Origin of the sequence: Actinoallomurus sp. NBC_01490 (genome assembly GCF_036227085.1) — a bacterium.
Lineage (GTDB): Bacteria > Actinomycetota > Actinomycetes > Streptosporangiales > Streptosporangiaceae > Actinoallomurus > Actinoallomurus oryzae.
Map to the genome: position 1 here is coordinate 1,810,061 of NZ_CP109433.1, position 115,343 is coordinate 1,925,403.

The 115,343-nt window shown below is 69.2% G+C and carries 86 protein-coding genes, 2 tRNA genes and 1 pseudogene (2 of these 89 running past the window's edge); 53 read left to right on the plus strand and 36 right to left on the minus strand.

Features of this window, described 5'->3' with window-relative positions; genetic code table 11:
• From OG417_RS09080 to OG417_RS09095, 4 genes are all read left to right on the plus strand, one after another.
• On the plus strand, window positions 1-60 hold the end of the coding sequence (locus OG417_RS09080; protein ID WP_329252536.1) for an NAD-dependent protein deacetylase. It extends 957 nt beyond the left edge of the window; only the last 60 of its 1,017 coding nucleotides appear in the window; its start codon lies off the left edge, out of view; its stop codon occupies window positions 58-60.
• Window positions 61-162: 102 nt separating this feature from the next.
• Entirely contained in the window at window positions 163-390 is a 228-nt protein-coding gene (locus OG417_RS09085) for a hypothetical protein (RefSeq protein ID WP_329252539.1), read from the plus strand.
• 138 nt (window positions 391-528) lie between these two features.
• Window positions 529-966, plus strand: a complete 438-nt coding sequence (locus tag OG417_RS09090; protein WP_329252542.1) for a hypothetical protein — start codon at window positions 529-531, stop codon at window positions 964-966.
• A gap of 83 nt (window positions 967-1,049) precedes the next feature.
• Window positions 1,050-1,634: a hemerythrin domain-containing protein gene (locus OG417_RS09095; RefSeq protein ID WP_329252545.1), complete on the plus strand. Its 585-nt coding sequence runs from the start codon at window positions 1,050-1,052 to the stop codon at window positions 1,632-1,634.
• Between the two features lie 25 nt (window positions 1,635-1,659).
• Here OG417_RS09095 and OG417_RS09100 read toward each other — a convergent pair whose 3' ends face one another.
• Complete coding sequence (locus tag OG417_RS09100; RefSeq protein ID WP_329252549.1) at window positions 1,660-7,764, minus strand: hypothetical protein; 6,105 nt, start codon at window positions 7,762-7,764, stop codon at window positions 1,660-1,662.
• Between the two features lie 784 nt (window positions 7,765-8,548).
• Here OG417_RS09100 and OG417_RS09105 point away from each other — a divergent pair.
• The gene (locus OG417_RS09105) at window positions 8,549-9,025 is read left to right on the plus strand and encodes a MarR family winged helix-turn-helix transcriptional regulator (RefSeq protein ID WP_329252551.1); all 477 of its coding nucleotides are present in this window, start codon (window positions 8,549-8,551) and stop codon (window positions 9,023-9,025) included.
• Between the two features lie 15 nt (window positions 9,026-9,040).
• Here the strand turns inward: OG417_RS09105 and OG417_RS09110 are convergent, their stop codons facing one another.
• Window positions 9,041-10,132, minus strand: coding sequence for an NAD(P)/FAD-dependent oxidoreductase (locus OG417_RS09110; RefSeq protein ID WP_329252553.1), 1,092 nt, complete (start codon window positions 10,130-10,132; stop codon window positions 9,041-9,043).
• A gap of 131 nt (window positions 10,133-10,263) precedes the next feature.
• Complete coding sequence (locus OG417_RS09115; RefSeq protein WP_329252556.1) at window positions 10,264-10,866, minus strand: DUF4291 domain-containing protein; 603 nt, start codon at window positions 10,864-10,866, stop codon at window positions 10,264-10,266.
• Between the two features lie 117 nt (window positions 10,867-10,983).
• Here OG417_RS09115 and OG417_RS09120 point away from each other — a divergent pair, with 117 nt between their 5' ends.
• Entirely contained in the window at window positions 10,984-11,361 is a 378-nt protein-coding gene (locus OG417_RS09120) for a hypothetical protein (RefSeq protein ID WP_329252559.1), read from the plus strand.
• A 109-nt stretch (window positions 11,362-11,470) separates the two neighbouring features.
• Window positions 11,471-11,626 carry a hypothetical protein gene (locus OG417_RS09125; RefSeq protein WP_329252562.1) on the plus strand — a complete coding sequence of 52 codons (156 nt, stop codon included), beginning with the start codon at window positions 11,471-11,473 and terminating at the stop codon, window positions 11,624-11,626.
• A 60-nt stretch (window positions 11,627-11,686) separates the two neighbouring features.
• On the opposite strand, the gene OG417_RS09130 is transcribed toward OG417_RS09125, so the two are convergent.
• Window positions 11,687-12,265 (minus strand): TetR/AcrR family transcriptional regulator, encoded by a 579-nt coding sequence (locus OG417_RS09130; protein WP_329252565.1) that lies wholly within the window; start codon window positions 12,263-12,265, stop codon window positions 11,687-11,689.
• An 80-nt stretch (window positions 12,266-12,345) separates the two neighbouring features.
• Here OG417_RS09130 and OG417_RS09135 point away from each other — a divergent pair, with 80 nt between their 5' ends.
• Together OG417_RS09135 and OG417_RS09140 are read left to right on the plus strand one after the other, a co-directional pair.
• Window positions 12,346-12,528 carry a hypothetical protein gene (locus tag OG417_RS09135; RefSeq protein ID WP_329252568.1) on the plus strand — a complete coding sequence of 61 codons (183 nt, stop codon included), beginning with the start codon at window positions 12,346-12,348 and terminating at the stop codon, window positions 12,526-12,528.
• Window positions 12,495-13,277 carry an SDR family oxidoreductase gene (locus tag OG417_RS09140; protein ID WP_329252571.1) on the plus strand — a complete coding sequence of 261 codons (783 nt, stop codon included), beginning with the start codon at window positions 12,495-12,497 and terminating at the stop codon, window positions 13,275-13,277. Before OG417_RS09135 ends, OG417_RS09140 begins: the two co-directional genes overlap by 34 nt.
• Here the strand turns inward: OG417_RS09140 and OG417_RS09145 are convergent.
• Together OG417_RS09145 and OG417_RS09150 are read right to left on the minus strand one after the other, a co-directional pair.
• A complete protein-coding gene (locus OG417_RS09145; RefSeq protein ID WP_329252574.1) occupies window positions 13,274-14,473 on the minus strand; it encodes an MFS transporter in 1,200 nt (399 codons plus the stop codon). The two genes, OG417_RS09140 and OG417_RS09145, sit on opposite strands and share 4 nt — an antisense overlap.
• Window positions 14,474-14,659: 186 nt before the next feature.
• Window positions 14,660-14,977 carry an ArsR/SmtB family transcription factor gene (locus tag OG417_RS09150; protein ID WP_329252577.1) on the minus strand — a complete coding sequence of 106 codons (318 nt, stop codon included), beginning with the start codon at window positions 14,975-14,977 and terminating at the stop codon, window positions 14,660-14,662.
• A gap of 58 nt (window positions 14,978-15,035) precedes the next feature.
• Here OG417_RS09150 and OG417_RS09155 point away from each other — a divergent pair, with 58 nt between their 5' ends.
• Window positions 15,036-16,256 (plus strand): MFS transporter, encoded by a 1,221-nt coding sequence (locus tag OG417_RS09155; RefSeq protein ID WP_329252580.1) that lies wholly within the window; start codon window positions 15,036-15,038, stop codon window positions 16,254-16,256.
• A gap of 120 nt (window positions 16,257-16,376) precedes the next feature.
• Here OG417_RS09155 and OG417_RS09160 read toward each other — a convergent pair whose 3' ends face one another.
• From OG417_RS09160 to OG417_RS09200, 9 genes are all read right to left on the minus strand, one after another.
• The gene (locus tag OG417_RS09160) at window positions 16,377-16,883 is read right to left on the minus strand and encodes a MerR family transcriptional regulator (RefSeq protein ID WP_329252583.1); all 507 of its coding nucleotides are present in this window, start codon (window positions 16,881-16,883) and stop codon (window positions 16,377-16,379) included.
• Between the two features lie 216 nt (window positions 16,884-17,099).
• On the minus strand, window positions 17,100-17,327 hold the full coding sequence (locus OG417_RS09165) for a hypothetical protein (RefSeq protein WP_329252586.1): 228 nt from the start codon (window positions 17,325-17,327) through the stop codon (window positions 17,100-17,102).
• A 17-nt stretch (window positions 17,328-17,344) separates the two neighbouring features.
• Window positions 17,345-18,778, minus strand: a complete 1,434-nt coding sequence (locus OG417_RS09170) for an amidase (protein ID WP_329252589.1) — start codon at window positions 18,776-18,778, stop codon at window positions 17,345-17,347.
• Between the two features lie 175 nt (window positions 18,779-18,953).
• The gene (locus tag OG417_RS09175) at window positions 18,954-19,706 is read right to left on the minus strand and encodes a GntR family transcriptional regulator (RefSeq protein ID WP_329252591.1); all 753 of its coding nucleotides are present in this window, start codon (window positions 19,704-19,706) and stop codon (window positions 18,954-18,956) included.
• Between the two features lie 93 nt (window positions 19,707-19,799).
• A complete protein-coding gene (locus tag OG417_RS09180; RefSeq protein WP_329252594.1) occupies window positions 19,800-21,467 on the minus strand; it encodes a purine-cytosine permease family protein in 1,668 nt (555 codons plus the stop codon).
• A gap of 343 nt (window positions 21,468-21,810) precedes the next feature.
• The gene (locus OG417_RS09185) at window positions 21,811-22,530 is read right to left on the minus strand and encodes an SDR family oxidoreductase (protein WP_329252597.1); all 720 of its coding nucleotides are present in this window, start codon (window positions 22,528-22,530) and stop codon (window positions 21,811-21,813) included.
• Window positions 22,531-22,541: 11 nt separating this feature from the next.
• Window positions 22,542-23,339, minus strand: coding sequence for a helix-turn-helix domain-containing protein (locus tag OG417_RS09190; RefSeq protein WP_329262202.1), 798 nt, complete (start codon window positions 23,337-23,339; stop codon window positions 22,542-22,544).
• A 108-nt stretch (window positions 23,340-23,447) separates the two neighbouring features.
• Complete coding sequence (locus OG417_RS09195; RefSeq protein ID WP_329252600.1) at window positions 23,448-24,047, minus strand: dihydrofolate reductase family protein; 600 nt, start codon at window positions 24,045-24,047, stop codon at window positions 23,448-23,450.
• Window positions 24,048-24,186: 139 nt separating this feature from the next.
• Entirely contained in the window at window positions 24,187-25,278 is a 1,092-nt protein-coding gene (locus OG417_RS09200; RefSeq protein WP_329252602.1) for a nitroreductase family protein, read from the minus strand.
• A 214-nt stretch (window positions 25,279-25,492) separates the two neighbouring features.
• On the opposite strand from OG417_RS09200, the gene OG417_RS09205 reads away from it, so the two are divergent.
• The 8 genes from OG417_RS09205 (at window position 25,493) to OG417_RS09240 (ending at window position 35,447) form a co-directional block, all read left to right on the plus strand.
• Entirely contained in the window at window positions 25,493-26,092 is a 600-nt protein-coding gene (locus OG417_RS09205; protein ID WP_329252605.1) for a TetR/AcrR family transcriptional regulator, read from the plus strand.
• 144 nt (window positions 26,093-26,236) lie between these two features.
• Window positions 26,237-26,785 (plus strand): hypothetical protein, encoded by a 549-nt coding sequence (locus OG417_RS09210; protein ID WP_329252607.1) that lies wholly within the window; start codon window positions 26,237-26,239, stop codon window positions 26,783-26,785.
• A complete protein-coding gene (locus OG417_RS09215) occupies window positions 26,782-29,259 on the plus strand; it encodes an Hsp70 family protein (RefSeq protein WP_329252610.1) in 2,478 nt (825 codons plus the stop codon). Before OG417_RS09210 ends, OG417_RS09215 begins: the two co-directional genes overlap by 4 nt.
• Entirely contained in the window at window positions 29,259-30,140 is an 882-nt protein-coding gene (locus tag OG417_RS09220) for an OmpA family protein (RefSeq protein WP_329252613.1), read from the plus strand. Before OG417_RS09215 ends, OG417_RS09220 begins: the two co-directional genes overlap by 1 nt.
• A 3-nt stretch (window positions 30,141-30,143) precedes the next feature.
• Window positions 30,144-31,619 (plus strand): hypothetical protein, encoded by a 1,476-nt coding sequence (locus OG417_RS09225; RefSeq protein ID WP_329252616.1) that lies wholly within the window; start codon window positions 30,144-30,146, stop codon window positions 31,617-31,619.
• Between the two features lie 15 nt (window positions 31,620-31,634).
• The gene (locus tag OG417_RS09230; protein WP_329252620.1) at window positions 31,635-32,519 is read left to right on the plus strand and encodes a right-handed parallel beta-helix repeat-containing protein; all 885 of its coding nucleotides are present in this window, start codon (window positions 31,635-31,637) and stop codon (window positions 32,517-32,519) included.
• 179 nt (window positions 32,520-32,698) lie between these two features.
• The gene (locus OG417_RS09235) at window positions 32,699-34,570 is read left to right on the plus strand and encodes a serine/threonine-protein kinase (RefSeq protein WP_329252623.1); all 1,872 of its coding nucleotides are present in this window, start codon (window positions 32,699-32,701) and stop codon (window positions 34,568-34,570) included.
• A gap of 67 nt (window positions 34,571-34,637) precedes the next feature.
• Entirely contained in the window at window positions 34,638-35,447 is an 810-nt protein-coding gene (locus OG417_RS09240; RefSeq protein ID WP_329252625.1) for a hypothetical protein, read from the plus strand.
• Window positions 35,448-35,480: 33 nt separating this feature from the next.
• Here OG417_RS09240 and OG417_RS09245 read toward each other — a convergent pair whose 3' ends face one another.
• Together OG417_RS09245 and OG417_RS09250 are read right to left on the minus strand one after the other, a co-directional pair.
• Complete coding sequence (locus tag OG417_RS09245) at window positions 35,481-36,026, minus strand: PadR family transcriptional regulator (protein ID WP_329252628.1); 546 nt, start codon at window positions 36,024-36,026, stop codon at window positions 35,481-35,483.
• 46 nt (window positions 36,027-36,072) lie between these two features.
• Complete coding sequence (locus OG417_RS09250) at window positions 36,073-36,900, minus strand: NAD(P)H-dependent oxidoreductase (RefSeq protein ID WP_329252631.1); 828 nt, start codon at window positions 36,898-36,900, stop codon at window positions 36,073-36,075.
• A gap of 191 nt (window positions 36,901-37,091) precedes the next feature.
• Here OG417_RS09250 and OG417_RS09255 point away from each other — a divergent pair, with 191 nt between their 5' ends.
• The 3 genes from OG417_RS09255 to OG417_RS09265 all read left to right on the plus strand — a co-directional run bounded on the left by OG417_RS09255 (window position 37,092) and on the right by OG417_RS09265 (window position 40,206).
• A complete protein-coding gene (locus tag OG417_RS09255; RefSeq protein ID WP_329252633.1) occupies window positions 37,092-38,327 on the plus strand; it encodes an epoxide hydrolase family protein in 1,236 nt (411 codons plus the stop codon).
• A 156-nt stretch (window positions 38,328-38,483) separates the two neighbouring features.
• Entirely contained in the window at window positions 38,484-39,188 is a 705-nt protein-coding gene (locus OG417_RS09260) for a hypothetical protein (protein ID WP_329252635.1), read from the plus strand.
• A gap of 121 nt (window positions 39,189-39,309) precedes the next feature.
• Window positions 39,310-40,206 (plus strand): sigma-70 family RNA polymerase sigma factor, encoded by an 897-nt coding sequence (locus OG417_RS09265; protein WP_329252637.1) that lies wholly within the window; start codon window positions 39,310-39,312, stop codon window positions 40,204-40,206.
• A 247-nt stretch (window positions 40,207-40,453) separates the two neighbouring features.
• On the opposite strand, the gene OG417_RS09270 is transcribed toward OG417_RS09265, so the two are convergent.
• The 6 genes from OG417_RS09270 to OG417_RS09295 all read right to left on the minus strand — a co-directional run bounded on the left by OG417_RS09270 (window position 40,454) and on the right by OG417_RS09295 (window position 45,934).
• On the minus strand, window positions 40,454-41,755 hold the full coding sequence (locus tag OG417_RS09270) for an outer membrane protein assembly factor BamB family protein (RefSeq protein WP_329252640.1): 1,302 nt from the start codon (window positions 41,753-41,755) through the stop codon (window positions 40,454-40,456).
• 686 nt (window positions 41,756-42,441) lie between these two features.
• Window positions 42,442-42,888 (minus strand): hypothetical protein, encoded by a 447-nt coding sequence (locus tag OG417_RS09275; RefSeq protein WP_329252643.1) that lies wholly within the window; start codon window positions 42,886-42,888, stop codon window positions 42,442-42,444.
• A gap of 47 nt (window positions 42,889-42,935) precedes the next feature.
• The gene (locus OG417_RS09280; RefSeq protein WP_329252646.1) at window positions 42,936-43,217 is read right to left on the minus strand and encodes a hypothetical protein; all 282 of its coding nucleotides are present in this window, start codon (window positions 43,215-43,217) and stop codon (window positions 42,936-42,938) included.
• 207 nt (window positions 43,218-43,424) lie between these two features.
• A complete protein-coding gene (locus OG417_RS09285) occupies window positions 43,425-43,739 on the minus strand; it encodes a cyclic-phosphate processing receiver domain-containing protein (protein ID WP_329252649.1) in 315 nt (104 codons plus the stop codon).
• 177 nt (window positions 43,740-43,916) lie between these two features.
• Entirely contained in the window at window positions 43,917-44,894 is a 978-nt protein-coding gene (locus OG417_RS09290; protein ID WP_329252652.1) for a trimeric intracellular cation channel family protein, read from the minus strand.
• Between the two features lie 212 nt (window positions 44,895-45,106).
• Window positions 45,107-45,934, minus strand: a complete 828-nt coding sequence (locus tag OG417_RS09295; protein ID WP_329252655.1) for an enoyl-CoA hydratase/isomerase family protein — start codon at window positions 45,932-45,934, stop codon at window positions 45,107-45,109.
• Window positions 45,935-46,057: 123 nt separating this feature from the next.
• Between OG417_RS09295 and OG417_RS09300 the strand changes: the two genes are divergently transcribed.
• From OG417_RS09300 to OG417_RS09360, 13 genes are all read left to right on the plus strand, one after another.
• Entirely contained in the window at window positions 46,058-46,465 is a 408-nt protein-coding gene (locus OG417_RS09300; protein WP_329252658.1) for a winged helix-turn-helix transcriptional regulator, read from the plus strand.
• Between the two features lie 147 nt (window positions 46,466-46,612).
• Window positions 46,613-49,450: an ATP-binding protein gene (locus OG417_RS09305; protein WP_329252661.1), complete on the plus strand. Its 2,838-nt coding sequence runs from the start codon at window positions 46,613-46,615 to the stop codon at window positions 49,448-49,450.
• A gap of 258 nt (window positions 49,451-49,708) precedes the next feature.
• Window positions 49,709-50,077, plus strand: a complete 369-nt coding sequence (locus OG417_RS09310) for a WXG100 family type VII secretion target (RefSeq protein WP_329252663.1) — start codon at window positions 49,709-49,711, stop codon at window positions 50,075-50,077.
• A 32-nt stretch (window positions 50,078-50,109) separates the two neighbouring features.
• Window positions 50,110-50,424, plus strand: coding sequence for a WXG100 family type VII secretion target (locus OG417_RS09315; protein ID WP_329252666.1), 315 nt, complete (start codon window positions 50,110-50,112; stop codon window positions 50,422-50,424).
• A 64-nt stretch (window positions 50,425-50,488) separates the two neighbouring features.
• Window positions 50,489-51,847 (plus strand): EsaB/YukD family protein, encoded by a 1,359-nt coding sequence (locus tag OG417_RS09320; protein ID WP_329252669.1) that lies wholly within the window; start codon window positions 50,489-50,491, stop codon window positions 51,845-51,847.
• A 4-nt stretch (window positions 51,848-51,851) separates the two neighbouring features.
• Window positions 51,852-54,584 (plus strand): right-handed parallel beta-helix repeat-containing protein, encoded by a 2,733-nt coding sequence (locus OG417_RS09325; RefSeq protein WP_329252672.1) that lies wholly within the window; start codon window positions 51,852-51,854, stop codon window positions 54,582-54,584.
• A 40-nt stretch (window positions 54,585-54,624) separates the two neighbouring features.
• Window positions 54,625-55,254 carry a hypothetical protein gene (locus tag OG417_RS09330; RefSeq protein ID WP_329252675.1) on the plus strand — a complete coding sequence of 210 codons (630 nt, stop codon included), beginning with the start codon at window positions 54,625-54,627 and terminating at the stop codon, window positions 55,252-55,254.
• 70 nt (window positions 55,255-55,324) lie between these two features.
• Window positions 55,325-55,654, plus strand: coding sequence for a hypothetical protein (locus OG417_RS09335; protein ID WP_329252678.1), 330 nt, complete (start codon window positions 55,325-55,327; stop codon window positions 55,652-55,654).
• Window positions 55,655-55,684: 30 nt separating this feature from the next.
• Window positions 55,685-56,167: a WXG100 family type VII secretion target gene (locus OG417_RS09340; protein WP_329252680.1), complete on the plus strand. Its 483-nt coding sequence runs from the start codon at window positions 55,685-55,687 to the stop codon at window positions 56,165-56,167.
• A 75-nt stretch (window positions 56,168-56,242) separates the two neighbouring features.
• Complete coding sequence (eccCa, locus tag OG417_RS09345) at window positions 56,243-60,361, plus strand: type VII secretion protein EccCa (RefSeq protein ID WP_329252683.1); 4,119 nt, start codon at window positions 56,243-56,245, stop codon at window positions 60,359-60,361.
• On the plus strand, window positions 60,358-82,212 hold the full coding sequence (locus OG417_RS09350) for a scabin-related ADP-ribosyltransferase (protein ID WP_329252686.1): 21,855 nt from the start codon (window positions 60,358-60,360) through the stop codon (window positions 82,210-82,212). The genes eccCa and OG417_RS09350 overlap by 4 nt, the downstream gene beginning before the upstream one ends.
• Before the next feature lie 121 nt (window positions 82,213-82,333).
• Window positions 82,334-83,128, plus strand: coding sequence for a carbohydrate-binding protein (locus OG417_RS09355; RefSeq protein ID WP_329252689.1), 795 nt, complete (start codon window positions 82,334-82,336; stop codon window positions 83,126-83,128).
• Between the two features lie 80 nt (window positions 83,129-83,208).
• Entirely contained in the window at window positions 83,209-84,054 is an 846-nt protein-coding gene (locus OG417_RS09360; protein ID WP_329252692.1) for an RICIN domain-containing protein, read from the plus strand.
• Between the two features lie 102 nt (window positions 84,055-84,156).
• On the opposite strand, the gene OG417_RS09365 is transcribed toward OG417_RS09360, so the two are convergent.
• A complete protein-coding gene (locus OG417_RS09365; RefSeq protein ID WP_329252695.1) occupies window positions 84,157-85,158 on the minus strand; it encodes a DMT family transporter in 1,002 nt (333 codons plus the stop codon).
• 515 nt (window positions 85,159-85,673) lie between these two features.
• Here OG417_RS09365 and OG417_RS09370 point away from each other — a divergent pair.
• Both OG417_RS09370 and OG417_RS09375 read left to right on the plus strand, forming a co-directional pair.
• Window positions 85,674-86,255: a TetR/AcrR family transcriptional regulator gene (locus OG417_RS09370; RefSeq protein ID WP_329252698.1), complete on the plus strand. Its 582-nt coding sequence runs from the start codon at window positions 85,674-85,676 to the stop codon at window positions 86,253-86,255.
• Window positions 86,252-86,608 carry a DoxX family protein gene (locus OG417_RS09375; RefSeq protein WP_329252701.1) on the plus strand — a complete coding sequence of 119 codons (357 nt, stop codon included), beginning with the start codon at window positions 86,252-86,254 and terminating at the stop codon, window positions 86,606-86,608. The genes OG417_RS09370 and OG417_RS09375 overlap by 4 nt, the downstream gene beginning before the upstream one ends.
• Here the strand turns inward: OG417_RS09375 and nadE are convergent.
• The gene (gene nadE / locus OG417_RS09380; protein WP_329252706.1) at window positions 86,596-87,447 is read right to left on the minus strand and encodes an ammonia-dependent NAD(+) synthetase; all 852 of its coding nucleotides are present in this window, start codon (window positions 87,445-87,447) and stop codon (window positions 86,596-86,598) included. The two genes, OG417_RS09375 and nadE, sit on opposite strands and share 13 nt — an antisense overlap.
• 176 nt (window positions 87,448-87,623) lie before the next feature.
• On the opposite strand from nadE, the gene OG417_RS09385 reads away from it, so the two are divergent.
• On the plus strand, window positions 87,624-87,890 hold the full coding sequence (locus tag OG417_RS09385; protein ID WP_329252709.1) for an aminotransferase class I/II-fold pyridoxal phosphate-dependent enzyme: 267 nt from the start codon (window positions 87,624-87,626) through the stop codon (window positions 87,888-87,890).
• A gap of 160 nt (window positions 87,891-88,050) precedes the next feature.
• The gene (locus OG417_RS09390; RefSeq protein ID WP_329252712.1) at window positions 88,051-88,836 is read left to right on the plus strand and encodes a GH25 family lysozyme; all 786 of its coding nucleotides are present in this window, start codon (window positions 88,051-88,053) and stop codon (window positions 88,834-88,836) included.
• Window positions 88,837-88,950: 114 nt separating this feature from the next.
• Here OG417_RS09390 and OG417_RS09395 read toward each other — a convergent pair whose 3' ends face one another.
• Together OG417_RS09395 and OG417_RS09400 are read right to left on the minus strand one after the other, a co-directional pair.
• Entirely contained in the window at window positions 88,951-89,592 is a 642-nt protein-coding gene (locus tag OG417_RS09395) for a hypothetical protein (protein WP_329252715.1), read from the minus strand.
• Between the two features lie 269 nt (window positions 89,593-89,861).
• Window positions 89,862-90,488, minus strand: a complete 627-nt coding sequence (locus OG417_RS09400; protein WP_329252718.1) for a nuclear transport factor 2 family protein — start codon at window positions 90,486-90,488, stop codon at window positions 89,862-89,864.
• A 233-nt stretch (window positions 90,489-90,721) separates the two neighbouring features.
• Here OG417_RS09400 and OG417_RS09405 point away from each other — a divergent pair, with 233 nt between their 5' ends.
• From OG417_RS09405 to folP, 7 genes are all read left to right on the plus strand, one after another.
• Entirely contained in the window at window positions 90,722-91,576 is an 855-nt protein-coding gene (locus tag OG417_RS09405) for a methylenetetrahydrofolate reductase (RefSeq protein ID WP_329252720.1), read from the plus strand.
• A 28-nt stretch (window positions 91,577-91,604) separates the two neighbouring features.
• Window positions 91,605-92,960: a hypothetical protein gene (locus OG417_RS09410; protein WP_329252722.1), complete on the plus strand. Its 1,356-nt coding sequence runs from the start codon at window positions 91,605-91,607 to the stop codon at window positions 92,958-92,960.
• Window positions 92,961-92,982: 22 nt separating this feature from the next.
• On the plus strand, window positions 92,983-93,609 hold the full coding sequence (locus OG417_RS09415; RefSeq protein WP_329252725.1) for a cyclodeaminase/cyclohydrolase family protein: 627 nt from the start codon (window positions 92,983-92,985) through the stop codon (window positions 93,607-93,609).
• Window positions 93,606-94,523 carry a bifunctional 5,10-methylenetetrahydrofolate dehydrogenase/5,10-methenyltetrahydrofolate cyclohydrolase gene (locus tag OG417_RS09420; protein WP_329252729.1) on the plus strand — a complete coding sequence of 306 codons (918 nt, stop codon included), beginning with the start codon at window positions 93,606-93,608 and terminating at the stop codon, window positions 94,521-94,523. The genes OG417_RS09415 and OG417_RS09420 overlap by 4 nt, the downstream gene beginning before the upstream one ends.
• 5 nt (window positions 94,524-94,528) lie before the next feature.
• Complete coding sequence (gene purU / locus OG417_RS09425) at window positions 94,529-95,413, plus strand: formyltetrahydrofolate deformylase (RefSeq protein ID WP_329252733.1); 885 nt, start codon at window positions 94,529-94,531, stop codon at window positions 95,411-95,413.
• 123 nt (window positions 95,414-95,536) lie between these two features.
• On the plus strand, window positions 95,537-96,073 hold the full coding sequence (locus tag OG417_RS09430) for a MarR family winged helix-turn-helix transcriptional regulator (RefSeq protein WP_329252736.1): 537 nt from the start codon (window positions 95,537-95,539) through the stop codon (window positions 96,071-96,073).
• Window positions 96,074-96,210: 137 nt separating this feature from the next.
• The gene (gene folP / locus OG417_RS09435; protein ID WP_329252739.1) at window positions 96,211-97,203 is read left to right on the plus strand and encodes a dihydropteroate synthase; all 993 of its coding nucleotides are present in this window, start codon (window positions 96,211-96,213) and stop codon (window positions 97,201-97,203) included.
• Between the two features lie 9 nt (window positions 97,204-97,212).
• Here the strand turns inward: folP and OG417_RS09440 are convergent, their stop codons facing one another.
• From OG417_RS09440 to OG417_RS09450, 3 genes are all read right to left on the minus strand, one after another.
• Entirely contained in the window at window positions 97,213-100,902 is a 3,690-nt protein-coding gene (locus OG417_RS09440; RefSeq protein ID WP_329252742.1) for a protein kinase domain-containing protein, read from the minus strand.
• A gap of 671 nt (window positions 100,903-101,573) precedes the next feature.
• Window positions 101,574-103,598, minus strand: coding sequence for a hypothetical protein (locus OG417_RS09445; protein WP_329252745.1), 2,025 nt, complete (start codon window positions 103,596-103,598; stop codon window positions 101,574-101,576).
• A gap of 528 nt (window positions 103,599-104,126) precedes the next feature.
• Window positions 104,127-104,399, minus strand: a complete 273-nt coding sequence (locus OG417_RS09450) for a hypothetical protein (protein WP_442875668.1) — start codon at window positions 104,397-104,399, stop codon at window positions 104,127-104,129.
• Between the two features lie 255 nt (window positions 104,400-104,654).
• Here OG417_RS09450 and OG417_RS54250 point away from each other — a divergent pair.
• Window positions 104,655-104,810: pseudogene (locus OG417_RS54250) on the plus strand (IS256 family transposase); the annotation flags it as partial.
• A 6-nt stretch (window positions 104,811-104,816) separates the two neighbouring features.
• On the opposite strand, the gene OG417_RS09455 reads toward OG417_RS54250, so the two are convergent.
• The 3 genes from OG417_RS09455 to OG417_RS09465 form a co-directional block, all read right to left on the minus strand.
• Complete coding sequence (locus tag OG417_RS09455; RefSeq protein WP_329252748.1) at window positions 104,817-105,776, minus strand: acyl-ACP desaturase; 960 nt, start codon at window positions 105,774-105,776, stop codon at window positions 104,817-104,819.
• Window positions 105,777-105,998: 222 nt separating this feature from the next.
• A complete protein-coding gene (locus OG417_RS09460) occupies window positions 105,999-107,414 on the minus strand; it encodes a DEAD/DEAH box helicase (protein WP_442875743.1) in 1,416 nt (471 codons plus the stop codon).
• Between the two features lie 332 nt (window positions 107,415-107,746).
• The gene (locus OG417_RS09465) at window positions 107,747-107,950 is read right to left on the minus strand and encodes a cold-shock protein (protein ID WP_329252751.1); all 204 of its coding nucleotides are present in this window, start codon (window positions 107,948-107,950) and stop codon (window positions 107,747-107,749) included.
• Window positions 107,951-109,184: 1,234 nt separating this feature from the next.
• Between OG417_RS09465 and OG417_RS09470 the strand changes: the two genes are divergently transcribed.
• Window positions 109,185-109,514, plus strand: coding sequence for a MerR family transcriptional regulator (locus tag OG417_RS09470; protein ID WP_442875669.1), 330 nt, complete (start codon window positions 109,185-109,187; stop codon window positions 109,512-109,514).
• A 310-nt stretch (window positions 109,515-109,824) separates the two neighbouring features.
• On the opposite strand, the gene OG417_RS09475 is transcribed toward OG417_RS09470, so the two are convergent.
• On the minus strand, window positions 109,825-110,604 hold the full coding sequence (locus OG417_RS09475) for a hypothetical protein (protein WP_329252753.1): 780 nt from the start codon (window positions 110,602-110,604) through the stop codon (window positions 109,825-109,827).
• Between the two features lie 273 nt (window positions 110,605-110,877).
• Here OG417_RS09475 and OG417_RS09480 point away from each other — a divergent pair, with 273 nt between their 5' ends.
• From OG417_RS09480 to OG417_RS09490, 3 genes are all read left to right on the plus strand, one after another.
• Window positions 110,878-111,594 (plus strand): hypothetical protein, encoded by a 717-nt coding sequence (locus tag OG417_RS09480; RefSeq protein ID WP_329252756.1) that lies wholly within the window; start codon window positions 110,878-110,880, stop codon window positions 111,592-111,594.
• A gap of 542 nt (window positions 111,595-112,136) precedes the next feature.
• Complete coding sequence (locus OG417_RS09485; protein WP_329252759.1) at window positions 112,137-112,418, plus strand: hypothetical protein; 282 nt, start codon at window positions 112,137-112,139, stop codon at window positions 112,416-112,418.
• A tRNA-OTHER gene (locus OG417_RS09490) sits at window positions 112,400-112,482 on the plus strand. The genes OG417_RS09485 and OG417_RS09490 overlap by 19 nt, the downstream gene beginning before the upstream one ends.
• A 202-nt stretch (window positions 112,483-112,684) precedes the next feature.
• On the opposite strand, the gene OG417_RS09495 is transcribed toward OG417_RS09490, so the two are convergent.
• On the minus strand, window positions 112,685-113,098 hold the full coding sequence (locus OG417_RS09495) for a nuclear transport factor 2 family protein (protein WP_329252761.1): 414 nt from the start codon (window positions 113,096-113,098) through the stop codon (window positions 112,685-112,687).
• A gap of 471 nt (window positions 113,099-113,569) precedes the next feature.
• On the opposite strand from OG417_RS09495, the gene OG417_RS09500 reads away from it, so the two are divergent.
• Both OG417_RS09500 and OG417_RS09505 read left to right on the plus strand, forming a co-directional pair.
• Window positions 113,570-114,100 (plus strand): ATP-binding protein, encoded by a 531-nt coding sequence (locus OG417_RS09500; protein ID WP_329252764.1) that lies wholly within the window; start codon window positions 113,570-113,572, stop codon window positions 114,098-114,100.
• A gap of 201 nt (window positions 114,101-114,301) precedes the next feature.
• Window positions 114,302-114,682 (plus strand): helix-turn-helix domain-containing protein, encoded by a 381-nt coding sequence (locus tag OG417_RS09505; protein ID WP_329252767.1) that lies wholly within the window; start codon window positions 114,302-114,304, stop codon window positions 114,680-114,682.
• Between the two features lie 264 nt (window positions 114,683-114,946).
• Here the strand turns inward: OG417_RS09505 and OG417_RS09510 are convergent.
• Window positions 114,947-115,018: transfer RNA gene (locus tag OG417_RS09510), tRNA-Arg, on the minus strand.
• 219 nt (window positions 115,019-115,237) lie between these two features.
• On the opposite strand from OG417_RS09510, the gene OG417_RS09515 reads away from it, so the two are divergent.
• Window positions 115,238-115,343, plus strand: the 5' portion of a protein-coding gene (locus tag OG417_RS09515) for a response regulator transcription factor (protein WP_329262207.1). The gene runs 284 nt beyond the window's last position; only the first 106 of its 390 coding nucleotides appear in the window; it begins with the start codon at window positions 115,238-115,240; its stop codon lies beyond the right edge, outside the window.

Below are 115,343 nucleotides of genomic sequence, written 5' to 3' on the forward strand. Positions count from 1 at the left end.
GGGCCCACGCTCACCGCCCTGCTGCGGGAGCTGGGCGACGGCTCGTACGCGACGCGTTGAGGGCCGCCGCGGCGCTATGGGGGTTTCGTCCCGACGTGAATTCGCGGACCGGACTGGCGGTATTCATATCTTCCGCGGACGCGCAGGACCATACTGAGGAGGGTGAAGCCACCCCGCGCCGCCAGCCGGCGACACCTGCCCACCAGCCCGTTCAAGCCTCCGGCCGACGCTCCGCCGGTCGAGCGGTTCGCCGTCGACGACCAGGTGGTCCACGACCAGTTCGGTCTCGGCGTCGTCATCGGGGTCGAGGAGGACGTCGCCGTCCTCGTCGACTTCCGCCCGCGCCGTGAGCGCATCACGGCGCCGTACCACAAGATGACCAAGCTCTGAGCAGAGTCACGGCGACGGGAGCGGCACGGCCGCCTCCCGCCCCCGACCCGGCGGCCGCCTGACCGTACGCACCCGCCGGGCTCGGCGTTCGTTGCCGCCCATGTCGATTCCGGCATCCGGCGGAGTACGGTGCCGTGCATGCCGGCCGCCATCGTGCATCTGATGATCGCGGCCGTCTGGCTGGGCTCGATGGCCTACAGCCTGTTCGTCGTCCAGCCGCGGGTGGCGCGCTTCTTCCCCGACGAGAGCCGCCGCGAGGAGTTCCTCCTCGTGCTCGCCCACGGCAACCGGCGCGGCGTCATCGCCGTGGTGGCCGGGCTCGCGCTCAGCGCCGCCGCCGTCATGGTGACCTGGCCGGCCGTCGCGGCCGTCTACGCCGTCGCCCTCGTGCCGTACGCCGCCGCCACGACCATCTTCGTGAACGTCTCGTGGCGGCACTGGCCGGCGCGGGTGTTCGCCCTGCCGGAGGAGCTGCCGGGCTTTCACCGGCGGTTGCGGATCCAGGCCTGGGCGATGCTCGTCCTCGTCGGCGTCGCCTTCGCGCTCACCCTGTCCGCCAGCGTCGTGCGGTGGTGACCTGGACGCACCCAGGGTTTCGCGGATCGGCACCGGGTAGACCCAGGGCGAGCCGGCGATGCGCGGAGAAAGGAAATCCGGCCATGGCCGAACGTCCGGAGACGATGCCGGCGACCAACGCCGTCGCGTTGCTGTTGCGTCAGCACGAAGAGATCCGCCGCCTGTGCCGCCGGGTCGAGGCGAACACCGGCCGGCGTCGGGAGGAGGCGTTCGAGAGCCTCCGGCGCCTGCTCGCCGTGCACGAGACCGCGGAGGAGCAGGTCGTCCATCCGATCGTCCGGCGCATCGCCCCGAACGGCGACCGGATCGTCGACCGCCTGCTGGAGGAGGAGAAGCGCGGCAAGACCATGCTGCGTGACCTGGAGCGGATGGGCACCCACGACCCGAGCTTCCCGCCGATGTTCGCGCGCCTCCGCGCGGAGGTACTCCAGCACGCCGAGCGCGAGGAACGGGAGGAGTTCCCCGTGCTGAGCCGGCGCGGTCACGCGGAACTGCGCGGGCTGGCCGCCGCCATCAAGGCGGCCGAGGCCATGGCGCCCACGCATCCGCACCCCGGCGTGGAGTCGGCGAAGAGCAACATGATCTTCGGTGTCTTCGTCTCGGCGGCCGACCGTGCCCGTGACCTGGTCCGTACGCTCACACGCGGCGGGCGCCGGGGGCGCCGCTGACGCCGGGACACGCCCTACGCTCGCTTCACTCCACGATGGTGACCGTGGGGTGCCGCTCTCGGAAGTAGGCGAGATCGGCGTCGGTGAGCGCGAAGTACAGGCCCCTCGGGACGTCCGCGAGCAGATCCGTACCGTCCGGGAGGTGAGCGATCCCGGTGAGGTTCGCGGAGAAGACGTGCATGGGGGACACCCCTTCCTCGTCCCGCTCCCGGATGTCGGTGGTACCCGCGTCGCTGGAGGACGTCGTGCCATGGTCGCCGCCCCGGCTGTGCAGGCCGGTGAGAGACTCCGGGCCGCCTGAGACGCCGGTCTGGTGGCTGACGGTCCGCCCGTGTCCCTGGCTGCCCTTACGCAGCGCGGTGTCCTGCTGGTACATGCGCACCTTGAACGGCGCGTGGGCGACCTTGACGAGGCTCGTGACGTTGATCCCGAGCCGGATCTCCTCGCCGTGGTCGCCGCTCTTGACGGCGAACTCGTGGGCGAGGAGCCGGTCCACGTGCGCCAGCAGATGCGCCTGGCCGAACCTCTCATCGAGGTCCGCGTCGAGGTACCGGCTGAGCTCGGGTCCCCTGAACGGCTCGGCCGCCTGCGGCACCGCGCCACGGAACCTCTTCGGCACCGCCGCCATCGTGGCCATCTCCCGGAGCGCCGGCGCCCCGGGGAACGCGATGCGGTGGAGCAGACCGGGTTCGAGGAGCGTGGCCTGGTGGTTCAGGGGCGGGGTGTACCTTGCCCAGCGGTGCGCCTCGCCGCGGACCGGGGCCCAGCCGGGCACGCTCTCACCCTCCGCGGCGGGCCGGGTGAAGTGGTCCGGGACCGCCACCACGATGCGCCCGGGGGTGTGCTCGGTCCGGGTCTGGACGTTCCGCCGGTGGTCGCCGAACGCCGCGGCCGTACGGCTGCCGGTCCGCGCCGCGACCCGCCCGCCGGCGTTCCGGGCGGCGTCGACCAGGGTTTCGGCGGCCTTGGCCGGCAGATCCATGGACGAGATCGAGACCTCGAAGTCGACGTCGTCGTAGGTGAATTCCTGGGAGCCCTCGAGCGTCTGGCGCCGGTCGTACCTCCGCCGGCCGTCTCTGGCGGTATGACCGGACTCCGTCTGCGTGCTCTTTCCGAACGTGTGCTGGCCGCCCGCACCGACGCCGTGGTAGCCGACGATCCCCCGGACACGCCACCTGAACCCCCGGCTGGACGTGTCCTTGCTCGTCGCCGCGGTCGCGTTCTCGGGCTGGCTCCGGATCATCTGACGGAGTTCGGGGCGATCGCCGGTGTGCCTGCCCTCGTTCAGCAGGGCACGGACGGAGACGCGCGTGACGCGCGTGTGGCCGTCGCCGAGCGACGTGTGGAGAACCTGCGTCACGCCGTGGTCGAGCAGCGTCGGCAGGTCCGAGGCGAGGGCCCCGGGTCCGAACCGCTTCTCGAGGATCCGCATGTTCTGGCTCGCGGTGAGGTGCTCTCCCTTGAAGAGCGTCCCGGCGTCCTCCAGCGCGCCGACGATCCTGTCGAGCAGGTGGGGCGCCTCCACGACCTCGGGGAACGCCGAGGGCATGGCCGCCTCGGGCACGTACGTCCGCGGCCCGGTCGCCGGGGCGACGGCGGTGGACGGGCCGGACAGACCGTGCCTCTGCGCCATCCGATCGGGCACGATGAGGTCGACGCTCTCGTGGGCGAGAAGGTGCACGGGCGTGCCCTCCTCCACCGTGTGCCCTTTCCAGCGCACCGGCGTCACCGTGAAGTGAAGGTCCGCGCGGTCGAGGATGTGCGACACTCCGTCGTCCGCGTACGTCCCGCGCAGGACGGCGGTCGAGCCCTCCTCCACGCTGCTGCCGGTGTTCCGTCCGATTCCCCGGGTGAGGCCGACCTCGTGCAGACCCTCCACCGGGCCCGCGTGGAGGTGGACGCCGAGGAATCTTCCCTGCCCGGCCAGGTGCCAGCCGCCTTCGGTCATGGCCTTGGCCTCATAGCCCGTGGTGCGGTAGTACTCACTCTCGATTCCCCGGACCGGGAACTGACTCCGCGGGGCGCCGACTCTGAGCTCGATCCTGACCGCCTGCTGCCAGCCGTCCACCGTCTCGCCGACGTGCACCTTGTGACCGCCGGGGGCCGTGTACTTGCCGAAGTCGGTCTGCAGCTGCACGGGCCGGGTCGCGTCGCGGATCTCCACGGGGATGTCGAACCGGTCGTGCGGAGCCGGCCGGCCGTTCAGGTCCGCCAGGGCTCTGGCCACCTCCAGATCCAGGCCCCGGATGGCGGCCACGACCGGAGTGATGCCGGTGACCTGGCCGGACAGGTCCAGAGAGGGTCCGGTGAACTCTTCGGTACGTTCGAGACGGCCGATGTCGGCGATGGCGGCCTCGGCGACGGGGCCGCGGGGGACGTGCACCTCGGGTACCAGCACGTTGACGGTCAGGTCCTTCCCGCTGATCGTCCACGAGGCGTCCGAGGACGCCCCGTCCGGCCCGCGCACCCGCAACCGCGCCGTGTAGGCGACGCTCTTCTTGATCTTTATGGTCGGCCCGCTCGTCTCCCTCCGCGAGTACGAGGTCATGTTCTTCGCGAGCTCGTCGCCGCTGGTCCTGTCGAGCCCGACGCTTCCGGTGAGCTTGGCGGGGCTGATCTTCAGCCACTTCAGCGGCGCGAGGAGCCGGCGGAGGCGGGGGCTGCCGGGCCCGTCGGCCAGGCCGTCGAACGGCTGGAGCTCCACCGCGCCGACGGTGTCCGCGCCGACTCCGAAGACCTTGGCATGCCCGACCGTGATGCCCGACATCGTGAGATCGCGCGTGTTCACCGTCATGTCGACGGTGGAGCGATCGACGACGTCCCCCGGGTCCGCGGTGAGGGAGACGTCGATCCGATGGCCCTTGATCACGGCACTGAAGTCCACGCCGTTCACCAGGTCGGCGACCGTGCGTCCTTCGAGTCCCCGCCGGCCGAAAGAGGGCGCGAGGAGCTCCGAGAGGCGATGGGACTCCGCCTCGGTGAGATCCGGGATCGCGTCGCTGATCGCTTTCTCGATCTGCGGGACGATGCGTTCGGCGCCGGGCAGCTCGTGCAGGGTCGCCCGGCCGGAGCCACGGCCGGCCGCCAGAGCCGGTGGCTCCTCCGGGGTCCCCGTGGTCCCGTGAGCCAGGGCCGGTGCCGCGGGATGGGCGGCGCTCGGCGCGGGGTGCATGAGGCCGTCGGTCTTCTCCGCGCCCCAGATGTCGCGTTCCATCCGGGCGGCGTCCTCGGCCCGTACGGTCAGCCAGCTCGGCGCGTCGACCGTGACCGTGCCCAGATCCTCCGACTTGAGCCGGACTTCCAGTCTGGCGCGGTAGACGTCGACCGGCACTTCCTTCTGCAGCGCGGTCAGCTTCACCATGCTCGCGTCGGCGTTCATGGTGACGTGGACGCGTCCCTTTTGGTAATGCCCGCCGATGGACCACTTGAGGGCCCTTCCGGACGGGTCGAAGAACCAACTGATCTTGACCCGGCCGGCGGCCTGCCACCGTGCCCTGCTCCGTTCGCCGTCTCGGTGGATCGTGCTGGTGGCGAGGTCGTCACGGATGGTCCCCTGGGTCGTGGTCAGATGCTCCAGACGCACCACCCGCGCGCTGACCTCGACACCGCCGACGGTGAACCCGTCCAGCAGGGCCGCGCCCTGATTCATCAACGGCTGCTGGCCGAGTGGCCCGTCGGCCAGCCTGTTCACCATCTCGGTCACAGCGTCGGGCCGCATGCCCTCGGCCAGAGCGTGGCTCACCAGTTTCGCCAGGATCGGGCGATTGTCCACGGCGGTGAGGACGGGACGGTACGGGCGTACCGCGTCCGCCCTGTCGGACGGAACCTCGTGCCGGGGGACAGGCGGCAGCGCACCGTCGGCCGCGTTCTCTCCCCGGAAGTTCTCCGGATAGGCGATGGTCATGGAAAGGTCCGGGACCCGGGCGTCGTTCGCGAGTTCGGCCCCGTCGAGGTACACCTCGATCGACGCGCGGGTGTCGAAAGCGTCATGGGCGCCCACCATCACCTTGTGACCGGGCATGACGCGCGTCACTCTCGCGTGAGACTCACTCGAGGTGGTCGACCGGGAGACCCCGGGCAGGGCGTTGTCGTCGGTCATATCGGAGATTTCTTCATTGTGCGCGGCGCCGACCGACGCCTCCCTGCCGTCGCTCCGCCCTTCCCGTACCGCCGCTTCCCAGCTTCCGAATTCCACCGAGTATTTCCGGGCCCCGCCGGTCTCCGTGAGGTGGACCGGATCGCGAGGATGGAGCCACAGCGTGACCGTGTGTTTCCCGCCCTTTCCCCGTACGGTGAACGTCTCGCCGTTCTTCAGCAGGTCGAGCAGCCGGTCCGGGCTCCGATCGGAGAGCACGTCCGCGAGGTGCCGCTCGATCGCCGTGCGGACGCGCGGATCGAGATCGGGCGCGAAGCCCCTGGCCCAGCGACGCGCCGCGGCGAGCGGGTCGGCGGGAAACTCGGCGGCCCGGATGTCCATCCCGTCGCCCGCCACGCCGTCCTTCGCGTAGTCCGGCCAGCTGACCTTCTCGGGCGGACCACCCAGGGTCCCGTGGGCACCGCGTGCCTCGCCGGCAGGGGAGTCGGCCGGGAGGGTGCCGGCGGATCCACCTCCGGCCGGCGGCGCCGGATCGCCGGTACCGTGCGCCATGGTCTGCCCTTGAAGCGGTGCCTGCTCGGCGCGGGGGACCGGGCGGTTCAACACGTCGGCGATCCGGTTTCCGGAGCCTGCGGGAAGCTTGGCGGGTGCGCCGGGAAGCTTGCCGGGAGCATCAGGGAGCCTGCCGACGGCATCAGGGAGCTTGGCAACAGAGTCGGGAAGCCTGCCCCCGGGGACGGCGTCGGGCGGCTTGGGGACGGAACCTGCGCCGGCGACATGGACGTCCCCGGAGTCGGAACCTTTGGCCGGGGTCGCGGGATGGACCGTTCCGATGTTGTGAGCCGGGGGTGTGTGGCCGGTGGAGGCGGGGAGTTCGGGGGCCTTGGCGAGTTCGGTGTACGGCGCGGATCCGATGGGTTCGCCGGTGGGCGGGTGCTCGGCGGTGGTCCCGGTGGGTTCGGTCCGCCATCCGGTGTCGGAGACGACCTCCCCCTCGTAGTCGAAGCCCTGGCCGTTCTCGGAGTGGAACCGGTGGCCGGCCGGCAGCCCCCGGGCCGGTGAGGGCTCATCCGGGACGATCTCCCCATCGACGACCCCGCCGTCGCCAGTGCCCGAAGACCCCTGCCGGAACGCCGAAACACCCGCGTGTTTGATCGTCTCGATCCCGGCCATCCCGAACCCGAACGCGGCCGCCTGCCCCACGTCCACGTGATGCTCCACCAGCGCCTGACCGGCCAGGTTCCCCGCCGTACCCGTCGTCCCGGCGAACAAGAACCGCGCCGCCCCGCCCTTGAGACCTCCCGAATCCATGAAGTTCGCCAACGCCGTGGTCAACCGGTTCCCCCGTGCCGCCACCCACGCACCCGCACCGCCCATCACCGCACCGGCGACCGCGCCTTCTCCCACCGCCTTGAGGAACTCCCCGCCATCGAAACCGTCCTGCAAGCCATAACGAATCCGCGCGTACTGGCCCGCCGCATCCATTCCGCCCGCGTACACCCCGCCGACCACCACCGCCTTGGCCAGCGCCCGCAAGAACGCCTTCAACGACGCCCCCGCCGCCCGCGTCGCCACCGTCGCCGCCTCGACCGACCCGCCCGCGGTCACCGCCGACCACACCATGGCCAACGCCCACATCGCCAGCAAGAACTCGAAGGTCAACGTCCACTGCAAGCGTCCCGCGTTCTTCTGCGCGATCACCCCCTCGACCGACCCGGCCAGCCCCTCACAGGCCTGCGCCAGCCACAACAACCCGCCTTCCTCGCCACCCCCCTGCAACGCCTCCGCGAACGACTTGAACCGATCCCTGGCCTTGCCGGCGTTGTTATCGGTCACCGCCCGCGCATGACCGGCGACCTCGCCCGCCACCAGCCGTACCTGATACGCCGCCCACCGCCACTCCCGCGCCAGCATGCCCAGACCCTCGAGGCTGCCGTCCGGCCACGGACAGCCCCCCACCAGCGTCTCCGCGAACGCCCAGATCTGCCGCAACTCCGACGGCTCGGGATCCGAACGCGCGAACCCCTGCGTCACCTCCGGCAACCGATACGGATGCGTCTGCGCCAACGCCCCCCGATCCGCCCCCTCCGGCAACGCCGACCCCACCGTGCTCGCTTCCTCGGCCAACGCGTACGTATGACCAGAAACGAGCAACATCCCACCGGTGGCCCGCAGCAGATTCACCATGTCCGCCAATGCCGCCAGCACCTGATCCCGCGACGCCCCGTACCCCGGCGACTTGTCATCCCCGTTGAAGAACGCCCGCCCGATCTCGTCCTGACCCCAGCACGCCCCCACACCCGCCAACCCATGACACAACGCGTCAACCGTGTCGCCCAGCGAATCCCCCACACCCAACATCCCGCGGCCCGACTCCACCCATGTGCCAGAACGCGCCAGATATCCGTGCATTGGCTACTTCCCTCCGGCCGACGGCATACCGTCGCAGGTCGGCATGGTGATCGCCGTGTCGATCGGATCGGCTACCCGGAGTTCACCGAGAATTATCCGACAGTTCTCCGTAATTATCCGGAAGGACATAAAAAATTAACATCCATCTAACAGGGCTGTCGGCCACCGAATATCCATCGCCACGATAACGGCTGAATACACTTGGAAAAGTGAAGAGTGGGTGGCTTGACGGTGCCGAACCGGCGACGTGGACGTGGCCGAATACCGGGGCCGGTGCTGCGCGACACCGAGGGACCGCCGGCGGGTCGAACGGCCGGCCGCCGTCCAGCCGGACGACCACCCTCGGCGGTGACCGCGCCGCGCAGGGAAAGTTCGTGCTGCGAACTGGCGGTGTTATCGTGGACGAATGGGCGAGACCGAGGCCGAGCGGATGAGTGTCGCCACTGCCCTGGTCCGCTCATCGTTCCTGGTCAACGCGGTGTACGCCGAGTCGAGCCGCGAATACGGCCTGACCCCCCAGCAGGGACAGCTCCTGTGCGTCCTGATGCCGCAGCCGTACGGCATGAGCGAACTGGGCAGCGTGCTGGGGCTGGCCAAATCGAGCCTGACGGGCCTGGTGGACCGGAGCGCGCAGCGCGGCCTCGTGCGCCGCGAGCCGGATCCGGAGGACGCACGCGCCGTACGCGTCGCGCTCACCTCGGAAGGCGCCCGGCTCGCCGAGCGGTTCTACGCCGAGACCGCCCGCCGGGTCGAGAGACTGGCCGACGGCCTCGACGCACCCGACCGCCGTACGCTGACCACCCTGCTCAGCCGCGTGGTGTTCGACAACGAGGTGCCGGTGGTCTTCATGGAGTGCGGCGGGACAACCTCAACCCCACACTGACCCTTCGCCGGGGGGTCATGCGGTGCCGAACAGCCTGGCGAAACGGCCGGTGTACAGGTCGGCGCCCTTGCGTTCGCTCACCGCAGGGGCGGGTAGCACGGTCGGGCCCTCGGGAGACGGTATCTGGCCCACCCCGCCGCTCGGGCCGAGGGGGAGGACGATCGACCTGATGTCGGAGGGGTGGTAGATCGCGGTCGGGGGTTCTCCTCGTACCTGGGCGAGGATGTTCTGTGCCACGATCTCGGCGTGGCGCATCGCGTGGCCGGCCATTTTCGCCTCATTCAGGTCGGTCAGGTCGCCGATCGCGTAGACGTGGTCGTGGCCCTCGACGTTCAGTGTTCCGGTGACCCGTACGTGGCCGCGCGCGGTGCGTGTCCTGGCCAGGTCGCCGCCGAGGTAGTCGCTGTTCGGGCGTACGCCGTGGCAGCGGAACCAGATGTCCGCCGAGATCGCGCCGCCGTCGGTGGTGGCGGCGGTGAACGGGGCGAGTGTGCCCGGCTCGGTCGGGGGCGGTTCGGTTAGCGAGGTGTTCAGGCGCGGCTCCACGCCCAGCGCGTCGAGTTGGTGGCGTAGGGCCTTCCGCATCTCCGGTGAGAAACCGGGCATCAGTTCCCCGGCCGGGTCGAGCAGCGTGACGTGCTTGTCCGGCCATACCGCCTTGATCTCTCCGGAGAGCTCCAGGCCGACGGGTCCGGCTCCGGTGATCAGTACCCGTGCCGCGCCGGCCAGTTCCTTGTGCGTCGCGCGGAGTCGCTCCAGTGCGTCGCCGGAGCTGTCGGTGTCCATCTTGGCCGGATACGGATAGTTCGAGCCGGAGGCGAGTACGAGGTAGTCGGCGTCGACACGCCGGCCGGAGGCCAGGGTGACGCCGCCGGGGTCCGCCGAGGCCGCCCGCTCGCGGACGACCGTGCCGCGCCGGAGCAGCCGGGCGTACGGGAAGAAGATGTTGCCCGCCCAGTCCGGCCGTACGAGCGCGCGCAGCGATCCCGCGGCGTGCACGAACGAGTCCTTCGGCTCCACGAGTACGACGTCGGCCTCCCCGTCCAGCGCCTTGGCGAGCGCGGCGCCGCCATAGCCTCCGCCGACGACCACGACGGTTCTGCCCACGGTTCCCTCCCGGAATCAACCAGTTCGTTGCACGAACTGTATTAGTTCGTTCTACGAACTTCAATGCCTTGCCGTCGTACGTCGAAGAGTTCCCTAGCCGGCGCCGCACCGGGCGGCCGGCGGGCCGTGCGTCACACGTCGGCGCCGATACGCCGGGCGAGTTCCGGCGGGAGGGGATAGACGCGCTCGCGGGGGAGCAGAGCGGAGGCCCTGCGGGTGTCGCCGTCGTCGAGCAGCCGGCGGATTCGGCGTACCGTGGGGGTCAGGTCGCGGATGTCGAGGGTCCACTCATCGGCGTACCGGTCGATGACGTGCCGGCTGAGCCCCACCTGAATGCTGCGCGCGTCCAGCGACCGCCCGCGCAGCGTCCGCTCCGGATCCCACTGGACGTGCACCCGGGCGCGCCGGAACTCCGCACGCCACTCGTCGCCGTCGCGGTACACGCGCCGGTCGGCGTGCGTGGGTACGGCCTCGGACAGCGCCTCCTCCCAGCCCTCACGGGAGATCCGGACGGCGAGGACCATCTCCTGCCCGGACTTGCGCGCCCAGCCGCTCCGCTCCATCAGCCACAGGAAGGACGGCTTGATCCAGGTCATCCGCGTACGGGAGAACGGCGGCACGAAACTCCCCTGCTCGACCGCCGGCCGCCCGATGTGCGGCCCGTACGCCTGGTAAACGACGATCGACGTACGGTCGTAGTCGGCTCGGATCTCGCGCGGTCTCACAGGACGCATGCTGTCCCCCGGGCGGACGATGGATCAACCCGATTTCGCACGCCGTTCCGGGACCCGTCCCGAGGTCGAGGGTGTACACCGGCGATGTCGTCCAGGGACGAGGCCGAGGAGGGTGGAATGCCAGGTGTGCGCGGTCGATCCGTACGGTGGCCGGTGCTCGGCGTGGCGGCGGCGCTGGTGATGACCGGGTGCGGTGGGCACCACAGATCCCCACGCCCGCACACGCTGGTCTTCGACGTGACCGGAAAGGGCACGCTCTCGTCGCTCACCTACACCATCGACGGGCGGGCCACGGGCCGGAAGTCGGTCGGCCTGCCGTGGCGCCAGACCTTCAGGCTGCCGGCGAGGAAGGGCGGGCACAAGTGGGATCTGACCGCGAAACTGGACTCCGGCTCGGTCTACGTCGAGGTGTATCTGGACGGCGCGCGCATGAGCAGTGGGGGCTGTGCGGGAGACGGCTGCGACAGCGGGGGCAGCGGCTCGACCGCCGACTGAGCGTGCGGGACGGCAGCGACCGTGGCCGAGGGGGGCGAGCACGCCGTTGAGGCGCCCACCTCGACCAGGTACGTCGTCTGGCCGACACGCTGCTCGAGCGCTGCCCGCGTTGACCTTCCAGGCCAACCACCTCGCGCCCTTCCTGTTCACCCGGGAACTCGCGCGCCGGAACGACGGGGTCGGCGGCGCGTACTTCGACGGCTTCACCAAGGGCGCGAAGGTCAATCCGCGGGCCGACGAGCCGGACCTCGCGGCGCGGCTGTGACTCGACGAGACCGAGTGAGCGGAGGTGCGGCGATCGCTCCCCGGGGCGCGCGACCGGTCCTCACCCGTCGAGGTCGCTCGCCGGACGAGGGGATCCGGTCATGAGGGGCAGGATGTCCTCGCGCAGTTGCCGTTCGTCCGGCGGGCTGCCGTGCAGCATCATGTGCAGGAAGACCAGCGCCGGTCCCACATCCGCCCGGGTGTCCAGGTCGGGCACCGGGCCGATGACCCGGCGGAGGCGCTCGCGGCCGGCCGCCCGTACGGGGTTGATCTTGGCCTCGCGTACGGCGGCGGCCAGTTCCGACGTGGGATCGGTCAGCAATACCGCGAGCAGGGGAGCGGCGCGGTGGCCGAGCCCTTCAGCGATCTTGACCAGGCCGGTCAGCAGGTCCGCCCGCGGATCGTCGGTGGGTTCCACCTCGCGCGCCGCCGCGGCGCTGCGCAGCGCGTCGACGACCAGCGCGTACTTGGTCGGCCAGCGTCGGTAGAGGGAGCCGAGGCCGACTCCGGCGTTGCGGGCGACCTCGGCGACGCGTAGCCCGTCGTAGCCGCGGCCGTCGAGCTGGGTCAACGTCTCGCGAAGGACCGCCTGGTCGACGGCCGGGTCGCGAGGCCGGCCCCGGGTGCGCTCGGTGCTCATTCCGTCCAGCTTAACGGAAACGTTGACTTCCGTATCTGGAGGCTGCTATACCGGTAACAGAAGTTATCGTAAATGAGGCCGTGACCCTGCGGCTCGCCGGCGCCGCGGAGCTCGCCGCCGTGCTGGGCCTGCTCCTGCCGGGCGCACTGGACCTCGCGACCGTGCTGACCCCGCCGGCCGCCGCCGGGGTGTACGTCTCCCCGGCACGACCGACCAAAGGAGTACGACCATGGATCTTGCCCTTCGCGGCAAGCAGGTTCTGATCACCGGCGCTTCCAAGGGCATCGGCGCGGCGACCGCCGAGGTGCTGGCCGAGGAGGGCTGCCACCTCCACCTCGCCGCACGCGGCGAGGCCGGGCTCCGTACGCTCGCCGAGCGCCTGCGCGCCGAGCACCAGGTGAAGGTCGACGTCCACCCGGCCGACCTGCGCGATCCCGGCGACCTCGCCCGGCTCGCGGAGGCCACCGACGGCATCGACATCCTCGTCAACAACGCGGGCGACATCCCGGGAGGATCGCTCGACATGGTCGACGAGGACGCCTGGCGGCACGGCTGGGAGCTGAAGGTGTTCGGCTACATCAACCTGACGCGGCTCGTCTACGCGCGGATGAAGGCCCGCGGGCGCGGGGTCATCGTCAACGACATCGGCGCGGCGGGCGAGGGATTCGACGCCGACTACATCGCCGGCAGTTCCGGCAACGCCGCGCTGATGGCCTTCACCCGCGCGCTCGGCGGGCGCAGCCTGCGCGACGACAACATCCGTGTGGTCGGCGTCAACCCCGGCCCGGTCGAGACCGAGCGGATCGTCGAGCTGATGAAGGCCCGTGCCCTCGCGCGCCTCGGCGACGAGGGGCGCTACCGCGAGCTGATGGCCGGCCTGCCGCTCGGACGGGCGGCCGGGCCACGGGAGATCGCCGACGCGATCGCCTTCCTGGCCTCCGAGCGATCCGGCTACACCAGCGGCGTCATCCTGACCCTGGACGGCGGCCTGTGCGCGAGGGGCGGAGCCTAGACGCCGGTCGCGGCGGCGGCCTCGGGCCTCACCGGCCGGGGAGCGCGCCGCCACAGCGGGACGGCCAGCGTGACCGCGAGGAGGCTGCCGGTGCCCGTGACCGCGAACGACCAACCGGTGCCCGCATGGTCGATGAGGAAGCCGGTGATGGGGCTGGCCAGGGCGATCCCCAGGGTCAGAGCGGTGCTGTGCAGGCCCACGGCCTCGCCGCGGGCGCCGGCGGGCACCCATCCGCTGAGGGTGTCCACCGTGGTGGAGAGGGAGGGGGCGCACAGCATCCCGGAGGGAACCAGGGCCAGGCACAGCAGCGGCCACGGGCCGACCAGGCCGACCGGTACGGTGAGCGCGGCCATGCCGCCGATCGTCACCAGCGGGGACAGGCTCCGCGGCAGCGAGCCGTACGCGAAGCCGCCCGCCAGCGACGACAGGCTCCACAGGGCGATGGCCAGGCCGGTCCAGCGGGTGGCGGCGTCGGCCTTGAGCACCGCGACCAGGTTGAGCTCCGTCGCGGTCAGCACGAAGGTCGCCGCGCACGTGATCCCCAGCAGGGCGAACAGCCTGGGCGTCAGCCACTGCCGCCGGGGGACGACGGTCTCGACGGCCTCCGGCTCGTCTCGGTCGCGCGTCCGGGGGTTCAACACCAGCAGGGCCGTACCGGACCCGACCAGCCCCAGGCCCACGAGAGCCATGGTCCGGTCACTGCCGAACGCCGTCGTGGCGGCGACCGCGACGGCCGGGCCGACCATGTAGCTCACCTCGATGAGCATCGAGTCGAGCGCGAACGCCGTACGGCGCCGTTCGACCGGAACGGCCGCGGCCAGGCACTGGCGGATCACGTTGAACACCGGCAGCGCCAGCACCCCGGCGGCGAACGCGCCGACGACGAGCGGCCAGTACGGCAGGAACGCGGCCGAGGACCAGAAGACCAGCTGGGCGACCGTGGTGACCGCCACCACCGGCCGGAGGCCGTACCGGTCGACGAACCGTCCGCTGATCGGCGCGCCGAGTGCCGTGCCGCCCGTCGAGGCCGCGCCGACCAGGCCCGCCTGGAGGAAGCCGAGCTTCATGCCGGTGACCACGTGCAGGGTCAGGGTCACCCCGATGGCGATGACGGGGATGCGCGCGAGGATGCCGACGAGCAGCAGCGGCCGGACCCCCGGAACCGCCAGTACGCGTCGGTAAGGTTCAAAGGCCACTGCGGTTACTTACCTCCCTGCGGATTGTCGCAGTGGCCACAGCGCGAGGGAAGTGAATTTTCGGCCGGACGTGACGCCGAGGCGCGGTGCTCCTACGACGGCCGCCTCGCCGAGTGAGGCAGGACCTGGCTCCGGCTCCTCATCTGTGGTGGCGGCGGGGCTGTGAGCCCGGCACCGGAGTCCGTCTCACCGGCTCCCGAGTACGGCCTGGAGGAGGCCGGGGAACCGCTTCTCCATGTCGTCGCGGCGCACTCGGACGATCCTCTGGCGTCCTTCGGTGACCGTCCTGGTCAGGCCGGCCTCGCGGAGGACCCGGTAGTGGTGGGAGATGGTCGGGTTGCTCAGCCCGAGGTCGGCCTTGTCCGCGAGCACCGCGCAGTCGATGGGGCCCTGGCTGTGATACAGCGCGGTCATGAGCGCCCGCCTGCCGGGGTCGGCGAGCGCGCTGAGGATGACGGTGAGGTCGAAGGAGTCGACCGAGGGCTCGGGCAGCGTGCGCGGCATCCGTCGCCTCCTCTCAATTGTTTGACGTACATCGAATCGTAGCCTAGCGTCCCATCGTGTGATTAATCGACAATCATCGAACGATCTAACTGTCTGGCGCCTGCTCATCCTCGCCGTCGGCACGTTCGTGCTCGGCGTCGACGGCTTCGTACTACCGGGGCTGCTGCCGCACGTCGCCGCGGACCTGTCGGTGAGCCTCGCCACCGCCGGCCAGCTGACCACCGCGTTCGCGATCGCCTACGCCGTCGGATCGCCGATCATCGCCACGGCGACCGGCCGGATGGATCGTCGCGTGGTCATCGGCGCGGGCATGTTCGCCTTCCTGGCCGGAATGGTCCTGCAGGCCGCGGGCCCTTCGTACGCGGCCGTGCTGGCCGGCCGCGTCGTCGCCGGGCTCGGTGCGGCGGCGTTCCAGGCCAACGCGTTCGCCGTCGCCGGGGTGCTGTCCCGTCCGGACCGCAGGGCCCGGTCGTTCGCGATGATCGGCGCGGGTTCCAGCCTGGCCTCGGTGGTGGGCGTGCCCTTCGGGCTGCTCGTCGGTCAGTGGCTGGGCTGGCGAGGGGCGCTGTGGACGATCGCCGCCCTGGCGGCCGCCGCCGCGGTGCTCGCCGCGGCCGGCCTGCCCTCCGTCACCCTGCCCGCGACGTCACTGCGCAGCAGGCTCGCGGTGCTCGTCGACCCGCGCGTCCTGGTCCTGCTCGTTGTCAGCGCGCTCGTGCTCGCGCCGCTCTACCTGGTGTCGTCGTACGCCGCGGTCGTCGTCGGGGTGAGCACCTCGGCCGACGGCGCCGTCCTGGCCGCGCTGTTCGTCTTCGGGACGGGCTTCTTCCTCGGCAACCGCCTGGTCGGACGGTTCGCCGACCGGTTCGACTCCCTCACGTCCCTCACCGCGGCGCTGACCGTGGCGATCTTCGCGAACGTCGTCCTGGGCGTCGTCCAGCACTGGTTCGTGCCGACCCTCGCCGCGCTGTTCGTCCTCGGTCTCGTCGGATCCTTCCTGTTCATTCCCCAGGCGGACCGGGTCTTCGTCGCGGGCGGCGACGTCGCCACCGTCGCGCTCAGCCTGAACGGGGCGATGGCCTACGTGGGCACGGCCATCGGCGCGACTCTCGGCGGCGTGGTGCTCTCGGTCGCGGGCGTGCTCTGGCTGGCCCCGGCCGCCGCCGTCCTGGCCGCCGTCGTGCTCGGCGTCACCCGGCTGACCGCACCGGAGCGCCGTACGGCGGCCGGCCGCCCGGAACCGGCGGCGCACGCCCCTTCCGAAGCCGTCCGGCCATAGGGCTCGGGGGCTCCGCCCGAGGGCGTGCGACGCTCGTCCCGATCTCAACGGCACCTCAGGACGCGACTGGTCACCGGTACGGCGGTTCGCCAACCCCGGGTCGCATGGGACGCCGGCCCTCTACTGCCGGTCTTCGCGCGGGGAGAGCTTCGCTCCGCCCCGCAGCCGGCCGGTGGCGGCCCGGCGTCGTGGCGTACCGGCTCGGGGAGGAGCGGCTCGGGGAGGAGCGGCGTCCGCCTCTGCCGGGAACAGGTCGCAGCCGGGGCAGGTGTACGTCAGCTGGGCGGCCACCTCGGCCCGGCGCCGGATCAGAGCGCGGATCTCCGCGTCGATCTCGGCGAGCTTGCGCCGTGAGACGGCGACCGACTCCGGGCACGAGGCACCCGCTTCGTGGCCCGCCCGCAGGCAGTCGACGAACGGGCGGGCGTCCTCCAGCGTGAAGCCCACCGCCAGCAGCGAGCGGATCTCGGCGACCAGCCGCAGGTCGGACTCGTCGTACTCCCGGTAGCCGTTGGCCGCGCGCCGAGCCGGGAGCAGCCCCTGCTGCTCGTAGTAGCGCAACGCGCGTGCGCTCACGCCGGCCCGCTCGGCCAGCTCACCGATCCGCATCGGCCCTCCCCGCTCCACGGGCCCTCCTTGTCCCCACCCCACGAAAAACGCTCCGCAGGCTCCGCGTTTTCCCGTGGCCCCGGGAGGAGCGGAGTGACCAGGCGCGTGTGCTCAGGGATTCGTTCGCTCCGCGCGCTGGTGGCGTCAGCGAAGTTACCCCTTGACACCGGCGTCAAGGTCAAGCCCGGAGGGCGCGCGTGGGCCGGACCGCCTGCGGTCCGGCCCACTGCGGCCTCAATCCGACCAGTCGGCGATGCGGGCGCCGGCCTGAAATCGCAGCCCGGGATCGGCGTAGCGGGCCTCGGGGACGGCATAGAGCATCGCGACGCCGAGGTTCTGGGCGTCGTAGCCGGCCACGAGCTTGGCGATCTCCTGCCCGGTGGCCGGCAGGCCTCCGCGAGCCAACGCCATGCCGATCTCGGTGACGAGCCGGGGGTCGGCCGTCGAGTCGTTCGCTGTCATGGTGTCTCTCCTCCGAATCAGACCGCTGCGGCCGTCGCGGCGGCGGAGTCGTCGGCCATCGTGGGGACGCGGCGATGCCAGTCGGTGACCTGCTGGAACGCGTCGCCGGTCGCCAGGATGGTCGCCTCCGCGAAGGCCGGGCCGGCGAGTTGCATCGACAGCGGCAGCCCCGCCGCGGTGAAGCCCATCGGCACGGCGAGGACCGGGTTGCCGACGCAGTCCCAGTACTGGGTGAAGATGAACTCGAACATCGCCTCGACGTCGATGGTGCCTTCGGCGTCGGTGATTTCGTCGTAGTGGGGTGCGGGGAGGGCCGTGGTGGGGCAGACGATGACGTCCACCTCCTCGAACAGCCGCGCCACGGCGTCCTGCGCGACTCTCCGTACGCGCTGGGCCTGGACGTAGTCCGCGCCGGACACGAGCGCGCCCCGGGCGAGCAGGAGACGCGTGGAGGCGAAGTAGTCCGCCCACCGTTCGACCAGATCGTTCCGGTGGTACGCGAGTGCCTCGGCGCACATGGTGACGAGGTTGGCGGTCAGCATCTCGTGCCAGTACGGCAGCGCGACCTCGGTCAGAGTTGCGCCGAGAGAGGTGAAGGTGGCGAGCGCCTCGTCGAAGACGGGGCCGAGCGCGGGATCGGACCGCTCGGGGAAGTGGTGCTCGCGGACGACCCCGATCCGCAGACCCTCCAGCGAGCCGGTGAAGTCCGGGGGAGAGAGCGGGAGGTCGACGCAGTCCGGGTCGCTGGGGTGGTGCCCGGCGATCACCTCCAGGACGCTCGCGCAGTCGCGGGCGCTGCGGGCGAGCGGGCCCACGTGGTCGAGGCTGTACCCGAGCGGCGCGCACCCGGACTTGGGCACCCGGCCGAAGGTCGGCATCAGGCCGGTGACCCCGCAGAACGCCGCCGGTATGCGGATGCTGCCCGCCGTGTCGGTGCCGAGCCCGGCGAAGAACATCCCGGCCGCGACGCCGTTGCCGGTGCCCGAGCTGGAGCCGCCGGGCCAGGTCCGCGGGTCCCATGGGTTCCGCGGAATCGGGAAGGGCTTGGTGGGGTCGACCATGCCGCAGGCGAACTCCATGGTGGTGACCTTCCCGGTGATGACCGCGCCGGCGGCCCTCAGCCGGGCCACGACCGGCGCGTCCCGGCCCGCGCCCCACGCCGGGTCGAGGATGAGGCTCTGCGCCGTCGTCGGTCCCTCCGCGGCGGCGAGGATGTCCTTGACCCCGAACGGGATGCCGTGCAGAGGGCCGCGGTCGACGCCCTCGGCCAGCTCGGCGTCGGCGCGTTCGGCGGCGGCGAGCGCGGTGTCGTCGAAGCGGGCGAGGTACGTGCCGAGCTCTCCGTCGAGCCGGTCGGCCCGCGCGATCGCCGCCTCGGTCAGTTCGGTGCTCGTGACGGTGCCGGAGCGCAGAGCGGCCGCGGCGTCGGTCAGCGTGACGGGTGTGGGCATGGGGGGATCCCTTCAAATGCCTCGGGAACTGGGGAGATGCGGTTATCCACAGGGAAGGGCGCATGCCTTTCCGGACTGCGGGCCCGCGCTGGACAATGTGAGTGGGGTCGGCCCCCCGGGCGGGCGGGGCTTCGACGGGCGGGGCTTCGACGGGCGGGGCTTCGACGGGCGGGGCTCAGGTGCCGGGGCCGTGCCGTACGGCTCGGGACACGAAGAGGAAGCGGTCGCCTCGGGTGTGGATGTGGGCGAGGTCGAACGGCCGCCCGGCCGCGTCGCGGATCACCTGTTCGAGCGTGATCAGCGGGGCACCCTCGGTGACGTCGAGCAGCGGGGCCGTGGTGGCGTCGGCGGGCGAACAGCCGACGACGAACTCCGACTCGCCGAGACCGACTCCGGCGTCCCGCAGCAGGGCGTACCAGTCGGAGTCGAACGGCATGGCGAGCAGCCGCTCGGCCTCGGGAAAGAGCACATAGTTGGTGGCCAGCGCGGTCGGCTCCTCGTCGAGGAGCGCGACGTACTCCAGGCGCAGGCACGGGATGCCGGGCGGCACGCCGAGGCGTTCGGCGGCGATGGCGGGCAGCGGGATGGTCGAGCGGTCGAGCACCCGCGGACGCAGCCGGCGGTTGAAGACGCTGTCCACCCTGGGGTCGGCCGCGCCGTGCGCCTCGGCCAGCCGGGCGAGGACGGCGTGCGCGACGATGTGGGTGCCGACGCCCTGCCTGCGGTCGATGAGCCCCTCGCGGCGGAGCAGCGCCAGTGCCTCGCGTACGACCGCCCTGGTCGCGCCGTATGAGGCCATCAGTTCCGGCTCGCCGGGCAGCTGCCCGCCGGGAAAGCCGCCGCGTAGGACGGCCGAGCGCAACAGGTCGCGTAGACGGCGGACGTGAGCGTCGTGCGTCCCTCCCGGCCCGTACGACCCTGCCACCATGGCCGGGGACATTACGGACGTATCGTTTCGCCGGGATTCCGGCTCCGTTACTCGATCATTACGCGGCCCGGTCAGCAGTGCTATGCCCATGGGTCAGCCGACCTCCTCGGTGGCCGCGCCGATGGGGGCGGACACCGTACGAGCCGGGGCCGTGGGCATGCCGAGCGGCACCGGTCCGCCGCCGGGCCGCCAGCTGCTGGGTTTGCACCGGTCGCGGCAGGAGCCCTCGGTGGAACAGCAGAGCGAGCAGATCGTCCCGCCGTGGTACGGGCATGCGGCCATGTCGGCGGCGTCGTACGAGCCCGCGCAGACCGCGCACGGCAGCTCCTCCTCGCCGTCCGGCAGTTCGCTGGTCCGCGCGATGTACCAGCGTCCCCGGGTTGCCGCTGCGATGATGGGAGGCAGCACGAGCGCCAGCACCAGGGCGATGAAGGGCGACAGCGCCGCCGCGGTCGCGCCGAAGGCGCCGTAGTAGGCCACGATCGCGACCGTCGCGGCGATCACCATGGAGCCGAAGCCCACCGGGTTCACGTTGTAGAGGTGGGCGCGCCGGAACTCGATGTGTGCCGGGGACAGCTTGAGCAGCCGCTTGTTGATGAGCAGGTCCGCCGCGAGTGCGGCGATCCAGGCGATGCCGACGTTCGCGTACCAGGCGAGAACCGTGACGATGTGGTGGTAGACGTCCAGCTCCATGAGCACCAGCGCCAGTCCGACCTGGAGGAACACCCACACGGCGCGGCCCGGATGACGGTGCAGCAGCCGGGAGAAGAAGTTCGACCACGACAGCGAGCCCGAGTACGTGTTCATGATGTTGATCTTGATTTGGGAGAGCAGGACCAGCAGGCCCGCGAGCACCAGCGCGGCGGTGTGGTTCCCGGTCAGCCGCTGGTAGACCACGGTGAACAGCTCCACCGGCTCGGCCGCCCGGTCCGGGGTGGTCTGCGTCTCGGCGTAGCCGACCAGCAGCGTGGACGCGAAGAAGATGACGACGGCGAACAGGGTCAGTCCCGGGCCGCCGAGGATGACCGCGAGCCGCCATCGGCCCGCCCGACCCGGCTGGGAGTCGGGCATCAGTCGCAGGTAGTCGCCCTGCTCGCCGACCTGCGCGGCGAGGGCCAACTGGGCGGCGGCGATGGTGAAGACCGCCAGCACTGTCACACCGGTGGCCGCCGTCGCGGGGATGTGCGGATGCACCATGGTGTGCGCGGCGTGCGGGGCGGTCGCCGCGGACCCCAGCGCGACGCCGATGAGCGCCACCCACAGCGGCCAGGTCCAGGCCTGGAACTTCGCGGTGAAGCTCATGCCGTAGACGGTGAGCGGGATCATCACGAGCGCGACGACGGCATAGGACACGTGCGGCTCGAGATGCGTGAGAGCGGTCAGCGCCTGCGCCATGATCGCGCCCTCGTAGGCGAGGAAGATGAGCGTGTACGTGGCGTAGACCAGCGAGGTCAGCGTCGAGCCGAGGTACCCGAAGCCGGCGCCCCGGGTCAGCAGGTCGATGTCGATGTGCTTGCGGGCGATCGCGAAGGCCGCAGTGAGCGTCAGCGGAAACGTCACCGCGGTGGCGACCGCGAAGCCGAGTAGCGCGTTGCCGAACCCGAACGTGTTGACGAACGCGGCGTCGAGGGCGTAGCCGGCCATGGCCGACAACCCGGCCAGGCAGCTCAGGAAGATCATCCAAGGTGACCAGGAACGGAAGGCGCTCGGCGCGTACCGGAGGGAGTAGTCCTCCAGCGCCGGATTGTCCGCGAGATCCATATCGCTCCCTTGTGCGTGGAACCTGCGGGAACGCTAGGGACCGCCCGTTGCCGTCCGATGACGAGGTGATTGCGCGCTGTTACGCCGGAAGTGTGCCGCTGTGACGTGGGAAGACGCGCGGAGTGACGGTGGATGCGCCACCGTTACGGGCGTTCGGCCGGCCTCGCGCGGCAGGCAGAAGTGATAGATGCAGGTGGCCCTGCCGACGGGAAGTCGAAGGAGCCGCACGGGCGTTCGCGGGGCTGGTCGCGCTGCCCGCCGCCGTTCGCTGGAGCGTCTACGGGTCCGGCGCACGCTCCGGAGAGGTCGATGGCCGCGCGCCCGTACGGCGACGATGCGCCGTTCAGAGGAGGAGGCCGCCCGTCGCGCGCAGGTTCTGGCCGGTGATCCAGTGCGAGTCCGGTCCGGCGAGGAAGGCGACGACGTCGGCGATGTCGTCGGGGTGGCCCAGCCGCCGCAGGGCGGTGAGAGCGGCGGTCTGCTCCAGGGCCTCGGGCGGGTTCGACGCGTGGAGCAGGTCGGTGTCGGTCGCGCCGGGGGAGACCGTGTTGACGGTGATCCCGCGTTCGCCGAACTCCCGTGCGGCCACGGCGGTGAACTGCTCCAGCGCGGCCTTGCTCGCGCAGTACAGGGCGTGGCCGGGCGCCGGCAGCGCGGTGTTGAGCGTCGAGAGGTTGATGATCCGGCCGCCGTCGCGCAGCACGGACGCCGCCCGCCGCATGGCGAGCAGCGGGAACAGCGCGTTGACGGTCATCACCCGGCCGAACTCCTCGGCGGTGATGTCCGCGATCGGCGCGCGCGGGTTGATGGCCGCGTTGTTGACGAGAATGTCCAGGCCGTCGCTCACCGGCGCGAACAGCGCGTCGAGCGCGGCGGTGTCCTCCTGGTCGGCGCGCACGGCGGTGACGCCGTCGAGCCGGGCGGCGAGCTCGTCGGCCTCGGCCTTGTTCTCCCTGTAGCTGAACACGACGGTGGCGCCGTCGCGTGCCAGGCGCCGCACGACGGCCCGGCCGATTCCGCGCGAGCCGCCCGTCACGATCGCCGTCTTCCCGATGAGCGTCATGCCTCGGGACGCTAGGGCGCGCGCTGCTCGACGTCTTGAAGGAATGCGAACAACTCGGTGGGCGTGACGCCGCTCATCGCGCGTACCTCGCGGGTGAAGTGCGGCTGGTCGGCGAACCCGCCGGAGGCGACCGCCGTGGCGAGCGTGGCGGACGGCCTGGTCAGCGCGTACATGGCGCGCTGGAAGCGCGCGATCCGAGCCACCGTCTTGGGCGGGAGACCGATCTGGCGCCGGAACCCGAGCTCCAGATACCGGCGGCTGGCTCCGAGCTCGCCGGCGAGCGCCTCGATCGTGAGGCGACCGGCCGGCTCCTGCAGCCTCCACCACGCGCGGGTCACCAGCGCGTCCGGTGTCCGGTCCGGCGCCAGCCAGGCGTCCAGCCGGCGGTCGAGGACGGCGAACCGCGCCGCCGGGTCCGGTGCCTCGCCCAGCTCGTCCACCAGCGGACGGGCACGGCGGCCGAGCAGGTCCTCCAGCGGGCCGGTGACCCCCGTCAGCTCGCTCATGGGCATGCCGAGCAGCGCGAACACGCCGGCGGGCGTCAGCCCGAACGCGACTCCGTGCCGCCAGCCGTCCTCGTACACGGTGGGCGTGGCGCGTGGACCGGTGACCAGCGGTACGGGGCCCGCGAAGTCGATGATCACCGTCGTCTGGGCCAGCGGGAAGAGCCGCCGCCGCGACGGCCCGGCCGTTGCCCGGAAGCCGGAGTATCCCGAGACGAAGGGGCGCAGCCGCGGCTCCGGCAGGCGCGCGACCGCCTGGCACGGTCCCGCTCCCGCGTCCGCCCGCGCCGAGTGGATCTGGACCATCACGCCCCCATCCTCTCCGGCCGGCCACCGCGTGAAAATGCCCCGGGCCACGCGCCGCCCGGGTGCGGAGCCGATGTCACCGGGTGAGGCGGCATTCCCCGGAGCGGCTCACAGGTGCGCCTTGGCGTCCTCGTACGTGCCCGTGGGGACGGATCCGGCGGGGGCGTAGACGAGGTGGAGGACGCCGGTGGTGAAGGCCGTCGAGGAGACCAGCCGCAGCGGGATCGGCTCGCCGTCGTCGAACAGCCGCATGCCGCCGCGGAGCGCGATCGGGTGGACCAGCAGGTTCAGCTCGTCGATGAGGCCGGCGGCCAGCAGCCGGCGGACGATCGAGACGGAACCGCTCATCGCGATGTCCGCCGTACCCGGTTCGTTCTTCAGCGCGGTGACGGCCTCGATGAGGTCGCCTCGTAGCTGCTCGGAGTTGCGCCAGGTGAACCGCAGCTCCTGTTCGGAGACCACGATCTTGCGGGCGTCGCCGAGCGCCTTCGCCATGGCGGCGTCCTCGCCGCCCGCGGCCTCGCGGTCCGGCCACGCGCCGGCGAAGCTGTCGTAGGTCCGGCGGCCGAGCAGGACCGTGTCCGCGGCGTCGAACTGGGCGGAGACGGCGGCGCCCATCTCGTGGTTGAAGTACGGGAAGTGCCAGTCCTGGGGGTTCTCGACGACGCCGTCGAGTGAGATGAACAGACCAGCGGTGATTCTCCGCATCGGGCCACTCCTTGGTCATCGGGTGGGACGTGTCGTACCGGTCGCCTCTTCTGACCGCCGCCGGAGCCGAGACTCATCGCGAGGCGGCGAGAAAACCGGGAAGCCCGCTCTGATGACTCCCCGGTCCAGGGGGGCCGTACTAGGCGGCGACGGAGTCGGTGATCCAGCTGACGTCGTATCGGGGGAGCGCCGGCGCGTCGTGCGCCCCTCGATCATCGGGGTTCAGGACCTGGAAGTGTCCCTTGACGCCGAGCGCGTCGCAGCCGGTCTCCCAGGTCGCGCACCAGATGCCCAGCGCCACCGGGGCGTAGTACCGCGATGCCGTGGCGGCGTAGAAGTCGAAGCGCGTCACCGTCCGTCCGGCCTCGTCCGTCACCGCGGCGCACCGTGTGGTCTGGCTGTTGAGGGTCGAGGGCGACCACCGGCAGGCCTCGTAGCAACGTTCGAACGAGGAGAACGGAGGGGCGTCGACCGCCAGCGGCCGGCGGAGGCGGGAGTCGGCGAAGAACAGCGACGTCAGGGGCAGACGGCGATGTTGCATCCGTTCGATCGCGCGGACGGTCAGCGGCTTGAAGTGTGATCGGTATCCCAGGGCGCAGACGCAGACCACGTGGTCCTCGCCGGGATCGAAGCGGCCGTCCAGGTGCGTCACGATGCCGGTCTGGTCGGCGCCCGGACCGATCCAGCAGGTGGCCACTCCCATTCGCGTGGCATGCAGGACCACCTTGTGCAGGCTGCGGCCGACGTCGATGATCGCCAGACGGTCGTAGTCGCGAGGGGCGATCGCGACGATGAACTCGTGCACGCCCACGGCAGGCCACGCGGTGAGCGGAGCGGCGACGTACTCCAGCCGGATCGGGCTGGTGCCGATCAGGTGATCGGGCCGGGTGTGCTCGCGGATCGCTCGCATGAGCTCCTCCCGGTCCGCACCGGTCAGGTCACGGCGCTGGAAGGAGCGGCAGGAGCGTCGCGAGTGGATGAGGTCGAAGCCGTCGAGATCGTCGCGTCGGCGCGGCATCGGCTCGCGGGGGCGCAGTCCCATCCTCACGGTGATCACGTCGAACGCGGCCACCGCGAGCAGCAGGGCGCCGATGCCGAACGGCAGCCAGAACAGCGGTATGCGCCACGTGCCGATCAATGCCCCGACGGCCGAGACGGCCAGGAAGACGACCGCGACGACCGCGGTGGGCAGGTACTGGAGCCAGCCGGTCCATTGGAGCCGTACCTTCACGCGTAGCACCACGGAACGGAGCGACCTGCCGGGCGCACGCGTGGTGTCGTGCCGCTGCCGGAGTCGCGGCTGAGTCATCATCGGCCTTCCGCCCGCCTCGGCGTGCACACAGGACTCATGTGACCAGACGGTAACCGCGCGTGCCGCTTAATGCAAGTCTTCACTTGCATTAAGCGCGATCTACACTTTGCGAAGACTCCGAACTTGGAGGCATATGCCCAGGCAGATCGACGTTGACAGGCTGTTCGAGACGACCGTCACCGTCTTCGCCGAGCGTGGCTACCAGGCCGCCACCACCCAGGAGATCGCGAGAAGATCCGGTGTCAACGAGGTGACCCTGTTCCGTCGCTACGGGGACAAGGCGGCGCTGATCAACGCGGCGCTGGCGCACGCCCTGGCTCGATCGGCGTTCGCTCAGCTGACGGTCACCGACGACGTCGAGGCCGACCTCGTGGCGCTGGCCCGGGCGTACGTCGAATCGGTGCAGCAGTACGGCGGCGCGATTCTCACCCTTCTCACCGAGGTGCCGCGGCACCCGGAGTTGCGCGACGCGTTCGCCGCGCTCATACCGAACATGCGCAACGCGGGCCAGGTGATCGCGGCGCATCAGGAGCGAGGGCACATGGCCCAGGGCGACCCGATGCAGCTGCTGACGACGTTGATCGCGCCGTTCATGGCGTCCGGCCTGTGGCGACGAGCCGGAGTCGTCGCGCTCGCCTCCGACGACGACCCGAGCGCCGTCGTCACCGCCTTCCTCGACGGCCACCGCGCCCCCCTGACCGGCGCCGCCGGCGAGGTCGCCGACTCGCGGTGACACGCTGACGGAGTTCCCCGACCGCCGGCCCAGGGAGGCTGACGCACGGACTGCGGGACCGGTCCCGGCGTAGTTCTCTTAATCTCCGCGCATGCGTTTTCCGACAACAGCGGCCATGTCGCGCGCGTTCGTGGGGACGGGAACGTGACGTTTCCGGCAAAGTCGATCCGACGCCCACTGGCCGGGATCGGACCCGGGGTCCGGCAGTGGCGGCAGCCGCGCGAATTCCGTATCCGGGCGACCGCCTGGCCGTCCGGTGCCCTGGCGGTCTTCGCCGAATTCGCCGAGGCCGCGGCCGCCGCGGCGGCCACGACGGCTCCGGCCGCGGGCGGGAGCTCGGCGAAAGAGACGGCCGGCCTGTCCGAGCGCTCCGTGGCGGACGTGGCGACCAGCATCTGGCGGCTCCGCGGCCGGCTGGCGAAGCCGTCCGACGGGACGCGATCCCTCACCCGCCATTTCGAGATGGCGTGGGACACCCTCACCGAAGCGGGTGTCGAGATACGTGACCACCTGAACGAGCCCTACGACTCCGGGCTCTCCCTCACGGTCATCGCCTTCCAGCCGGTGCCGGGGCTCGATCGCGAGCGGGTGGTCGAGACGGTCCGGCCGACCGTCCGCCTGAACGACCGAGTGATCCAGGTCGCCGAGGTGATCGTGGGGACCCCCGACGCGCAGAAGGAATCACGTTCATGACGAGAAGCACCATCGACTTCGGTATCGACCTCGGCACGACGAACAGCGCCATCGCCGTGATGAACGGTGTCGACGCCGAGATCATCAAGAACAACGACAGCCACGAGACGACGCCTTCGGCGCTGTGGATCGATCGCCGGAACCGGCTCCACGTGGGCCGGGCAGCCAAGGAACGCAGCGAGGAGGATCCCGCCAACACGTGCGTCGAGTTCAAACTCCGGATGGGCACCACCGGCCGGCCGAAGACCTTCGAGGCGAGCGGCCGGTCGATGGAACCGGTGGAGATGTCGGCGGAGGTCCTGAGGTCCCTCAAGGGCGATGTCGCGCAGCGGCTCGAACACGACCTCCAGGCGGCGGTGATCACCGTCCCGGCGGCCTTCGAGCTGGCCGCCTGCGACGCCACGAGGCGCGCGGCCGAACTCGCCGGGTTGAAACACGCCCCGCTGCTGCAGGAGCCCAGCGCGGCGGCGCTGGCGTACGGGTTCCAGAGCCGGGCCGACAACGTGTTCTGGCTCGTGTACGACTTCGGCGGAGGCACCTTCGACGCCGCGGTGGTCAACGTGCGCGACGGTGAGTTCACCATCGTCAACCACCGGGGCGACAACTTCCTCGGCGGGAAGCTCATCGACTGGAAGATCGTCGAAGAACTGCTCATCCCGGAGGTGGTGAGGAAGCACGGAATCTCCGACTTCCACCGGGCCACTCCCCGGTGGATCGGGGCGATCAGCAAGCTCAAGCACGCGGCCGAGGTAGCCAAGATCCAGCTGTCGCAGGCGCACACCGCGGAGATGACGCTCGACCTCAAGAGCGGCGACGGCCAGGAGTTCGAGTTCGATTACGACCTGACACGCGCCGACGTCGAGCGATTCGCCGAGCCGTTCGTCGTCCGGTCCGTGAACCACTGCCGCCAGGCCCTTCAGGAGAGTGGTCTGGGCCCGGCCGACATCGAGAAGGTGCTGCTGGTCGGCGGCCCCACGCTGTCGCCGTACCTGCGAGAGCGGCTCGCCGACCCCCGCGACGGGCTGGGCATCCCGATCGACCACAGCCAGGACCCGATCACCGTGGTCGCGCGGGGTGCCGCGATCTTCGCCGGGTCCAAGCGTCTCGACACCGTCCTGCCGCCGCCCGCGCCCACCGCCGGCACGTGCGCCGTCGAGCTGGAGTACAGCCCGACGGGTCCGGACATCGAGCCGTTCGTCGGCGGCAGGGTGACCGGGGCGGACACCGCGGGCTGGTCGGTCGAGTTCGTCAACGAGGCCGTGCGGTGGCGCAGCGGAAAGATCGCCCTGACCGCCGACGGAGCGTTCACCACCACGCTGTGGGCCGAGAGGGGACGCGCCAACACCTTCCTCATCGAGCTCACCGACGCGACCGGGGCCCGACGCCAGGCGACGCCCGACCGGCTGACCTACACCATCGGACTCGTCGACACCCAGCCCCCGCTCACGCAGGCGATCGGCGTGGGGCTGGAGAACAACGAGGTCGAGTGGCTCTTCACACGCGGCACATCGCTCCCGGCCCGGCGGAAGGTCGCCCTCCGGACGACGGTCGCCATCAGCCGGGGAGAGAACAAGGGCATCCTTCGCATCCCCGTCCTGGAGGGCGAGCACGACCGGGCCGACCGCAACCGCCGGGCCGGCCGCCTGGAGGTCGAGCCGAGCCAGGTCCGGCGCGACGTCCCCGAGGGGAGCGAGGTGGATCTGACCCTCGTGATCGACGAGTCCCGGATCATCGTCGCGCGGGCGTACGTGCCCCTCCTCGACGAGGAGTTCGAGCATGTGATCAACCTGCAGACGGTGACCGTCCCCGAGCAGGCCGATCTGGCCCGGGACGCCAAGGCCGAGAAGCACCGGCTGGAGACGGCGCGGCGGCGGGTGGAGGAGACCGACGACCCGCGCGCGGCGGAGATCCTCCGGCGCATCGACGAGGAACAGATCGTCCAGGACGTCAGCGCGATGGTCGAAGCGGCCGGCGTCGATCCCGACGCGGCCACGACGTGCGGAAAGCGCCTGCTGGACCTCAAGGCCGCCATCGACGAGCTGGAGGCGGCGCTGGAGTGGCCGCAGCTCGTCCAGGAGTCGCGGGACCTCATGCCGGCCCTGCGGGACTTCGTCATGGCGCAGGGCAACGAGAACCATCGGCGTTCCCTGGCCACCGGCGAGGCCGCGGTACGCGAGGCGATCGCCGCCCACGACGCGAACCTGCTCCGGCAGCGCCTGGACGACCTGCACAGGCTGGCGTCCGAGGTGCTGGACGACTCCGGCGAGCTGCCGTTCCTCGTGTTCGAGGACCTCAAACCGCAGCAGCCGGAGATGCGCGACCCGGCCGGGGCCGCGCAGCTCATCGCCGCCGGTGAACGTGCCGTGGCCAACCGCGACCCCGCCACTCTGCGCGCGGTCAACCACCAGCTGGTCCGCATGCTCCCCGAACCACCGCCCCCGATCGACCCGTTCAGCACCGTACGGAAGCACTGATGACCGATCAGACCGCACTGACGCTCGCGACCCGTGAGGTGGCGCTGGCGCAGGCACGGACCCTGGCGCGGCAGGGCCGCTACAGCGAGGCCGAGCAGATACTCCGCGAGATGGAGCCCGACGTCCCCGTCCTGGACCTGCTCGCGCGAATCCACGCGCAGCAGGGCCTGATCGAGCAGGCGGACGAGTGCTGGGCGGCGGCGGAACGGCTGGCTCCCGGCGCCACGGAGATCACCGAGGGCCGCAGGCGCGTCGCGAGAATGCGCGGCGGCGCGCACCCGTACCGCGGGCGCCTTCTCTTCCGCGCCGGAACGGCCGCCGGGCTGGTCCTCGCGCTCGCCTTGCTGGTGGACACGAGGGTCGAGCTCGGCAGGCACCCGAAGGCGTCCGCGCCGGTGCCGTACGTCCAGCCGTCTCATGCGCCGCCTCGGCCCACTCCGTCGGCGACCGCCGCCCTGGCCGGGATGGATCTCCGGCTGCCCGGCGTACGCGAGCGGCGACGGTCCGGTGAGGTCGAGGTCACCTTCACGAAGGGGCTGTTCCGCGAAGGGGCGACGCTCTCGCCCGGCGGACGGACGGTCCTTCGAGCGCTCGGCGCGCGGCTGCGCCCGTACGGCACGCGGATCTCCGTCGCCGTCATCGGCCACACCGACGGCCTCGCTGTGCCGCCCAGCGGCGACTACACCGACAACCTGGAGCTCGGCACCCTGCGGGCCACGGTCGTCCGGGAGGTCCTCCGCGGCGCGGCCGGCATCCCCACGGCGCGGTTCTCGGTGTCGAGCATGGGCGACGCGATGCCGTTGTTCCGCGGCCACAGCGCCGCCGACCAGGCACGCAACCGGACGGTGAGCCTGCGGATCAGCGCGCTCGGGGAGGGGTGAGCGATGGCGACGGCGTACGAACCGGTCTCCCTCGTCCAGCACGCGGGCCCGGAGCTGTACCGGAAGAACGCCTTCCGGATCACCGGGCTCGGCGTGCACGCCACGGCGCGTGACATTCGCCGGCAGGCCGAGAAGATGCGGGTCGCGGCGCGGCTCGGGACGGGCTCCGAGGCGGCGGTCCCGCCCCTCGGCGAGCCTCCCGACGACACGGCGACGCAGCAGGCCACGCAGCGTCTGCGGGATCCGGTGTGCCGGCTGCTGGACGAGCTGTTCTGGTTCTGGCCCGCGACGGACGGCGAGGCGGACGACGGGATCGAGGCCCTGCGGCGCGGCGACCTCGACGCCGCGTCCCAGAGCTGGCAGGACACGGGAACGACCGTGGCCGTGCACAATCTGGCGGTCCTGAACCACGCGCGGGCGCTCGACCATGACCGGTTCGACGCCCGCGGCCGGAAGCTGTGGAAGGAGGCGTTCGCGTACTGGCGGAGGGTCGTCTCCGACGACAGGTTCTGGGAACTGCTGGAGTCGCGCGTACGGGAGATGGCCGATCCCCGGCTGACTCCGGGCACGGCCGAACGGCTGCGCGCGGAGCTGCCCGTGGCACTGCTGTCGGTCAACGCGCGGCTGGCGGTCCGAACGGCCGGGGACGGTCGCTCCGGCGACGCGGCCGAGCACGTCGCCCTGATGCGCTCATCCGGATTTCGCGCGGAAACGGTCGATGAGGTGCTGCGCGACGCGATCGCGCCCGACACCGCCCGGATCCGGGCGCTGGGAGAGAAGGCCCAGCAGTCCGTCCGCGCCGATCCGCGGCACGGCGCCGAACCGACCTGGCGGTTCCTGGGCCAGGCCACGGCGATCCTGGACCTGCTGGAGTCGCTGCTCCCCGAGGACCACCCCGTACTGTTGGGCGCCCGCGACGAGGTCGCCGGCCGGGTGCTGCCCTGCGTCGTGCCGTACGCCGAGGAGACCGACGACTGGAAGACCGCCACCGAACTGCTCGAACGCGCCTCGGCCATCGCGGCGACGGGTGCGGTGCGGGACCGCCTGGAGGAGAACCTCGAGACCGCCCGCGGCAATCTCCTGTACGACACGTGCTGGTTCTGCCGGGAGAATCCGGCACACGATCCGAGCGCCTACGCACTGAAGATGTACGGCGACGTCGAGCGTGGCTACGGCCGGGTGCGGTGGAAGAACCTCACGATCAACGTTCCCCGCTGTGCCATGTGCAAGAACCACCGGTCCTGGCGCAATGGCGCGGTCGCCGCAGGCCTGGCCATTCTTATCGCCGCCGGGTTCGTCACCTTCGCCGGCGGCTATTCGCTGACCGGCCTTTTCCTCCTCGGCATGGTGTTCGTCGCCTCGGTCGTGGCGGGTGTGACGGGCGGCCCATTCCGCAGAGCGGTGCGGGAATTCCCTCCGGTCCAAGAACGACGCGCCCAGGGCTGGATGTTCGGCGCGAAGCCTCCGGGCGTGAACTGATTGATGAGGAGTTCGATGTCAAAGACCGGCATGATGATCGCGTCCGTGGTCATGGCCACTTCCTGCTCGGCATCGGCCGGCGCCGGCATCACGTCGTCTCCGGCCGCGGCGAGCGTGCGATGCACGCGACACGTGGCCGGCCCGCGGCAGATGCGATCGGTCCGGCCCGGCGATGTCGTCTGCGTCGACAAGGCCGCGGCGGGCCGGAGACTGGTGATCACCAAGGGCGGTACGCCCGGAGAGCCCATCACCTATTCCGGCGGTGGGCAGGCGGTCGGAGGCATCACGATCGAGGCCGACAACGTGATCGTCGACGGCTATGTGATGAACCGCCCCGAAGCGCCGGGCGTCGAGATGACCGGCGACAACATCACCCTGCGGAACACCACCATCACGAGGCCGCGCGGCGGTGACGGGGACGGGCTGCGCTTCTTCGGCGACGACCTCAAGATCCTCGACAACAGGATCAGCGGAACGAGCAACAAGTACGGCCACGCGGACTGCATGCAGACCTTCGCCAGTGACACGCCGCCGAGCCACGACGTGCTGATCGAGGGCAATCGCTGCGAGGGCATCGACAACATGTGCCTGATGGCGGAAGGTCCGAACGACGGGGAGGGCGACGGCGTAGGGCACACCTCTGATTTCACGATCAGGAACAATTACTGCGAAACGCTGAAGGCCTCGCAGAATCTGATGTTCGAGGACGTGCAGAACACCGTCATCGACGGAAATGACTTCGAGGGCGGCCCGGACAAGGCGATCGGTCTCGCCATCGGTTCGACCGGCGCACACGTCGGCCGTCACAACACCATGGGGCCGAAGATCGGATACCTGGTCGGCATCGATGACTCCTCCCGCCCCGGATACGAGGGTCCCGAGCCCGGCGGCCGCCCCTGAGCCGTCCGCCTGACCGGCTGCGCGTCACCGATACGGGTGACCACTGCGCGCCATTCCTTCGCCATTGGCCTTGACAGAAAATCTGGCTGAAAGTCCGGAAGCGTCAGAGCTTGTGCCGTACAGTGGTCGCGTTCGCTTTCGGTGATGCGCAAGTTACGCATTGGTCATGCGGAGTCCAGGTGCAGGCTGGTCAGTTGATCGCGGGCCGCTATCTGCTGGAGGAGCAGGTCGGCGCGGGTGGCGGGGGTACGGTCTGGCGCGCGGCCGACCAAGAGCTTCCCCGGACCGTCGCGGTCAAGCAGGTGCTGTCCGCCGACAGGGGGCATGGTCCCGAGCAGGTCGAACTTCTGCGGCGCGAGGCCAATTTCCTGGCCCAGCTGAACCACCCCCACGTCGTCACGCTCTTCGACGTGGTCCAGGAGGGCGCCGAGTGGTTCTTAGTGATGGAGTACATCCCCTCCGGCAGCCTGGCCGACCAGGGGATGCTGCCTCCCGAGCGGGCGGCGGGGCTCGGCGTCCAGATCGTCGACGCGCTGAAGGCGGTGCACGAAGCCGGGCTCATCCACGGTGACATCAAGCCCGGCAACGTGCTCGTGACGGAGGACGGCCGGGCCAAGCTGGCCGACTTCGGGGCCTCGCGGGCCGTACACGCCGAAGTGACGCTCACCCAGACCGGTGGCCTGGCCGCGGGCACCCCGGGGTACATGGCGCCCGAGGTGGCGAACGGAGAAAATCCGACCCCGGCCTCCGACGTGTTCGCACTCGGCGCCACACTGTTCGCCGCGGTCGAGGGCGAATCCCCGTACGGGCGCGAGCAGAACCCGATAGCGCTGCTCCGGAGGGCCGCCGACGGGCAGATCGCCTCTTCGCACCGGGGCGGCCCGCTGGCCCCGGTGCTGTCCGAACTGATGCGGGTCCGCCCCGCCGGGCGTCCCACCGTCGCGCGGGCCCGCCGGCTTCTCGAGGACGTGGCCGGCGTGTCTCCGTCGGGCGGCGGTGCCATTCCATCGGACACCGGGTCCGGCGGGACCGATCAATCGGATCCCGAGCCGCCTCCGCGGTCGTCCAGGCGCCGCGCCGCCGTCATCGGGATCGCGTCCGTGGTGGCGCTGGGCCTGGTGGCCGCCATCGTGTCCTGGACGGCCTTCGATCCGTCGCCCGGCAAGACGCGGCGGAAATCGACCCCGACACCGACCCGGACGGGCGTGCCAGCGTTCTTCGGCGATCCGCACACGGTCGATCCCTGCGCCCTTCTGAAATCGGCGAAGCTCGGCCGGTTCGGCAGTACGGAGGTCGACACCGCCTACGGCAACTTCAATCGGTGTGACTACCTCGTGCATCCGCACGGCGGCGGTGAAGTGGACGTGAAGGCGGAGTTGCTCAACCCGGACCCGAGCATGGAGGTCTCCGGGCGACCCGACAAGAACGGTATCCACGTGTTGAAAGAGTCGGACTCGGACGGCTCGTGCTCCCGGATGCTGTTGCTCCCCGACAAGAACCGGGTGGACATCAAGTCGCAGTTCGACGGCAGGATGGCGTCGAAGAAGCTCTGCGCGATCACCGAGACCGCGGTCGAAAGCGCGGTCGCGGTGCTCTCCCGCGGCCCGATTCCCCGGCGGACCACGCCTCCGGTGAAGGCGTCGCTGTTCTGGTCGGACGCCTGCGCGCTCGTGGACTCGACGGCGCTCTCCCGGTTTCCCGGCGTGGACGCCACAGATCCCGAGATCGAGTTCGGTAACTGGATGTGCCGTTGGGGAAGCACGACCCACCATGACGACCTCATGGTCATGTTCGATCAGTACGGTCCGATGACCGCGGATGACGGCCGCCTTACGAAGCTCGGTGGGCACCTGGCATACGTTCAGCCGAACGGTTACGGCGAAAAGACATGTGCCGTCCGGGTGCCTTATCGCACTTTCACCACCGCGAATGGGAACCAGAAAACAGAGCTGCTACTCGTCGTCATCGGGGGCCGGGGAAGCGCGGCCTGGCGCTGCCGCGTGGTCACCAACGTCGCCGGACCCATCATCGCCAATCTCCCCCACACCTGACCCGGTCTCGGGAGGGGTCCCGGAAGTCAGGGGGCATGCTGCCGGAAACCCATTCACGGAGGTCGAAGTGAGCAACGGACAGGGGATTCCGTACGGCCGACCGCTCGAGGCCGGGCACGCCAGCCTGGCGTTCGGCGTATCCTCGCCGAAGCCGGGCGATCTGTACGCGCTGGCGATCAGCGGTGGCATCACGGTCCGGCCGCATGAGGGACGCACCGTCGTCTTCGGCCGCAACCGCCCGGACGTGCACGTCTGCATCGGGGAGAACGACCTGCGGGTCAGCCGCAGTCACGGCCTGCTGACCTGCCGCGATCGCCAATGGTGGGTACGGACCACGGGCCGCCTGCCCGTACGGTTCCCCGACGCGCGACTGCTGTTCGCCGGGGACGAACCCATCCCGCTCGCCGAGGGATACACGCCGTTGTTCGTCCGCGGGGCCAGCGGCCGTGAGCACCTGCTGGAGCTGTACGTGGCGGGGTCGGACGAACAGCGGTCGACGTCGCGGCACCGTGACCCCACCCAGCCACCGCGGACCTGGCGGCTCACGCCCACCGAGCGCCTGATCCTCGTCGTCCTCGCCCAGCGGTACCTGCTCCACGCCCCGAACCCGCAGCCGATGGCCTGGCAGCAGGCGGCGGAGCACCTCAAGGAACTACAGCCGGACGCCGACTGGACGGCCAAGAGCGTCGCCCACAGGGTCACGACCGTCCGCACCCGGCTGTCCAAGGGCGGCGTGCCCGGGCTCACCCGGGAAGAGGTCGGCGAGCCCGTCGGCAACAAGCTGAACGAGAACCTCATCCATGAGCTGATGGAGAGCACCGCCATCGTCCCGCGGGATCTCTCGCTGCTCGACGACCCCGGCGGTCCGGAGGCGTAGGGTGGGCCGACCCGGCGCGGCAGGCTCGCGTTCTCACTCGGCCTTCGCCGCCTCGACACGCGCCTGGAACTGTTCGCGGGCCCAGATGTACCAGTCACGGCGCATCGCGAGGAAGCGTTTGCCGTATTCCATGGTCAATCGTCCGTTGTCGGCGAGCGCGCCGCCTTCCTCCCACGGCACGGTGTTCTCCAGATTTTGGAGTTCCTTCGTGCGCTCGGTCAGCGCGTCGGCCATCCGTTTGAGGTAGTCCAGGGCTTCGTCGGGCTTGATCTGGTTGAGGAAGAAGATACGCAGCAGTGGTTCGTCCCGTGGGTTCGGCTTCGGCGGGACGTCGATCAGCCAGTGACGCAGTTCGGCTCGTCCGGCCTCGGTGATCGCATACTCCTTGCGGCGGCGGGCGCCTTCGGCGGAGACCTCGATCAGGCCGGCCTCGGTGAGCCGGGCGAGCTCGCCGTACAACTGGCTCTGGGTCGCCTGCCACACCGTCCCGAGCGAGATCTCGAACACCTTCAACAGGTCGTAGCCGCTGGCGCCGTCCAGCTCGGCGATCAGCCCCAGCATCGCGTATCGCAGACTCATGACCTGGATCCTACATGTCTATGTTGACATCTCGCGAGTGAAAGTTTTAGTTTTCACATGTCTGTTCAGGAATGTTGTGGCGCTCGCGGTGCGTGCCGGGGTTCGGCGTCGTGTAGTGGATGCGGATGCCTTCCTCGCCGGGAGCGTGGGCCGGGCTCAGTACAAGGTGTTCGTCGTAGTCCCCGCCGTTCTGGTAGCGGAACGGAATCGGCTCGGTGTCGGGGAGGGTGAGCAGCCGGTTCCGCAGGCGTTCGGCCGCCACCTCGTACTCGGCGGCGGAGAGCCGGACCGCGTCATTGACGACCACCGGCGGGACCACGGTCATGCCGGTGTACCACAGGGTGCCGTGGAGGACCGGGAAGAGCACGTCGTTGATGTCGCCGTGGATTCCGCGCGGTCCGGTCGTGGCGGCGTTGGCTCCGACGGTGGTCACCACCATCGCGCGTCGGCCGACCAGGCCGCCGCTGCCGTACCGTAGCGCCCGGCCGGTTTCAGGGTCCAGGACGCCCTGGGCGAAGCCCTGGACGAACAGCCGGTCGAACCAGCCTTTGAGGATGGCCGGCGGGCCGAACCACCAGAGCGGGAACTGCACGATCAACGTGTCGGCCTGGCGCAGCTTGTCTTGTTCGCGGCGGATGTCGTCGCTGAGCGTTCCGGTCTCCAGCGCACGCTGGGATTCGTTGAGGACGTCGAGTCGTTCACCGGGGTCGTGGCCGAAGTCGCCATGGTCGACCACCGGGTTCCATCCCATGGCATACAGGTCCGACTCCACCACCTCATGCCCGTGTTCGCGCAGAACGGCGACTCCCTCGTCGCGGAGTGCACCGTTCAGCGAGCGCGGGTCGGGATGAGCGGATACCCACAACACCTGCACGCAGAGGTCCTTTCTCGAACGAGGAGTACCGACCTTTGCGATGAAGGGTCCGACAAACGCCCCGAAATGCAACAAGCCAGCCGGCGGTCCCTCCCGCGATGTCGCGCAGGCTCATCTCCTGGTTGCGGGGGTGCAGGGCCACGGACAGCATGTCGTCGTCGGTGACGCCGTTGAACGACTGGAGCCATGCCATGACCATCCCGCACGCCGTCCCCTTGGAGCCCACCCGGATCAATGTGTCCGACGAGGTCCTCGATGACCTGCGCGTCCGTCTCGCACTGACCCGTCCGCCGCTGGACGAGGGGAACGAGGACTGGTCCTACGGCGTCCCGGCCGGCTATCTCCGTGAGCTGGTCGCCTACTGGCGGGACGGCTACGACTGGCGCAGGGCCGAGGCTGCGATCAACGCGTACGAGCACTACGAGGTGAGCGTCGCCGATGTCCCGGTGCACTTCATGCACAAGCCCGGCCGCGGCCCCCGCCCGATCCCGCTGATCCTCACCCACGGCTGGCCGTGGACGTTCTGGCACTGGTCGAAGGTGATCGACCCGCTCGCCGACCCGGCAGCGTTCGGCGGTGACCCCGCCGACGCGTTCGACGTCATCGTGCCGTCCCTGCCCGGCTTCGGTTTCCCCGGGCCGCTCACCGGCTTTCCGGACGTCAACTTCTGGAAGGTCGCCGACCTCTGGCACGCTCTGATGACCGAGACCCTGGGATACGAGAAGTACGCCGCCGGGGGCTGCGACATCGGCGGGATCGTCTCCAGCCAGCTCGGCCACAAGTACGCCGACGAGCTGTACGGCATCCACATCGGCTCCGGGCTGCCGCTCGACTTCTTCACCGGCCCCCGTGCCTGGGACTTCGCCCGGAATCGGCCCCTCACCGACGATCAGCCCGCCGATGTCCGCGCCCGCATCATCGAGTTGGATCACCGCTCGGCGTCCCACCTCGCCGTACACATGCTCGACGGCGCCACCCTGGCCCACGGGCTGAGTGACTCACCCGCCGGACTGCTCGCCTGGCTGCTGGAGCGCTGGAACGCCTGGAGCGACAACGGCGGCGACCTCGAGTCCGTCTTCACCAAGGACGACCTGCTCACCCACGCCACGATCTACTGGGTGAACAACTCCATCGCCACGTCGATGCGCTACTACGCCAACGCCAACCGCTACCCCTGGGTCCCCGCCCACGACCGCACCCCGGTCGTGCAGGCCCCGGTCGGCCTCACCTTCGTCGCGTACGAGAACCCGCCCGGCATCCACACCGTCGACGAGCGCGTCGAGGCGTTCACGGCCGGCCCGCAGGCCGATTGGTTCAACCACGTCAACGTCAACGCCCACGCTCACGGCGGCCACTTCATCCCCTGGGAGAACCCCGACGCCTGGGTGAGCGACCTGCGCCGCACCTTCCACGACCGCAGGCCCTGAACGACCCTGCGGGCTCGCCTGGCGACGGGTGACGCGTGTCGCGGCTTCATAGCTCAGGTCGTACATGTCTATATTGACATCTCCCGAGTGAAGGGTTTAGTTTCCACATGTCTGTTTAGGAATGTCGTGTGGCTCTCGAGACGGGAAGGCCCTTTCATGCTGTTGCGCTACGTCCGTATGTACGCGCCCTGGATCCTGCTCGCGGTCGTGAGCGGCTGGAACGACCAGGCCGGTGCCATCACCGGCCTGGTCGCGGCCGCCTTGTTCCTCGTCCAGGACCTCCGCCGCGGTCACCGGGCCGACTCATTGATGCTCGAGATGTCCACCACGGTCTTCATGGTCCTGCTCACCGCACTCGCCCTGGCCGCTCCCCACTCGGCCGTGATGAACTACGGCGCGTCCATGGCGATCGGCTGGCTCGCCCTCACCGCCTGGGGCACCGTGCTCGCCGGCCGCCCCTTCACCGAGGGCATCGCCCGCCGCGGGGTCTCGGCCGACATCGCGGCGACAGACCTGTTCAAACGCATCACCCGGACCATCGCGATCGTCTGGGCCGCCGGCTTCACCGGCACCGCGATCGTCCTCACCTTCATCCAGCACGCGGCTCCGGACAACACGCTGCTCCTGGTCATCGCGAAGATCTGCGGCTTCACGATCCCCGCCGTCTTCACCGCTCGCTACCCCGAGGTCGCCCAGAAGCGCTACTTCGCCGAACTCGGCATCGACAACCCGCCCGCACCCGCGGCGCCGACGCCTCAGCAGATGCCCCACCAGCCGATGCCTCACCCGGGCGCGCCCCGCGCACAGCATCATCCGCAGGCCTACCCGAACCCGCAACACCCGCGGCCGAACCGCTACTGATCGGTTCTCACTCCGGCGGAGCCCACCACACAGCGGCAAGTCCACGTCCATTTTCCGGTCGGACTTATCTCGGCAACGTATTCGTCGAAATCTGCGTGAAAGAGCAAGTCGGGGAGGCGAGATGAACGTCGTGCAGTCAAGCGGTAAAAAGCGCTCCGCCGCTGACCGGTTTCAGGCCCGCAACGACGATTTCTTCGTCCGGCGCAAGGAACTGCAGGCTCGGATCGCCGGCCTGAGAGCCCGGGTGGGCGCGGACGAGCGGGACGTGACATCGGAGGTCGCGTTGCGCCGCGCCGAGCGCGAACTCGACGATCTCACCTATGAGATAATGACCGCGAACTGTGGACTGGTACGCCGATACGTCGCCGCTTTCGCGTCACGTTCCACCGGGCACAGCGAGGATTTCGAAAGTGCCGGCAATGTCGGATTGCTGTGTGCCATCTCGTCCTACGACCCAGACCGTGGCCCATTCGCGAACTGGGCGTTCAAGCCGATCCAGCGGGAGGTCCTGCGCGCGGTGCGGGACGCCGACCACCCCAACCTCAACCTCGGTGACTTCGAGAAACGCCCGATCGTCCTGGCCGCCAAGCAGGCCTTCTTGGAGGAGTTCGGGGCCGAGGCCGCACTGGACCACGCCGATATCGCCCGGCGTGCCGGGCTGACCGAGGCTCAGGTCCGTCGCGTTCTGGAGGCACCCCGGCTGGACAGCCTGCAGGCGTCGGCCGTCGTCCAGAGCGAGGGCATGATCGCCCTTGAGGAGCAGGTCGCGGACCTGTCGCTGAGCCCGGAAGACGAGGTGCTGTTGCACTCCCAGCTGCGTACCCTGGTCGACCGGGGATGGCCGACCCTCGACACCCGCGAGCGGTATGTGCTCACGCGGCGGTTCGGCCTGGACAACATGCCCGAGCAGTCGTTCCGCGTCATCGGCGAGCAGATCGGTCTCTCCCGCGAGGGCGTACGGAAGATTCACCAGAAGGCGCTCGCCAAGCTGAGCGGGCCCATCGCCGACGCGAGCTGACCGCAACCCGTCACTGGGGCGAGGCGACCCAGTGACGGGTTGCGGGCTTCCCGGGCGCAGGGACCTTCCGCGCACTCTGAACAGCACCGCGTCTCCCGGTTGGCGACCAGAGCCGCACTGCGAAGGCAGGCCGGCCGGACCGAACGGGACGCCGCCCGGCCGGCGGAGCGCATCCAGTCCCGCCTCCATCTCAGAAAGATCGTCTTCACGCCGTGGCGGTCGCACGAGCCGGAGACCCGGTCGGGAACTAACCCAGGGCGTACGCGCTCGGAGTCTCCGTCTTGGCCGACAGCGAGACGCCGAAGATCCGCGAGCCGTCCCAGTACATGCGGCTCGTCTCTGGTGCGAGGATGAAATCCTGGGAGTACGCGGGTCCGATCGGGGTCGCCTTGCCGTCGGTGATGGCGAGCCGGAACACCTGCGGTGGGTTCTCGTACGTGCCATTGATCATCGCGAGCACTGCGTCGCCGTCGAAGGCCACCGGAACGCTCGTCACCTCAGGGCCGAGCGATGTGGCCCAGCGCTGCCGGCCGGTCGCGAGGTCGAAGGCCATGATCTTGTTCGTCTCGCGTGTGCTGCTGACGGTCTCCGCCGACGTGCCGACGACGAGTGTGTCGGAGGAGACGGCCGCATGGATGAGATCGTGGCCGGCGTGGGAGTAGCCGCTCATGTCGAGCGTGCCCCAGGTACCCGTCTGCGCGATCGTCGCCTTTACGCGGAACGCGTCGTCGAGGGAGATGAACGCGCCGTGGTCGCCGCTGCTGCCGCTCAGCACGACAGGCCGGGTGGACAGGAACTGGACGTTGGCGCTGCGGACGTCCGAAGGAAGGGCGACCGGTGCCTTCTTGGCGACCGTTCCGTCTCTGGGCGACACCTGTGCCACGGTCACCGTGTCGTCCGAGTCCAGGCCGTCGAAGAGCACCATCGCGGCACCAGCGCCCGGCAGCAGGTCGCTGACGACATGGCGGTCACCGACGGCCGCCTTCACATCGAGCCGCCAGCGCTGGTGTCCGGACAGGTCGAAGCCGGTGAGGCCGCCGTCGTACTCGATCACCGCGGTGCCGTCGATGACCTCGGCACTCATGGTCTTGGACCCGAGGCCGATGCCGGACGGGAGCGTGCCCTGCCCGCGCGCCCGGCCGGTGGCCAGGTCGATCAGCGCGAACTCCTTGCACTTCGTGACGGTGTCGCCGTCGTCGGGGCCGAACCCGATCACGCCGACGTTGCCACCGGTCTCCGTGCTCACCCCGCAGATCAGCGACGGGTCTCCGCCAGGGAGCGGCGGGGACGACATCTGCCAGCGTTGCCGTCCGGTGCGGGAGTCGTACGCGACGAGCCCCTGAGGCGCGACGGCGACCGTCAGGTCGGTGGTGTGCCAGCCGCCCAAGCTGTAACTGGACAGGTCCTGCGAGGCGTGTCGGCTCTGCCAGAGCACCTTGCCCTTCAGATGGCCGCTCTTCCGTTGAGCGCCTTCCGACAGGCCGCCCCGCGCGGTCGTTCCGCCGTCACCGCCGGCGCTGAAGATCGCGTATCCGGCGGCCCCGATCACGACCAAGACGAGGACGGCGATGACGACCGGGATGAGTCGCCTGGCCCCGCCCTTCTGGCCACGGGGACCTGGCCCGCTGGGGCCGCCCGGTCCAGGCGTCCCTTGGGGCCCCTGGGGCGGTGCGCCCGGGCTATACCAGCCGGGCTGTTGCGGGGGGTGACCCGGTGGAGTGCCGGACGGCCGCCCGGTCGCTTCCTTGGACGGGCTCCAGGTTTGTGTCGTCTCGTATCCCGGCGCGGGCGTCGGAGAAGAAGACTGCCGACGGCTGTCGGGGCCGCTGTTCGAAGGTCGCGGCTCGGGTGACGTCACGGGCGAAAAGCCTCCCAACACGACAAGTGCGCGAGGAGACCGAATCAAATCCTTGCTCGAATATCGGTGCGTCGGCATCGACCCGGTCTCATGGGTCTCCGTTGAGATCGGGGTCCGCGGCACGAGGCCCAACGGCTCCCGATCGTGGTCACTGGAAGAGTCCGGCGCCGACACACAAACGCAACCAGAGCCGATCACCTTTCCCCAGCGGATCAGCCCAGCTCGACAGCCCGGGTGGTCTTGCCACGAGTGGAACGGCCGGAAAAGCCGATGGTGAACGAATCCAGCCCGAGCGGGTGCAGCAGCGGTGCGATGAGCCCGGCGTACGGGACAATCTGCGCGGTCAGCCGCGGTCCTGCGGAAGGCTCGGATTTCGGCTACTGATCGAGACTCCGTGCGTGGTGGAGAGCGTCGTTGATGAGTCGGGTAAGGCGCTCTTTTCCCTCAGCAGCGGGGATTTCGCTCTGCCAGGCGCTGACGGACTGCCAGCCGTGATCGGAGAGCGGGGGTATGGGGGCCTGCGTTTCGAGGCCGTCGGGGAGTCGCGGCAGCCTGACCATCAGCCAGCTGGTTCCGAGGGCGACGGCGGCGACGATTCCTTCGGTCGCCAGGGCGGGAACGCCGAACAGCGGGATGACCGGGATGCCGTCCGGGGCGAGTTCCCCGAGCCTTTCCAGCAGGTCGGGATGGGTGTGAAGTTGCCATTCATCGATGGCGTAGGTGTAGTCGGCGGGTGAGGTGGGGCGGCGGGCTTGCGCTCGCAGATAGCCGAGCAGCACGCGGTTGGCTGGGTGGTCGGCCACCTCGAGGCTATTTCCGCCCATGACCGTCAGCGTAGATTTCGCATGCGGCGGTGCCCATCGCCGGGAGTTCACCTTCCAGAGAGTGCAGGGTTTCCCGGGTCGGGCCGCTGGCGGTCTATCTCGTGGGCGAGCACGGTGATCATGTCGTTGACCGCGTGGTCGCCGTGCCGCTGCTTGAGTTTGAGCAGGACGCCTCTGCGACTGGCTTCGGCGAGCATGCCGGTGAGTGCGATGGAGGGGACCTCACGCCCGGCTGAGTAATCGTCGTAGACGGCTTGGGTGACGTTGTGAAGGTCCGCGTGCGGGGCGGATTCGGTGAGGACCATGCGCGAAGCGTCTTTGAGATCCATGCCTCGGAGCCTAGGCGATGTGTTCGGCGAAATCCGGGTACTGCGTCATCAAGTGCGGGCAGCCTTCTGACCCGGTATCGCCAGGCAGTAGCCGCAGGCGGGTTCGGCGAGGAAGCCCAGTCCCATGGAGCGGCGCAGACCTGGAGTCGCGGGCGGTGCCGGGGCCGTCCCCGAACCTAACCGCGCCTCGCTGGAGGCGGCTGTGCGCTAGGCGGTCGCCTGCCGGACTCGATAGTCCCAACGCCTCAAGACCCGGACTATCGTCTCCGCGCCGCTTGGATTGGCGCTATGGACGAAGATCATGCTGATGTTGAAGGGCCGGCCGTCGAAAGCTGCCTTTTCCAGCAGCGCCACGACCGGCATGATGCTGTCGTCCCCGCCCAGGTCGTGGTCGAGCCAGAGTTCGTCGATCCGGTGGTGCCGATGTTCTTCGAGAAGCAAGATGCCCTCATGGCTGGTGCGGGCGATCTGCGTGGCCCTCGGCAAAGCGCGCAGGTCGTCAACGCCGAGGATGACCGGCATCCGTGCTTCTGAGCTGTCGTGCACTCGGCCATCATCACAGCCTGGAGCCTGTCGAGCCGGGCACGAGTTGGCAGGGGCCCCGCTCCTGCTCGTCTTCACGGTGATTCCTTCGGTGAAGGAGTGGTCCGGACTGTGGCTTTGCCGGGGTTGGTCCCAGCCTTCTCGGCACCACCCGGTTCAGAAAGTCTCCGGATCGCGATGCTGGGCTCGCGTAGCTGAGAAAACCCCGCCGGTGCGAGGGGCCGTGTCGGTAGCGGCGTCGAACTGGACACCCGGCCATCCGTAAGGCGTCTCGTGCAGACCGGGGACCTGTGCCCGGGCGGGTGGGGGCGGCGCAGGGAACGGAACCTCCGGAGGCGCCCCGTGCGTCGGCCGTGGCTCGGGAAACCGTGGGCGTGCCGATGGCACGGGAGAACGGAACCGAAACGTCGCATGCTCCGCATGCGCCGGCCAGGCGCCGGGGGCGGGAATGGGGCCCTGGGGTGTGGGCACCTGGCGCATGCCCGCGAACGGGTTGCGCCAGACGTACGCGCGCAACGTGTGCCACCGGTAGCGCAGTGCCATCAGCCGGACGGCGAAGGCCACGATCGCGGCGGCGCCCGCGGTGACCGCGTTCAGCTCCCCGATGGCGGACAGCAGGGCGACCGTCCCGGCACCGACCAGAGCCGGCAGAACATAAAGGTCACGGTTCCACCGAAGTGCGGGCGGCGGTTCGTTCGCGATGACATTGGCGAGGATTCCACCGCCCACGGCGCTGCCCACGCCGAGGGTCGTGGCGGCGAACAGGTTGAGACCGAAGCTGAGCGCCTTCGTCGTACCGGTAACGCTGAAGAGCGCCAGAGCGGCCGCGTCGAGCAGATCGTACGCGCGGAAGAGCAGCTCACCGCGATGCGCTCGCGCGGTGAAGAAGACGATGAACGCGGCGACCAACGGAGCAAGGTAGTAGCCGACATCGGTGAAGGCCACCGGAGTCGTACGGATCACCAGGTCCCTGAACAAGCCACCGCCAAGGCCCGCCGCTTCCGCCAAGAGGGCGGCGCCGAAGATGTTGAAGTCCTTGCTGACGGCGAGCAGCGCCCCGGACAACGCGAACGCGAAAATGCCGATCCAATCCATGAAGTACTGGACCGTCTGCCACAGGTCCCCGGTAGCCATGAAAGGTTTCTCCTGCGAAGTCATCACTGTCGGACGGCCATGCGCCACGGCTGGTCCTCCGCGGCACCCCGGGAGCTTTCCGAGATCGCTCCCCTCATCCGGGAGCGCCCCGGATGAGGGGAGCGATGGGCTCGATCGTCGTTTCAGTACAGCAGGAGCACGGTTGACGATCATCAGCCGAAAAGGTTGTGTTCCTTGAGGTTCCCAGGGCTCTATCCGGCCAGGCTTCGCATCAGGGCCTCCAGGTCGCGTTCGCCCTCGCGGGTTTGGGCGCCCGCGGCCAGGCCGCCGCTGATCAACTGCCCCGCCATGGGACGGACGATGAGGCCGGCCCAGGCGTCGTTCTCCCGTACCAGGCCCGCGACCAGGTCGTCGGGGACGATCGCCCGCTTGGCCGCGGCGATCACGTCCTCCGGCAGGGCCGCGATGTTACGGGCGATTCGGTCGACGAACGCGTCCAGCTCGTCGGCGGGCAGGGCCCGGTTGATCCAGCCGTAGCGCTCGGCGAGCTCCGCGTCGAACAGCTCGGCGCCGAGCACCGCCTCCAGCGCACGACTGCGCCCGACCTTGGCGGCGAGGTACTGCGTGCCTCCGCCACCCGGGACGATGCCCATGAGCGCCTCGATCTGGCCGAGCCCGGCGCGGCCGATCGCCGCGAAGGCCATGTCCGCGGCCGCGACGAACTCCGCTCCGCCGCCGCGCGCCTTCCCGGCGAGCTTGACGATGGTCACCTGCGGCTGGCGCCGCAGCATCTCCCCGACGGCCTGGAAAACGTTCACACCTTCCGGGGCGGCGGCCGCGAGCCCGGCCAGCGCGTCCGGCGTGGAGGTCATATCGACGTGCGCGATGAAGAACTCCGGATCGGCGCTGTCGAAAACGATCACCCGCACCGACCCGTCGTCACGCAACGCGGTCAGCAGGTCCCGCAGGTCGGTCATGAGCGCGACGTCCAGCACATTCACCGGCGGGTTGTCGATCGTAACGCGGGCGATACCGGCGTCGTCGGCGACACGAAGAGTCTTGTAACCGTCATAGACCACGAGAGAGCTCCTGTACGTATCTGGCAGGCATCTTGGTTCCTGATGTATACCTAGGGTGATTCGGGCCGTGACCTGCGTCAATAACGCACTTTGAGCATCCCAGGGATCCTGGAGGATACCGTTATGGCCGCTTCCGAGACCGGCGCCGGCGCCATCTACCGAACCGTCGCGGGCAGCGACATCGCTTTCCGGGCTGACTGCCCGAGCCGCCCGATTCTCGACCAGATCGCCGACAAATGGTCGATGATGGTCATGGCCGTGCTCGAGAGACCATGCCGGTTCAACGAGATCAAGCGCCGCCTGGAAGGCGTGACCCAGCGAGTCCTGACGCAGACCCTGCGCCGCCTCGAACGCAACGGCATGATCGAGCGCCGTGTCCTGCCGACCTCACCGGTCGGGGTGGAATACTCCCTGACCCCGCTCGGTGAATCCCTGCGCGAGCCGTTCGGCCGACTCTACGACTGGACGGTCGACCACGCCGAGGAGATCCGAGCACGCCAGATCGACTACGACAGACGCAGCCGGAAGTGAGCGTTCGACGCGTGACTTCCGCGGCGAGTTCGTCCCCCGTGCGAGCTACCACGAGTGCGCACCACAAGGTGACGTTTTCGAGGCGGTCGGATTCGTAGCGTGGTCGTACGTGCGGCCTCCGGCCGCGGAATCTCGCAAGGGGTCGGCATGCGACTGTGGAAATATTCTCGGGCGGCGGAGCTCGCGGCGGTCGAGCGGACGCTGCGTGCCGCGGCGTCCGGGCAGGGCGGCACGGTCCTGATCCGCGGCGAGGCGGGCATCGGCAAGACGGAACTCATCGAACGGGCGCTGGACCGGGCGGCGGGTCTGTGGCGGCTCCGCGCCGGCGGGAGGGAGTTCGAGACCGAGCTCCCGTTCACCGGGCTGCACGATCTGTGCCGGCCGCTGCTCCCGTGGCTGGAGACGCTGCCCGGCCCACAGCGAACCGCTCTGGAAGTGGCGTTCGCACTGCGGGAGGGCACGATGCCGGACCGCTTCCGGGTCGGCCTGGCGGTGCTCGGCCTGCTGTCGGCCGCCGCCCGTGAGCAGCCGATCGTCTGCGTGGTCGATGACGCGCAGTGGCTCGACCACGCCTCGGCGCAGGCCCTCGCGTTCGTGGCGCGCCGCATCGAGCACGACCCGATCGCGCTCCTGTTCGCCGTCCGCGAGCCCGGAGTGCCGAACCTGCTCGACGGGCTGCCCGAGCTCGCCCTCACCGGGCTCGGCACTGAAGACGCGCTCGAGCTGCTGGCCTCCCAGCTGCACACACCGTTGGACGAGCGGATCCGCGACCAGATCATGGCCGAGGCACGTGGCAACCCCCTGGCCCTGCTCGAGCTGTCACGGAGCGTGGGCACGGGGGAACTGGCCGGCGGCTTCGGCCTGCCCAAAGCGCTCCCGGTGCCCGCCCGTATCGAGGCCACGTACCGCGAGCGCCAGGCCGCCCTCCCGCAGGACACCCGGTGGCTGCTCTTGCTGGCGGCGGCCGAGCCTCTCGGCGATCCGGTGTTGCTGTGGCGCGCGGCCGAGCAGCTCGGCGTCGGAAGCGAGGCGGCCGACCCGGCCGAGGCCGCCGGCCTGCTGGACATCGGCGTCCGCGTACGGTTCCGGCATCCGCTGGTCCGGTCGGCCATCTACCGGGCGGCTTCGCCGGACGACCGCCGTACGGTGCACCGCGCGCTGGCCCACGTCATCGACCCGCTCGTGGACCCGGACCACCGGGCGTGGCACCGCGCCCAGTCGGTGCTCCTGCCCAATGAGGACATCGCGGCCGAACTCGAACGCGCCGCCGACCGCGCGTCCGGCCGCGGTGGCGTCGCCGCCGCGGCCGGGTTCCTCGAACGCGCCACCGCGCTGACCCCCGACCCGGGTAGGCGGGCCGTACGCGCCCTGAACGCGGCGGGCCTCAAGTACTGGGCCGGAGACAACGAAGCCGCGACCGGCCTGCTGGCGATCGGGAAGACGGGTCCGGGGGACGAACGGCATCAGGCGCTCGTCGAACTGCTGGCCGCGCGGATCTCCGTCAACCATGGGCCCCGGAGCAAGGATCCAGCCCCGCTGCTGGACGCGGCGCGGAAGCTGGAGGCCCATGACCGGCCGATGGCCCGCCAGACCTATATCGGTGCGTTCGTCACGGCGATGCGCGCCGGCCGTCTCGGCCCCCCGGGGCTGTTGACCGACACCGCACGTCAGCTGGCGAAAGCGCTGGAGGAAGGTGCGAGCGAGTCCTCGGAACCGCCGGACCTCTTGCTGAAGGCGCTGATCACGCGGGCGATCGAGGGCTCCACGGCGGCCATTCCGTCACTGCGGAGGGCCGTCGGTGCCTTCCTGTCCGAGACCGAGCAGGGGGACGATTTCCACCACTGGGTGGCGCTGGCCGGCGCGACAGCGATGGACCTGTGGGAGCACGACGCCTGGCGCACGCTCTCCGAACGCCAGGTGCGGTTCATCCGCCGTACCGGCATGCTCCTCGCGCTGCCGAGCGCACTGCATTACCTCGCCTACGCGCACGTCCTCGCCGGTGAGTTCCAGGACGCCGAGGCGCTGATCGCCGAGGCCATCACGATCGACCCCACCGGAAACCCGAGCGGCCCGCCGTTCGCGGACCTGGCGCTCCGCGCCTGGCGCGGTGACCAGGAGGGAACCGCCGCGTTGGTCGAGCAGTTGATCGGCCCGGCACGTGAAGGCGGCGAGGGCCACAGCCTGTCGGTGATCGACGGTGCGAACGCGGTGCTCTACAACGGCCTCGGCCGATACGACGCCGCCTCCGAGGCGGCGGCGGAGGTCTGCCGGCACGACGAGCTGGGATTCTCGGCGTTCATCTCGCCCGAGCTGATCGAGGCCGCCGCACGCAGCGGACGGCACCGGCTCGCCAAGCCGGTGCTGGAGAACTTCGCCGAACGGACCGAGGCGAGCGGCACCGACCTGGCCATCGGCCTGCAGATGTACGCACGTGCCCTGCTCGCCGACGGGCCCGGCGCCGAGGACCTCTACCGGAAGGCGATCGACCGGCTGTCCCGTACCCGCGCCGCGGTCTATCTCGCCCGGGCCCACCTGGTCTATGGGGAGTGGCTGCGCCGTGAGGCGAGACGCGGTGACGCCCGGGCCCAGCTGCGCATCGCCTACGAGAAACTGTCCGGGATGGGCGCCGCCGGGTTCGCCGAACGCGCCGCGCGTGAACTGTCCGCCTGCGGTGAGCGTCCGCACCGGCCCGCCGCCCCGCCGCGCGACCTGCTCACCCCGCAGGAACTCCAGATCGCCCGCCTCGTCGCCGGCGGCGCGACCTCCAAGGAGGCCGCCGAACAGCTCTTCCTGAGCCCGCGAACCGTCCACGCCCACCTGCGCAACATCTTCAAGAAACTCGGGATCACCTCCCGCCTGCAACTGCGCGACCTGCCGCTGGACCTGCCAGAGGAGCCCCGCCCGGCCCCGGACCCGATTTCCGGCGACGGCCCGGAGGAACCCGATGCCCCCCACCAGGCGGACCATTTCGCTGACGGAGGGTAGGCATTGCCGATGAGGGCCGAATAGGCAACGTTGCCGATATCGCCGCCTCCTCGGGCGAAGCCATACTCGATCTGTGCCCGCCCCACGGCTCGGCGAGTGTGCGCGCACCGGCGGTGCCGTCCCACTGCCGAAGATCGCCGGGCGGGACGAGAACCGCGCGAGCGCACGGCAGGACGAGCCGCGGCTTCTCGAAAGGCCGAGCGGCCGAGCGGCCGATGTGCTTCCACGAACGACCTTCTCCGTGAAAGGCGAGCCGTCATGGCGAACGAACCGTCGGTGACCGTGGGTGGCGTGACGTATCACGTCACTCCGGAGTATCTGGCCACTGCGGCATCGGACACGAGAAGCGTGGCGGAAGAGATCAGAGGGGAACTGGCGGAGATCAAGACTTACGTCAACAGCCTCGAGGAGGTCTGGAGGGGCATCGCGCACGACCGCTTCGTGGCGCTGATGGCCGAGTACGACATCCTCGCGACCATGCTGCACGACGCCTTGACGGGCATCGCGAGCGGGCTGCACGGCAACTACGTCAACTACCGCGACTCCGAGCAGCAGAACATCACCAACCTGCAGAACATCGAGGCGGGCATGCCGGGCGGCCACACCGCCGTGGCCAACCTGAGCTGACGGCGCCCTGCGCAACCTGAGGAGAGCGGATCATGGCCGACATCGACGGCAGTGACATCTACGTCGGCGAGGGGCTGGGTGCCGCCGGCGGCTGGCTCAACGGGCGCGCCGGGGAGATCGCGGACGAGCTGGAGACCTTGAAGAGCAAGCTCGCGCCGTTGCAGGAGGCGTGGACGCGGAGCCAGGCGGCAACGTACTACCAGGGCCTGCAGCAGGAGTGGAACATCGCCGCCGAGGGGCTCTTCGGCCCGGAGGGAGTCCTGGGCCAGATCGCCCATGCCATGAACGTCAACTGGGGCAACTACACCGAGGCCGAGTGGTCGAACATCCAGACGTGGAAGCACTGACCACGACCACGGACCTTCACCTGAGCGCGTAGGGCGATGAACACGAGGAAGCGAGGATCTTCCGGTGGCCGATGAGCGGTGCCGGATCACCGTCGTGGGCGAGCGCCGGAGCGTGGACCTGGCGGTGTCGGCGGACGCACCGATCGCGGAGTACGCCCCGATGCTGGCCGACATGTGCGGGCAGCCGGACTCGGACGCCATGCCCGCGGCCTGGTCGCTCGCGCCGGCCGGGGGCGCTCCGTTCGAACCGGGCCAGTCACTCGGTGCCGTCGGCGTACTGGACGGCGAGACGCTGTACCTGCGGGACGTGCTCCAAGGCGAGCTCGACGGCCCGGTCGTCGCCGACATCGCCGAGCAGGTCGCCGAACTCGACGATGACGGCGTCGAGTGGAACGCCCGGACGCGCGCGTACACCACGCTCGCTCTCGGGCTCCTGGTCGCGCTGGCCGGAGCCGGCACGCTCGGCTTCGGCGCGTACGACGTGCCCGTGCTCGCGCCGGTGCTGTTCGCGACCGGTGTGGCCTCGGCGGTGCTCGCCCGGGTGGCCGGCGCGAAGGTGTGGCCGGTGCCGAGGGGACTGCGGCTGGCCCTGGCCACGGCCGCCTGCCCGTTCCTGGCGTTCGCGGCCCTGGCGCTGCCGCTGTCGGGCACGACGTCGCTGGTCGCCGTCTCGGTCACCGCGTCCCTCGGGGCGTTCGCGGCCTATCTGGCCGTCCCGGCGATCACCACGCTGGTCCTGCAGATGATCTGCGGGCCGGCGATGGTTCTGGCGATCTCGCTCGCGGCCCTGCGCGCCGATCGGGTCGAGGCCGCGGCCGTGGTCGCGGTGGTGGTGTTCTTCCTTCTCGGCGTGCTGCCCAGAATCGCGGCGCAGGCGGCGGCCGTGCCGCCCGGCACCGTGCAGACGGAGGACGTCGAGGCCTCGGTGCGGCGGATCCAGCGGCTGCTGGTCTTTCTGAACGCGGTGTGCTGTGTGGCGATGGGCGTCTGCCTCGTGGTCCTGAGCGGTTCCGGCGACTGGTTCGCGCTCGGGCTCGTGCTGTGCCTGGGTCTGGCACTGCTGTGCCGCGCGAGCTCGTCACGGCTGCGCGGGGTCGTGGCCGCCGTCCTGGCCAGTGGTGCGATCGGCCTGACGGCACTCGCGCTGCGGTCGTCCGGCCACCTCTTCGGGCCGCGGGGTCACCTGACCACCGCGCACGTCCCCGGCTGGTCGGCTCCGTCGGTGACGCTCGCGGCCGGCGTCGTGGTGGTGTGGTGGGGCCTGGTGCTGTGCTTCCGCAGCTCGTTGCAGAGCGCCGACCTCGCCGAGCGCAGGAGCTGGCCGGGGCCGCTCGCCGGCTTCCTGGGCGCACTGAGCATTCCGCTGGCCGTCGGCGTGTTCGGCGTCTTCGACGCGCTGATGAAGGCCGGCGGAAGGATGTGACGCCGTGCTGACGAAAAGGCCCCTCCGGGAGCGGGTCGCCCCCGGGTGGGGTGCGCACAGCACGATCGGCGCGGCCGTGCGCGCCGCCGCCGAGGGCGCCGTCGTATCGGTGCACCCGGGTGACTACCGGGAGAGCCTCGTCCTGGACCGGAACGTCACCGTCGTCGCGGAGAAGGGGCCGGGCACGGTGCGGATCACCGCACCCCACGGCCCCGCCGTCACCCTGCACGGCGGCCAGGTCGTACTCCGCGACCTGACCATCGCGCCCGCCACGTCCTCCGACACGGCGATCCTCATCCGCGGTGGGACGCCGGCGCTGCACGGATGCGAGATCGACGGCGGCCGGGTCGAGGTCACCGGCGACGCCGTGGCCTCGCTCAAGGACTGCGCCGTCCACGGCACCGACGGAGCGGCGGTCCGGCTGACCGGGACGAGCCGCACGGTGCTGGAGGACTGCGTCGTACGGTCCGCCGGCGGCGACGGCGTCGCGGCGGACGACGAGGCCCGCGTCGAATGCGCCGGGACGCTCATCGAGCACACCGCCGGCCGCGGTGCCCACCTGTCCGGAGCCGCCCGCGGCCGGTTCACCCGCTGCGAGGCGCGCGATACGGGCGCCGCCGCACTCCACGCCGAGGGCCGGTCCGCGCTGGTGGTACGCGACTGCCGTCTGTACGACACGGGCGCCCAGGGCCTGCGGCTGAGCGGTACGGCCGGGAGCCGCGCGCCGGCCGACGGCGACCGTGCGCGCCCGCGCGACGCCGCGTCCGCCGAGGAACCCGACATGTCCCGTTCACACGCGATCCTGCTCGGGCGGTGCGAGATCTTCCGTACGGCGGGTGCGGGCGTGCTCGCCGAGGACGAGGCGGCGGCGGTCCTCGACGACTGCCACATCCACGACACGCGGCGGGCGGGCATCCTCGTGACCGGGACCGGCGCGCTGGAGCTGGACGCCGTTCGCATCGTCGACGTAGCCGACAGCGGGCTCGCGGTGACCGGCGGGGCCACCGTCCGCGTCCGGGGCGGCGAGATCGCCCGTATCGGGGCCAACGGCCTGTACGCGGCCGGCGAGGCGGACATCGCACTGACCGGCCACGAGGTCCACGACACCGCGTACACGGCCGTCCACCTCGCCGGCGGGGCGCGTGCCGCGCTGACCGAATGCCGGATCCGCGACACCCCCGAGTACGGCGTCCGGGTATGCGAGCGGACCGAGGCGACCCTGGAGGACACGCGGATCCAGGACGCCGGGATGACGGGCGTGTTCGTGGACGGCGGCGACGCGGTCCTTCGCGACTGCCGGGTGTCACGCGCTCAGACCGGCCTCGACCTGCGGACGACCCACCGGCCGTTCGTGGCCGGCTGCGAGATCTGCGACGTCGCCGAGATCGGGATTCAGGTCGGTCCCGGCGGCGGAGCCGTCATCGAGGGCACACGCATCCAGCGCACCGGGTCGACGGGCGTGTTCCTGGACACCGGCAGCGTCGTACGGATCGACGACTGCACGATGACCGGCGTCGAGGGCACCGGCCTGTACGCCGGTGCCGACGCCCGGCCACGCGTTCGCGGTCTGACCGTCGAGCGGCCCGCTCGCAACGGCGTGTTCGTCGGGGGGAAGGCGTCGGGTCTGTTCGAGGACTGCCGGATCTCCGACGCCGGATATCCGGCGATCTACCTGGAGGCGGAGGCCGCCCCGGTGCTGCGCCGTTGCCACGTGTCCGGTGGCGACCACGACCTGGTGGTGTGCGACGGGGCCGAGCCCGTCATCGAGGACTGCCGGTCGGACGGGGTCCGCGACGCCGCCCTGCCGCAGGGCGACGGCGCCGCGCCGTCCGCGCGTACGGCGACGACCGTTCGCGGGCCGGCCATGGGAAGTGGTTCCGAAGCCGCGGCAGAGGACGAGACGGACAAGGCGCCCGAGGAGCGGCTCGCGGAGCTGCGCGCCGAGCTGGATCGGCTGGTGGGCCTGGACGGGGTCAAACGCGACATCGTCGGCCTGACCAAGCTGATGCAGATGGTGAAGGTCCGCCAGGAGGCGGGGCTGCCACCGCCGCCGCTGTCGCGTCACCTCGTCTTCGCCGGGAACCCGGGCACGGGCAAGACCACGGTCGCGCGGCTGTACGGCGGGTTCCTGCACGCGCTCGGCCTGCTGGAGCGCGGTCACCTGGTGGAGGCCGACCGGGGTGACCTGGTGGGGGAGTACGTCGGGCACACCGCGCCCAAGACGCAGGCGGTGTTCCGCCGGGCGCTGGGCGGGGTGCTGTTCATCGACGAGGCGTACTCGCTGGTCCCGCACGGGCAGAGCAACGACTTCGGGCAGGAGGCGATCTCCACGCTGGTGAAGCTGATGGAGGACCACCGCGACGACGTCGTGGTGATCGTGGCCGGCTACCCGGAGGAGATGCGGCGCTTCCTGGCCTCCAACGCGGGGCTGGGCTCGCGGTTCACCCGCACTCTGACGTTCGACGACTACGCGTCCGACGAGCTCGTGCGGATCGTGCGTTACCACGCCGACCAACACGAGTACGAGTGTCCCGAGGGGACCGTCGAGGCGCTGCACCGGTTCTTCGAGAACCTGCCCCGAGGCGAGCAGTTCGGTAACGGCCGCACCGCCCGGCAGGTCTTCCAGCTGATGACCGAGCGCCACGCGATGCGGATCGCCGACGACCTGACGGCCGGAGACGCCCGCGACCTGACGACCCTTCTCCCGGAGGATCTGCCGCCGGCCCAGGCGGTGTGAGGCCCGACTCCGAGAACTTCGCCAGCGAGAAGGAGGACCCGTGGAAAAACCGATCACCTCGAAATACGACAACCACCCGTTCGATCCGAACGACCACAGCCACGATAACGACACCACCACTTCGCTGGACCTGGGGAACACCGATTCCCCGGAGATCAAGGTCGCCTGGAAGAACCGCCCGTCCTTCAACACCGACCCGAAGTTCTCCCAAGATGATGGGGGAAGCGGGAATCCGCCCCCCACCTATGATCACGACGCGGAGGATTTCTCGGTCGATTTCGATAAGCTCGGCAGCTCGGTCAACACCATGCTGACCAAGTCCCGGGCACTGGTCACCCAGTACGAGAACCTGCGTTCGCATGTTCTGTCTTCGGAGGGAACCGTCTTCGGGCAGACCTCCATGCTGCCGGGCAGCAGTGGTGTATACGATTCATATTCGCATACTTGGGGCAAGGGTCATGACCCGGCCCCCACGGTATTTCAGAAGCCGGCGCAGGAATTCGCCGCGCAAATGAATCCCGCCCAGCAGAAGACGCTGCAGTCCATCGGCGCCGCGCTCGAGCTCTTCGGTGAGTACATCGCCCTCGTGAACCACTCGGGTCAGGTCTACGCCGCCGCCGACCGGCATTCGCTGTTCCCCGCGCCGCCGGCCAACGGGGTCACCGGCTGATACGCCGGCGGCACCGCGTCGCCCGGGTCCGGGCACGGACCGTTCAGACCATCGGAATAAGGAGAACATCGTGGCGGACACCGGCGGAGGCGGACAGGCCCGGGGCGACACCGAATTCATGGTCGCTCTGCAGGCGTTGTTGAACGCCATCGCCACCGTCCAGCGGGAGAGGGACAACATCTCCAAGACCCTCGAGCAGATCGAGACCAAGATGAGTCATCTGGCCTTCTACTGGAAGGGGCCTGCCTACGACTCATTCGACCCGATCGAAACTTGGTACACCAGTGCCACCTTCGATCTGATGGGCCTCCTGGACGAGATAATCGCCCGGATGCAGAAGGTTTACGACAACTACCATCGAGCCGAGTCTGTGAATGCGGCGAACGTGACGCCCGCCTAAGCCGCGAATCCGAAAGAGGAGGTGTCATCAATGGCCACCACCGACTACGACCACCTGAAGAACATGGCGATCGGGCCGTGGGGAATGCACGATACGGCGACCGCACTGCACGATCTCGCGCAGAATGTCGCGGACTCCGTCAGCCGGATCAAAACCACCCTGGAGTCGCTGACCCTCAACGACTGGGTGGGCAAGACCCAGCAGGAGGCGGCTGACTTCAACAACCAGTGGCACACGGTCATGGGCCAGATGTTCGGTAGCGAGGAAAAGCCGGAAAACGGCGTGCTGCCCGCCATGGCCGGCGGGATCGCCACCGCGGTCTACAACTACGACCAGGCCGAGTTCGGCCTCGTCGATGCCTGGAACAAGTTCGCCGGCAAGTTCACCGACGGGTCAGGCCACCCATGGCGCCGCACACAACCCCTCCGTGACAGCAATCCTCCCGCTCCGCCGGACGTGATGGACACGAACCAGACCGCCATCACGGCCGACTACCCGCCGTTCAAGTCCTGATCGCGGTCGCCGGCGCGCGGCGGACCACGTCCGCGTCCGCCGCCGCGACGATCTCACCCTGAGGCAGCCCAACCGATGAGCAGGATCGCCTTCCACCGCCCCGCCCGGATGGCACCGCCGCCCGTGCCGGAGGACAAGGTCTCCATCGCGGCACCGCCGCAGTTGCCGCCGCCGAGCGGAATGTCGACCATGCTCACGCTCCTCCTGCCGTTGTTGACCAGCGTCAGCATGGCGGCGTATCTGATCTCGACCGGCCGGCAGTGGATGATCCTGCTGGGCGTCCTGTTCATCGTCACGTCGGCGGGGTTGAGCATCGGCTTCCGGATGCAGATGCGCGGGAAGAGCCGCCAGGCCAGAGAGCACCAGCGCGAGCGTTACCTGGAATACCTGGCGGGGATCCGCCGGCAGGCGAGAGAGGTGGCCCAGGTGCAGCGGTTCGCCGCGGCCTGGGTGCATCCGAGCCCGGAGCGGTTGTGGGCGATCGCGGTCCGCCGGCGCCGCGTCTGGGAGAGGCGCCCCGAGGACCCCGACTTCCTCCGGCTGCGCATCGGCGTGGGAGACGGTCCGCTGGCCATCACCCTGATGACCACCCGGCGACCCGATCCGACCGTCGAGTACGACGCCCGTTCCCTGCACGCCGCCGAGGAACTCGTTCAGGCCCACAAGACGGTCGAACGGCAGCCGGCGTGGATCGACGTCGGGCGGGCCGGCGTGGTGAGCCTGCTGGGTCCGGCCGCGGAGACCGAGGCGGCGGCCACCGCGATGCTGTGTCAGCTCGCCACGCTGCACGCGCCGGACGACGTGCAGGTCGCCGTGGTGACGTCCGGGAACGCGCAGGGGGAGTGGGCCAAGTGGCTTCCGCACGCGCACGAACAGGACACCCGCGAGCGCGGGATCGAGGTCGTCCCCCTGGTCGCCGAGGACCTGGTCGGCCTGGCTGACCACCTCGAGGCCGAACTCGACCGGGCCGTGGCGGCCCGCGCGGAGCGGGGAACGCGGCTGGTGTCCATGACCGCCCAGGAAGGTCCGCGGCGGCGGCTCGTCATCGTGCTGAACGACTACGATCCGCAGGCGGCCTGGACCCGATCCCCTCTCGTCCTCCGCCTGATCGCGGAGGCGGGGCCCCACCTCGGCATCACGGTGGTGTGCCTGGTCACGGCCGAGGCGCACGAGCCGGAGCGCGTCGACGTGCGCGTGCGCCTCGAACCGTCCGGCCGCCTCACCCTGGAGGGCGCGAACGCCGGGCTGTACAGCGTCGTGCAGGACGCGACCGTCGACCGGATCGCGCCCGCCCTGCGGTCCCGGATCGCCCGCTCGCTCGCGCCGCTGCGGCTCACGGGCGAGCAGGAGCAGGTCCTCTCCCAGTCCGTGTCGCTGCCGGGCATGCTCGGCATCGACGTCACGTCGCTGGACCCGACCGCCGCCTGGCGCTCACCGGACGACGAAGAGCTCCTGCGGGTGCCGGTCGGCGTGACCGCCGATGGTGAGGCCCTCGTCCTGGATTTGAAGGAGTCGGCGCAGGGCGGGATCGGGCCGCATGGACTGGTGGTGGGCGCGACCGGTTCGGGCAAGAGCGAGCTGCTGCGGACACTGGTCACCGGGTTGTCGTTGACGCACTCGCCGGAGCACCTGGGTTTCGTGCTGGTGGACTTCAAGGGCGGCGCGACGTTCGCGGGCCTGACGAGGTTGCCGCACGTGGCGGGTCTGATCACGAACCTGGCCGACGACCTGTCCCTGGTCGAGCGCGTACGGGACGCGCTGGTAGGGGAGCAGCAGCGGCGGCAGCGGCTGCTGCGGCAGGCGGGCAACATCGACTCGATCCGCGACTACCAGCTCAAGCAGGCGGCCGGTGGTACGGACGTGGACGGCGCGCCGTTGCCGCCGCTGCCGTACCTGATGATCGTGGTGGACGAGTTCGGGGAGCTGTTGTCGCAGCGGTCGGACTTCATCGACCTGTTCGTGCAGATCGGCCGGGTGGGCCGCAGCTTGGGTATGCACCTGCTGCTGGCCACCCAGCGGCTGGAGGAGGGCCGGCTGCGCGGCCTGGAGTCCCACCTGTCCTACCGCATCGCCCTGCGCACGTTCAGCGCGGCCGAGAGCCGTACGGTGATCGGTTCGGCGGACGCGTACAAGCTGCCGCCCATCCCCGGCTCCGCCTACCTGAAGGTGGACGAGTCGATCTACGAGCGGTTCCGGGTGGCGCACGTCTCCCGGCTCTATGAGGACCCCGCCGCGCAGGCGGGCCGGTGGAAACCGATCGCACCGGTCCCGTTCGGGTTGCGCACCCCGCCCACACCGGAGGACACGGCGCCCGAGCCCGCGGTCAGCCCCGTGCCGGGATCCGGGACGACCGAGCTGGAGGTCGTCGTCGAGCGACTCGCGGCGAGCAGCGCGCCGACCCATCAGGTGTGGCTGATGCCGTTGCCGCCGCGCTTCCCCCTCGACCCGCTGCTCGCCCCGGTGGAGGTCGTGCCGGAGCGGGGCCTGCAGAGCCAGGCGTGGCCGGCGGGCGGAGAGCTGAAGTTCCCCGTCGCCGTCGCGGACCTGCCCGCCCAGCAGGAGCAGCGGCCCGTCGTGCTGGACCTGACCGGGATCCACGGGCACCTGGCCCTGGTCGGCGCGCCGCAGAGCGGCAAGAGCACGTTCCTGCGCACGGCCCTGGTCAGCGCGATGCTGACCCATACGCCCGAGGAGCTGCAGTTCTACTGCATCGACCACGGCGGTGGCGCGCTGCACGCCCTGCAAGGCGCCCCGCACGTGTCGGGGGTGGCCGGGCGGCGGGACACCGAACGGGTCCAGCGCGTACTGGCCGAGGTGAGCCGCCTGATCGCGGTGCGCGAGCGGATGTTCCAGGACCTGGGCATCCAGTCCGCCGCCGACTTCCGCCGGCGGCGCGACGACGGTGAACTGCCGCCGGGCGTGCGCGCCGCCGACGTCGTCCTGGTCGTGGACAACTGGGGCGCGCTGCAGGCGGAGATGGAAGACGTCACCGTGGTCGCCACCGACATCGCCACCCGTGGCCTGGGCGTCGGGGTGCACCTGATCCTGACCGCCAACCGCTGGGCCGAGATCCGGCTGGCGCTGCGCGACAGCATCCCCGGGCGTCTCGAACTCCGGATGAACGACCCGGCGGAGTCGGAGATCAACCGTCAGGAGACACGGCGGCTGGGCCGGGTGCCGGCCGGCCGGGGCCTGATGCCGCCCGGGCTCCCCTTCCACGTCGCCCTGCCCCGCATGGACGGTGCCGACGACCTCGACGGCCTCGCCGAGGCACAACACGAAGCCATCGACGCGATCATCGATTCGTGGCAGGGACCGCCGGCGCCGCGGCTGAAGGTGCTGCCGGAGCGGATCAGCGTGAAGGAACTGGAGGAGATCCTCGCCGACACGTCGGCCGTCGGGAACCCGTGGGAGGACGCCGGACGAGGACTGTCCCCGACCGAGGTCCCCATCGGACTGGCCCAGACCGATCTGCGCCCGGTGGGCCTGGACCTCACCCAGGGCCAACCGCACTTCCTCGTCTTCGGCGACTCCGGCTCGGGCCGGACCTCGTTCCTGCGGGCCTGGATGCGCGGCATCGGCCACCGGCACTCACCGTGGGACGTGCGCTTCATCGTCATCGACTACCGCCGCAGCCTCCTGGACGTCCTGCCCGAGCCGTACATCGGCGCGCACGCGGGTAATCCCGAGCTGGCTGCCGCCTTCGTCGCCCAGGTGGCCGAAAAACTGAAGGAACGGATGCCGCCGCCCGGCCTGACCGTCGACCGGCTGCGTGAGCGTGACTGGTGGGAGGGACCGGAGTTCTACCTGGTCGTCGACGACTACGACCTGGTGGCGAGCGGCGCGGACCGCGGCCCGCTCGCGCCGTTGGCCTCCTTCGTCACCCAAGGCGAGGAACTCGGCTTCCACGTCGTACTCGCCCGCCGCGTCAGTGGGGCCGCGCGGTCCCTGATGTCGGACCCGATGGTGGGGCGGCTACGGGAGTTCGGCGCCGACGGGCTCATCCTGTCCGGCGATCCGCGCGAAGGCGTCCTGCTCGGGGACCAACGCGCCGCACAGCGCATCCCCGGACGCGGCCTGCTGATCCGCCGGAGACAGGAACCGACGCTGATCCATGCCGTCGTCGATGAGGAGACCGAGCCGGTGACGTACGACGCCCGGCCGGCCGAAGCCGGAAGGGAGGTTCAGCCATGAGCGGTGAGTGGGAGACCAACATGGATGGCTGGACCGACTGGACCGATTACGTCGGCAACCTGGATCTGAACGCCATCATCCAACTCGGCAACGAGTGGATCAGGATGGGCGATGCCCTGTACACCGAGGAGCGGAGCAACACCAATCTCGTCGCGGTGATGGGCTGGCGGGGTGGCGCGTACACCGTCGCTCAGGAGGCCTGGCACAGCCATCTGTCGGTGGTATTGCAGAATGCCGCCGACGGGGCCTGGAAAATGGGCGAGACCATTCACGCCTATGCCCAGAGCATCTATGACCAAGCACAGAAGATGGCCGAGGAGAACAATAAGAACTATCTGATAACCATCTTCAGCTTCTTCCTCAGTGTGCTGACGGCTCCGGTGAACTTCGCGATCGGGGCCGTGCTCGGAATGCTGTCGAAGATAATCGGAAATCTGCTCACCATCGCCCTTGACGTCACCGTGGGGGCCGCCTCGACCTTCCTCATCGATATCACCGCCAACGCCCTGGCGTCGGCCGCCACTCACACGGCGGTCACCATCGACTGGAACGAGGAGGGTAAGAACATCGGGCTGGGCGGCGCCATCGCCGGTGGTTTCGGCGCCGCCGGCATTGCGGGGGGCAGGTTCGGTGGCTCCAAAGGTGGCCCGGACACCCCGACGGTGCCCAAGACCCCGGTCCCCAAGATCGGCCCCACGCCGACGGCGGGAACGGGTACCGGGGGCGGCCGGGTGTCGCCGAACGGTGATTCCGGAAGGACCTCGTTCGAGGGTGCGGGCAGCGGCGGAGCCGGTGCGGGGAGTCACGTGCCACCGGTGGTCAGGCCCGGGGATACCTCGTTCAGCGGTACGGGCGAGGGCGGTGACCATGCGTCGGGGACGAACGGCGCCACCGGGCGAACCGGCGATGACGTGGTCACGACCACGTCGTCCGGGCCTGGTACGCGTGTGAACCAACCGCCTCCCACCACGAACTTCAGTCCCGCGCAGAACGCCTATGCGAATCCCGGTTCCCGAAGCACCGGACACGCGAGTGGCGCGGATGACAGTGCGGCTCCGCCGGTGGTGCGTTCGGATGGGGATGGCGGTGCGGCTCCGCCGGTGGTGCGTTCGGACGGGGGTAACGGTGCGCCTCCGCCGGTGGTGCGTTCCGGTGGGGAGAGCGGCGGCTCAGGGGGAGTGCGCGGCGACGGGCCGTCGACGACCACGGGTTCCTCGAATCACGCGTCGACCTCGTCAGGCCCGGCACCCAAGTCTCCCGGTGACCAGGCTTCCGCGAAGAGCTCGGGCGAATCCGGGTCCGGTGGCCCGGGTAAGGGCGATGGCCAGGAAGGACCGCCGACCGTTTCCCGGCCAAACCGGACTCCCGAGGCGGATCAGGTGGGGGACAGGGCCCGGCGGGTCGCCTTGGACGGTGGTCTGGGTGAGAAGGAGGCGGCGGACTGGGGGAACCGGTTCGCGCAGGCTCATGACAGTGGTGGGCGTAGTGCCGTCACCAAGTTGCATGAGGAGCTGACCGCGCGGATCTCGGATCCGAACACGCAGCTCGAAAAGGCGCTGGGCAACATTTTCGGCGGGCGCTCCAAGGGGGGTGGTCCTGCCGTCAAGCCTGCGGATCCGGGTCCTTCGGATAAGCCTGTGGTGAGTGGCCGGGACGGTGGGCCGGCGGATGACGGCCCGGGCGAGAAGGGGCCGAAGCCGGGAGAGCCTGGACCGGATGCCACCCAACCTCCATCCGAGCACGGCACCGGTTCGAACAGCGGGGGGTCCAAGCATTCTCCCCAGGCGGATCAGGTGGGGGACAGGGCCCGGCGGGTCGCCTTGGACGGTGGTCTGGGTGAGAAGGAGGCGGCGGACTGGGGGAACCGGTTCGCGCAGGCTCATGACAGTGGTGGGCGTAGTGCCGTCACCAAGTTGCATGAGGAGCTGACCGCGCGGATCTCGGATCCGAACACGCAGCTCGAAAAGGCGCTGGGCAACATTTTCGGCGGGCGCTCCAAGGGGGGTGGTCCTGCCGTCAAGCCTGCGGATCCGGGCTCTTCGGATAAGCCCGTGGTGAGTGGCCGGGACGGTGGGCCGGCGGATGACGGCCCGGGCGAGAAGGGGCCGAAGCCGGAAGAGCCCGGATCGGATGCCGCCGGACGTTCACCTGGGCACGACGCCGGCTCCACCGACGGTGGAAGCAAGCCGTTCTGGAGTGATTCAAACGCGTCTGACCGGTCTGGGCCCGGTAATGGCGGGACGATGGTCATCGATCGGCCGACGACGCCCGACAAAGGTCTCGACTGGCTTTACAAGGGGCTGGCGAAATTCGAGCCAAAGAAAGCCCCCAGCGCCGACTTCCCTACGAGTTCTCGTGACGGTTCCCCCGTCGCTTCTCGCGATGGCGCGGGACATGAGGGCGGCGGGGTACGGGACGACGTTTCGTCGTCGAGTCATGAGGGAGGGGCGACGTCCCCGCCGAAGCCACGGGGTGCCGACACCTCCTCCGGCCCTGCCCGGACTCGGGACGAGAATGTGTCGACGGCCGAAACCGCTTCGGACGGGCAGAGCAACAGAGACTACTCAGCCGCACAGACGGCACGGAGTTATGAGCAGTTGGCGATTGCTCGCGGGCTGTCCGCTGATGAGGCGCTTTCGTGGAGTAACCGGTTCTTCGACGCCCAGGCGCGGGGTGACCGTGGGGCTCTCCAGGACCTGAAGAACGCGTTCGACCAACGTCTGCAGGACGAGCGCGCGTTCTCGCAGCTCATGGGCCGTGACGGCACCCGGTCGGGCGCGGCTCGTGGTTCCGCCGGCTCGGTACGGGCCGAAGGCAGCGCCGTCGGTGCAGCGGGCAGTGGTCCGGTCAAGGGGGCGACCAAGCCCGGTGACGCCGAATCGAGTGGGGGCGGCCGCGTCGAGGACGGTACGTCGTCCGGAGTACAGGATCCAAGCGTCGGTACGTCGGCTCGCGCCGGTGAGCGGCCCGGTGCCCGGGAAGCCGAGGGAACGCGGGCCACTGCGGATGCGCGCGGAGCACAGGCCAAGCCGGCTGAGGGTGGCGCCGTCGCCGAGCGGGACGGTCGCGCCGAGCCGCGGGACGGTCGCGCCGAGCCGCGGGACGGTCGCGCCGAGCCGCGGGATGGTGCGTCCGCTGCTTCCCGTCCGGCCCCGGCGTCGGAGCAGGTGGGAGTCGGGGAGGCCGCCCGCCGGGCGGCGTTGGACGGTGGGCTGAGCGAGAAGGAGGCAGCGGACTGGGCGGACCGGTTCACGCAGGCCCATGCGAGCGGTGGGCGTCCGGACGTCACGCGGCTGCACGGGGAGTTGCGGGTCCGGATCGAGAACGCGCGGACCGAACAGGCGATCCGAGACGGCCTGGAGGCGGCGGAGAAAAGGGCCCTTTCGTCGGCGCGGACCGCGGAAAGCTACGAGCGTATGGCCGTGGCCGGGGGCTTGTCGCCTGAAGAAGCGCGTACATGGGGCCACCGGTTCTATGTCGCCCAGAGGGCGGGTGACCCGGCGGCCGTCAAGCAGGTGAGGGTTGACTTCGGCCGGCGCCTGGAGGACGAAAGGCTCTTCTTCCAGGCCATCGATCGGCGGGGCTCCGTACCGAAGACAGCCGGACCCTCGGCCGAGAATCCTTCGGCCGAGGATGTGCCGGTGTCGGGGGCGGCCGAGACCCGGGCGGACACCCGCGTCACCGGCGAACCCGCCCCCTCCCGGCCCGCACGCGGAACCAACGGTTTCCGCAGTGTGTCGGGCGCGGTGTGGATCGACGGTGAGTTCGACCCGAGTTCGTCCACGGTCTCCATGGGCGATCGCGCCCGGGATCTGGACCAGCTCGTACGGTGGATCGGCAAGAACACGCCGTACGAGCCGAGCGACCCGCTGCTCCTGAACGTGCCCGGTGCCGGGGTTCGTGGGCCCGACGGCAAGCCGTCGTTCGCCGAAGCCCTCGCCGAGCGTCTCGGCGGCCGCGTCCTGACCCCCCAGGAGAGTCCGTCCGGCACCCGCGACTGGGTGGAGCACCGACCGCCGGCACCGACGGAGGACGGCGGGCCGCGTACCCGGCGATCGCCGGCCGAGTCGACCAGCGCGAGCGACGGCTCCGCCGCCGAGGGAACCGGTGCTGCGGCGGATCACGGCAATGGTCCGGCCGTCGAGCCCGACACGGACGGCGCTGACATTCCTCGAAACGACGAATCCCGGCACGTCCACCCGGGTGACGCTCCGACCTCGTCCCGAGCCGCGTCCGGAGGCAAGCGCGTCCGCTGGGCGGACCTGGAGGGTGGCGGAACCCAGGAGGCTCCCGCGTCTCCGGCCGGCGGTCAGGAGGAGACCGGTTCCGTATCCGGCGGCGTGTTCGATGAGACCGTCCCGGCGGCGAAGGTCGAGGACGTGCTCGGGGCGGCGAGGCTGTACGCCACGGCGGAGGCCCGTCCGGTGGTGCTCGATCTGCGGGAATCCGCCGAGGACGGCCTGCGGCTCGATGGGCAGACCGCCGAACTGCTCGCGAGGATCGCGCCGCCCCAGACGGTGTTCGTCACGGGGCGGGTACGCGATGGTCAGTTGATGGTCGGTGACGTGCCGGTGGACCCGGCCGTACTGGCCGCCTCGATCGAGTTCTGGGCGCCCGGGCACCAGCCCTTCCTCCTGATGCCGGGGTCGAGGAAGATCGCCGGGCCGCTCGCGACCGCGACCGGCGGCCCGGTGCAGATCGCTCCGCACGGCGTGCTCATCGATGTCGACAAGGGGACGATGACCGCCGCCGCCAGCGGCAAGGCCCCGGCCGGGCGGCCGAATGAGGCGCGCTTCGAGGTATATATCCCCGAGGAACAGCACGAAGGATCGGAATCGTCGTCGGCGTACGCCGCGCTGCCGATGAGTTATTCGGTGCTGACCGCTCCCGCCGACGTTCCCTCGACCGCCGGAACGACGAGCGCCGACGAGACGAACACGAAGCCGGTCGTGCCGAACGCCGGGACCGCTGCGCCGATGACGGACGGGGGCACGCCGGAACCACCGGTGCCGCCGCAGCCACCGGCACCACCGGCACCACCGGCGCCGCCGCAGCCACCGGCGCAGTCGGAGCCGATCAAGGTCGACCGGAGGGCGCTGTCGGCCCTGACGCCCCGGCTCGGGCTGCCGTACATGCGGCAGCTGATCGCGGCGATCCGGCAGGAGGCCGCCGCACAGGGCGTCACGTTGCCCGAGGACCGGATGCTCACCTTCGTGAAGCGGCTGGTCAGCAACTACGCGTACGCGCTGGGCGACGGCACGAACGACGCGAACACCAGCGGCCTGATCGTTCCGCTCGGCGAGGCAGAGTTGCTGGTCACCTTCGATCCGACGGATCCGCACACTCTCGACAACCCCGCGGGTGCGATGGACGGGCGCCCCGCCACCCTGCCGGCCCCGAACGGGGAGTTCGTCGGCAACGAGACGATCAACTCCTCGTACGCCACCGGCGCGCACGTCCAGACGACCAGCGGCCAGACGGAGCAGACCCACGGTGCGTTCGCGCCGACGTTCGGAATCGGCGTGGGAGTGGGCCCCCTGAACATCGTGCGGATCGGCGGTTCGGTCAGCGGGACGGCGAACCAGTCGAACCGTAGCATGAGTCATGTCGAGGACGCCGAGGGCGGTCACGTCGAGGACTACCGGGGCGAATCGACGCTGCTGGCCTTCCGCCCCAACATCTCGTTCAAGCTGCGCACCGAGCGCGAGGGTGTGAAGACGCCGGGCTGGGCGCAGATCAAGCCGACCCGCATCGCGGATCCGGGCACGGAGGAACTCCTGCTGTGGGCGCCCGAGCCGTACACGAAGGAACCGTCGGCCGATCCCGTCACCGCGACCGGAGAGGACGTCGATACTCGACGGCTTCCGCGGCATTTCTACGCCTCGGGCCTCACGAACCTGCCGGAGCTGTTCGACGAGATCCTCGGCACGCTGGCCTCACAGGGCCAGAACCTGGAGATCGGCAGCGTCACCCGCGACGAACTGCTGCAGAAGCTGGACAACCTAAACACCCACCTGGACAAGGCGGTCAACGACAAGAGGGGCTACCGCTTCACGCTGCATGACAAGTACGGCGATCCCCTCGCCACGGTGCAGCTTCACGCTGTGCGGCTGATGGAGGGCGTCCAGCGCGTGGGAGCCACCAGCGACAAGGTGCACGTGGAGGTCCCCCGGACCGGCATCGACGGGACCAGCGGCGGCCACACCGTCTCGCACTCCAGCGCGGTCACGCTGCCGAGCGTCGATGTCGGCTTCGTTCCGCCGAACCTCCCAGATCTCGGGATCTCGGCCAACTTCTCCGTCGGTTACACCTCCAGCAACACCGACTCGGTGTCGGCGGGCAAGACGGGCCTGTGGGTGATGGTGCCGCGCTATACGGGCCACACCGCCGCGTACGCCATGGAGTTCGCGCTGCAGGCGAAGGTGATGGTCCGTGCTCACGGCAAGACGGCGAACCCCCGGACGGCGACGAATCCGGTGCGGAGCCGTGGGCTGGTGCGGCTGCCCGAGCCCGAGGCGTTCAAGCATGGGCTCCCGGTCGACCGCGACGCGCTGAAGCCAGGGTTTCGCTCCACCGGCGACACGGTTCCGTATGCCCCGGACGCGCTCACCACCGGTCCCCGCGGCAAGGACGCGAAGACCCCCGAGGCGGAGCAGCGTGTCGAGCTGCCGGAGTACCTGTTCGAGGGCAAGGGCATCGGGTTCGGCACCGTCAAGCCCGACGAGGCGACCGTCGACGCGATCAGGGAGATGATCGCGTCGAAGCTGCGGCCGATGGGCTTCCTGCCGGAGGACGAGGAGGACCCGTTCGCCGGCGAGCACTGGTACACCCACGGCAACAAGATCGTCAGCCGGCTGGACAACGAGGAACTCCTGGACAAGATGGTCTCGGTGTGGGGCTTCGCCTCCCACTACGACCGGATGCTCCAGGACGGCATGAGGTTCACGCTCAAGAAGCGCCGGGGCACCACGGGCGTCGACCTGGACGTCGACTCCGTCGAGGTGGAGATCAAGGCGACGCAGCGAGCGGACACGCCGCCGAAGTACCTGCGGACCACGGACGAGTACCACCTCGTCAATCTGCCGATGGGCATGGACACCGCGGGGATGTCCACGGGTCACTCCCGCAAGCTCGCCGGCGGCTTCAAGTTCAAATTCCTGTACCGGTTCCTCCAGGGCGCGGGCTTCGGCGTCGAGGCGCAGCGGATCGTCGGCGCCACCGACGCGGTGACCTTCATCAACAACCAGCCCGACCTGCTCGAACATCCGGGTGACGCACTCGAGGTCGAGCTGACCAACGACTACCGGGTCACCCTGCGCTTCCAGCACTCCGGACAGACCGGAAAGATCCACAAGGGCGGCCGTGATCTGACCCTGCCCACGCTGGAGGGACAGAAGGCGATCGCGCACCTGATGCCGATCGACCTGGCCGAGCAGCCGGCACCGGACCAGATGTCGGTGCCCGAGCTGGTGAACGCCGAGAAGTGGACGCCGGCCGAGGTCCTGGACCAGGGGGTCGTCTTCCACACCGACACCACCGGCCTCACCGACGCCGCGGCCTCCATGCTGGGGGACCTCGTCGGACCGGCCGGAGCGGCGAACCAGAACGTGAACGCGTTCGCCGGGCTGACCGATGTGCGAGCGCATCTGAAGGAGATCTTCAACAAGGAGTACACCACCGACCAGCTGGTCGACCCCGGCCTCTTCCGCAACAGGTTCGCGGCGCTGAACATCGCCGGTGACCTGGGCCCGTCCACGTTCGTGGGCGCGACCTCCGACAACTTCGTGCTCGGCATCATCAAGCTGCTGCTGCTGGAGAGCAAGCTCAGCGCCAACAGCTCGAAGGGGATCACCTGGGACCAGCTGAACGCCGCCTTCGGAGGCAACCTCAACGACGTGGCCGCACTCACCGGCGCGAGCGACGTCAACAAGCACTGGCAGGGGAACGCGTCGCAGACCGGATCGCGGGTCGGCGGCAAGGAGTACATCCAGGTCGCCGTCAAGCGGGCGTTCCTGTACCAGGCCCCCGCGCACTTCACGGTCTCCGGCCGGATGGAGAAGCACGCGAAACTGCTGCCGTCTTCGCACACGAAGCACGAGCCGCGGCAGGTGAACGACCGCACGCTGCTGTACGTCCTGACCGAGCCCGAAGCGCTGAAGTGGTACGCGAACGGGACGCTGCCGGTGTCGGACGCCGAGCTCACCAAGTCGCTGACCCGCTGGCGCGACGGTGACCTGCGGCTGAACGGAGACGTCGTGGCCGGGGTCCTCACCCGGTGGCACACGGACCTGACCGCACGGCCCAACCCCGGGGTGGCGGAGCCGGAACTCGTCACCGAGCTGGCCCGCGACCTGGCACGGATGCACGGCAAGGGCGGCCTGCGAGTGATGGACCCCGCCACCCGGGAGCGGTTCGGCACGGCCTTCGACCTGCCGCTGACCGACCCGCCCGTCACCGGCCGGCAGGTCGACATGCCGCAGGACCTGGTCGACTACGCCACGGGCGAGCGGAGGCTGCCGAACACGCGGCTGGCGGAGGCGATGACCGAGTGGCAGGCCGGTGACCTGGAGCTGACCGGCGACGTCGCGGCCGGGATCCTGCACCGATGGAAGGCCGAGGCGCCCGACCTGCCCGCCCGCCTGCGGGTCGACCGCGCGGCCATGGCCACGACCCTGGCCGGCCGGCACACCCAGGAGGTCTCCCCGGTACGGGACGAGGCGGTCCGGGCGGCGTTCAACGAGGCCTTCGGCAAGAGCCTGCCCGAACCACCGCTCCCCTTCGAGGAGCTCCGGCTGCCGGAGTACCTCACGGGCAAGAGCCCGTTCACCGGCCACAGCGGCCTGCGCACGTGGGAGCACCGGGACGGCAGGTCGACGTACCGGTTCGTCAAGGAGCAGGTCGACGAGGTCGCGCCGGGCCTGCTCTCGGCCGGTGCGGAGGTCTGGGACCGCGAGGGCCGGGTCATCGGCCGCCTGCAGGGCGGCGTGGACGCCCTGCAGGCCTTGCTGGCCAAACGCCGTGACCAGACCATGATCGATGAGCTCCTCGGCGAGGAGGGCCTGTCCCTCTACCTGGTCCACCCGAACGGGTGGCTGCTGGCGGACGTCGTCGAGGTGAGGCTGCGCCTCGCTCTGGGCAAGCCGGAGGTACGCGACTTCGCGCCGGGGGAGAACAACGAGGTCTACCTGCACGGCTATCAGGGCACGGCCACGTCGACCTCGCGTGACGTCTCGCAGGGCGCGACCTTCCCCCAGATCTCCCCCGGTGGCCGGCAGAGCGTCTCCGGGGGCGGATCCGGTGCGCTGAAGGCCTCGGTGGGCAACCACCGAGGGGTCACCCGCGCCGAGAACAACGTCGTCGAGCAGACGGAGTACGGTTTCGACCACTACATCCTCGGCTTCGACACCGAGCTGACGGCGGAGGTACGGCGGCTCGGCATGCCCCACCGCCCGCTGAACAACCTGCTGAACAAGACGTTCGACGGCTGGACCCACCACAGTGCCACCAGGACCGCCACGATCGACGGCACGCTGGAGATCCAGTTGCCGCGCGCGCTCGCCGAGTCGGGCTCGGCGGACACCGCGCACCCCCGGCCGAATCTCACCCCGCTGCCCAAGCTGCCGGAGGACGCCGTCATCACCGGCGTGGTATTCGACGACACGGTGCGGATCGGCCGTGACCTCCTGGCGCGGATGTTCCCCCCTGGCTGGTTCAGCAAGCTGCTCGGCGAACGGCCCGGGGATCCGGATCTCCGGTCCAGCCTGTCCATGCCGACGCTGTTGTCGCGGATGCACCTGGCCGGCCACCTGCGGGACGCGACCGGTGGGGACACCTACAAACTGGGTGACAACATCTTCAGGCCCGGCGCCGACCGCAGACGGGCGACGCTGTCGCTCAAGGGCGACCTCAGCGCGCTGGAGGTGCTCGCCCCGCTGAAGGCGGGCGCCGGCGTCGGCCGGTACACCAAGCACCAGAGCGGCACCACGGTCAACGCGAGCACCGATCACGTGCGCGGTGCGGTGGACATCGCGGGGAGCGCCCACGGCCCGATGGGCGAGCACACGCCCGGCCACTCGTGGGACCTCGGCACCAGCAACGGCCGTAGCACGTCGTTCGGCGACGCCTCGGCCGGTACCGAGAACTACCGCCGAGAGCAGCACCCCAAGGAGAAGGGCCCGCTCTACCTGGTCCGGATGCGTTTCCACGGCCGCCTGCGCGCCGACCTGTTCCACCATCACCTGTTCGGCTCTCCCAAGCCGAAGGGCCGGTTCTACAGCGACCCGATCACCGGCTACGTGTACGCGGAGCTGTACCAGGCCGAGGTCCACGAGATACAAGCCAAGATCGTCAAGAGCAACGCCGAGACCCCGCCGAGGCCGGAGTCCTGGCCCGCGATGGACGAGGCGCCGAGCTTCGACCTGGCACCGCTCCTGGCCCGAGCGGCGCAGAAGGAGAGCACGGCACAGGAGGCGTACCAGGACATCGCAAAGTACATCCGGCGGCAGATCGGCGGCTACCGGCCGGTGGTGCTGACCGCCGACGAGAAGGCCATCGCCCTGCAGGCCTACCAGGCCGTGCTCGACTGGGGGCTGCGCACCATGCGGGCCGACCTCGCGGCGGCGCGGGAGGCCGACCCGGCCGTCGAGACACCGGACGCGCTCCGGCGGTCCGAGCTGCTGCCGCGGACTCCCGGCGGCTCGGCCGAGACCATTCGTGCGGCCACGAGCGACATCATCAACGCCGTCAACGAGGTGCACGCCCTCCGGCCGGACAACCCGGCCGGTGCGCCCGCAGCGCTGCCACCACTGGCGGCGATCTCCCAGCTCGACCTCGTCGAGCTGGGCCGTGACGTCGCGCACACGCTGGGAGCGCACCTACGAGTGGACGTCACCCACTCCGACGGCACCGTGCGCCAGGCCTGGAGCTCGCCCGGCGGCAGCACCTACTTCCACGACCCGGCCACGGCGAGTTGGGACCCCGGCGCCGGCCTGTGGGTCTTCGACAAGGCCGCCTCCCGGCGCCGTATGTTCACTTCGGCCATGGCCGAACGGCAGGGCCTGGTGTCGCCTGAGCTGCGCGCGGAGCTGGACCTCTACGGCCTCGGCTACCAGGAGATGGGGCGCCTCTACCTGAGCGCGCAGGTCCGGCAGCAGACGTTCGAACAGGCCGTACGCACCGAACTCGGCGACCGCACGCGACGGCTGTCCGAGCAGCACCCCGTACTGCCGGTGCTGCTGGCCCGCGCCGCCGCCGCCCACTCCCACTGGCAGGACGAAGAGGGCCGGCTGGAGCGGCGGCAGCTCCCCCCACTGGACACCTCCGCCACGGCCGTGTCCCTGTCCGAGCGGCTCCACGCGGCGCAGGACAACGCCGAGACCGCGCGCCGGCTGCTGGACGACCTGCGGGCCATGGCGCGCGGCGGCCCCGGTACCCCGGCCTGGAAGGCGCAGGACATACGGTCGGCAGCAACCGAGGCCGATCGGCTCGACGGCCTCGGACTGCCCGCTCGGCTCGACGAGCCGTCCCCGCCCAGCCGCGCACCGCGACAGGGTGACGCGCCGTCCGCGCGGGTGGCGGATGGGACCGGGACGTCGTCGGACGCGGGAGCCTCCGGGACGCAGCCGGCGCCCGGCGGCGCGGGCGACACGACATCGTCCGCCCCGGCCGCACTGTCGGTGAGCGTTCCGAGCGTGGGCGCCGCTCCTCCGGTATCCGGGGACGTCCGCCACCGGCCGAGTGATGAGAACGCGGCCGCCATGTCCGCCACCGGATCGGCCGAGCGCGCCGGCGGTGCGGACGGTACCGGGACGACCGACCGCTCCGCGTCCGATGCGCACTTCGCGGCCATGACGGCGCGACGGATCGTCGAGGTGCCGCCCGGCGTCGAGCGACCCGCGCCGAGCCGGCAGGTTCTGCGGCAGGTCGTGACGCGGATGCTCACCTACAACCGGCCTCTCGCGGAACGGGTCGACGAGGCCGCGAGGGCGGTGATCATTCCACGCGGCGCCGCTTTCACGTCTCTGCCCCGCTTCCGCCACTACGAGGGACGGACCACCGCGGACGGCAGACCGTGGGAAGAGGTCCGCGGTCACCACGGTGCCGATGTCGTCGCGATCGCGGAGGAGAACCTCCTCGGCGAGGCGGACCAGGGGGGCGCCACCTACAGCAGCGGATACTCGTCCGCGGTTCATGAGATCGCGCACCTCCTGTACGAATACCTCGATCCCGCGGACCGCGACATCATCGAGCGGCGCTTCGCGGAGAAGACCCGGGCAGGAACGGCCGTGCAGTGGCCGGACGGCCCGCTCACCAATCCGGAAAGGCCCGGCAGCAGGAACTACTCGGCGCTGAACGTGCGGGAGTACTGGGCCCAGCTGACCGCCGTCTATCTGGGCACGAATACCGGCCTGGACCATTCCACCGGTCTCCCGCGCAACAACACGCTCCAGTGGATCATCGACCACGAAGGGCCGATGCTGGACCTCCTCCAGCGGATGTACGGTCCGCCGGGGGGCATCGAGGACGCCAACCCCGTCCATCGGATCCGAATGGAGGAGTGGGCCTACCAGGGTTACCGGATGTTCATGACGAACGTCCGAGCCCTCCATCCGGACGTCCTCACCGAGCGGACCGGGGACGACCGGCAGCCCGCCGAGACCGACCCGCCGGCCGGTGCCGGCGCCGAGCGGGCGCCGGCCCCTCCGCGCAACGATGTCCCGGTCCTTTCCGGCGAGTTCGATCCCGCAACGCGAACGATCTCCATCGCCAGGCGTCCTCACGATCAGGACTCGGCCGCGTATCCCCACGACGTGGAGCAGACCGCGCGCTGGATCACCCGTCACTACACCTTGACGGACGTACCGGTCAGGGTGGTGCCGACCCGGAAGGACCCGGGCCCGGTGACCGCCGGGCCGGGAACGCCCGGCCCGGCGGGCGAGGCCCCCTTCGCCGACCGACTCGCGGCGCGCCTCGGTGTCACCGTCCTGGTGATCGACCCGTTCACCGGAGCACAGACCGAGCACCGGCCCCCCGCCAAGGCCGCCCGCTCCGGCACCGGCATGCCTCGGCATGAACGAACCATTTACTTCGCCCCTCCCACCACCCCCTCCGGGACGGTCACCGGGGCGGAGCCGGACATCCACGCTGCTGGGGGCAACAGCGGTGATACCGCCCTACCGGGCACTTATCAAGCGGGACCGCTTCGGCTCCGGGGCGTCATGGGAATGATGGTCGGCTTGTTGCTGGTCCAGTCTGCCGAGCTGGTCTCAGCCGATTATGTTAAGCCACCGGCGCCATTCGGCTCGCGAGATCTGACCAGCGGCCAGTTGACCGGCCGGCCGGCCGACAATCCGCCGACAACCGGCTTGGGCCTTGCCCGCCCCGCGGCTACGCCGCGCATTTCCCCTGCGAAGGACTATAGGAAGCTCGACGTCATTCCCCACTTGGATGTATGGGGCGAGGGGAGAATTAACCTTGAACAGGAAAATCTGGTAACAGGGTTCGAGGAGGTGTATAACCTGAACCTGAAGAACAGGGAGCGTGAGCAAAAGGTCAGCAACGGCCCGAACAGGGGAAAATCGATCCCCAATCTTGTTCCGGTAGAAGATTACGAGAATCCGGTATTCCCGCTCCTGGATGGCAGTGTCCTTGTCGTCACCCTGATGGGTGCGCCGATAAGCAAGGGGACTGCGAGAGAAATACTGCGCGTTCTTAATAAAGCTGAAGGCAAGGTGATCCTCTACGGTCCAGATCCTAAGGCTATTAAGAATTTCGAGGATGTGGTCACAAAAAGCGGTGAAAAACTGACTCGCCTAGAGGATGAGGTCCTCCGGCCACCCTTCGACGAAATCTCAGATCTTGGGGACGTCTACGTCTACGGCCCCATCCAGAACAGCAACTCCGCGGACCTCGGCGGGCAAGTCGGCCCGGCCGAGCAGACCATCACACCCGACACCGGCCAAGACCAGGCCCCCGCTGTGGCGGGCGCGGGAGCCTCCGGGACGGAGCCGGTACCCGGCGGCGCCACGAAAGCGTCCCCCCCGGCCGCACTGCCCGGGAGCATTCCGAGCGCGAGCGCCGCTCCGCCGGCTCCCGGGGACGAAGGCGGCGTAGGCCACCAGCCGGCCGATGGGGACACGGCCGCTGTGTCCGTCACCGGATCACCGCTGGACGCCGATTCCGGAGAGGCCGGAGCAACGGGATCTCCAGGGCTGTATCCGGTGGTCGGTGACCGGGATGAGGAACCGTTGTTCCCCGCGCCGTCCGCGCCGCCCTCCAGGCATCGTGGGGATCGAATCATCAGGGACTGGGAGTCACTGTCCGCGGTGCGCTTCCAGTCGCGCTCCGCTGCTCTGCAGGAAATCGACCGGGCGGTCCGCCGGCTGGGGTCGCCTCCGAGTGACCGCGATCTGCGTCGGGTGCTGCGGGCGATCTCAGAGTGGAAGGAGGACAAGACTCCGCAGAGCAGCCGCTGGGACGTGGTGAGCCGGCTGGAGGAGAGGATCCGCGAGCGGAGGGATGAGCTGCGGGTGTCTTCTGCGCAAGCCGGTCCGTCGAGCGCGGCCTGGCACGAGCCCTACGACCAGCCGGAGCTGCCCGAGCCCGGCGCGGCGTACGACCAGCCGGAGGCGTCCGGGTACGGGTCCGGTCGGGTTCATGGCGATGTGTACGACCAGCCGGAGGCGTCCGGTTCGGGTGCTCACCGGCAATCGGCGGCGGCATACCAGAGCCCGGCCGCGGTGCCGCAAGAGCGTCCGGTCACCGTAGAGGGTTTCGCGCCGGCGAGCGGGTTCGAGGTTGAGCTGCACGGATTTCGCGTGGTCCTGCCCCCAGGCGAGGATCCGCAAGGGTACGGGACCCTTGTCACCAGGCCGGGTCTGTTGGACATCGTCCTGGACACGGCGGGTGGCGTGCCCATCCTGGAGGTCGTCACCAAGGCGGCCCGCAACCTGGCCGGCGGACAGGACGATGGCCGGGCGGAGCGATCCGAGGTGCTGGATGCGTTCGCGGACGTGCTGCGGAGGCTGATGGCGGCTCGGGACGGCGCGCGGCTCTCCAGGATCTTCCGGCAGGAAGACGGGTATGAGGTCGACCCGCTGGCGGAGGATCTTCCCGTACGGCGTAATCCGGCCGGGCGTGATCCGGCCGGCGCCGGCATCATGCTCGTCCATCACACGGCGACCGCCCCGCTGAGCGGGTTGACCGAGCTCATGAAGCACGTGGCCGGGCAGATGCGCCGTGAGTCGCCTCCGGTTCAGGCCGCCCACGCCGACCTGTGGGCCGCGGTGAACTACGGCGGGTGGGCGGCGTCCCTCTATGACGGGTGGCTGGCGGACCACCCGGAGTATGAAGCGTGGTCCGATCCGGCGGACCGCACGGACCTGGAGGGTGCTCTCGCGTTCGGATTCACCCAGGTCGCTGCCACCGCACGAGGGAGGTCGACCGGGACCCTGCCGAAGGACTACTCGGCGGTCACCTCGCGTGATTCGTTGGCAGCGATACGGTCCGCACTAGGGGTTGCTCCTCGGGCGTTCCTGGAGGATCAGGCGCAGTATCTTCGCGACGGCTTCACCCACGTTTTCGGTTCAGATCCGCTGTCCCGGTTGCTGCCGCACGACTGGGGGCAGCCGAGGGCGACGATCGGCCAGTACCTCGACAACCTGCTGACAGCGAGCCCGGAGCGCCCGATCGATCAGCACGAGGCGCTGGCGGTCCGGACCAATTACAACGAGCTCGATGCCAACCCTGTCAACGGCATGCCGCTGATCAACCCGGCCGTCGTCCGGATAGAGATTCGGCCATATGCGTCGACAAGTCAGAACCTGGCGACGATTCGACAAGACGCCGAAAGATTGGCGAGGGTCTCGCTTCGGCTGTTCAACCAGGGCCGGGAACTGCGCGGGTTGGCGCCGGTCGGTGGCCCGGTGGCCCAGCCGTGGCAAGCACCGGACTGGACGTTCCCGGCGCCGGGTGCGCCGCCGCGCCGGCGGTCGGCCCGCGGCTCGACCGCGTCCGGGTTCGATTCGGTGACGTTGCGGACGTGGGCTCATCGGCCGGTGGGGCCGGTGGGGCCGGTGAAGCCGGTGAAGGAGCCCGCCAAGAAGGTCGCCAGGCCGGCGAGCCCGGACGACTGGCAGAACGAACTGCCCAAGGCACCTGTGGTGCCGGTGGAGACGGAACGCCTGGATCCGAAGTTCAGCTTCGTTACCTCTGGCGTGAACTCGCGAGAGGAGTTCGAAAAGCAGGGGGCGGGCGTTCAGGTCCGGGCGAATGTGCAGCGGATCCAGGCGGCGAACGGCACGTGGGTGCGGCATCACGTCATCGCGCTCGCGGTCGATCCGAGACCGGGCGTGACCGAGAGCGACGTGAAGAAGCTGGAGGAGGTGCTGAACGACCTCCTCGATGAGCATGTCAACGACCGGGGGTATGAGCTTCCGAAGTCGAAGGATCAGCTCAGCGTCCAGGCGATTCTGCGGATCGACCCGGGGCATCGGCAGGCTGTCCGGATCGGGACCGGTACGACGGTCCGGAAGCGGACCGGTGAGGAGGAGGAGAAGGGACCCGACGCCCGTCAATGGGGTCTGGGGGATTCGCTGCGCGACCTGCTGCATGAGTTGCTGCACTACCTCGGCCTGCCGGACGAGTACGAGAACGGGAAGTTCGTCTTCCGCAAGAGGCGCCGTTCGTCCGTCTCCGATGAGGCGGTGAGCACGGTCCGGTCGGACGGGATCATGTCGGCGGCGGACTGGGACCCCTCCCAGGAGATGCCGGCGCGCTATGCGCGGATCATCGAGAACGTCGTCGACGCCACCGCCGTCCTGCGCGACCACCCGCTGAGCACATCGAGCGGCGCGGCTTCCGGCCCGGAGACGGAGACCACACCCAGGACCTCCCCACCGGACTATCCGGTGGTGGGATCGCCGAACGACACACCGCTGTTCCCCGCGCCGTCGGCGGGAGCGGCCGACGAGTCCCCGGCTCCGCCGGTGGCGGGCCGCTCGCGCGACGACGCGGTCGAGTCGCGGGAGCGTGTTCCGGAGATCGTTGGGCTCATCGAGGAGTATTTCGGGTCGGCGGGTGAGCTTGGGGGCGGTGTGTTCGAGCCGGCCCAGGAGGACGATGGCGACGTTCTCGATGGGCTTCGTTCTTTCCAGCGGTTGGTCGAGATCCGGTTCGCTGAAACCTATGAGAAGCCGTGGTGGGACGACGTCGTCAGCCGTTACCAGACCGCCTTCAAGGCCGCGCTGGCCGGTGATCGGCGTCTGGCCGGTGCTGTCGGCCGGGCTCTTCGTGAGCTGGACCGCAGGCTTACGGTCTCTCCCTCGGGCAGGTCGGTCATCCGAGATCTGCTGGGCGTCGAGAGTGAATTGCCCGACGCCGAGTTCGAACAGCGGATCGAGGACGGCGAATGGGATCTCGCCGACCTCATGTCCGCGTACGGTTCGGTCGTCGAGTCGGTCGCCGGGTCGGTCATCGAGTCGGTCATCGAGTCCAACCGCGACGGGCTCGGCGGGAATTTGATCCAGTATCCGTCCCCTCGCGAGAAGCGCTGGGCCGATGAGATGCACGACCGTGGCTATCGGCCCGACCATCGCAGGGACGTGGAATTGGAGCTCATGTTCCTGGTCTACCGTCACCTCGGGTTCGGGCCGGAGGACCGTGCCCTGTTCTTGCGGGCGGCGCTTGCCGCCTCGAGGAATTTGTTCGAGACGCTTGCCGCGTGGCGGTTCGCCGGGTTCGGTGATGATCCCGCCCATCCGGTGCCCGAGGAGACCCTCAAGGGTGAGGCGGCCGGCCTGTACGACTTGCTCGAGACCTTCGACCCGCGTGGTCTGACCAACGATCCGGACCTGCTCGCCGACTTGGTGCCGCCGCACCTGGGTGGGCGGCCGCCGGCCGGGCTCGGCGAGGTGCGTGACCACGGCCTGGGGAGCCGGCTCATCGACCGGGCGGGCCCGGCAGACCCGGTGACGAGTCTGCCCGATCGGCTCGAGCAGAGGCTCACGGAGATGGGCGTCGACCGGCGCGTGCACGCCCTGAGTACCGGCAACCTGATCCGGCTTGTGCAGACGCCCGACATGTGGGGCCAACCCATGACGAGGGAGGACGTCTCGGCGTTCGGCGACCGGGCCGTGGGGCAACTGGCCGGCACCGTGCGCGGGATCATCGGCAGTGGTACGCGGCTGATCGACGTCCTCAGCCTCTCGCCGCCGACCGGCCGGATCCGCGAAGAGGTGAAGAACGCGCTTCTCGACGTCGCCTCACGAGAGGGCTCCGGGCCTGTTCTCGTGCGTTTCCTGTTCGCGAACATCTCGCTGCGTGACACGTTCCTGTCCGGGTTCGTCAAGGATCTGACGAAGTTCCTCAAGGACAACAAGGTGCCGTTGGGCCAGGACCGGATGACCGTCCTGGCCGGGCAGTTGTCCAACATCGCCAAGGGCTCCTGGAACCATTCGAAGATCGTTGCAGCCGATGGCGCGGTGGCCCTGGTCGGTGGTCACAACCTCTGGACGGAGACGTACGGCGGTTATCCCCCGGTCCACGACGTCTCCATCGAGATGGTCGGTGATGGTGTCCGGCACGCACACGAGTTCGCCGACTATTTGTGGACGATGGGTGGCCGCGATCTCAAGGTCGAGCAGATCACCGAGAGTTATGAGGTGAAGACCCTGTCTCCGGGTCCGGCTCGGGACAAGATCTCCCTGGTCGACCTGGCGAAACTGCCTCGCACCAAGCCGGAACCGAGCCGTGGTGCTCCGGAGCAGTGGCACAGTGGCCGGGCTCTGTCCCTCGGCCGGGCGGCGTTCCTCGGCGACCAGGCCAGTGACACCGCCAAGGAAGAGGTGATCAAGAACGCGCGTCACAGCTTGAAGATCAGCCAGCAGGATCTGGCGTTCACCGGATTCACCGCGGAGAAAGATCATCAGGTCGTCCGGTGGATCGCCGAGGCGCTCGTGGACAAGCCGGAGCTCACGGTCGACATCGTTGTGTCATCGGCCAGGGCCGGCGCGGTGAACGGCGCGTACACCTGGGGGTTCGGCGCGCCTGGCACGTACGCGATGATCAAGCGTTTTGTTCGCAGGGTGGCCGATCCCCAGGCGCGGGGAGACCGCGATGAGGTCATCGAGAGTGCCCTGCGGAGGGTGAAGGTCGCGCCCTTCGTCTTCACCGATCGTGATGGAAGCGAGAGTGGATTCGCGTGGCCGGATCCGCCCGCGAGCACCATCGCACGGCGGTACAAGCCGGACGCGAAGATCGCGATCTCGAAGAAGACCCTTCCGGAGCCGGCGAACCACGCGAAGGTCTACATCGCCGATGATGCCCTTTACTACGTTGGATCGGACAATCTGTATCCGCACAAGCTCGCGGAGTTCGGCTACCTCATCGAGGGTGAGGCCGTCCAGGACATTGTCACCAACTACTGGGACAAGCTGTGGCGCTACGCGGCGCCGCACGCCACGGACTTCCACCGGGACATCGTCGAGGACTGGAAGGCCGAATCGAGCCTGGGAATGCGGTACCCGCGTTCAGCGGTCCTGAACGGGATCGACCAGGCGCTCGACCGTTGGAAGCAGGGAGGGCGCCTGGACCCGTCCTGGCTGGACCAGAACGAACGGCAGCTCAAGGACGTCCTGCGGGCGATCGACCGGTGGCGGGACATCGAGTACGGGCGGTCCGGCAAACGGAGCAAGGCCGTGGACCGGCTGGAGGCGAGCATCAGGCGGGAGCTCGACTCCGTGGTGGCCCGTCAACGGACGACGGGCGAATCCGCCGCGGAGGGCTCGCGACGGTCTGGGCCGCGCGGGTGGTCGCCGACCAGGCGCGGCGCTGAGGAGACCGAGCGGGAGTTCCCGGACAACGCGGTCGGCATTTCGAGGTTCGAGGCCGACTACACCGCCACCACCGAAGAGTTCCCCATCGTGGTCCGTGACGAGTGGTGGACGGTGTGGGGCGCAGGGGCTGAGGATCCGGACCTGCGGGTCTTCGTCGCGAAGAGCCAGGCGCTGGGCGGGTTGCGCGGGCAGTACGACGCCGAGTCGCCGAAGGCGGGCCGGGTCAGCGACGATCAGGGCCGGCTCTACGCCGAGGGACCCGCCTGGAACTGGTATCTGCCGGGTCGCTCGGCCGCGGTGGCCTCTTCCCGGCCGAGCACCGATGAGCATCCGAGTGACCCGCAAGCCGCCGGGGCGCCTCTCAGGCGCACGAGCCGGTATCCCGTCACCGACCGTCCTTCCGCCGATCCGGCCTTCACCGCCGCGCGGCCCGGGACGCTCGCCGCCGGCCTGCCGCACGCGATGAAGTGGCGCACCGATGACGCCCCGCTGTACAAATTCAGCCAAAAGACGCCGGAGATGGTCTTTCGCGCCGATGGCGGCCTGTTCCCCAGGGGTAATCGACTGGGGCATCTGATCGACCATGTGTACAACAACCCTGAAGACACAGGGTATGTGAGCACGTCGAGGAGTCGGCGGTATCTGCGGGACTCCGCCCAGAACGACCCGGTTTCGGCCTCCCTGCTGTTCGACCACTACCGATACCGCTATGACGTGGTCCTGCCAGGCGGGATCGATGTCAACGCGACGCTCGATATCGCGTCGCCATTCCCTGACCAGGAGGAAGTCGCCTTCCCTGGCGGCATCCACGTGCGGTTCATCCGTGGCGTGCAGCCGTTGCGGGACGGCTCACCTGACGGCGAATACGTCCGCAACCCCTACTTCAACCCCTCGCCCACAGAGGCGCCGGCCGCTTCGCACCGCACCGCAGCGGAGACGACCGGCATCGTGGCCGGCACCGTCGGCGATGTGGCGGCCTCCGGCACGGACCCGTCCCACGAGCCGGGCCTGTCCTTGCGCGGTGGCGGTCTCGATTCCTCGGTGCCACGCGGGTGGGAGCACGTGACGATGGGACTCCGGGGGCTCGGCTCGGCGCTCAAGCCGCAGCCGGCGGCCGCGCGGGGCAGGAGGCTCCTGGCAACGGGATTCCGGCGTCTCGACGTGGGTTCCGCGGAAGGCGGTGCCGCGCCGGACCACGTGCCCGATCCGAGCGAGGACGTGCCCGCCGGATCCCCGGACTCGACGCCGTACCCGCTGGACCCGGAGGGCGGCTCGGGGGCCGCGGCGGATGCCGGCGGTGTCGACGACAGCGGGCTCACGCGGCCGCAGTCGGCGGCGCTCGAGCGGATGGAGCTGCGCCCGGTGCGGGTTCTCGCGACCGGTGACGGTGTCGTACACGCCTTGCAGGCGGTGGCGCCGGCAGAGACGTCCGTGGCCGCTCGCGGCCGGCCGGCGTCCCCGGCGGAGCTGCGGGGGTACCTCGCGGACACGCTCGCCGCCGACCTGAACAGCGGCTCACGGCGGCTCTGGCCGGCCGTGCGCATGCCCGTCGGCGCCACGGACGGCCAGAGGCGTGCCTTCGTCGCCGCGCTGAGATCGTCGAATGGCGGGGCCGAGGCGGACGAGGTGTTCCTGGCCGCGGCCGCCGCCGTCCTGGGGCTGCGGGTCGCCGTCCTGCAACCCGACGGCGGCACCGTCGAGTTCGGATCACCGTCCGGCCGGCCGGTCGTGCTGGTGCGGCTGCTCGCGCCCGGCCCGTACACCGCCGCCTGGGCCGGCACCGAACCGATCGCGGACGGCGTATCGCCGGTGACCCCGCCCGCACCTCCCGCGCCGCGCCCACCGGTACCCCCCGCGCCGCCCACCGGCGACGACGCGGGTGCGGCAGCACCGTCGGCGCGGAACGCCGCCTCGGCGGAGCCCGCGGCCCGGACGCCGGTCGCGAACCTCGGCGCCGACCCCTTCCGGGGGAGCGCGGGCGATGCGTCGTACGGCCGCCGACACGGACCGCTCGGATGAACGCGATACGCGGCGGCGGGGCGGTGGCGGAACACCGTCACCGCCCGCCGCAGGTCCGCCGGCCGGCCGTCGGTTTCGCCCGTCCCCTATCGCCGCTTCAGCACATTGAGGAGTACAGCAGTTGAGCGACCGTAAGGAGAACGAACGCCGGCGTCAGGAACGCGCGGACCTCGTCAGCGCCTTCACCCGGACGGCCTGGCAGTCGAGTTCGCAGCCGCGGGTGGGCCCGCGAGTCCTGGCGGGCGGGGCCGCGTTGGTCCTGGTCGCCGGAGCGACCTTCGGCCTCGGTGCGGTGGTCTCGTACCGCCACAGGCAGGCGGCCTCCGAGCGCGCGCGTCAGCTGGCCCTGGCCGCGCAGAACGGCCGTACGACCCCGTCCCTGCAGGCGCCGGTAACACCGACCGCCTCGCCGACACCGACACCCTCGCCGACCCGTCGCCCCGTCCGGAGCGTGCGGCCGGCCAAGAGCTCCAGGTCCGGTTCCTCCGGCCGGAAGGCGCCCGCGCGGGGCGCCTACCGCCCGATCCAGGCTGAGTCGTTCGCCCGGCGGTCGAAGCACCTGAGCACCGAGAGCTCCAACGACACCGGCGGCGGCCGGAACATCGCCTCCGCCGCCAACGGTGACTGGGCGCTGTACAAGAGGATCGGCTTCGGGTCCACGGGCGCGACGCAGTTCTACGCCCGCGTCGCGAGCGACAAGGCCGATGGGTACGGGCGGGTCGAGGTGCGGCTGGACGATCCGGGAAGCGCGCCCATCGCCACCCTCTACAACATCAATACCGGGGGGTGGCAGAACTGGTCGACGGTCTCGGTCGGTGCGAACGGGCCGAAGGGAGTGCACGACGTGTACCTGACGTTCAAGAGCGACCAGCTCTGGGACTTCATCAACATCAACTGGTTCCGTTTCGGCCACTGACCGCGGGCCGATGGTGAGGGAACGAGCCGGCAAGGACGACCGGCATCGCGCGGCACGGAGGAACGACCAAGGAAGCGCACATGGACGAGCAGAACACGACTGAACAGCAACGCCGGCAACGCGCGGACCTCGTCGACGCGTTCAGCCGCCGTGCCTGGCAGCCGACCGAACGGTCCAGGGTGGGCCCACGGATTCTCGCGGGCGGGGCCGCGCTGATCGTCGTCGCGGGAGCGGCACTGGCCGTCGGCGCGGCCACCTCCCATCGCCACGACCGGCCCACCGATGAGCGGGCGAGACCGGCGGCGATGACCGGAACCGCTCTGCCGACGCTCGTCCCCACCCCCACCCCGGCCACACCGAGTCCGAAGCCGAAATCGCCCGGCATGCGGCACCCTTCGGCGCACCGTCCGGCTTCCGACGGCAAGGCCGGATCGCGGTCGGCCCACGGCGTGCGACTCTCCGGCAAGAGGCGCTTGCTGATCCGCAACGTGATGACCGGCATGTGCGTCGACGTGCCGGGATACGGCGACGGACAGCTGAACGGCAAGGTCGAGCAGCACACCTGCCACGGGTCCAGCGGCGACAACCAGCTGTGGGATCTCGTGGTCGACAAGGACAGCGGTCCGCGCGGCGCCACCCTGTTCACGATCCGCAATTCGAAGGACGGACTCTGCCTCGACCTACCCGGTTCCGGCACGGTGCGCCAGGCCGGCGTCACGGAGTACGGGTGCCGTCCCGGCGCCGGCGACAACCAGATGTGGTACCTCGAACGGAAGGCGAGCGGCCGCTACTGGATCCGCAGCTATGACTCCGTGGGTCACCAGTGCCTGGATGTGTCCGGCCTCCACGGGTCGGGCGGTCAGGACGCCAACCTGACGATCTACCCGTGCAGCCTCCAGGACGACCACCTGTGGTCCTTCTCCTGACGTCCTGACGCGGCTGAAGACGACGGCGTCATATCGCCGCGGGCCACCGTCCCGGCGTCGGCGACCGGCGCTGAAACCTGGCCTGGTGGCGTCGTACGCTCGTCACACCACGCGGGAGCGTTCTGCCCGATGCCGGCCTACGGGGTTCTCGCTCGGTTCGGTGGTGCCGGTACGGCGCGGTCTGGAGCGTGAGCGTTCTGCTCGGTGTCGGCCGATGAATCTCTCGCTCTGTGTGGTGCTGCTGGAGACCACCACGGTGGCACCGACGATGATGAGCAGGAGGCCGGGCAGAGTCGACGGCTCCGGCGTCTGGCCCATCCACAGCCACGCGATGGCCGCGGCCACCGGTGATTCCAGGAGAAGCAGCACGCTTGTGGTGGTCGCCGATCCCCGGCCGAGCGCGAAGTTCAGCGAGCCCAGGCCGAGGAGCTGCGGCAGGATGAGCAGGCCGAGGAGCGCGAGCTCGGTGTTCCGGTCGAAACGCATGAGTGGTGTACCGGTGGCCAGGCAGGCGACCAGGAGTCCGATCGCGCAGACGAAGGAACTCAGGGCGGAGTACAAGGGTGTGCTCAGCCCGGTTCGAGCGCGTTCGCTGAGGGCGGTGTAGCCGGCCTGCGCCACGGCTCCCACCAGAGCGAGGAGGTCCCCGAGCAGCGCGTTACCGCCTGACCGGATGTCGAGCCCACTCGCGGCGGCCGCCCCGATCACGGCCACGGTCAAGCCGACCCAGACACGATGCGCAAGGCGTTGTCCCTGCGCGACCGCGATCAGGGCCTGCCAGATGGGCTGGGTTGCGACGAGGGCCGTGGACATGGCCACGGACGTCAGCTTCGCGCTTGACATGAACGCGGCGAAATGCACCGCCAGGCAAAGGGACGCCAGGACGCCAAGACTCATGGAACGGTACTGCTCGCCGCGTACCATCCGACGCTCACCGCGGTGTATCCGGCGGAACTCGCCACGACGAAGCGCGGTGACTATCGCACCGTTCGTCGCGGAGCCCAGCCCGTTTCTCCAGAATGCCAGGGCAAGGGCGGGCGCCGACGCGAAGGCCGTTAAAGGGGCGGTGGCCGAAACGGCGCAGACGGCAATGACCATCGCCATTGCGTACAGTGGATCGGTTCTCGATTTCATATCTGGAAAGACCGTGAAGTTTGAGCGTTGGCATGCGACCGGGCGGACATGCCGGTATGGCACAACGCTGTGAAGCGGGGGATATCGCGCGTGATCAGCGCGGCTAGCGGCCGCCTGCTCTTCGGCCTATCCGAGCGTGCCGTGCAGACGGTGGTGCGGTAGCGGCATGCACACGGTCTGTGCATGCGAAATTGCCAAGATGCGGGGCAGCATAGACCGAGTTTGGCATCGCGATTAGGAAATGCGTTATCGGCAACGTTGCCTATTTCTCCCTATCGGCACAATGCCTATTGGTTTCCCGGTCCTGGAGGGCGGGGGCGAGACCCGGCCACGCATCGGCCGGCACCCGGCCCGCCGAGGGGCGGCGCGGGCCGGTGGCCACGCGAGCCGACTTGTGCCCGGAGCCGCCGCGCCGTAGTGTTCTGAACATGTTCACTGAACGCGTTCATTCTCGGTCGGCGAAGCGGGAGGCGACACGACAGAAGGTGCTGGCGGCGGCCGAGCGGCTCTTTCGCACGCAGGGCTTCAGGGTGACGACGATCCGGCAGATCGCGGCCGACGCGGGCGTGAGCACCGGGACCGTCATGGCGGTCGGGGAGAAGGACGCGCTTCTTGTCGCCATCTTCGATGGCTGGATCGCCTCCGTGCATCGCGGCCGGGACACCGGCCATGACACCGGCCATGACACCGGCCATGACGCCGACCGTACGTCCCTGCCGGCGACTGCCACCGTCGGGGAGGTCATGGACCTCGTCGAGCCTTTCATCAGGTACTTCGCCCTCGACGCTGAGCTTTCGCGTGAGTACGCGGCGGTCATCGTCCGCGGGAACCATGAATCGGCGATTTTCCAGAACCTCGCCCTGGCGCTGATAGCGGAACTCGAGGCCGTCCTCTCCCGATCCGCGTTCACCCGCGCCGACGCCCGCCGCGGCGCGCGGGCCGTCTACTTCGCCTACCTCGGCCTGCTGATGACCGCTGCGAATGGCGCCATCGAGACACAGGACGCGATCGACGAACTACGGCAAGTGGTCGGTTTCGTCGTGTCACATTCAGGGGGAGAAGAATGATCCACGGTCCTCATCCATGGTGGCTCACGGCGCTGCTCGCGCTCGCCCTGTTCTCCGACGCGCTGATGTCCCTCCGCCCGCCGGCGTTCATCCAAAGATGCCTTGAAGGAGTCGGTTTTCCGCGTGACTGGTGGTGGACGCTCATCGCCATCAAGCTGTTGGCCACGGCCGGTCTCGTCGCCGGCCTGAAATACCCCGGCGTCGGTCTGGCCACCACGGTCGGGGTCATCGCCTATTTCGTGTGCGCGGCGTACGCCCACTACCGCGCGCGGTTCCTCAAACAGGAGTTCTGGCTCAACTGCCTGGGCATGCTCACGCTGTCGGTAGCGGCGGCGATCCCCTATGTGGTGTGAGCCCTCCACCAGTCGTCGAGGGGAGTGACCGGAAGGGCTCGCTTGTGCCGGGTCTTGAGGTAGAGCGACTCCACCTTCGCCGCAACGTCCGTCGTGACGTCGGCGCCTTCCAGATAGTCGTCGATCTGGATGTACTTCAGGCCGAGTGCCACCTCGTCGGGGAGGGCGGGCCGGTCGTCCTCGAGGTCGGCGGTCGGGACCTTTTCCCAGACACTCGATGGTGCGCCCAACTCCTGCAGCAGGGTGGCGCCCTGACGCTTGGTCAGCCCGGTCAGCGGGGTGATGTCGACACCGCCGTCGCCGTACTTGGTGAAGAAGCCGGCCACCGCCTCGGCCGCGTGGTCGGTGCCCACGACGAGCAGGCCCAACTGCCCGGCGATCGAGTACTGGATCACCATGCGTTCGCGAGCCTTGATGTTGCCGCGCACGAAGTCCCGTAGCTTGGGCTCATCGCCGAGCAACTCCCGCATGCCGAGCGCCGCCTCGGCGGCAGCGGCGTCCGCGCTCGGCTTGACGTTCACCGTGATCGATCGGTCGGGCTGGATGAACGCCAACGCGATCTGCGCATCGTGCTCGTCGGCCTGCACGCCGTACGGCAGCCGCACCGCGACGAAGGTGGCCTCATGACCCTCGGCTCGCAGCTCCTCGGCGGCAAGCTGGCACAACTTACCGGCCAGCGTGCTGTCCTGGCCGCCGCTGATTCCGAGCACATAGCCCTTTGCCGAGGTCGACCGCAAGTAATCCTTGAGGAAATCGACCCGTTGCCGGATTTCGGCCTTGGGGACAATGGTCGTCTTGACGCCAAGCTCCGCGAGAATCCGCTCCCGTACGTTCACCATCCACGTACCGTACTTTGCCGGAAGCGGTAGGAAGCCCGGCACCCTCGCCACCACCCCGGTCACCCTCACCGTCGCCGTCGCTCCCGTGACCGGCGCCCTGCTCGCCGACCAGACCAGTCGATGAGATCTACCTCGGCCTGAGCGACCGAGACGACCATGGTCGGCCACCGCGGAGCGTGCTGCTGGCCGACCCCGACGCCATCGTCGTCAACAGCTTCTCGAAGTGCGGGTTCTACGTCTATCCCGACATCAGCCACACCGGACTCACCTCCTGGAGGCTCTGCGAACGAGCACTGCAAGAGGCCCACGTCGCGCTCACCCCGGGTCGGGGTTTCGGCATGCACACGGCCGAGACACACGTCCGACTCTCATACGCGACGTCAACCGACGATCTCCACGAAGGGATCGCCCGGCTCAAGAGGTTCATGGCCACACTCCGATGAATGGACTGCGCGAACACCTCGGCCATGAATTTCTCCGATCGCGAACGGACGGCAGCGATATCCACAGACCTCACATGAGATCATCGTCAAGTTTGCGGATTGCCGACCTTTCGGGACTATCTACCCTTGGCACCCGTCACCTTTTACGAAGGAGCAGGACTTGCAGACCTTCAAGCATGCGCGGCGCGTGGCCGCGGCCGTTGTCACCGCGGCGGCCTGCGGCACACTGATGGCCGGCCCCGCCCAGGCCTCGCCGTCGCCCCGGCATGGGCAGGCCCACGCCGGATCGGCCGCGCCCCGCAGTAGCGTCATGACCGAGGTTCCACCGGGAATCCCGGGCCTGGACGTCAGCGGCTGGCAGGAGAACGTCGACTGGGACGCCGTCAAGGCCAACGGCGCCAAGTTCGCCTTCATCAAGGCGACCGAGAGCACCGACTACCACAGCGGTGAGTTCGACCAGCAATGGAACGGCTCCTACCGCGTCGGCCTGATTCACGCGGCCTACCATTACGCCACTCCGGACAGTGCGAGCGGTAAGGCCCAGGCGGACTATTTCGTCGACAACGGCGGTGGGCGGACCGGGGACGGCCGGACGCTGCCCGGCGTCCTCGACATCGAGGACAACGTGTACGGCCCGGACAAGTGCTACGGCTTCACCCCGGACCAGATGGTGAGCTGGATCCACGACTTCATCAACGAGTACCACGCCCGTACGGGCTGGTGGGCCACCATCAACACCTTCACCGAATGGTGGAACGACTGCACGGGCGGGTCCACCGAGTTCGCCGCGAAGGACGCACTGTGGATCAACAACCACGGCACCTCACCGGGCACGCTTCCCGCAGGCTGGAAAACCTACTTCGTCTGGCAGTGGGCCGAGACGGGCGTCTTCCCCGGCGACCAGGACGTCATGAACCCTGAGGTCCTCGAGCAACTACTCCACTGACACGACTGACCATACGTTCACTGGTCGTCTTAGTAATGCAGTGCCGCCCGCGCATGGCATCGGTGAAGCCGTGCGCGGGCGGCACTGTTTCGGCCGGCCCCTCCCCGGTCCTGGTCAGGTGAAATTGACGCCGTTCATGGTGGGCTGGAGCGTGCCGAGGGTGACGTCGTCGCAGATCGGTGGCTGGTAGCCGTCGTCGAGACCGCTATAGGTGAGCGGGACCCAGGTGGCGCCCCAGGCGAAGCCGAGATCGCTGGTGGCGCCGCCCGGGCAACCCTTTTCGGTGTGCCACTTGATTCCGGCGAAGGCCGAACCTCCGGGCTTCAGCGTGATGGTCATTCCGGGACCGGGATAGTTCACCCGGGTCGAGGGGACGGCGGTGTAGTCGTGCGGCCCGCCTTTCCCGATCGGGACCCAGCCGGCCGGCAGGTAGCAGCTTTCCGACGCCCAGTCGGCGTGGGTGAGCGTCAGGGTGGCGATCGCCTCGTCCCCTTGCTCGGAGCCGGAATCCTGAAGCTGCAGATACCCCCTGAGTTCGGACGCCCCGCAAGCCGGTGTGTCGCCCTGATCGGCGTACGCCGCCCCCGGACCCTTGTCGTGGGTGCTATTGGCGACCGACGACGCCTTCCCCGCCGCACCCGACGAATTAGACGCCGTCGACGCTTTATCATCGGCGTTGCAGGCGGTCATGGCGAGAGCAATCATCCCACCGCCACAAGCGATAGCGGCGGCCCTGCGCAGGTTCGTGAACTGCATGATTAAAACCTCCCTGGTTGCTTACTGACTCGGCTTGTTCGATGTTCGGTAAGGGCGCGGAGGTTCGAAGGAAAAGACGGATTTTTTGATTTCTGTACGTGATGGGTGTCACACGAACCCGGAAAGCGGGCGGTGCGTCGTACTAATAAAGAGAAGTGTGGTCGCAGTCGGTCAGCCTTGAATTCGGCCGAATTCCACTCGCTCTTGGTGACGGCGCGCCGTTTCATGAGGTCGGTTGGGTCGCGTAGCGGCTCAACCGACCGTCGTTTTCAGGGAGTGCGTCCGCGACTGGGCTCGAGGCCTGCCCAGGCAAAGGTGTCCTGGTAGAGGGCATCGACCTCGCCGGGCCGGTCGAGCCCGTACCTGTCCGTGCCGACGCGATGACCGTGTTCGGTCAGCCACAGGGAGAGCAGCCGGTAGGAGGGCCGGAACCCGGTGAGCGCATCGGCCTCCAGCCGAAGGGGAGCGCCGGGAACGGCCGGGGCCATCGTGTCCCGTTCGAAGATCGCAGTGGATGCGAGCAGGCGCCACTGGCCCTCGCGGCGCTCGACCCGGTGCAGGAGCCGGATGTAGACCGTCAGGTCGGCCTCGACGCCCGCCATCTGCCCACGGAACTCGATCGTCATCGGCACCTCGGCCACCGCGCGATGGCCATTGACCCGTATCGCGGCCTGCCCGAGGCGGTGATACGCGGGATCGGTGACCGCCATCGACACGGAGCGTTCGATGTACTCCGATACCGGACCGCTGAACCAACTGGTCTGAATCTGCGCCTCGGGGTGATAGAAGCGCGGTAGCTCTTCCCACCATCCGCGATCGCGTGCCTGACGTTCCTGGATTATGACCTGCATTATCTCAATGACGTCCTTTGCGTTATCGCTCACCGTGGCCGTCATGGCTCTCCTTCTCGCTGCCTCGAGGTACGTGGTCATCGGCTTCTCCGAACTCGGTCCGGCATCAGGTGCTGCCGCAAGACTACTCGCAGACAAGCTAGACAGATAGCTTGTTCGCGAGATACTTTACCTGTGCCTGGTCTGGGAGCCGGCCGCGCCGGTACACCGCGGACCATGCGTCAACGATCGCGCGCCAGGTCAACGGCTGTGGCTTGGCCTGCAAGGGAGTGGTCCACATGAGTTCTCGCGGCAGCGTCCGCGCCGCCGTCCGATCTTTGGTCGGTGCGGCGGACATAGAGGTCATCCCGCTCAAGGGCGCCGAGGAGAAGGTCCATGCTGTGCCTCCCGGCGCGACGATCACCATCACCTGCTCGCCGAAGTTCGGCCTGCAGCGCACTCTGGATCACAGCGCGCGTGCGGTTCGGGCCGGTTACCGGGTCGTGCCCCACCTGGCCGCCCGGCAGGTGGCCGGCGAAGCCGAGCTGCGTGCTTTCGTACGCCGGCTGACCGAGCTCGGCATCACCGGCCTGTACGTCATAGGCGGTGATGCGGAGGAGCCGGCCGGTGAGTACAGCGAGGCGGCGGAGATCCTCGATGCGCTCGCCGGCATGGAACACGGCCTCACGTCGATCGGGATCGCGTGCTACCCGGAGGGGCATCCCAAGATCGGCGATGAGGCTTTGATCGCGGCACTGCGCCGCAAGCAGCCCCACGCCCATTACATGGTCAGCCAGCTGTGTTTCGACCCCGGCGCGCTGGCGGGGTGGCTGCGGCGGATCCGCGCGGAAGGGATCGCCCTGCCGTTGCACATCGGCCTGGCCGCGCCCATGAGCATGCGCAAGCTGGCCGAGCTCTCCCTGCGAATCGGGGTCGGGGCGTCCATCCGGTACCTGTCCAAGCAGCACGGCGTCGTCGGCAGCATGCTCCGCGGTAGCTCCTACCGGCCAGAGGATCTGCTGCTCGCGATGGGGGACGCGCTGACCGATCCGGAGATGAGGGTGGACGCCCTCCACCTGTTCTCTTTCAACCAGGTCGACGCGACGGTCGCCTGGCAGCAGCGCATCGTCGGCGGCACCGCTGCTCATGCATAAGCACACAACCCAGGAAGGGCCGGCCACCATGGCGCAGGAAACACTGGAAGACAAGCTGCAGAAGGCGGGCGGCGCCGTCCGCATGCTTCGCGCGTCGGCATCAGGCGCATACCCGTTCCCGATCCCGGCCGAGTACACCAACTGGCGGGACGAACAGGCCGCATGGCGGCAGACCGCGGTCCTGTTCGACCAGTCCCACCACATGACCGACGTCTATTTCAAAGGACCGGACATCCGGCGCCTGCTGTCGGATACCGGGGTCAACGGTTTCACCACGTTCGGCAGGAACAAGGCCAAGCAGTTCGTCGCCGTCGGCTACGACGGGCACCTGATCGGCGACGCGATCCTCTTCGGTCTTGAGGACGACGAGTTCAGCCTCGTCGGCGGGCCCACAGTCCCGAACTGGGTCGCCTTCCACGCCGAGACCGGCGGCTACGACGTTGAGGTGCGCCGGGACGAGCGCACCGTGGAGAACCTGTCCGGGCGTCAGATCTACCGGTACCAGCTTCAGGGGCCGAACGCCCTGAAGATCGTCGCCCAGGCGAGCGGCGGGTCCATGCCCGCCATCAAGTTCTTCAACATCGGTGAGTTCACCATCGACGGTTGCCCGGTCCGCGCGCTCAACCACACCATGACGGGCATCCCGGGCCAGGAGATGACCGGGCTGGAGATGTGGGGACCGGCCGAGCACGGCCCCCAGGTCCTGCGGGCGCTGCTCGCCGCCGGCGAAGATCACGGCCTGGCCCGGGGAGGGGCGATCGCCTACTCCACCACAGCGCTGGAGTCCGGGTGGATCGGCACACCGGTGCCCGCGCTGTACTCGGGGCGGTCCATGAAGGCCTACCGCCAGTACCTCAGGGCCGACGGCTACGAAGCGACGACGTCCCTCGTCGGCAGCTTCGACTCGGCCGCCATCGAGGACTACTACACGACACCGTGGGACCTCGGCTACGGCCGGATCATCAACTTCGACCACGACTTCATCGGGCGCGACGCCCTGAAGGAGCTCGCGGGCCGGCCACACCGGCGCAAGGTCTGGCTGCGCTGGAACGACGACGACGTGGCGCGCGTGTTCGCCGGCAGCCTGTTCGGCGGCGACCGGCGTGCCAGATACCTGAGTGTTCCGTACGCCGTCTACGGCACCTACCAGTACGACAGGGTGCTGGCCGACGACGGCGTCATCGGGATCTCCAACCGCACCGGCTACACCGTCGGCATCGGGCACTGGTCCTCGCTCGCCATGATCGACGAGGCCGAGGCCGTCGACGGCAGGGAAGTGACCGTCATCTGGGGCGAGCCGGACGGCGGAGCGGCCAAGGCCAACATCGAACGCCATGTGCGAACCGAGGTGCGGGCCACGATCAGCACCACCCCGCTGGCATGAATCGCCATGAGGAGCCGCCCCGATGAATGAGGACAGGAGCCTTCTGCCGCTGAGCGTCGCCGATCTTCTGGCCGCCGTCGCCAAGGACGAACCGGCCCCGGGCGGGGGCGCGGTCGCGGCGGTCGCCGCCGCGCTGGCCGCGGCGCTGGCCGGCATGGCGGCCCGGTACGCGCAGCGAAGCTCACCGGACCAGAGACTGCCGCGCGGGCTCGCCGAGCAGGCCGATGCGCTGTGTTCCCGCGCCGCGCGGCTGGCCGATGCCGACACCGACGCTTACCGCGAGTATGTAAGTGCTACCCGGCTTTCCCGTAGCCCCGACCCGGAGCCACGCCGGCGGGCCATCACCGCCGCGCTGGATGCTGCGGCCGCTGTTCCCAGTGAGCTCGCCTCGCTGGCCGAAGAAATCGCGGACCTCGGTCGTCGGCTGGCCTTCGACGGCAACCCCCGCCTGCGTTCCGACGCATGCACGACCGCGCTGGTCGCCGCCGCGGCCGCGGCCGGCGCGGCCCTGCTCGTCGCGGACAACCTCGCCGCCCGCCCCGGTGACAGGCGGATCACCGCGGCTGCGGACAGCGCGGCCAGGGCCAGGAAGCTGGCCGACGCTGCTCTCAGCGGACCGAACGCCGCTCCGGAACGGACATACTCATGACCGCAACGATCATCGATGGCCGCAAGATGGCCGACGCACTGAAGGAACAAGTCGCCGCGGAAGCCCGGGCGCTGGCCGCCGACGGCATCCGCTGCGGGCTGGCCACCGTGACCGTCGGGAACGACTACGGCTCACGGGCCTATGTCACCCGCATCGAACGCATCACGAGCCGGCTCGCGGTTCCCCACCAGGCGGTCAGCTTGCCCGCGGACAGCACCCAGGAAGCGGTCCGGGATACGGTCGCGCGTCTCAACGCGGACGCATCGGTCAGCGGCGTGCTCATTCTTCGGCCGCTGCCGCCGCACCTCGATGAGGCGGGCATCTTCCAGGCACTGTCCCCTGTCAAGGACATCGAGGCGGTCCACCCGGACAACGCCGGCCTGCTGGCACTGGGCCGGCCGCGCTACCTGCCGTCCACAGCCGCGTCGATCTTCCATGTGCTCGACGGGTGGCTGGACGCAGCCGGCGAAGACCGGGCCGACTTCTACCACCGATCCCTCATCGTCGTCATCGGCCGCTCGAACAACGTCGGCAAGCCCGCGGTGTCCCTCGCCTACGACCGGCAGGCCGCCGTCGAGTCGATCGACGTCTGGGCCAGCCGTGCCGGTCGGCTCGGCTGGCACACCCGTCGCGCCGACGTGCTCATCGTGGCGGCCGGCGTGCCCGGGCTGATCAGGTCCGAGCACATCAAAGAAGGAGCCATCGTGCTCGACGTCGGCATCAACCCGCTGCTCGATCCTGCCTCCGGCCGCACCCGTACGGTCGGCGACGTCGACTTCGACGACGTCATCAACAGGGCCCGCGCCGTCACCCCCGTACCAGGAGGCATAGGTCCCGTCACCGACGTTTGGCTGGTCCGCAACACGGTGACCGCCGCCCGCAATGCCCTCATCACCTCTCCAGAACCGAAGTGATCGCCATGCCCAGCACCGCTCCCGCCGTCGCGAGCGGCGACCTGATCCTCACCCTGTCCTGTCCGGACCAGCCCGGCATCGTGTACGCGGTCTCGGGTTTCCTCGCCGAGCGAGGCTGCAACATCGTCGAGAGCCAGCAGTTCGACGACCGTGAGAGCGGCGCCTTCTTCATGCGCGTGCAGTTCACGCCCATCGGTGAGCGGGCGATCGACCCGGACGACCTGCGCCGCGACTTCGGCGCCATCGCCGACCGGTTCACGATGAGCTGGCGGCTGGCCCCGGCCACGCACAAGCCGCGGGTGCTCATCATGGTCAGCAGGTTCGGTCACTGCCTCAACGACTTGCTGTACCGCGCCGGCACGGGCGATCTCAACATCGATGTCGTCTCCGTCGTCTCCAACCATCCGGACCTGGGCGCCATGGCGGACAGCTACAACGTGCCGTTCCACCACATCCCGGTGACCCCGCGGACCAAGCCCGCGGCTGAGGCCGAGCTGCTCGACCTCGTCAACGAAATGCAGGTTGAGCTGGTGGTCCTCGCTCGCTACATGCAGATCCTGTCAACCGACCTGTGCAAGCGACTCGAGGGCCGTGCCATCAACATCCACCACTCCATGCTGCCGAGCTTCAAGGGCGCGAGGCCGTACTCCCAGGCGCACGACCGTGGCGTGAAGCTTGTCGGTGCGACCGCCCACTACGTGACCGCCGACCTGGACGAGGGGCCGATCATCGCTCAGGAGGTCGCCCGAGTCGATCACGCCATGACCGTCGAGGAAGTCACCGCTCTCGGCCGGGACAACGAGTGCCTCGCGCTGGCACGAGCCGTCCGCTGGCACGCCGAGAACAGAACGCTGCTCAACGGGCACCGCACCGTGGTCTTCAGCCGCTAGGTGTATTGACCCGCATCGCTGTGTCGGCGCGACGTGGCGAAAGCTAGGAGGATAGCTTTTGAGTTGCTCATTGTTCACATACTGTCGGGCTGTGGGCGCCGGAAAGAGAGGGGTGGGCCGGCGATGGTGAGCGAATCCCGGACCGGGCACGATCTGGTCGACAGCCTCACGGATGCGGCGCGGGAAGAGTGGCCCGAAATAGACCAGACAAAATTCGAGCTCACCCGCCGTGCGGTCCGACTGGCGGACCTCATCGAAGGCGCCCTCGCCGACTGCCTCGCGCCGCGGGAGCTGACGTTGGCGGACTACGGGGTCCTCACCGCCCTCCGCTCGGCAGGCGAGCCGTACCAGCTGCGGCCACGCGAACTTCAGGCCCGGCTGCTGCTGACCTCGGGCGGCGTGAGCGGCGTGCTCAATCGGCTGCAGAAGGCCGGGCTCATCGAGCGGCACCAGGATGCGAACGACAAGCGTAGCTCCTGGGTCCGCCTCACCGACGCCGGAGCCGAGTCCACACGCGCCACGCTGCGTGCCTGCGCGGCCGTGCAGAGCGACGTCCTCCGAAAGGTGCCCGACGACGTCGCCCGTAGGGCGGCCGATGCCCTCCGCGAAGTCATGCTGGCGCTGGAAGACACCGAGCCGCGAGGCCACCGCCACACCTGACAGCTCTCACGGCGACGACCGTCCTGCGGATACCGCGTACCACCGAGGAAGGTCGGCTGATCGTTTCTAAATTGGATCATCCTGGGATCGCCGAGATCGGCGACCGGATCACCCCGGCTCCTGACGGAGTCGGGCCAATGACGATCGCCACTCTGCCGTCCAACAGCGGAACTGCGATGACCACACCGCGCATCACGACCGATTCCCTCCAAATCGTCGGCATCCTCAACATCACACCCGACTCCTTCAGCGACGGCGGCCGCTACACCCGTCCTGACGCCGCCCTCCAGCACGCCCTCGAACTGCACCGCGACGGCGCCGACATCGTCGACATCGGCGGGGAATCCACCCGTCCCGGCGCCCCTCCCGTCGACCCGGGCATCGAGCAAGACCGCATCTTGCCGATCGTGGAGGCGCTCACCGCGCAGGGCATCACCGTCTCGGTCGACACCATGCACGCCCAAACCGCTGTCGCAGCCATCCACGCCGGCGCGAGCATCATCAACGACGTCTCCGGCGGCCTCGCCGACCCCGTCATGCTCGGCGCGCTCGCCCAGGAGGATTGCCAGGTCGTCCTCGGCCACATCCGAGGCACGCCCGCCACCATGCAATCTCATGCGGTCTACGCCGACGCCGTCGCCGAGGTCGCCGGAGAACTGCGGCAGCGCGTGCAGGCCGCATGCGACGCCGGAATCCACCCTGACCGAATCGTCATCGACCCCGGCCTCGGCTTCGCGAAGACGCCTGAGCACAACTGGACCATCTTGCGCGACCTCGATGAGCTGACGTGTTTCGGCCTGCCCGTCATGGTGGGCGTCTCCCGCAAACGCATGCTCGCCGAACTACTGCCGCAGGGCGCCCCCGCCAGCGCACGGGACCTGCCCACCGCTGTGCTCAGCGTGCTCCTGGCCCAGGCGGGCGTCAACGCCATCCGTGTCCACGACGTCCGCAAGACACAAGTGGCAGTGGCCACGCTGAACCGCTGGGTCTGGCGAACAAGCGTGACGGATGCCGCCTTTTCATCTGTCGATGGCTCCCGGCAAGCCCCACTCGGGACTGCACGGTCAGCCGGACGGACCCTCGTTACGCGCACTCGGTGCCTTCGGCCCCCTGGACGAACCGCAACGTGACGCCGGCCGTCATCGAGCCCTGTCGTCGCGCTGACGAGCCGAGGCGCGGCGATCGAGGTGGGCTCGCACCCCGTCGGCGCGCAGCCGGCCGTAGCCGACGTCCTGGAGCCGGCGCACCAGGCCGTCGACGTCCGTGTCCGTCCACCGCGGACCATGACGGCGCAGAAACGCGTCGAGATACGGTGCCGCGCCGTCGTCCCAGTCGGCCGCTTCCTGGGCGGCGAGCTCCCAGTCGAGCTCCCACAGCCGCAGCCCATCCTCGTGCCCGGCCAGAACGAAGCGGCCGTCGGGGGTGAGCACGACGCGGTGCACGCCCCGCTCGTGGCCGTCGAGGACCCGGAGGCACCGGCCGCTGCGGACGTCCCACAGCGCCATGTACGACCGGTAGCCGCCGGAGACCGCGAAGCGCCCGTCAGCGGTCATCCGGACGGTGTGGAACCCGCCCTGCGCCGGCCCGTCGAAGGTCCGTATGACCCCTCCGCTCGAGGTGTCATGCACCCGGATGCCCCCATCGAAGTCACCGACCAGCGCGAGACGTCCGTCGGCGCTGAGCGCCGCCGCCCGGTCCGTGAGTACAGACCTGCCTTTGAGGTGGTGCACGACGTGGCCGCGGTTCAGGTCCCACAACACCACCTGACTGCTCATGCGGACCGCGGCGAGACCGCCATCGTCACCGAGGTCCACCTCCTTGATGTGAGCGCCGTACAGGGTCCGCACCACTCGCGGCGGGCCGCCGGTGTGCGGATCCCACATCCGGATCGTGGCGTCCGGGCCCGCGACCACGACCCGCCGGTCGTCCGCACCGAACCGCACCGACAACGCGTCGCCTGAGAACACACGGGCGTCGACGGTCAGGACCTGCCGGCAGGCGCCGGTGTCGACCTCCCACAGCCGGACCTCACCGTCCTGGCTCGAGGACAGCAGCCGCCGTCCGTCGGCGCTCAGGCGGACCGACCGCACCGCGCCCTCGTGGCCCTCGAGAACCCGCAGACCATCGCCGCTCTCGACGTCCCACAGCCGGACCGTCCCGTCGCGGCCGCCGGACACCGCGATCCGGCCGTCGCCGGACAGGTCGACCGCGCTCGTCTCGCCGACGTGCCAGGCCCGCGACGACCAGGCCGCCCGCAGACCCGTACGCACGGCGCGGCGGCCCAGCCGCCACCAAGCGGACATGACGCGTGGCGCCCGCTCGTGCGCCTCGACCGCGCGCGCCTGCCGGAGCAGATCGAGCGCCGCCGGGAAACGCTCGGCCGCCATCGCCCGGTCCGCCTCGCCGATCAGCGCGTCCACCTGCCCGCCCAGCCGGCTCAGCTCGACGTGCCGGCGTGGCCGGCTCAGCATCGGCGCGGCGCGATACCCGTCGGGCAGCCGCCATCGCCGGACCGTCCGGTCCTGGCCGGCCGACAGCGCGGACCGGGTGTCGGCGTCCAGCCGGACCACGGTCGTTCCGCCCGGGTGTGCCTGGAAGGTCCGCAGGCATCGGCCGTGGTCCAGCTCCCACACCTGGACGCCATCGGAGTAGCGAGTGCCGGACAGCAGGAACCGCGCGTCGGCGTCGAGGGACAGGGTGCCGGGCGTGGTCCCGCCCGTCAGGACGTGCACGCAGCGACCATCGTCGAGGTCCCAGACACGAATCGTCCCGCCGTGGCATCCGGTGGCCGCGTAACGGCCGTCGGCGCTGAGACACAGGGCGGTCACCGCGGACTCGTCGCCGGTCAGCTCCCACCGGCACCGGCCGTCGGCCAGATCCCACACGCGTACGACGCGTTCCCCCTCGACTCCCCGCCCGCCGGACAGATTGGACAGTCGTGTAAGGCGTTCCTGGACGTCTCCGCGTCCGCGCCAGCCGATGGACAGCGCCCGGCGGCCGTCGGCACTGACCGCCACCAACCGCCCGGCCGCGGCCTCGTCGAGCGTCCTCACCTGTCCGCTGTGGACATCCCAGACCTGGAACGCGCGGTCCAGGCCCGCATAAAGGGCGAAGCGTCCATCGGCGGTGAGCTGGATCGCCGTGTGCTCGACGCGCAGCGCCAGCTCACCGAGCCCGTCGCTGCCGTCCCAGGGCGGCGGATCGGGGCTGGCGTACAGAAGGCGGCCCTTGGGCGAACCACCCCACCGGCTCTTGGCCAGTGCCCAGAAGCGCACGCTCTCGTCCGCGCAGACGGAGACGGCGAAGCGCCCGTCCGGTGTGAGGTCGACGGCGTGCACGGGTCGGTGGTGTCCCTTGAGCGTCCACATGCACTGCCCGCTGTGGACATCCCACACGCGGACCTGGCCGTCCCAGCCGCCGGCCGCGATGAACCGGCCGTCGGGGGTGAGGGCGAGCGCGACCTGTTCCTCCTGCTCGTCGACGTGCCAGAGATCGTCAGGGGGCGGGCGCAGCGGCCAGGGCACCGGCCATCCGCGATCGGCGCGGGCGTCGACGATCTCACCGGACCGGATCATGCGCAGGGCGGGAAGCACCTCCGGCTCATCCGGCCGTTCCCCGGCCAGCGCGTCGAGCAACGCGCGGGCGGTGCCGAGGTCGCCGCGCTCCAGGTGGATCTGGGCGAGCGCGTACCGCACCTCCCACGGATCGCCGGTGTCCGCGCGGGTCGCCTCGATCTCGGTGATGAGCGCTTCGTCGGTGACGGCGCCGCGGCGCCACCGGGCCAGTCCGGCGTTGTAGATGGCCCGGGCGTTCTGAGGATCGGCGGCCAGCGCCTGGGCGAACGCACGGTCGGCCTCGGCCTGCCGGTCGAGGTCGAGCAGCGACACCGCCCGGTTGTTGAGTTCGTCGGTGAGCAGGTCGGCCGGGCCGGCCGGCGGGCGTGGGTAGGTGTGGCCCGTGACGCGCTGGTAGATATCGATCAGCTCGGCGGCGACGCCGGCCATGGAACTCGGCCTGTCGGCGGGATCCTGCCGGAGGCACCGCTCAAGCAGGTCGCCGAGGGTCGTCGGGACGGCAACGGCGCCTGCCGCGTCGGCGGCGCGGTAGCGGGCCAGCGCGGCGCCTGCGGCAGGCCCGGCCATCCAGGTCACCTCGCCGGCGCACATCTCCAGAACCGATACCGCGAAGCTGTAGATGTCCGTACGGCGCCCGACCCGTTCGCCCGCCGCCTGTTCGGGAGAGGCGTAGCGCGGGGTCATCCCATCGCCGCCGGATACCGGAACGCTGACGCCGGGCGGCGCGTCGGGGCTGATGGTGGACACCATCGCCCGGGCTCGGGCAAGCCCGAAGTCGGTGATTTTCGCGGTGACCGTGCCCTGCTCGCCGTCCTCGAGGTCGAGCAAGATGTTGGCGGGCTTGACATCCCGGTGCACCAGGCCGTGGCTGTGGGCATGGTCGAGGCCCCACGCGGTCTGGATCGCGATGTCCAGGATCCGGGTCAGCACCTCTGCCGGGGCACCGTCGTACAGGCGCCGGTCGCGGATCCACTCATGCAGGCTGCCGCCCGGGACATACTCGGCGAACACCCGGGGCACCCCGTCGAGAACACGGACGTAATAACAGTTGCACACGTACGGATGAAGCCCCAGCGAAACCCACGTCTCCGCCTCGGCGACGAACAGCCGTTGATCCTCCGTACTACGGAACAGGTCCGGTCGCGGACTCTTGACCGCAAGGTCGATGTCCCACCCCAGGTGCCGGACCCGATACACCACCCCCATACCGCCCTGCTCGTGCACCCCGGTCACCGCGTACCGGCCGTCGGTCACCTCGCCAACACGCCACGTCAACATAGCCTCGCAATTGGTCCATGCGCTCTACCGGCTTCAGGGCGTAGTCAGACATCCGGTGCCCTCGTAGTCCGGCTGGGTTTTCGCGGTTGATGCCGGTGGTCGGCGAATCGACGATGTAGAACTCCAGCAGATGTGACCGGCCCTTTGAGGAGCCGATGAACCTCGGCGTGTAACCGGCTGCGGTCGGCAGTTCGTGGCCGGAAGTGCGAAGTAGCGCCGGCGCCAGGCCGCGCATGGAACCCGGCAACACCTGCGGAACGAACTCATCAACCGTCACCCGCGGTTTCTTCCGCCCGACTGGACGATCGCACAGTATCTTCCCGGGCCTGGGACCGGTCCCGGCCGCGGAGCGATGCGATCTTCGCCGTCCGCTGCGGCCGCCGGGCAATGCGGAGATTGCACCCTGGCCGGGGATATCGTGGCTGTTCAGGAAGGCGCGCAGCTGTGCGGCTGTGGTGAACCTCATGGTGGTGGCGGGGACTGTGACGTGGTGCTCGGTGAGCAGCTTGCGGGTCTCGGCCGATGGTGAAGTCGCGCGGACCTCGAGCATGTCCGCCACCGAGGGCGTCAACACCAAGACCAAACTGATCAAAAGGCAGATGTACGGTCGAGCAGGTTTCCGCCTCCTCCACTAAAACTGCCTGGATTCATCGACGGCTGGTGACTCGAGCGACGCCGGCGGCGACGGTGGTAGCAAGGATCCAGCCCGCCGTGATGAGGACATAGGAGAACCATTGCTCTGCGCCGCTGGGGTTGAAGGCGTTTTGCTGTCCCATGTCAACGATGGGTAGCAGAAGATCGAGGGTATAGATCACCGGGTTGAAGTGGGGTGCCTCGCCAGGTTTGAGCGGTACCGGGGGCATCAGGCCGTACAGAATGCTACCTACGGTCAGTAACGCGGCCAGCCATGCGAGGGCGCGCCATGGATGGTATCCGTAGGCAACGGTAACGTCCTGCAGAATGCTCCAGACCCGGTTGAGCGCGGATTCGGCGGCGCGCTGATCGCGTTCCCTTGCGTACATCACCTTGCTTGCCTCGGCGGGCTGGCCCAGGCGCGTGTAAAGCGCGGCGAGTTGTTCGTACGGCTGGGGCTGTGGGCCGTCCGGGTCGCGAGCAAGCCAGCCCAGCCGCTCCCGTGCAGGAAGGCGCGGGTCGAGGGCCTGGTATGTGAGTTCTTCGAGTCTGAGCCGTTCGGGCCAGTATGTGGGGTCATCACGGAGCAGATCGATGCGAGCGTGTCGGAAGATGACCTCGCCGCGGATTGGTGCCGCAGGCCGCAGTGAGAGGACAGTAGTCGTGATCGCGGTGGCGTCAAGAGCGGGCTGGTGTTCGCTCGCCAGGATGGCGCCGTCGAGGTCGATGCCCTGGTCGCAGCGAGAGCCGGTCAGCTTTACGCCGCCACGCACGCGCATGCCGGCGCAGGACAGGCTTGCGTCAGCGTGGATGCCTGAGAACCGAAGGGCCGTAGCAGATGCGTTGTCCAACCTGGCTTCTTCCAGCAGGATTCGGCCGCTGATTCGGCTGGTCTGGACACATACCTCGCCAGTGGCATGTAGTCGCCGGAAGAACAGCCCGCCACCAATCTCGGCGCTCTCGAGCACGAATGATTTGTCGGCGCCGCTGTTAAGCCGGGCTTCTTCCAGGTTTACGCCAGCTGCTGCGCGCGCGCCGCTGACGCTGATCGTGCCACCGGAGACCTCTAGCCGTGCGCCATCGAAATCGCCGAAGGCGGCGTGGTCGAGATTGAGCGCTACGCCGCCCGGATGGCTCAGCTTCGCATCCGTGAAGGTCACATTCGCTCCCAGTTGCGAACCGACCAGGCGTACGCCGCCGACAGCGCTGAAACCTTCACGGCACCACAAGCCGCCGCGTACCTCAAGCCCGCCGGCGCCTAAGGCGTCGCCGCCCGGATTCTGTAAGAGGGCTCCAGCGAGTTGCACACTGGCCATGACCCTCGTGCCGCGCATTCGGAGCTCGCCTTCTGCGATCAGCTCATTCGCGCCAATTCCAGCACCAATCACAGTGCGGCTTAGGTCAAGTGCAACCGCTCCAGGGTAGGAGAATCGGGCATTGAAGCAATCCAGCCCGCCGTTGATCTGCGCCCGATGAACCAGGACAGAGCCGGTGGCGAGGAAACCGTCGCACATCGCCACATCTCCGTCGACGGTAAGTCCGCGAGCCGCGATGGCGATACCCTCCGCGTCCGCCCGCGTAGTGGCGCCACGCAGCGAGACCTGTCCGGTCACCCTCGCCTGATCCAGCCAGAGCCCACGTTCGATCAGCGTGCCGTTCAGGTTCAAGATGCCTACGACCTGCATTCGGACGCCATTGAAACCCGCGAGTCGACTGTGCACCAGCCGCACCGTTCGAGTAGTGGCTTCTACCAGGCGCAGCGGCTCGTCAAACTGGCAGTATTCACACACCAGCGCCGATTCAACCGTGGCACTGATCAGGTCTAGGCGACCAGTGACCATCGCCCCGCGCAACCTGACGCCCGGAGTGTGACCGGGCTCGGTCTCGCACGCGCCAAGCAACGCCGCCTGGATCACTGCGGCACGAACAACCCGCTCTGGCTCGCCTCGCAGGTCCACCCACTGCCCACGAGGAAACGCCGTCCAAAGCCTCTTCTCCGCTGCGTTCAAATCTTCAGGCATCACGGTTACATCTTGCACCCGGACGCTCATTGCACAACGCGGCACCTGACACGAAACCGGTGGCCTCCTGAAACACTGATCTTCGTCGCACACACTGCGTCGTTAAGTGGCTCCGATTCATGCCGAGCCGATTTCGGACCACGCAGTTCCGGCACACGGGCCGTGACGCGGCTGGGCGCGCAGCCACCTGGTCACCAGAAATCTCCAGTTGATCATTTCGGCGACGGCTCGCACCGTGACACGACCTCGCCGAGAACACTAACCCCGAACGTCCGGTCGCCGGGGGACTGATCTCTCTCCTGAAGTCGGCCTGGTCTTGTGGACTGATGTCGCCCGGCTCTTGTGGACAGCTTGGTGTGTCCCGCGAGGAGTTCACAGGTGCCGATGTCACGACCGCCATATCCGCCGGAGTTTCGGCGGAAGATGGTGGAGCGCGTCTTCGTCGGTCGGTTGATCCACGCGACCTCGGGGATCTTGGGCGGTGCGGGCGTCCGGGGCAACCGTCGCGGGTTGGCCACACGGAACGCCTCGATCGTCTCGGCTCGCTTATGCTGGATCGCCTGGTGCCGATGTGGACGGTGAACGGCGTGTGCAGCCCGATCCCTGCGTGGTAATGCCGGTGATTGTAGTAATCGAAGAATGATGGCAGAACGTCTCGACCTCGTCGAGCGAGTCGAACTTCTCCGGGAACACCGGGCAGTACTTCAAGGTTTCGAACTGCGCCACGCTGTAGGGGTTGCCGTTACCCACCTTCGGGCGAGAGCGGGACTTGATGATGTCCAGATCCGCCAGCAGCGCGGTCACCGGCTTGGAGGTCATCGAGGTCCCGTTATCTGCGAACCTGCAGGTCAACGCCCCGATCCTATTTTCGTGCGGCGCACGCCTCGCCGAGCTCACCACCCATCACCGCCACCACCGGCGAACTCCTCCGCGAACTGACCATCGACCCCACCCGCGACTACCAATCACAAAGCAAAAACCCTCCGACCCCGTAGGTTCGAGGGGGCGCGACTCGCATGTTTGCGACGGCCAGCTCGTGATCGACGGCCGCTTCACGGTCGGATGGCCAACGCGATGGCTGTCAGCGACAGTGTGGACCGTGCAGCCTGGTTTTCCGAGCAGATCGGGGCGTATGAGCCGGACTGCTGCGATGGTCAAGACCACCTGGCCGAGGCGCTGATGAGCGCCGAGGTCGACGCGGTCTGCGGGGCCGGCTACGGCGAACGCTCGCTGCGGTCAGAGCTTGGGCGCGCTGGAGCGCTCCTCCTCCGAGTCACGTCGTGCTCGGCGTTCGGTGAATCGGGTGGCCGCCGTATTCAGCCGGTCTAGGAACTCTGACAGTTCCTGGCGTGCCTTGTCGCCGTCGGCGTTCAAATCTTCCAGTTCGAAGACCCGCCATTGTCGCAGGACGGGGAGTACGACATCGTCGAGGTGGATGCGCAGGTCGTAGATGCCGGCGCGTGCGATGGCGACGGATTTACGCAGGAAGTCGTCGATGGTGTGGCCGGGCATCTGGAAGTTGGTCACAACGTCGGTGACGGCGCGCATTGTCGCGTTCGGGGACATTTCGAACGCCGCGGCGAGCAGGTTGCGGTAGAAGAGCATGTGCAGGTTCTCGTCGGCGGCCACGCGTGCCAGCAACCGCTCGCATACGGGATCTCCTGAGGCCTTGCCGGTGTTGCGGTGAGAGACGCGTGTCGCGAGTTCCTGGAAGGAGACGTAGGCGAGGCCGTGGAGCATCTTGTCGCCGTGGTCGGCTTGGTAGCCGCCCTGCATGTGCCTCATGCGTGCCCGTTCGAGCGCGACCGGGTCCACGGCTCGTGTGACGGTCAGGTAGTCGCGGATGACGATTCCGTGCCGGTTCTCCTCGGCCGTCCAGCGGTCCACCCAGGTACCCCATGCGCCGTCACGCCCGAAGATGGTGGAGATCTCGCGATGGTAGCCGGGCAGGTTGTCCTCGGTGAGGAGGTTGACGATCAGCGCTTCCTTCGCGGACGGCGAGATGGTGGAATCCTCGGGCGACCATGGGTCGCCGTCCAAAGGGCCATCGAAATCGCGGCCGAGACTCCAGGGCACGTACTGGTGCGGGAACCACTCCTTCGCCGTGGCCAGATGGCGGTCGAGCTCGGCTGCGACGACGGGCTCGAGTTCGGTGAGCAGTTCGAACGTCGTCTTCGGCCCGGACGTGTACGGCATTGATCCCCCAAATCGTGGCATGAACGGCGCCTGTGGAGCGGCATCGGTGATCTTCATCCCCTGAGACCACCCTCCCCATGGCCGGTGTCGCCGTGAACGACGCCGTGCCCGGAGCCGCGGCCGCGGCGGGTACGTAGACCCGCCGGCGTCCGCGGTGCTATGACCGGTGCGATGGCAAGGGGCCGGCGCGAAGTTCCTCGGTGGCCTGCTCGGTGAACGTCTTCAGGAGCCGGCGGTGCGGGTTGCCGCGACTCGCGGGGAGCGGCGGTTCTTCGCGCGGCGACGGCCCGGCGCGGAGCCGCCGTTCCGGGTGCCTGTGGTGGTCGGAGAGGGCAAGGTGACGGGGATGCCGGAGGGTGTGCGGGCACCGGTGATGCGGCTGAGTTCGGCATCGCCGGACCGCACTCGCGTGGACTGCGGCGTGATGCCGGCGGTGGCCATCATCCGGTCCATTTCGCGGCGCTGGGTGGGCAGGACCAAGGTGACCACGGTGCCGGATTCGCCGGCGCGGGCGGTGCGGCCGCCGCGGTGCAGGTAGTCCTTGTGGTCGCCCGGCGGATCGACGTTGACGACCAGGTCCAGTCCATCGAGGTGGATGCCGCGCGCGGCGACGTTGGTGGCGACCAGCACGGTGACGTCTCCGGTGCGGAACTGCTCCAGGGTGCGGTTACGCTGCGGCTGGGACTTGCCTCCGTGCAGTGCGGCGGCGCGTATACCTCCGGTGAGGAGCTTGCGGACCAGCCGGTCGGCGGCATGCTTCATGTCGACGAACATGATGACGCGGCCATCGCGGGCGGCGATGTGTGCGGTCGTGTCGTGCTTGTCCGCCTCCGTGACCTGTAGCAGGTGGTGTTTCATGGTGGTGACCGCCCCCGCCGACGGGTCGACCGAGTGGGTCACCGGATCGGTGAGGAAGCGGCGGACCAGACGGTCGACGTTGCGGTCCAGGGTCGCGGAGAACAGCATCCGCTGGCCCTCCGGGGCCACCTGGTCCAGCAGCGCGGTGACCTGCGGCAGGAAACCCATGTCGGCCATTTGATCCGCCTCGTCCAAGACGGTGATGCGTACGTGGTCCAGCTTGCAGGCGCCTCGGTTGATCAGATCCGCGAGCCGTCCCGGGGTGGCGACCAGGATCTCCGCACCGTGTTTGAGAGCGGCGGCCTGTCGTGAGATCGATACGCCGCCGACGACGGTGGCCGATCGAAGGCCGACGGACTTGGCGTAGGGGGTGAGGGCGTCGGTGACCTGCTGTGCCAGTTCTCGGGTGGGGACGAGTACCAAGGCCAGCGGTTTACGTGGCTCAGCGCGTCGGCCGGCGCTTCGAGCGAGCATCGCCAGCCCGAATGCGAGGGTCTTCCCGGATCCTGTACGGCCGCGGCCGAGGACATCGCGGCCGTTGAGCGCGTCCGGCAGGGTCGAGGCCTGGATGGGGAACGGTTCCGTTACGCCCTGCCGGGTCAATGTGGACAGCAGGGCCGCCGGCATTTCCAGCTCGGCGAACGACGTGGCCGGGGGGAGAGGAGGCGTAGAACTCACGGGGGGTGCGAAGTCGCTTTGCCCCCGGGTGGCCGGTTGGCGCGAAGCCCTGGTACGGGAGTGGGGGGAGCGACGGTGGGACGGACGGGTGGGATGGGTCATGCGTAAGCCTTCCTGAAGCGGCCCGTTTCGAGGAAGGCTTCGCAGCTCATGGCTTGAAGCGATCGCAAGAACGAACCGAAGTGAGTGAGCCGCGAAGCAAGCGCCGAAGCCGCAGGGGAACGGCATGAAGACGGCTGATGCCCCTTCGCGGAAGGGCGTCTGAAGGCCGGACTCAGCTGGCCTGCACCAGCCTGCGGCATCCGTGTGGCGGATTTCCGCCAAAGGGCCGCACCCCGGATGACAGCCGTCGTTATCTGGGAACGAAAACCACCAGGCCAGCAGGCAGAGCCCGGAACGTCCCGTACGGGCCCTGCGATATACCGCGTGATTATTCAGACAGAAAGAATGTTCTCCGCCTGGAGGCCTTTCTGGCCCTGCGTGATATCGAACTTGACCCTCTGGCCCTCTTGCAGCTCGCGGAAGCCCTGAGCCGCGATGTTGGAGAAGTGGGCGAAGACATCGGCGCCGCCGCTGTCCTGCTCGATGAAACCGAAGCCTTTTTCTGCGTTGAACCACTTAACCGTGCCGGTAGCCATGTCTGTTCCTTCCGGGGGCGTTGACGGAGCCCGCACTCTGCGAGCCTCGCGTCGCTGTAATGACCCCCCCGGATGACTCCGGTGAAACAAAAAAGGCGCCTGAGGTGAGTACCAGCAGGCGCACATAAAGTCTATGGGAACCACAACTGCAACCGTCTGAACCTACCATCGGTAGATGGAACACGCAAGCGGGGTCGCCAGTCCGCCGACGAGGACGGACGTCCGACATACCCCTGAAAACGAATAACGCGAAGATCGTGAGCCTTGCGAGCGCAAGGCATGCACGCTGACGGAGCCTGCGTGGCAGTCGATGCGGTTCTGGCAGAGCTGGATCGGGTGCATGCGCGGCGCGGGTCGGTTCGCGCGTTCCGAACCGCGTGAGCGGATCTGGGGTATGCGTCCGGGCTGGTCGCGGGGCCAGGCGCAAGAACGGGCGGCCGCCGGCCGAGGATGCCGGCGCCATCTCGCCTGACGGGATGTAGCGGTTGTCGCGGCGGGCGGATCGGGATGTCGGTGTCGTCTGCGACGTGCGGGCGGCGGTGCTGCTGAGAAGTGGCACCACGTCAGAACGCCACTTGTGTCCGCGTTGGCGTCCCTCGGCGATGGACGGCGGGCGATTCACGCGGCTGACCCGTCGCCGTCGGAGCGATCGTCGGCGGGTTGGTTTGCGCGTAGGGACCGCCGGCTCCCGAGTCCCTGCCCTGGAGTCGTGTGTCTTGACTTCCTGAACGAGAAAATCTGCTGTGACGGAGGTAGACATTCGTTGTGCGGCTGGGTAGTGTTCCTGGTGTCGCAAGTGAAGAGAACATCGCAGAGGCACGGGAGATGACGAACTGCCCGTGAGATGAAGAGCAGGACGTCAGGTGCGTCGGGGCCGAGTAACGGTAGGTGGCTCCGGGCGGTGACGAGGGCCGTTGGACGCGCTGGGGCGAGGTTCGCAGGTCCCAGAAGGTCGCGGCCGAAGGAAAGGTAAGAGAAAGATCAGAGGAGAAGGGGAGGGTCATACGCCGTCGGATCGCCCGCTACTGGCTGTGTTTCGCCGGGCGGGTACCGCAGTCCCATCCGAACGAGAGGTGGTCTTCGGTCACGCTTACGCGATCCCCGCACTATCTGCCGCTTCAGGCCATTGGTGCGGATACGACAAGCCGGCGTCATCGCCGGTAGATGGTGTTGATTCCTAAACCCTGGGCCCCGGTGCTACGGCACCGGGGCCCTCATGATGTGGAAGGTGCGGATGGATCCAGCCCAGCAGCCCATGTCCGACAAGAAGACCGACAAATTCGATGACGAGGACTACCCCGCCTACACCATGGGCCGTGCCGCGGAGATGCTCGGCACGACGCCGGGATTCCTGCGCAGCCTGGACGAGGCGAAACTGATCACGCCGCAACGCTCGGCCGGTGGTCACCGCCGCTACTCCCGCTACCAGCTCCGCCTGGCCGCCCGTGCCCGCGAACTTGTTGATGAGGGCATCGGCTTGGACGCCGCTTGCCGCATCATCATCCTGGAAGACCAACTCCAAGAAGCACAACGGCTCAACGCCGAGATGCGCCAAGACCACTGAGCACGCCGAGGTCCACCACTGGACCGCAACCTCCGATTCATTATGCGCCGGCGGCGCACCGCCCTGCCCAGGCTGCGAGAATTCGCAGCCTGGGCAGGCACCCCGGCCCTGACGCAGCGCCTCGACCATCGACGGTCCGCGGTTCCCCGTCCCCGCCGCGTCACCCGCTGGGACGGCGATGGCCTCGTAGGGGGCCCATATGCAGAGGCACCCAGTGATCGGCGCCAGGCCGAACATCCGGCGTCGTCTGCCGGTGTTGCCGTCACCGCTGCCGTCGCTGTCGGACCGAATGGCATGGACGGCGCCATCCTTAGTGCACGCGCTCGCCGCAGACTGCGGGGTACAGCACCGCGCCTGCGCGAACGCGATCGGCTGGAACGTCAATGAGGCGTAAGCACGCTTCGGGCGAGTCGTATTCCGGAGGGATTTCGAGGACTACGTCTGTGAGCCCGATGTCGCGATGTGCATCATGTACTTCCGCTGGCTGACGGCCGTCTGGGAACGCGCCGTGGAGAACACCGAAGACAGCCACATCGCCGTGCTCGATGACAACATCATCAACCTGGAACCGCCAGTGCTGAGCTGCCTCGGCAAGTAGCGATTTGGCTCCAGGGCCTTGGGCGGAGAGAGCATCGCGCCGAGTGCGGACGTGTTCGGCTATGGCACAGCAGAGCGGAACGCCATCCGCAGAAATGGTATCGATCCTGGTGTAGTCGGCGAGGGGGTAAAGCTCGAGGGACTCTCTGAGCAAGCTCAGGCAGGCGGCCCTAGCCTTGGGATGACCATGTTCGGCGATGTCCAAGAGGATAGGAGCCGCGACGACCGCAGCGGGGAAGACAGCACCGCTGTGGTCATGGAGGATTCCTCCGCCCCTCAGCCGACTCGCAGCCAAAGCGGCTTGGAGGTTACTGGTGGCGCCCGCCAGATCACGAAGGCCATCGGCTACGCGCTCCGGGCTGTACCAAACCGTGTAAGGGAGTTGCCTTGATGGGCCGCACTCGACCCCGAGTTCCCTCAGGTCGGGCTGACGACGTCCGGGCACAACAGACCAGTCCACAGCCTCGATTGCGTCCAGCACATCCGCATCCATGGACCGCTGACCCTAGCCGCTCTGCAATTGATCTGGCCACGCCCACGCTTGCGCCTCCGCCTGGTCATCCCGTCTGCCGTTGTCCCACCCTCCGTGGGGGCTGGTCTGCTCGGTCTGTCCTGGGACGAAGGCGGACGGGATGACCAGGCTTCCACCTCAACCGCCCACCTAGCTCAACCCCTAAAGGCCGCCCATCCCGGAGCCTGAGGCCCCCGCCGGAGGCATCAATGACCGACATGGTGCGGCGGCGCTGTGGTTCCGTAGGCTCTCGCCGTGTTCAGTGAGGAGCTGCAAGACGTCATCGACGCGTTGCTCGGTCATGCCTGCCCGGATTGGCCACTCCCGCCACGGGTGGCCACGGCTGAGGACGACGCCGACCAGCGACGCTACGAGCGGATCGAGGTGACGCGTCTTCGGTTAGGCCGGGCATTGGCCGAGCAGCCCGAGCTGACGGCGCGGCTGTCCGCCACGATCTTTGAGGCGATCCTCCTTGAAGACAGCGTCACTGACCAGTTGATCGCGCCGCTCATCGCTGCGATCGGTCGCCGTGTCGTTTTGGAGCAGCTGATCGACGCAGTGAGCGAGGGACCTTGCGAGCGGCGGGTGAGGGCCGCTCAAGCTGCCTACTTTGTCCAGCACTGGCGGCACCCGCAGGAATCCGTTCTGTTCCGGTCCGCCTATGCGGAAGGCGCACGGTCATCTGCGGAGCTTCAGAGCTACGTGGCGCGTCACCTGCCGCCACGAGCCGGCGGAATCGATGCGGTCGGCGACCTGTGGCCAAGGTTCTGGCAGGTCTGCCTGACCGCCTTCGTCGAATGCGACGATGCCGAGGGGCGGCGTCTGTTGCAGACCGCGTTTCCCAACGAGCTCGAATGCTATCCGGCGGAGTTCACCGGGCTCCTGGAACAGGCGCGACGGATCGCCGCGGCCGATCCCGAACGGTTCCAGCGGATGCACGATCAGTCGGTTGGATACGGCTACCGGATCTGATGCGGGCGATATGGCTGGGCAGGCCGCCCGATCGGCACGGCCGTAGGCCTCGACGGCCACAACGAACGAGGATTGCGTCCGACGGAAGTGGTGTAAGGGTTTGTAGTGACAAGCGGTCCGCCCAGCAGCGAACGACTTGCTGAGGATGACCGAGTGTGTGCCGATCGGGAGCGTAAACCCTCTTCCGGCAGCAACCCGTGGGGGCGTGGGGGGCGGAGCCCCTCACAGCGGGGGTTCCAGGGGGTCGCCCCCTGGGTCAAACGGCGCCCCCTGCAGGATTCGAACCTGCGCACCCGGCTCCGGAGGGCGGTGCTGTACCTCGGCCCGATTGTGAGCCTGACCTGCGGCCGGGCGGGGTACGGAGACCTGCCGTGGGGAGTGCCGTGCCGCGTATATTGCGCAGTCCGGTTCGCACCGGTGCGGGGTCGGTGGCTTTCACACTGGCTCCCAGGGGCGTGACGGATCCGTACGGGCATGTCACCGTGTCGTCCACACGCCCCTGAGCGGCAGAACGTAGTGGCGGGGGGAGCTATGCTCCGGCCGTGGAATGCGCTGCCGGGCCGCCGGGCCGCTGGTTCGTGACCTTGAAGAGCGGGTCGACCCTGGAGGTCTGGGCCCACACCTACACCGAGGAAACTGGTCAGTACCTGTTCTGTGCGTTCATCAGCGCCTCGCCCGAGGAAGAGCAGCACATCGAGGTGGCTAACCCTAGTCGTGTCCCCGGGAGCGTCGCGATCGCGGTGCTGGCAAAAGTGCCCGCTCGCGAGGTCGCGTCCATCGAGGGGCCGGTGGACCTGGGGGACGAGGCGGACACGGGCATATGACATCACGTGGACTGTAAATCCGTCGGCTTAGCCTACCCAGGTTCGAATCCTGGACCCGCCACCACCTGATCAAACAGCCCCCCACCTGCGGAGACGTGCGTGGGGGGCTTCGTCGTTCCATGATCCGCTAGTCCCCCTGTCTTCCCCTTGATCACCGCCGTAACTGGCACGCTAATGGCATGCTGGGGCGCGGTCGGGAGACGGCTCAATGGCGTCCGCACGCCACGCAGGACCATCACTGCCGTCGGCGTATGGGCGGGCGGTTTCTATTGCTGTGCTTGCTCATAGAACGCTCGGACCCGGGCGGCGTGCCCGTGCTGGTCCAGCTCGACCACGTCCAGCGCGCGGTTGCCGTTCTCGCGCCGGTAGAACAGGGCGTAGCCGCCTGGGCTGGTCAAAAACGCCTCTTCGGTGAATGTCAGCTCCGGCGCGAGGTGCATGCCTCGCTCGAAGTGACGGCGCAACTCGGCCTTGCCCCGCAATCGGCCGTCCGGGCGCTCCCAGCGGGTCACAACGGTAGGCGCAGCGAAGTCGACGTCATCGGAGTAACACGCCATGACGGCGTCCAGATCGCGGGCGTGCCAGCCCGCCAGCCACTGATCTGCATGAGCCCTTGTATCCATGTCGATCAGTATCCAGTCGGCGTGGATCGTGCGCGACGGAATATTGATCGCAGTCATGAGCCACCGCCCGCCTGGTCATCCCGTCTGCCGTCGGCCCATCCTCCGTGGGGCCTGGTCTGCTCGGCTTGTCCTGGGTCGATGGCGGGCGGGATGACCAGGCTTCCACCTCAGCCACTGACCAACCGGTGCTCGGTGGTGACTCCCATCCCGGAGCCGGAAGTGCCCCCGCCGGAGGCGCTTGAACAGCACTCCGTGACCTGGTGAGCGGGGCTGCCGAAGGCCACCCCGTAGGGCGAGCGAATGCGAGTCAGCCGGCGGCCCTGCGCCGGTCCCACGAAAGCGATCGGGAGCTGATGAGGCTGAAGAGAATCCGCGGTGGGTTCTTCGTCCGCTGGGCCGCCCGATCGGCACGGCCGGAGGGACCGGCGCCCATGCCGCACGCCCGTAGGGCGTGCCGGAGCGGACGGCCAGCGGTCTGGGTTCGAGGTCATCGCCCGGCCGAGTACTTGTTCGGGGGGTGCACAGGTCATGACGGAGAAATCACGTGAGACGTTGATCGCGTCTGTTCTGGCGGGGACGCTGGAGACGGGGCGTCTGGTTGTGGGTCCGATGGCGGGCCCGTGCTGGCGGTCGTTCCCGGCGGCTCCGGAGTCGGTGTCGTGGGCGCGTCGCTTCACTGAGAGTGCGCTCGCCGAGGTCGCCGACGTCGATGCCGAGCATGTCGGTGACGTGGTCCTGGTGGTCTCGGAGCTGATCACCAACGCCGTCCGCGAGGTCGCCAAACTCGCCCCCGCCTCCGATGGTGCGCGGCCGGTTCACCTCGGTGTCGGCGTCCATGACCGGTGGACGCATCTGCATGCGGTCGATACTGCTCCGGCGTTGCCCAGGGAGGCTCATCGTGGGCCGTTGGCGGGTTCGGGGCGGGGCATCCCGATCATCAAGGCGCTGGCCGCGATGACCTGGGTGGAACAGGCCGAGCACGGCAAGACCATTCACGTCGTCATATCCCGTACCGGCGTCGAGCTGACGCCCGAGGACAGACAGACCCTCATGCCCTGAACGGGCCCTCGATCATCCGCCGGCGCATCGCGTGATGGCGGCCCCCCGATAGATGTCTCGGTCCTGAGTGCGCTGCGGCCTCCACCGGTAACCCCTCCGAACCGGAGTCGATGGCCGCGGCGATACGGCGCCCTCAGGACCGAGCTCCACCTCTCTCCCCACACCTCTCCCCACGCCGAAAAACAGGATCGGCGTATCACGATGTCTTCTCCCCACCCTCTCAGCCGGCAGCGCCTCAACGACGAACCGCCATTGCGCCCGCGCGAGGTCGCGGAACTGTTCGGTGTCCGGACCACGACGATCGCCCGATGGGCACGTGAAGGCAGACTCGCACCGGTGTTTACCCCCGGCGGTCACCGGCGTTACCACCCAGCCGGCATTCGCAAGATCCTTGACAGCGAAGCATCGGACGACCATGAGGTCCTGGTCGAGGACGCGGTACGGCTGTATGAGCAAGGGTGGAGTATTCGCCAGGTCGCCGACCGGTTCGAATGCAGCTACGGCGCCATGCGCCGCCTCCTGATGAGCCGGGTACGACTGAGGAACCGAGGCGGGCAGATGGTTGATGGTCCTGGCCTATAGGAAAGTTGCGGGCACGCGACCGAGATCCTGTAATACCCGTGCGCCCAGTGCCTCGACGGCCACGACGAACGAGGATTGCGTCCACGGAAGTGGTGTAAGGGTTTCTAGTGACAAGCGTGTCCCAGCGAACGACTTGCTGAGCATGACCGGGTGCGTGCAGATCGGGAGCGTAAACCCTTTTGCGGCAGCAACCCGTGGGGGGCGTGGGGGAGCGGAGCCCCTCACAGCGGGGGTTCCAGGGGGTCGCCCCCCTGGGTCAAACGGCGCCCCCTGCAGGATTCGAACCTGCGCACCCGGCTCCGGAGGCCGGTGCTCTATCCCCTGAGCTAAGGGGGCTCAAGACGCCTAGAGATTACCAGCATCCCGGTACCGCTCGCGCCGGTCCCGGGGGTGAGGCGCGGTTCGATGCCAGGCAGCCGGATCGGTGGGGTGGTCGTTGGCTACGCGGTGGTTTCGGTCGGTCGTCCCCCCGATAACGATGATGCCGCACGTTGTCGTTCTCCGCGTGTCCCGGGTGGTCGAACCGCTAGCTTTGCGGCCGTGACCCTTGGACGCGTGCTGGTCGTCGATGACGACGAGGTGATCCGGCAGCTCATCGCCGTGAACCTCCAACTGGAGGGGTTCGAGGTGGCGACGGCTGTCGACGGTCAGGACTGCTTGG

Bases quoted from the DNA above. Each gene is read 5' to 3' on its own strand.
- OG417_RS09090 (WP_329252542.1), top strand. From the start codon at position 529: ATGCCGGCCGCCATCGTGCATCTGATGATCGCGGCCGTCTGGCTGGGC.
- OG417_RS09095 (WP_329252545.1), top strand. From the start codon at position 1,050: ATGGCCGAACGTCCGGAGACGATGCCGGCGACCAACGCCGTCGCGTTG.
- OG417_RS09105 (WP_329252551.1), top strand. From the start codon at position 8,549: ATGGGCGAGACCGAGGCCGAGCGGATGAGTGTCGCCACTGCCCTGGTC.
- OG417_RS09115 (WP_329252556.1), bottom strand. From the start codon at position 10,866: ATGCGTCCTGTGAGACCGCGCGAGATCCGAGCCGACTACGACCGTACG.
- OG417_RS09120 (WP_329252559.1), top strand. From the start codon at position 10,984: ATGCCAGGTGTGCGCGGTCGATCCGTACGGTGGCCGGTGCTCGGCGTG.
- OG417_RS09130 (WP_329252565.1), bottom strand. From the start codon at position 12,265: ATGAGCACCGAGCGCACCCGGGGCCGGCCTCGCGACCCGGCCGTCGAC.
- OG417_RS09140 (WP_329252571.1), top strand. From the start codon at position 12,495: ATGGATCTTGCCCTTCGCGGCAAGCAGGTTCTGATCACCGGCGCTTCC.
- OG417_RS09150 (WP_329252577.1), bottom strand. From the start codon at position 14,977: ATGCCGCGCACGCTGCCCGAGCCCTCGGTCGACTCCTTCGACCTCACC.
- OG417_RS09165 (WP_329252586.1), bottom strand. From the start codon at position 17,327: ATGACAGCGAACGACTCGACGGCCGACCCCCGGCTCGTCACCGAGATC.
- OG417_RS09170 (WP_329252589.1), bottom strand. From the start codon at position 18,778: ATGCCCACACCCGTCACGCTGACCGACGCCGCGGCCGCTCTGCGCTCC.
- OG417_RS09175 (WP_329252591.1), bottom strand. From the start codon at position 19,706: ATGGTGGCAGGGTCGTACGGGCCGGGAGGGACGCACGACGCTCACGTC.
- OG417_RS09180 (WP_329252594.1), bottom strand. From the start codon at position 21,467: ATGGATCTCGCGGACAATCCGGCGCTGGAGGACTACTCCCTCCGGTAC.
- OG417_RS09185 (WP_329252597.1), bottom strand. From the start codon at position 22,530: ATGACGCTCATCGGGAAGACGGCGATCGTGACGGGCGGCTCGCGCGGA.
- OG417_RS09190 (WP_329262202.1), bottom strand. From the start codon at position 23,339: ATGGTCCAGATCCACTCGGCGCGGGCGGACGCGGGAGCGGGACCGTGC.
- OG417_RS09195 (WP_329252600.1), bottom strand. From the start codon at position 24,047: ATGCGGAGAATCACCGCTGGTCTGTTCATCTCACTCGACGGCGTCGTC.
- OG417_RS09205 (WP_329252605.1), top strand. From the start codon at position 25,493: ATGCCCAGGCAGATCGACGTTGACAGGCTGTTCGAGACGACCGTCACC.
- OG417_RS09215 (WP_329252610.1), top strand. From the start codon at position 26,782: ATGACGAGAAGCACCATCGACTTCGGTATCGACCTCGGCACGACGAAC.
- OG417_RS09220 (WP_329252613.1), top strand. From the start codon at position 29,259: ATGACCGATCAGACCGCACTGACGCTCGCGACCCGTGAGGTGGCGCTG.
- OG417_RS09225 (WP_329252616.1), top strand. From the start codon at position 30,144: ATGGCGACGGCGTACGAACCGGTCTCCCTCGTCCAGCACGCGGGCCCG.
- OG417_RS09230 (WP_329252620.1), top strand. From the start codon at position 31,635: ATGTCAAAGACCGGCATGATGATCGCGTCCGTGGTCATGGCCACTTCC.
- OG417_RS09245 (WP_329252628.1), bottom strand. From the start codon at position 36,026: ATGAGTCTGCGATACGCGATGCTGGGGCTGATCGCCGAGCTGGACGGC.
- OG417_RS09255 (WP_329252633.1), top strand. From the start codon at position 37,092: ATGACCATCCCGCACGCCGTCCCCTTGGAGCCCACCCGGATCAATGTG.
- OG417_RS09260 (WP_329252635.1), top strand. From the start codon at position 38,484: ATGCTGTTGCGCTACGTCCGTATGTACGCGCCCTGGATCCTGCTCGCG.
- OG417_RS09265 (WP_329252637.1), top strand. From the start codon at position 39,310: ATGAACGTCGTGCAGTCAAGCGGTAAAAAGCGCTCCGCCGCTGACCGG.
- OG417_RS09275 (WP_329252643.1), bottom strand. From the start codon at position 42,888: ATGGGCGGAAATAGCCTCGAGGTGGCCGACCACCCAGCCAACCGCGTG.
- OG417_RS09280 (WP_329252646.1), bottom strand. From the start codon at position 43,217: ATGGATCTCAAAGACGCTTCGCGCATGGTCCTCACCGAATCCGCCCCG.
- OG417_RS09285 (WP_329252649.1), bottom strand. From the start codon at position 43,739: ATGCCGGTCATCCTCGGCGTTGACGACCTGCGCGCTTTGCCGAGGGCC.
- OG417_RS09290 (WP_329252652.1), bottom strand. From the start codon at position 44,894: ATGGCTACCGGGGACCTGTGGCAGACGGTCCAGTACTTCATGGATTGG.
- OG417_RS09300 (WP_329252658.1), top strand. From the start codon at position 46,058: ATGGCCGCTTCCGAGACCGGCGCCGGCGCCATCTACCGAACCGTCGCG.
- OG417_RS09305 (WP_329252661.1), top strand. From the start codon at position 46,613: ATGCGACTGTGGAAATATTCTCGGGCGGCGGAGCTCGCGGCGGTCGAG.
- OG417_RS09310 (WP_329252663.1), top strand. From the start codon at position 49,709: ATGGCGAACGAACCGTCGGTGACCGTGGGTGGCGTGACGTATCACGTC.
- OG417_RS09315 (WP_329252666.1), top strand. From the start codon at position 50,110: ATGGCCGACATCGACGGCAGTGACATCTACGTCGGCGAGGGGCTGGGT.
- OG417_RS09340 (WP_329252680.1), top strand. From the start codon at position 55,685: ATGGCCACCACCGACTACGACCACCTGAAGAACATGGCGATCGGGCCG.
- eccCa (WP_329252683.1), top strand. From the start codon at position 56,243: ATGAGCAGGATCGCCTTCCACCGCCCCGCCCGGATGGCACCGCCGCCC.
- OG417_RS09350 (WP_329252686.1), top strand. From the start codon at position 60,358: ATGAGCGGTGAGTGGGAGACCAACATGGATGGCTGGACCGACTGGACC.
- OG417_RS09360 (WP_329252692.1), top strand. From the start codon at position 83,209: ATGGACGAGCAGAACACGACTGAACAGCAACGCCGGCAACGCGCGGAC.
- OG417_RS09365 (WP_329252695.1), bottom strand. From the start codon at position 85,158: ATGGCGATGGTCATTGCCGTCTGCGCCGTTTCGGCCACCGCCCCTTTA.
- OG417_RS09375 (WP_329252701.1), top strand. From the start codon at position 86,252: ATGATCCACGGTCCTCATCCATGGTGGCTCACGGCGCTGCTCGCGCTC.
- nadE (WP_329252706.1), bottom strand. From the start codon at position 87,447: ATGGTGAACGTACGGGAGCGGATTCTCGCGGAGCTTGGCGTCAAGACG.
- OG417_RS09395 (WP_329252715.1), bottom strand. From the start codon at position 89,592: ATGCAGTTCACGAACCTGCGCAGGGCCGCCGCTATCGCTTGTGGCGGT.
- OG417_RS09400 (WP_329252718.1), bottom strand. From the start codon at position 90,488: ATGACGGCCACGGTGAGCGATAACGCAAAGGACGTCATTGAGATAATG.
- OG417_RS09405 (WP_329252720.1), top strand. From the start codon at position 90,722: ATGAGTTCTCGCGGCAGCGTCCGCGCCGCCGTCCGATCTTTGGTCGGT.
- OG417_RS09410 (WP_329252722.1), top strand. From the start codon at position 91,605: ATGGCGCAGGAAACACTGGAAGACAAGCTGCAGAAGGCGGGCGGCGCC.
- OG417_RS09415 (WP_329252725.1), top strand. From the start codon at position 92,983: ATGAATGAGGACAGGAGCCTTCTGCCGCTGAGCGTCGCCGATCTTCTG.
- OG417_RS09420 (WP_329252729.1), top strand. From the start codon at position 93,606: ATGACCGCAACGATCATCGATGGCCGCAAGATGGCCGACGCACTGAAG.
- purU (WP_329252733.1), top strand. From the start codon at position 94,529: ATGCCCAGCACCGCTCCCGCCGTCGCGAGCGGCGACCTGATCCTCACC.
- OG417_RS09430 (WP_329252736.1), top strand. From the start codon at position 95,537: ATGGTGAGCGAATCCCGGACCGGGCACGATCTGGTCGACAGCCTCACG.
- folP (WP_329252739.1), top strand. From the start codon at position 96,211: ATGACGATCGCCACTCTGCCGTCCAACAGCGGAACTGCGATGACCACA.
- OG417_RS09450 (WP_442875668.1), bottom strand. From the start codon at position 104,399: ATGACCTCCAAGCCGGTGACCGCGCTGCTGGCGGATCTGGACATCATC.
- OG417_RS09455 (WP_329252748.1), bottom strand. From the start codon at position 105,776: ATGCCGTACACGTCCGGGCCGAAGACGACGTTCGAACTGCTCACCGAA.
- OG417_RS09460 (WP_442875743.1), bottom strand. From the start codon at position 107,414: ATGACCCATCCCACCCGTCCGTCCCACCGTCGCTCCCCCCACTCCCGT.
- OG417_RS09465 (WP_329252751.1), bottom strand. From the start codon at position 107,950: ATGGCTACCGGCACGGTTAAGTGGTTCAACGCAGAAAAAGGCTTCGGT.
- OG417_RS09470 (WP_442875669.1), top strand. From the start codon at position 109,185: ATGGATCCAGCCCAGCAGCCCATGTCCGACAAGAAGACCGACAAATTC.
- OG417_RS09475 (WP_329252753.1), bottom strand. From the start codon at position 110,604: ATGGATGCGGATGTGCTGGACGCAATCGAGGCTGTGGACTGGTCTGTT.
- OG417_RS09495 (WP_329252761.1), bottom strand. From the start codon at position 113,098: ATGACTGCGATCAATATTCCGTCGCGCACGATCCACGCCGACTGGATA.
- OG417_RS09500 (WP_329252764.1), top strand. From the start codon at position 113,570: ATGACGGAGAAATCACGTGAGACGTTGATCGCGTCTGTTCTGGCGGGG.
- OG417_RS09505 (WP_329252767.1), top strand. From the start codon at position 114,302: ATGTCTTCTCCCCACCCTCTCAGCCGGCAGCGCCTCAACGACGAACCG.